This is a genomic window from Oceanobacillus bengalensis (genome assembly GCF_003628445.1).
Classification (GTDB): domain Bacteria; phylum Bacillota; class Bacilli; order Bacillales; family Amphibacillaceae; genus Oceanobacillus; species Oceanobacillus bengalensis.
Window position 1 is genome coordinate 115,344 of the sequence record NZ_RBZO01000002.1, and the last position, 89,337, is coordinate 204,680.

Annotated in this window: 80 protein-coding genes, 1 tRNA gene, 1 other RNA gene and 6 pseudogenes; 70 read left to right on the forward strand and 18 right to left on the reverse strand. The window is 34.9% G+C overall.

The window, feature by feature from the left end:
• Positions 1–244 precede the first annotated feature (244 nt).
• The 6 genes from D8M05_RS02250 to D8M05_RS02275 all read left to right on the forward strand — a co-directional run bounded on the left by D8M05_RS02250 (position 245) and on the right by D8M05_RS02275 (position 6,415).
• Complete coding sequence (locus D8M05_RS02250) at positions 245–1,243, forward strand: tetratricopeptide repeat protein (RefSeq protein WP_121128236.1); 999 nt, start codon at positions 245–247, stop codon at positions 1,241–1,243.
• 203 nt (positions 1,244–1,446) lie between these two features.
• Positions 1,447–2,400, forward strand: coding sequence for a thioredoxin-disulfide reductase (trxB, locus tag D8M05_RS02255; RefSeq protein WP_121128238.1), 954 nt, complete (start codon positions 1,447–1,449; stop codon positions 2,398–2,400).
• 656 nt (positions 2,401–3,056) lie between these two features.
• Positions 3,057–3,941 carry an RNase adapter RapZ gene (rapZ, locus tag D8M05_RS02260; RefSeq protein ID WP_121128240.1) on the forward strand — a complete coding sequence of 295 codons (885 nt, stop codon included), beginning with the start codon at positions 3,057–3,059 and terminating at the stop codon, positions 3,939–3,941.
• Positions 3,942–3,943: 2 nt separating this feature from the next.
• On the forward strand, positions 3,944–4,903 hold the full coding sequence (locus tag D8M05_RS02265) for a gluconeogenesis factor YvcK family protein (RefSeq protein ID WP_121128242.1): 960 nt from the start codon (positions 3,944–3,946) through the stop codon (positions 4,901–4,903).
• A 33-nt stretch (positions 4,904–4,936) separates the two neighbouring features.
• Positions 4,937–5,881, forward strand: coding sequence for a DNA-binding protein WhiA (gene whiA, locus D8M05_RS02270; RefSeq protein ID WP_121128244.1), 945 nt, complete (start codon positions 4,937–4,939; stop codon positions 5,879–5,881).
• Positions 5,882–6,160: 279 nt separating this feature from the next.
• Positions 6,161–6,415 (forward strand): HPr family phosphocarrier protein, encoded by a 255-nt coding sequence (locus D8M05_RS02275; protein WP_121128246.1) that lies wholly within the window; start codon positions 6,161–6,163, stop codon positions 6,413–6,415.
• 197 nt (positions 6,416–6,612) lie between these two features.
• Here D8M05_RS02275 and clpP read toward each other — a convergent pair whose 3' ends face one another.
• The 4 genes from clpP to D8M05_RS02295 all read right to left on the reverse strand — a co-directional run bounded on the left by clpP (position 6,613) and on the right by D8M05_RS02295 (position 9,368).
• Positions 6,613–7,200: an ATP-dependent Clp endopeptidase proteolytic subunit ClpP gene (gene clpP / locus D8M05_RS02280; protein ID WP_121128248.1), complete on the reverse strand. Its 588-nt coding sequence runs from the start codon at positions 7,198–7,200 to the stop codon at positions 6,613–6,615.
• A gap of 277 nt (positions 7,201–7,477) precedes the next feature.
• Positions 7,478–7,553, reverse strand: a tRNA-Arg gene (locus D8M05_RS02285).
• A 125-nt stretch (positions 7,554–7,678) separates the two neighbouring features.
• Positions 7,679–8,242, reverse strand: coding sequence for a shikimate kinase (locus D8M05_RS02290; RefSeq protein ID WP_379542971.1), 564 nt, complete (start codon positions 8,240–8,242; stop codon positions 7,679–7,681).
• 259 nt (positions 8,243–8,501) lie between these two features.
• The gene (locus D8M05_RS02295; RefSeq protein WP_121128252.1) at positions 8,502–9,368 is read right to left on the reverse strand and encodes a YitT family protein; all 867 of its coding nucleotides are present in this window, start codon (positions 9,366–9,368) and stop codon (positions 8,502–8,504) included.
• 168 nt (positions 9,369–9,536) lie between these two features.
• Between D8M05_RS02295 and rpoN the strand changes: the two genes are divergently transcribed.
• From rpoN to D8M05_RS02355, 12 genes are all read left to right on the forward strand, one after another.
• Positions 9,537–10,817 carry an RNA polymerase factor sigma-54 gene (gene rpoN, locus D8M05_RS02300; RefSeq protein ID WP_121128254.1) on the forward strand — a complete coding sequence of 427 codons (1,281 nt, stop codon included), beginning with the start codon at positions 9,537–9,539 and terminating at the stop codon, positions 10,815–10,817.
• Complete coding sequence (locus tag D8M05_RS02305) at positions 10,818–11,075, forward strand: glutaredoxin family protein (RefSeq protein WP_121128256.1); 258 nt, start codon at positions 10,818–10,820, stop codon at positions 11,073–11,075.
• A 351-nt stretch (positions 11,076–11,426) separates the two neighbouring features.
• Positions 11,427–12,446, forward strand: coding sequence for a sugar-binding transcriptional regulator (locus D8M05_RS02310; protein WP_281271891.1), 1,020 nt, complete (start codon positions 11,427–11,429; stop codon positions 12,444–12,446).
• Between the two features lie 47 nt (positions 12,447–12,493).
• Positions 12,494–13,501 (forward strand): type I glyceraldehyde-3-phosphate dehydrogenase, encoded by a 1,008-nt coding sequence (gene gap, locus D8M05_RS02315; protein WP_121128258.1) that lies wholly within the window; start codon positions 12,494–12,496, stop codon positions 13,499–13,501.
• A 209-nt stretch (positions 13,502–13,710) separates the two neighbouring features.
• The gene (locus tag D8M05_RS02320) at positions 13,711–14,892 is read left to right on the forward strand and encodes a phosphoglycerate kinase (RefSeq protein ID WP_121128381.1); all 1,182 of its coding nucleotides are present in this window, start codon (positions 13,711–13,713) and stop codon (positions 14,890–14,892) included.
• 16 nt (positions 14,893–14,908) lie between these two features.
• Positions 14,909–15,667, forward strand: coding sequence for a triose-phosphate isomerase (tpiA, locus tag D8M05_RS02325; protein WP_121128260.1), 759 nt, complete (start codon positions 14,909–14,911; stop codon positions 15,665–15,667).
• Positions 15,664–17,205: a 2,3-bisphosphoglycerate-independent phosphoglycerate mutase gene (gpmI, locus tag D8M05_RS02330; RefSeq protein ID WP_121128262.1), complete on the forward strand. Its 1,542-nt coding sequence runs from the start codon at positions 15,664–15,666 to the stop codon at positions 17,203–17,205. Before tpiA ends, gpmI begins: the two co-directional genes overlap by 4 nt.
• 75 nt (positions 17,206–17,280) lie before the next feature.
• The gene (eno, locus tag D8M05_RS02335) at positions 17,281–18,567 is read left to right on the forward strand and encodes a phosphopyruvate hydratase (RefSeq protein WP_121128264.1); all 1,287 of its coding nucleotides are present in this window, start codon (positions 17,281–17,283) and stop codon (positions 18,565–18,567) included.
• A 764-nt stretch (positions 18,568–19,331) separates the two neighbouring features.
• Positions 19,332–20,303, forward strand: a complete 972-nt coding sequence (locus D8M05_RS02340) for a nucleoside hydrolase (protein WP_121128266.1) — start codon at positions 19,332–19,334, stop codon at positions 20,301–20,303.
• An 83-nt stretch (positions 20,304–20,386) separates the two neighbouring features.
• Positions 20,387–21,358 (forward strand): nucleoside hydrolase, encoded by a 972-nt coding sequence (locus D8M05_RS02345; protein ID WP_121128268.1) that lies wholly within the window; start codon positions 20,387–20,389, stop codon positions 21,356–21,358.
• Positions 21,359–21,421: 63 nt separating this feature from the next.
• Complete coding sequence (locus tag D8M05_RS02350) at positions 21,422–21,928, forward strand: DUF1648 domain-containing protein (protein WP_121128383.1); 507 nt, start codon at positions 21,422–21,424, stop codon at positions 21,926–21,928.
• Positions 21,904–22,515 (forward strand): nitroreductase family protein, encoded by a 612-nt coding sequence (locus D8M05_RS02355; RefSeq protein WP_121128270.1) that lies wholly within the window; start codon positions 21,904–21,906, stop codon positions 22,513–22,515. Before D8M05_RS02350 ends, D8M05_RS02355 begins: the two co-directional genes overlap by 25 nt.
• A 122-nt stretch (positions 22,516–22,637) precedes the next feature.
• On the opposite strand, the gene ptsP is transcribed toward D8M05_RS02355, so the two are convergent.
• Positions 22,638–24,350: a phosphoenolpyruvate--protein phosphotransferase gene (ptsP, locus tag D8M05_RS02360; protein ID WP_121128272.1), complete on the reverse strand. Its 1,713-nt coding sequence runs from the start codon at positions 24,348–24,350 to the stop codon at positions 22,638–22,640.
• A 267-nt stretch (positions 24,351–24,617) separates the two neighbouring features.
• Between ptsP and secG the strand changes: the two genes are divergently transcribed.
• The 6 genes from secG (at position 24,618) to ssrA (ending at position 30,570) form a co-directional block, all read left to right on the forward strand.
• Positions 24,618–24,848 carry a preprotein translocase subunit SecG gene (gene secG, locus D8M05_RS02365; RefSeq protein WP_121128274.1) on the forward strand — a complete coding sequence of 77 codons (231 nt, stop codon included), beginning with the start codon at positions 24,618–24,620 and terminating at the stop codon, positions 24,846–24,848.
• A 127-nt stretch (positions 24,849–24,975) separates the two neighbouring features.
• The gene (locus tag D8M05_RS02370) at positions 24,976–25,722 is read left to right on the forward strand and encodes an alpha/beta hydrolase (protein WP_121128277.1); all 747 of its coding nucleotides are present in this window, start codon (positions 24,976–24,978) and stop codon (positions 25,720–25,722) included.
• A gap of 50 nt (positions 25,723–25,772) precedes the next feature.
• Entirely contained in the window at positions 25,773–28,046 is a 2,274-nt protein-coding gene (rnr, locus tag D8M05_RS02375; RefSeq protein ID WP_121128385.1) for a ribonuclease R, read from the forward strand.
• A 599-nt stretch (positions 28,047–28,645) separates the two neighbouring features.
• The gene (gene zupT / locus D8M05_RS02380; RefSeq protein WP_121128278.1) at positions 28,646–29,452 is read left to right on the forward strand and encodes a zinc transporter ZupT; all 807 of its coding nucleotides are present in this window, start codon (positions 28,646–28,648) and stop codon (positions 29,450–29,452) included.
• Positions 29,453–29,637: 185 nt separating this feature from the next.
• Complete coding sequence (smpB, locus tag D8M05_RS02385) at positions 29,638–30,105, forward strand: SsrA-binding protein SmpB (RefSeq protein WP_121128281.1); 468 nt, start codon at positions 29,638–29,640, stop codon at positions 30,103–30,105.
• A 123-nt stretch (positions 30,106–30,228) separates the two neighbouring features.
• Positions 30,229–30,570, forward strand: a transfer-messenger RNA (tmRNA) gene (gene ssrA, locus D8M05_RS02390).
• Between the two features lie 1,212 nt (positions 30,571–31,782).
• Here ssrA and D8M05_RS02395 read toward each other — a convergent pair.
• The 4 genes from D8M05_RS02395 to D8M05_RS02405 all read right to left on the reverse strand — a co-directional run bounded on the left by D8M05_RS02395 (position 31,783) and on the right by D8M05_RS02405 (position 34,831).
• Positions 31,783–32,751 (reverse strand): arsenic resistance protein, encoded by a 969-nt coding sequence (locus D8M05_RS02395; protein ID WP_121128283.1) that lies wholly within the window; start codon positions 32,749–32,751, stop codon positions 31,783–31,785.
• A gap of 572 nt (positions 32,752–33,323) precedes the next feature.
• Positions 33,324–33,470: a hypothetical protein gene (locus D8M05_RS20065; RefSeq protein ID WP_153834510.1), complete on the reverse strand. Its 147-nt coding sequence runs from the start codon at positions 33,468–33,470 to the stop codon at positions 33,324–33,326.
• Positions 33,471–33,534: 64 nt separating this feature from the next.
• The gene (locus tag D8M05_RS02400) at positions 33,535–34,419 is read right to left on the reverse strand and encodes a permease (protein WP_121128285.1); all 885 of its coding nucleotides are present in this window, start codon (positions 34,417–34,419) and stop codon (positions 33,535–33,537) included.
• Positions 34,420–34,510: 91 nt separating this feature from the next.
• Positions 34,511–34,831: an ArsR/SmtB family transcription factor gene (locus D8M05_RS02405; RefSeq protein ID WP_121128287.1), complete on the reverse strand. Its 321-nt coding sequence runs from the start codon at positions 34,829–34,831 to the stop codon at positions 34,511–34,513.
• Between the two features lie 423 nt (positions 34,832–35,254).
• Here D8M05_RS02405 and D8M05_RS02410 point away from each other — a divergent pair, with 423 nt between their 5' ends.
• The 9 genes from D8M05_RS02410 to merA all read left to right on the forward strand — a co-directional run bounded on the left by D8M05_RS02410 (position 35,255) and on the right by merA (position 43,789).
• Positions 35,255–35,599, forward strand: coding sequence for an ArsR/SmtB family transcription factor (locus tag D8M05_RS02410; protein WP_121128289.1), 345 nt, complete (start codon positions 35,255–35,257; stop codon positions 35,597–35,599).
• 16 nt (positions 35,600–35,615) lie between these two features.
• The gene (locus D8M05_RS02415; protein WP_121128291.1) at positions 35,616–36,914 is read left to right on the forward strand and encodes an arsenic transporter; all 1,299 of its coding nucleotides are present in this window, start codon (positions 35,616–35,618) and stop codon (positions 36,912–36,914) included.
• Between the two features lie 15 nt (positions 36,915–36,929).
• Positions 36,930–37,349: an arsenate reductase (thioredoxin) gene (gene arsC / locus D8M05_RS02420; protein WP_121128293.1), complete on the forward strand. Its 420-nt coding sequence runs from the start codon at positions 36,930–36,932 to the stop codon at positions 37,347–37,349.
• Between the two features lie 93 nt (positions 37,350–37,442).
• Entirely contained in the window at positions 37,443–37,799 is a 357-nt protein-coding gene (gene arsD / locus D8M05_RS02425; protein WP_121128295.1) for an arsenite efflux transporter metallochaperone ArsD, read from the forward strand.
• A gap of 14 nt (positions 37,800–37,813) precedes the next feature.
• Entirely contained in the window at positions 37,814–39,586 is a 1,773-nt protein-coding gene (arsA, locus tag D8M05_RS02430; RefSeq protein ID WP_121128296.1) for an arsenical pump-driving ATPase, read from the forward strand.
• 21 nt (positions 39,587–39,607) lie between these two features.
• Positions 39,608–39,889 (forward strand): HesB/IscA family protein, encoded by a 282-nt coding sequence (locus tag D8M05_RS02435; protein WP_121128298.1) that lies wholly within the window; start codon positions 39,608–39,610, stop codon positions 39,887–39,889.
• A gap of 39 nt (positions 39,890–39,928) precedes the next feature.
• The gene (locus D8M05_RS02440) at positions 39,929–41,572 is read left to right on the forward strand and encodes an FAD-dependent oxidoreductase (RefSeq protein ID WP_121128300.1); all 1,644 of its coding nucleotides are present in this window, start codon (positions 39,929–39,931) and stop codon (positions 41,570–41,572) included.
• Between the two features lie 132 nt (positions 41,573–41,704).
• Positions 41,705–42,103: a mercury resistance transcriptional regulator MerR gene (merR, locus tag D8M05_RS02445; protein WP_121128301.1), complete on the forward strand. Its 399-nt coding sequence runs from the start codon at positions 41,705–41,707 to the stop codon at positions 42,101–42,103.
• Positions 42,104–42,148: 45 nt separating this feature from the next.
• A complete protein-coding gene (gene merA / locus D8M05_RS02450; protein ID WP_121128303.1) occupies positions 42,149–43,789 on the forward strand; it encodes a mercury(II) reductase in 1,641 nt (546 codons plus the stop codon).
• Positions 43,790–44,219: 430 nt separating this feature from the next.
• Here the strand turns inward: merA and D8M05_RS02455 are convergent.
• Positions 44,220–44,709, reverse strand: a pseudogene (locus D8M05_RS02455) (YdhK family protein).
• A 410-nt stretch (positions 44,710–45,119) separates the two neighbouring features.
• Here D8M05_RS02455 and D8M05_RS02460 point away from each other — a divergent pair.
• The 5 genes and pseudogenes from D8M05_RS02460 to D8M05_RS02480 all read left to right on the forward strand — a co-directional run bounded on the left by D8M05_RS02460 (position 45,120) and on the right by D8M05_RS02480 (position 51,187).
• The gene (locus D8M05_RS02460; protein ID WP_379542970.1) at positions 45,120–45,734 is read left to right on the forward strand and encodes a CadD family cadmium resistance transporter; all 615 of its coding nucleotides are present in this window, start codon (positions 45,120–45,122) and stop codon (positions 45,732–45,734) included.
• A 179-nt stretch (positions 45,735–45,913) separates the two neighbouring features.
• A complete protein-coding gene (locus D8M05_RS02465) occupies positions 45,914–46,279 on the forward strand; it encodes an ArsR/SmtB family transcription factor (protein ID WP_121128307.1) in 366 nt (121 codons plus the stop codon).
• Positions 46,272–48,668 carry a heavy metal translocating P-type ATPase gene (locus tag D8M05_RS02470; protein ID WP_121128309.1) on the forward strand — a complete coding sequence of 799 codons (2,397 nt, stop codon included), beginning with the start codon at positions 46,272–46,274 and terminating at the stop codon, positions 48,666–48,668. Before D8M05_RS02465 ends, D8M05_RS02470 begins: the two co-directional genes overlap by 8 nt.
• Before the next feature lie 274 nt (positions 48,669–48,942).
• Positions 48,943–49,786: pseudogene (locus D8M05_RS02475) on the forward strand (cation diffusion facilitator family transporter).
• 210 nt (positions 49,787–49,996) lie between these two features.
• Positions 49,997–51,187 (forward strand): D-alanyl-D-alanine carboxypeptidase family protein, encoded by a 1,191-nt coding sequence (locus tag D8M05_RS02480; RefSeq protein WP_121128311.1) that lies wholly within the window; start codon positions 49,997–49,999, stop codon positions 51,185–51,187.
• Between the two features lie 58 nt (positions 51,188–51,245).
• Here the strand turns inward: D8M05_RS02480 and D8M05_RS02485 are convergent, their stop codons facing one another.
• The 4 genes from D8M05_RS02485 to D8M05_RS20485 form a co-directional block, all read right to left on the reverse strand.
• The gene (locus tag D8M05_RS02485) at positions 51,246–51,452 is read right to left on the reverse strand and encodes a capping complex subunit for YIEGIA (RefSeq protein WP_121128313.1); all 207 of its coding nucleotides are present in this window, start codon (positions 51,450–51,452) and stop codon (positions 51,246–51,248) included.
• A gap of 3 nt (positions 51,453–51,455) precedes the next feature.
• The gene (locus tag D8M05_RS02490) at positions 51,456–52,361 is read right to left on the reverse strand and encodes a YIEGIA family protein (protein WP_121128315.1); all 906 of its coding nucleotides are present in this window, start codon (positions 52,359–52,361) and stop codon (positions 51,456–51,458) included.
• Between the two features lie 85 nt (positions 52,362–52,446).
• Complete coding sequence (locus tag D8M05_RS20070) at positions 52,447–52,602, reverse strand: hypothetical protein (RefSeq protein WP_183072682.1); 156 nt, start codon at positions 52,600–52,602, stop codon at positions 52,447–52,449.
• A 290-nt stretch (positions 52,603–52,892) separates the two neighbouring features.
• A complete protein-coding gene (locus tag D8M05_RS20485; protein WP_245985143.1) occupies positions 52,893–53,432 on the reverse strand; it encodes a ZIP family metal transporter in 540 nt (179 codons plus the stop codon).
• Positions 53,433–53,634: 202 nt separating this feature from the next.
• Here D8M05_RS20485 and D8M05_RS02505 point away from each other — a divergent pair.
• The 12 genes and pseudogenes from D8M05_RS02505 to D8M05_RS02560 all read left to right on the forward strand — a co-directional run bounded on the left by D8M05_RS02505 (position 53,635) and on the right by D8M05_RS02560 (position 67,432).
• A pseudogene (locus tag D8M05_RS02505) lies at positions 53,635–53,955 on the forward strand (ArsR/SmtB family transcription factor).
• A gap of 99 nt (positions 53,956–54,054) precedes the next feature.
• Complete coding sequence (locus D8M05_RS02510) at positions 54,055–55,002, forward strand: cation diffusion facilitator family transporter (RefSeq protein WP_121128319.1); 948 nt, start codon at positions 54,055–54,057, stop codon at positions 55,000–55,002.
• 371 nt (positions 55,003–55,373) lie between these two features.
• Positions 55,374–57,275 carry an LTA synthase family protein gene (locus D8M05_RS02515; RefSeq protein ID WP_121128322.1) on the forward strand — a complete coding sequence of 634 codons (1,902 nt, stop codon included), beginning with the start codon at positions 55,374–55,376 and terminating at the stop codon, positions 57,273–57,275.
• 589 nt (positions 57,276–57,864) lie between these two features.
• Positions 57,865–58,749 (forward strand): cytochrome aa3 quinol oxidase subunit II, encoded by an 885-nt coding sequence (gene qoxA, locus D8M05_RS02520; protein WP_121128324.1) that lies wholly within the window; start codon positions 57,865–57,867, stop codon positions 58,747–58,749.
• A gap of 100 nt (positions 58,750–58,849) precedes the next feature.
• Positions 58,850–60,799, forward strand: coding sequence for a cytochrome aa3 quinol oxidase subunit I (gene qoxB / locus D8M05_RS02525; protein ID WP_121128326.1), 1,950 nt, complete (start codon positions 58,850–58,852; stop codon positions 60,797–60,799).
• Positions 60,796–61,392 (forward strand): cytochrome (ubi)quinol oxidase subunit III, encoded by a 597-nt coding sequence (locus D8M05_RS02530; protein WP_121128328.1) that lies wholly within the window; start codon positions 60,796–60,798, stop codon positions 61,390–61,392. Before qoxB ends, D8M05_RS02530 begins: the two co-directional genes overlap by 4 nt.
• A gap of 1 nt (position 61,393) precedes the next feature.
• Positions 61,394–61,678 (forward strand): cytochrome aa3 quinol oxidase subunit IV, encoded by a 285-nt coding sequence (qoxD, locus tag D8M05_RS02535; protein ID WP_121128330.1) that lies wholly within the window; start codon positions 61,394–61,396, stop codon positions 61,676–61,678.
• A gap of 122 nt (positions 61,679–61,800) precedes the next feature.
• Complete coding sequence (locus tag D8M05_RS02540; protein WP_121128332.1) at positions 61,801–62,547, forward strand: hypothetical protein; 747 nt, start codon at positions 61,801–61,803, stop codon at positions 62,545–62,547.
• A 21-nt stretch (positions 62,548–62,568) separates the two neighbouring features.
• Positions 62,569–63,630, forward strand: a complete 1,062-nt coding sequence (locus D8M05_RS02545) for a hypothetical protein (RefSeq protein ID WP_121128334.1) — start codon at positions 62,569–62,571, stop codon at positions 63,628–63,630.
• A 6-nt stretch (positions 63,631–63,636) separates the two neighbouring features.
• Entirely contained in the window at positions 63,637–64,515 is an 879-nt protein-coding gene (locus D8M05_RS02550) for a hypothetical protein (RefSeq protein ID WP_121128337.1), read from the forward strand.
• A gap of 155 nt (positions 64,516–64,670) precedes the next feature.
• The gene (gene cas6, locus D8M05_RS02555) at positions 64,671–65,438 is read left to right on the forward strand and encodes a CRISPR system precrRNA processing endoribonuclease RAMP protein Cas6 (RefSeq protein WP_121128339.1); all 768 of its coding nucleotides are present in this window, start codon (positions 64,671–64,673) and stop codon (positions 65,436–65,438) included.
• A 35-nt stretch (positions 65,439–65,473) separates the two neighbouring features.
• Positions 65,474–67,432 (forward strand): ATP-dependent DNA helicase, encoded by a 1,959-nt coding sequence (locus tag D8M05_RS02560; RefSeq protein WP_183072683.1) that lies wholly within the window; start codon positions 65,474–65,476, stop codon positions 67,430–67,432.
• A 159-nt stretch (positions 67,433–67,591) separates the two neighbouring features.
• Here the strand turns inward: D8M05_RS02560 and D8M05_RS02565 are convergent.
• A pseudogene (locus D8M05_RS02565) lies at positions 67,592–67,944 on the reverse strand (HAD-IC family P-type ATPase); the annotation flags it as partial.
• Between D8M05_RS02565 and D8M05_RS20870 the strand changes: the two are divergent.
• The 13 genes and pseudogenes from D8M05_RS20870 to D8M05_RS02630 all read left to right on the forward strand — a co-directional run.
• Positions 67,936–68,139, forward strand: a pseudogene (locus tag D8M05_RS20870) (heavy metal translocating P-type ATPase); the annotation flags it as partial. The pseudogenes D8M05_RS02565 and D8M05_RS20870 sit on opposite strands and share 9 nt — an antisense overlap.
• Before the next feature lie 1,051 nt (positions 68,140–69,190).
• Positions 69,191–70,093: a cytochrome c oxidase assembly factor CtaG gene (ctaG, locus tag D8M05_RS02575; protein WP_121128343.1), complete on the forward strand. Its 903-nt coding sequence runs from the start codon at positions 69,191–69,193 to the stop codon at positions 70,091–70,093.
• 36 nt (positions 70,094–70,129) lie between these two features.
• Positions 70,130–70,267, forward strand: a complete 138-nt coding sequence (locus D8M05_RS20075; protein ID WP_183072684.1) for a hypothetical protein — start codon at positions 70,130–70,132, stop codon at positions 70,265–70,267.
• 88 nt (positions 70,268–70,355) lie between these two features.
• Entirely contained in the window at positions 70,356–71,060 is a 705-nt protein-coding gene (locus tag D8M05_RS02580; RefSeq protein ID WP_121128345.1) for a response regulator transcription factor, read from the forward strand.
• 1 nt (position 71,061) lies between these two features.
• Positions 71,062–72,438, forward strand: coding sequence for a HAMP domain-containing sensor histidine kinase (locus D8M05_RS02585; RefSeq protein ID WP_121128347.1), 1,377 nt, complete (start codon positions 71,062–71,064; stop codon positions 72,436–72,438).
• Positions 72,439–72,904: 466 nt separating this feature from the next.
• Entirely contained in the window at positions 72,905–73,558 is a 654-nt protein-coding gene (locus tag D8M05_RS02595) for a DsbA family protein (RefSeq protein WP_121128387.1), read from the forward strand.
• Positions 73,559–73,565: 7 nt separating this feature from the next.
• A complete protein-coding gene (locus D8M05_RS02600) occupies positions 73,566–73,994 on the forward strand; it encodes a disulfide oxidoreductase (protein ID WP_379542969.1) in 429 nt (142 codons plus the stop codon).
• A 459-nt stretch (positions 73,995–74,453) separates the two neighbouring features.
• Entirely contained in the window at positions 74,454–75,029 is a 576-nt protein-coding gene (gene resA, locus D8M05_RS02605; RefSeq protein WP_121128351.1) for a thiol-disulfide oxidoreductase ResA, read from the forward strand.
• Between the two features lie 30 nt (positions 75,030–75,059).
• Entirely contained in the window at positions 75,060–75,764 is a 705-nt protein-coding gene (locus tag D8M05_RS02610; protein ID WP_121128353.1) for a cytochrome c biogenesis CcdA family protein, read from the forward strand.
• A gap of 190 nt (positions 75,765–75,954) precedes the next feature.
• Complete coding sequence (gene resB, locus D8M05_RS02615; protein ID WP_121128355.1) at positions 75,955–77,616, forward strand: cytochrome c biogenesis protein ResB; 1,662 nt, start codon at positions 75,955–75,957, stop codon at positions 77,614–77,616.
• Between the two features lie 37 nt (positions 77,617–77,653).
• Positions 77,654–78,841: a c-type cytochrome biogenesis protein CcsB gene (gene ccsB, locus D8M05_RS02620; RefSeq protein WP_121128357.1), complete on the forward strand. Its 1,188-nt coding sequence runs from the start codon at positions 77,654–77,656 to the stop codon at positions 78,839–78,841.
• 410 nt (positions 78,842–79,251) lie between these two features.
• Positions 79,252–79,824, forward strand: a complete 573-nt coding sequence (locus tag D8M05_RS02625) for an SCO family protein (RefSeq protein ID WP_245985146.1) — start codon at positions 79,252–79,254, stop codon at positions 79,822–79,824.
• A 36-nt stretch (positions 79,825–79,860) separates the two neighbouring features.
• Positions 79,861–80,286, forward strand: a complete 426-nt coding sequence (locus tag D8M05_RS02630; protein ID WP_121128359.1) for a FixH family protein — start codon at positions 79,861–79,863, stop codon at positions 80,284–80,286.
• A 215-nt stretch (positions 80,287–80,501) separates the two neighbouring features.
• Here the strand turns inward: D8M05_RS02630 and D8M05_RS20490 are convergent, their stop codons facing one another.
• Entirely contained in the window at positions 80,502–81,227 is a 726-nt protein-coding gene (locus D8M05_RS20490; protein WP_245985148.1) for a ZIP family metal transporter, read from the reverse strand.
• 199 nt (positions 81,228–81,426) lie between these two features.
• Here D8M05_RS20490 and D8M05_RS02640 point away from each other — a divergent pair, with 199 nt between their 5' ends.
• From D8M05_RS02640 to D8M05_RS20495, 4 genes are all read left to right on the forward strand, one after another.
• Positions 81,427–81,753 (forward strand): ArsR/SmtB family transcription factor, encoded by a 327-nt coding sequence (locus D8M05_RS02640; protein WP_121128361.1) that lies wholly within the window; start codon positions 81,427–81,429, stop codon positions 81,751–81,753.
• A gap of 111 nt (positions 81,754–81,864) precedes the next feature.
• Positions 81,865–82,809, forward strand: a complete 945-nt coding sequence (locus tag D8M05_RS02645; RefSeq protein ID WP_121128363.1) for a cation diffusion facilitator family transporter — start codon at positions 81,865–81,867, stop codon at positions 82,807–82,809.
• 196 nt (positions 82,810–83,005) lie between these two features.
• A complete protein-coding gene (locus D8M05_RS02650) occupies positions 83,006–83,632 on the forward strand; it encodes a copper resistance CopC family protein (protein ID WP_121128365.1) in 627 nt (208 codons plus the stop codon).
• Between the two features lie 14 nt (positions 83,633–83,646).
• Complete coding sequence (locus D8M05_RS20495; RefSeq protein WP_245985160.1) at positions 83,647–84,792, forward strand: copper resistance D family protein; 1,146 nt, start codon at positions 83,647–83,649, stop codon at positions 84,790–84,792.
• A 77-nt stretch (positions 84,793–84,869) separates the two neighbouring features.
• Here D8M05_RS20495 and D8M05_RS20500 read toward each other — a convergent pair.
• Positions 84,870–85,280, reverse strand: a pseudogene (locus D8M05_RS20500) (disulfide oxidoreductase); the annotation flags it as partial.
• A gap of 26 nt (positions 85,281–85,306) precedes the next feature.
• On the reverse strand, positions 85,307–85,495 hold the full coding sequence (locus D8M05_RS02660) for a DsbA family protein (RefSeq protein WP_183072685.1): 189 nt from the start codon (positions 85,493–85,495) through the stop codon (positions 85,307–85,309).
• Positions 85,496–85,664: 169 nt separating this feature from the next.
• Between D8M05_RS02660 and D8M05_RS02665 the strand changes: the two genes are divergently transcribed.
• From D8M05_RS02665 to D8M05_RS02675, 3 genes are all read left to right on the forward strand, one after another.
• Entirely contained in the window at positions 85,665–85,958 is a 294-nt protein-coding gene (locus D8M05_RS02665) for an ArsR/SmtB family transcription factor (RefSeq protein ID WP_379542974.1), read from the forward strand.
• 14 nt (positions 85,959–85,972) lie between these two features.
• Complete coding sequence (locus D8M05_RS02670; protein WP_121128371.1) at positions 85,973–88,624, forward strand: heavy metal translocating P-type ATPase; 2,652 nt, start codon at positions 85,973–85,975, stop codon at positions 88,622–88,624.
• An 88-nt stretch (positions 88,625–88,712) separates the two neighbouring features.
• Positions 88,713–89,234 (forward strand): flavin-containing monooxygenase, encoded by a 522-nt coding sequence (locus tag D8M05_RS02675; protein WP_121128373.1) that lies wholly within the window; start codon positions 88,713–88,715, stop codon positions 89,232–89,234.
• The last annotated feature ends 103 nt before the right edge of the window (positions 89,235–89,337 follow it).

Below are 89,337 nucleotides of genomic sequence, written 5' to 3' on the forward strand. Positions count from 1 at the left end.
TTAACTTGTTTTTTAGTGTTTTACATGTTTGACAGAACAGTTTCAAAAGTTTAATGGCTATATGATTAATTTTTCAACTATGGTATACTTTGTACGGTATAAACATGTAGAACTTTGTCATAGTAATGAAAAAAAGACGACACTCGTTAAATGAGGATACAAATATATGATATTGAATCATTATTCCATGATTACATGAACAGACCCGATACCATTGTTGATCGTTTAAATTAGGGGGATATGCATGCCACAGGTCGAGAAAAAAATAAATAAAAAAGTAAGTAAAATTATTCCTTTCATTCCAGATGGGGACTTTTACTTTACAAAAGGTGTAGAAGCTTTCCAAAACAGGAAATTCGATATTGCAATTAAGTGGATGAAAAAGGCAGTAGATATGAAACCAAAGGAGCCACTCTATCTATGTCAATTATCCGTTATTTATACAGAAGTTGGTGCATACCATTCTGCGAATCAATTATTAACAGATGTATTGCACACAACCAATTATATTGATTGTTATTACCTTATTGCAAATAATTATGCGCATTTAGGGTTATTAAATGATGCCAAAAAATATGCAAATTCATACCTTGAGAAAGAACCTGATGGTGACTTTAGTGAGGATGCAAAGAATCTATTGCATGTAATTGAATTTGATGACGATGAAGATGATGAATTTGAATTGGATGATGAGGATGAACTTCTTATTTACCAGGAAACTGCTTTTTATCATATGGAAAAGCAGGAATGGGAAGAAGCAATTCCTGTCCTTGAAGAAATGATGATGATATTTCCAGAATATGCAATGGCAAAACATGACTATTCGCAAGCACTATTTTTCTCAGGGAACCAGGAAAAAGCAGTAAACTTCCAGCTTGATATGTTAAAGGAAGATCCAAATTCGTTGTACTGTCATACGAATTTAGCTTTGTTTTATTATGAACAAAATAATAAAGAAGCATACACAAAACATATTCAGGTATTACGAAATGTATACCCGATTCATGAACAGCAAAAGCTACGAATAGCTGTCACATTTGCTAGGACGGCGCAATATGAAGAAGCTTATCATCGCTTCTTGTCGCTTACAAAGGGTAAATTAAAAAATCATTCTTCTTATTTTCGCTGGTATAGCATTTCCGCATACCATATAGGAGAACCGTCGAAAGCACTTGCTCTATGGGAGGAAGGGTGTAAACGACATCCATATTTGGCGAAAGAATCTGGTCCGTGGAATGCTTAAATTAAATGGCTCTTGTTGTTATTATGAGCAATTTTGAGTAAGCACATGACTGATTCCGTTACTGTAAGCGAAGGCGATCGCCGGGATGGTGTGGAAATGTATGATCTTAAATCATTAGTGAGCAGAATAGTAGACGAAAGAAGCCTCCATTATATAAGCTAGAGGTGACTTCATTAATAGAATAGAACGTAAAGGGTGATAACATGTCCGAGGAACTGATCTATGATGTAATTATTGCTGGAGCTGGTCCAGCAGGAATGACGGCAGCTGTTTACGCATCTCGTGCTCAATTATCAACGTTAATGATAGAGCGTGGAATCCCTGGTGGGCAAATGGCAAACACAGAAGATGTAGAAAATTATCCAGGTTTTGACTCGATATTAGGACCAGATTTATCCAATAAAATGTTCGAGCACTCCAAAAACTTCGGTGCTGAATATGCTTATGGTGATATAAAAAGTGTAGAAGATCATGGGGATTATAAATTAATCAAAGCTGGAAATAAAGAATATAAGGCCAGAGCGTTAATTATTACAACTGGTGCTGAGTATAAGAAACTTGGTGTAGAAGGGGAAGATGAGCTAGGCGGCCGTGGTGTATCTTATTGTGCGGTTTGTGATGGTGCATTTTTCAAAAAGAAAGAACTTGTTGTTGTTGGTGGGGGAGACTCTGCAGTTGAAGAGGGCGTATATTTAACACGATTCGCAGATAAAGTGACTATTATTCATCGCCGAGATGAATTACGAGCACAAAAGATTCTTCAACAACGCGCTTTTGATAATGAAAAGATTGATTTTATTTGGGATACGGTTGTTAAGAAAATTAATGGTCCAGAAGGAAAGGTAAGCAGTGTTACGTTAGAAAATGTAAAAACAAAAGAGGAATATGATTTCGAAGCAGATGGTGCCTTTATTTATATTGGTATGGTGCCATTAAGTGAACCCTTTAAGTCGCTTGGAATAACTAATGACGAAGGATATATACCAACAAATGAAGATATGGAAACAAATGTAAAAGGTATTTTTGCAGCAGGAGATATCCGTGAGAAACAGTTAAGACAGATTGTTACTGCTACAGGTGACGGTAGTATTGCAGCAGAATCAGCGATTAAATATGTGGAAGAACTGGTTGAAGGGTTACAGACCAGTAATTCGTAATAAAAAGGGAGATTCTATTAGACCTTTTGACCTCCCTTTTTAATTTTTTAACTCAGTTTTAACGCTGTTGTAATACCTTCGAAATATTCGAGAGGTATACTATAAATAACTAATTGACCCCCTTTTAATAAATAGATTAGTTTTTTGCACAGATGATTTTTCATCTGTGCCTTTTTTGTTTTATAAAAAGCTGTGATCCAAAAAAACGTTCGCAGATTTAATTGATAGTAGAAATAAACTTCTGCGTAAGAGCTTTGTTGATTCCGCTACGGGCAGTACGCTTTCCGCGGGCACGGCTTCAGCCCTCCTCGCGAGCAAAGACCGCTCACTGCGGGGTCTTCAAAGCGAAGTGTCTTTCCGGAACGACGTGATTCGCACAATACTCTGAATTAAAGAAATCAATAGTCTATACATTTTCTGTCACAAACTAGATTAATTGCAAGTAGAAAAAAGCAGCAAATTATGCAAATGGCGCATTGTCAAAAGAAGGTAATAAAGAAATGAGTCTTGCCTAATGGAAGTTTACCTTGCTTCATAGTATAATAAAAGAAGAAGTGTAGAAAAAGACGACGGTATACAGATAACAAAGCGTAAGATGCGTAAATCGTGAATAATCAGCCTCTAAATTAGCTGTATTTATAAAGGGGAGATATATTATGAGTAGTAATACAGGAACGAAATTAGTAATTATAACAGGAATGTCTGGTGCAGGGAAAACAGTCGCAGTCCAAAGCTTTGAGGATTTGGGCTATTATTGTGTCGACAATTTGCCTCCTACTTTACTACCGAAATTCCTTGAATTGATGAAAGATCAGGCAAACACTATTCAAAAAGTTGCACTTGTAATGGACTTACGTGGTCGAGAATTCTTTGATTCTTTATTCGAAGCGCTTGACACTTTAGGCAAAGAGGATTGGCTTGATGAACACATTCTTTTCCTTGATGCAAAAGATGAGAAACTTGTTAGTAGATATAAAGAAACTAGAAGAGCGCACCCGTTAGCAGTTGGTGGGCTTCCACTTAATGGAATAAGACAAGAGCGTGAAATTTTAGATGAATTAAGAGGAAGAGCACAGCGTATAATTGATACAACAAACATTAAGCCGAGGGAACTACGTGAAAAGATTGTAAAAATCTATTCAGAAGATAAACAAGAAATTTTTTCCGTTCATATGGTTTCTTTTGGATTTAAATATGGCATACCAATTGATGCAGACACAGTTTTTGATGTCAGGTTTTTACCGAACCCTCATTATGTCCCAAACTTACAGCCCCTAACTGGTTTAAATCAAGATGTATCCTCCTATGTTTTTAAATGGTCTGATACACAAGCATTTATTGCAAAAGTGTTAGATCTACTAGAATTCATGCTTCCACAGTATAAAAAAGAAGGAAAGTCTCAGCTTGTCGTTGGAATTGGGTGTACGGGTGGACAGCATCGATCTGTAGCTTTGGCAGAGCATATTGCAAAAGAACTGTCAGGTAAAAATTATATTACACATGTTAGTCATCGAGATATTGATAAAAGGAAGGAACATTAATTATGACAGATGAAAAGCTGCCACGGGTTGTCGTTATCGGAGGTGGGACAGGGATGCCAGTCCTCCTTAGAGGACTTAAAAATCTACCCATTAGTTTAACAGCACTTGTTACCGTGGCTGATGATGGTGGTAGTACTGGGCGAATTAGAAATGAAATGGCAATCCCTGCCCCTGGAGACATAAGAAACGTGATTGCAGCTCTGTCTGACGCTGAACCAATGTTGCTTAATCTATTCCAGCATCGATTCTCTGTTGGTAATGGCCTTTCTGGACATTCAATGGGGAATCTCCTATTAGCTGCTATGACCTCTATTACTGGTGATTTTTATGATGGGATAAAGGAAATCTCTCGTGTACTTAATGTGAAAGGAAATATCTATCCTATCTCTAATCAAAATATGTCTTTAAATGCGGTGTTTGAGGATGGTTCCATTGTCCGTGGAGAATCAAATATTCCATTAGTAAATAAACGAATTGACCGTGTCTTCTTAAACCCAGAATCGATACAACCATTACCAAATGCTGTACGTGCAATTGAACAGGCAGATTTAGTTGTTATATCACCTGGAAGTTTATTTACAAGTATTATGCCAAATTTAATTATTCCACAAATCGATATTGCCTTAAGGAAAACACAAGGAAAGGTTGTCTATGTGTGTAATGTAATGACACAAGCAGGCGAAACAACAGGCTTTTCTGCATCTGACCATGTGCAGGCAATTAACAACCATATTGGTGAGGGATGTCTTGATGCGATCATTGTACATAATGAACCAATCGAGAAGTCTGTAAGAGCGGTGTATGCAGAAGAAAATGCTGAACCAGTTATATACGATATTGAAAAATTAGTAAACATGGGCATAGAGATAATCGAAGGAGATATTATAAATCACTTCCACACGACGGTTCGCCATGACAAAGATAAAATTGCAAAGTTATTGTACTCCATTTTGAAAAAGTAGTGCATTTATTAATGTTTAGGGAGGGGGATACACATGTCCTTTGCATCAGAAATAAAGAAGGAATTAACAACATTTGAAGCGGATGACTGTTGCTTGCAGGCAGAACTTGCAGCACTTATTAGGATGAATGGGGTTATTTCCCTGTCGAGACAACAGTATACCCTTGATGTACAGACAGAGAATGCAGCAATTGCTCGGAGGATTTATACACTAATTAAAACAATGTATGATCATCCAGTAGAATTGCTTGTACGAAAAAAAATGAAATTGAAGAAAAATAATGTATATATTGTTCGCTTAAAAGAGAAGGTCCGGGATTTTTTAGATGGGCTTAAAATAATGAAAGATTCATATACTATCATTCCGAATATTTCAGAAAAATACCTTCATAAATCTTGTTGTAGAAGGGCCTACTTACGTGGGGCCTTTTTAGCAGGTGGCTCCGTGAACAACCCAGAGACATCCTCGTATCATTTAGAAATCTTTAATGACCATGAAGAACATAATGAAGCTTTATGCAAGCTGCTAAATAGCTATGGTCTTAAGAGCCGTACATTAGAGAGGAAAAATGGATATATTGTCTATATTAAAGAAGCAGAAAAAATTACAGAGCTGTTAAATATAATTGGTGCTCATAATGCATTGTTTAAGTTTGAAGACGTTCGTATTGTCCGTGATATGCGAAACTCGGTTAATCGACTTGTGAATTGTGAAACTGCAAACTTAAATAAAACGATAGGTGCGGCTTTCCGTCAAATTGAAAATATTAAATTAATCGAGAAAACGGTAGGTCTGGATCAACTTCCAGAAAAACTACAAGAAATAGCCAAACTACGCGTGCAACATCAGGACGTATCCTTAAAAGAGTTGGGTGAACTAGTGATGAGTGGAAAGATTTCAAAATCTGGTGTCAATCATCGCTTAAAGAAGATTGATGAATTTGCCGAGAAAATTAAGCAAGGCGACGTAATTTCTTAGTGAAAATAATGTGTCTACCGGTAATATGGAAAAGGCTAGTAGGGGAGAAAATAATCCTTACTAGCCAATTAAAATTAAAAAAAGAAAAATTTCCTTTTAGAGAAATTCATGCTATAATACAGATAATTTAAAAGATTTTCTGAAAATATATTTAAGCAATTTTCCATTTGGCGATCTTATTCTATTTGGAAATTGAATTTAGATAACGTGAATAATTATTTTAACAGTATAAAGTTTGCTATTATATGATAGCGTTTACTATTTGGGGGGATGAGGAGATTGGTTGAGAGGTTAGTAAGGGTGGAATTAGATGCTGGTTTACAAGCGCGACCAGCAGCACAATTTGTTCAAGAAGCAAATCGTTATTCGTCGCATCTTTTTCTTGAAAAAGATGGAAAAAAGATAAATGCAAAGAGCATAATGGGACTAATGAGCTTAGCAATTGCCAAAGGTGAAGAAATAACGTTAATTGCTGAAGGTCCAGACGAAGACATCGCATTGAATGATTTATGTTCATTTGTTTCAAATCAATAAAAAAGCGCAAGCACCAGCTTAACGACATACGAACTGCACGCACGTACTGTATTGACGGTTTGATTTTAACTGAACATTCATACGTAGGAAATAAAGGAAGCATGCCCCTTAATAAGGTATGCCGACGGTGGACACTGAAGTTGGATTAAAAAAATCCCTTTCATTACAATAATAATGAAAGGGATTTTTACTGTATTTTATTCCGGTTTGCGTTCTAAAATTTTATCAATGAGACCATATTCAACAGAAGCCTGAGCAGTCATGAAGTTATCACGCTCTGTGTCACGTTCAATTACTTCTAATGGTTGGCCAGTTTTCTCTGCCATGATTTCATTCATGCGTTTTTTAATTTCAATGATACGTTTTGCATGAATCTCAATGTCTGTTGCTTGACCTTGTGCTCCACCTAATGGTTGGTGAATCATGATTTCACTGTTTGGAAGTGCATAACGTTTTCCTTTTTGTCCAGCAGTTAGTAAGAATGCACCCATTGATGCAGCCATACCAATACAGATAGTAGATACATCTGATTTAATAAAGTTCATTGTGTCATAAATTGCCATCCCAGCAGTAATAGATCCGCCTGGGGAATTGATGTACAGTGAGATATCTTTATCTGGGTCTTCGGCTTCTAGGAAAAGCAACTGTGCAACAATTGAATTTGCTACATTATCATCAATTGCACTACCTAATAAGATGATACGGTCTTTTAATAAACGTGAGTAAATATCATATGCACGTTCCCCGCGATTAGTTTGTTCAATAACTGTAGGTACTAAATTCATTAAAAATCCTCCTTATTCGTAACAATATCCATTTATTGGTGCTATTTTTATCATAACTTAATGGTCAATTAAGGTCAAACAAAAACGTTCGACAAAGTACAAATAGATATATTTTCCATCATACCCATTATTTTGCTTTTTAAAACAGCGGGATGGATCAATTTTCTCGAAAATGAGAGCCGAGTTAATCTGGAAAAACCAAGCCCCCTTTAAAACGGTTTAGATAAAAAAACAGAGTCCATGATTACATGGAACCCTGTAGAGTTTAAGTATATTACGCGCCCAGAGGGATTTGAACCCCCGGCAAACCTGGTACCGGAAACCAGTGCTCTATCCAGCTGAGCTATGGGCGCATATAGCATGAATTTGACACGTATTCTATTATACCTCTTATTTTTATCTCGTTCAAGTATTAATTTCGAAGAGAAAGAAGTAGAATAGAATGTGGTTTCATGTTCTACTTCACTTCTTCTTTGTTCTAATGATTTGGCTCATAAATATCCCATGCTGTCTTCAAAGAGTCAACAATGAAGCTTGCTACTTCATCCACATCGAGATTATCTGTTAATACTTTGGAATGGTGGTCCTCATATATTGGTTGCCTTTCGTCAAATAAATCCTTCATTTCTTCGCTATTTTTCCCTTGGAGAACTGGTCGACTATCGATAATCATACTTACCCGATCCTTCCATGATTCCCAAGATAAATCAAGAAAAAAAACAATACAGTTTGATAGACAGAGATTTCTTATTTCTTCTTGTAAAAATGCTCCACCACCTAAGGAAATTACTTTTAACCGTTGATTTGTACAAAGGTTTATTATTGTCTCTTTTTCTTTTTTGCGGAATTGCTTTTCACCAATTTCTTGAAAGATCTTTGTTGTTGGCATTTGAAATTCTTTTTCAATTTCCTCGTCTATATCTAGAAAGTCACGATATAACTTTTTGGCAACGGCTTTACCGATTGTTGTTTTCCCTACTCCCATAAAGCCGATTAGAACGATATTCATTTCTCTTAAAGCAAGATCATTCATTCCCATCATATGCCTCTTTCTACTAATATTATAGAATTTAGTATAATAGATATTTCCTTTTTTGTAAAAAATGGATTTAGTAGGTAAATAAACAACTTTCTAACTCCATTTTTTTGAATGGATTATAGGTGAAAAGAAGAAGGCAGCAGGAATGCGGCCTTCTTCTTTTACTGCGTCCAGCTTCAGCGCCCCCAGAGACTAGCAACAAACTTCCCTACATTCGTGGGATGCAGTTCATATGGGCGCTTGCACGTTTGTTCTTTAATGACTAATGACCAGAAGTTTTAAATCTTCCACCATGTACTTCTTGCGCATCCATGATCGTTGTAAATGCGGTTGGATCAATATCATGTACAATTGCTTTTAGTTTCGCGACTTCCAACCTTGTGATAACGACATAGAGTACTTCTGTATCTGTTTCTTTATGGTTATTTTTCCCGTAGAAGATCGTAACACCACGATGGAGCGCATTACCAATTTCATCAGCAATATCATCAGAATCTTTGGATACAATAATTGCAGCTTTTGTTTCATTTAGTATTCCCTGTCCAACTGCATCAATCGTTTTAGAGGCAATATAGTAAGTAAGAATAGAAAGCATTGCTTGTTCCCATCCGAGTACGAATCCTGCCCATGCAAAGATAAAGACATTAATAAACATAACAAACTCACCGACAGAAAATGGGAGTTTCTTTGTTACTAGTATTCCTAGGATTTCTGTACCATCTAATGCACCAGCATTTCGGATGACAATTCCTACACCAGCACCTAGTATAAGTCCACCAAATACGGTTGCAAGAAGTGGTTCATCCGTAATTAGGGTAAAGCGATGCAAGAATCCTTCCATGACGGATAAAACAATAATACTGAATAAAGAGGAGAATAAGAAATCCTTTCCAATTCTCTTCAATCCAGCAATGAGAAATGGAATATTAATAATGAGAACCAATATCCCGAAGTTTATTCCTGTAAGGTTGTTAACTAATAAAGATACACCAATGACGCCACCATCAATAATATTATTCGGAACTAGGAATAATTCCAGTGCAACTGCAGCGATCGAAGCACCGATAAATAGCATAATATAACGCCTAATTAGATGTCCTGTTGTTTCTTTATGTACGCTAGTAGCCATTTTTAAATACCTTCCCTCTATTTTTTTCCTTAACCTTTATGAAAACCACAAAATAAATCTTATATATCTTTTTACAAAACTGTCAAATATAAACGTCTAAGCAGTGACATTCCTCACGAATAATGGCAATATGTATATATAGGATTCTTTTCGGCGGAGGGTTTAATCATGAAACCAAGACTTATTCAACAACAAACATTACAGTGGAAAATGAATCAATCTCTCATACAATCTATCAATATCTTGCAGTTTTCTAGTCTTGAGTTAAAGGATTATGTTGACCAGTTATCGAAGGAAAATCCGCTAATTGAAGAAGTGAATTATGATGATGCATTTGAACGATATCGAACAAGTGCGAATCAAGTGGCAATTGGAGAAATTAATGCTGCGGAAAAAAGCATGTATGAGCGGTTGAAAGACCAACTTGTTGGCTTGTCTATTCCAAAAAAGCTGAAGCCAGTCGTTGAATATGGAATTGATTCACTTGATAGTGATGGTTATCTTGATTTAGATTTAACGTTGTGGGCTGAGCATTGTTCGGTATCCGTCGAGCTTGTTGAGCAGGCAATCGAATATATTCAAGCCCTCGAACCAGCTGGAATTGGCGCGCGTTCCCTATCAGAATGTATTACAATACAATTAAAACAGATGCAAGTGGAAGCCCCTTTTGTCAGGAATTTATTGGACGAGCATTTAGAATGGGTTGCTACAGAAGATATAGAAGCAATTACTTTACAATATGATACGTCAGAAGAGCGTGTATTGGATCTTATCAATATGATAAAATTATGTCATCCGAAGCCAGGGCAACTCTTGGATTCAGAAGCTCCTGAATATATTATTCCTGAGGCATCTATTTATAGAGAAGATGGCGTTTGGAAAATAAAGTTTTTCAAATGGGCTACACCAGTTATTAAGGTTACTTCTACCTATCGAGATATAAAGGACTTAGGTCGTGATGCGACGAATTATTTAAAGGAAAAATATAAACAGATTGAAAACATAAACAAAGCAATTTTGTACCGAACGAATACACTTGAAAGTATTATTCAAATAATTGTAGAAAAGCAGTATTATTTTTTTGAAGAGGGAATGGTTATGCTGAAGCCTTTAACATTAAGGGAGGTAGCGGAAGATTTAGATATTCACTTATCAACGGTGAGTAGAGCGATCAACCAAAAATATGTGCAAACGAAACAAGGTGTTCTGCCGTTGAAGTTCTTCTTTCAATCGGGTATCAGGCAAGAGAATGGAAGGCACACTGCTGCTTCAGCAATCAAGCACTTTATTGTTTCAATCATTCAACAAGAAGATAAAAAGAAACCGCTTTCTGATCAAATGATAAAAAATAAATTAGATGAAGAGTATGGAATTAAAATTGCTAGAAGAACCGTTATGAAGTACCGGGAGCAATTGAAAATCTCTTCATCTGTCAAAAGGAGAAAGTAAATGTTACATATAGTTTTTTATACGAAAGAAAATTGTTCTATTTGTGTGGATGCAGAAGCATTGTTATCCATCTTCCGCCACGAATATCCTTATGAACTAGAGGTTCGAGATATTTATACGAAGGACGAATGGTTAGAAGAATATCAATTGTCGATACCAGTAGTCGAAATAAATGGGAAACAGCTAAATTGTGAAGAAATAAATTATGATTCACTCAAGCAATTTTTAATAGAAGAGAGCAGGAAGGAGATTGGGTAAAACTGATCTTCTTTTTTGTTATTGATATTAATTTAGGATTATTTGAATTCAATCAATTAATCTTTCGCTCACACTTATGATTGATTTATGTAGTCATTCACGGAACGACGTATTTAGGGAAATTCCGAATTAAATAAGGCCTCAGTTATACATATTGCGTACCTAATATGTATAAGAACCGAATTTGCGTGGGAAGTTATTAGGGCTCGTCCAATTTCTTCTTCCATCTTAAAAAATTCTTTACATTAAAATAGTTGTTTATTTCTTTTACTATGTTATAATTTAAATTGTCCGGGACGTAAATTAACCTAACGGGATGAATTTTGACCAGGCGGATAAGGAGCATTTACATTGATAACGTTCGCTAATTTGCAGAAAAAGTTAGTACCAGACCTTTTAGAAGTCATGAAGCAAAGGTATTCGATATTACAAAGTGTCGGGAACCTTGAACCGATTGGAAGAAGAGCTTTGTCTGAAAAGACCAACTTGACTGAACGAACCATTAGAAGTGAGATCGACCTATTACATAATCAAGGGCTTGTCGATGTTACTTCAAAAGGTATGTATCTATCAAAAGAGGGAAAAGTAGTTGTTGACCAGTTGGCTGGCTTTATGCGGGAAATGATGGGAGTAACTGTTTTAGAAAAGCAAATTAGGGAAAAGTTAAACATAGCTAACGTTTTTATTGTTCCAGGAAACAGTGATGAATTTGAATGGGTAAAGCAAGAAATGGGTAAATTATGTGTGAAATACTTAAAAAATATCATCAAGAACCCATCAACAATCGCTGTGACAGGTGGAACAACGATGGCAGCTGTTGCAGATGTGATGGCACCCTTAAGTAATGATGCAGATGTATTGTTTGTACCGGCACGTGGTGGTATCGGAGAAAAGGTAGAGAACCAAGCAAGTGGTATTGTTGCTGAAATGGCAAAGAAAGCTAAGGGTGACTACCGTCTTCTACATGTCCCTGATCCGTTGAGCGAGTCGGCATATCAAACATTGACGAATGAGCCTTCTATTAAGGAAGTACTTGAGCAAATAAAAGCTTCTAATATCGTTATTCATGGTATTGGCGATGCTGCGACAATGGCAACACGAAGAAAGACTTCAAGTGAAATCTTTGAGAAGTTGAGAGCGAACCATGCCGCTAGTGAGGCCTTTGGCTATTATTTTGACCAAGAAGGAAACGTCGTTCATAAGGTACGAACAGTAGGTATTCAACTGGAAGACCTCACATCGATTGAACATGTTATTGCTGTTGCAGGCGGGAAGTCAAAAGCAAATGCAATTTTATCTTACTTTAAACAAGGTAAGGGTGATTTGCTTATTACCGATGAAGCAGCTGCAGAACAGATTTTAAGAGGATAACCTCTTTAAATATATATAACTATAACAACTCTTAGGAGGAATTTAGAATGACAGTTAAAGTTGGAATTAATGGTTTTGGTAGAATTGGACGTAATGTATTTCGTCAAGCATTAAAAAATGACGAAGTAGAAATCGTAGCAGTAAATGATTTAACAGACGCTAAGATGTTAGCACATCTTTTAAAATATGATTCTGTTCATGGGAAATTAGAAGAAGAAGTAACAGTAAATGGTTCAAACATTGCAGTAGGCGGAAAAGAATTCCAAGTACTTTCAGAACGTGACCCAGCACAATTAGGTTGGGGAGACCTTGGCGTAGATATCGTAATTGAATCTACTGGTCGCTTTACAAATGCAGAAGATGCGAAAAAACATATTGAAGCTGGAGCGAAAAAAGTAATTATTTCTGCACCTGCATCAAACGAAGATTTAACAATTGTTATGGGTGTTAACCATGATAAATATGATCCAAATAACCATCATATTGTATCAAACGCATCTTGTACAACAAACTGTTTAGCACCATTTGCTAAAGTACTTAACGATACATTTGGTATTAAACGTGGACTAATGACTACAATCCACTCTTATACTAATGACCAACAAATTCTTGACTTGCCACACAAAGATTACCGTCGTGCTCGTGCAGCTGCTGAGAACATTATTCCTACAACTACTGGTGCTGCAAAAGCGGTTTCTCTTGTGTTACCAGAATTAAAAGGTAAATTAAACGGTATGGCTGTACGTGTACCAACTCCAGATGGTTCACTTACTGACTTAGTTGCTGAACTTGATAAGACTGCAACTGTTGAAGATATCAATAACGCATTTAGAGAAGCTGCCCAAGGACCTCTTAAAGGTGTACTAGAGTACAGTGAAGAACCATTAGTTTCTAGTGATATCATTGGAAACCCACATTCTTCTATCGTTGATGGTTTATCTACAATGGTAATGGAAGATAACATGGTTAAAGTTGTTTCTTGGTACGATAACGAAATGGGTTACTCATCTCGTTGTGTAGACTTAGCAGCATTCATGGCTAAACAAGGATTATAAGAATAGGTAAGGGGAGAGGAGTATGCTCCTCTCCCTTTTTACAGGTAAGAAAGCATAAAACTTTCTTACCTGCCTAAGTTTTCTAACATTATTTTATTGTAAAAGAAAAGTTTTATCGGTGTGTTTGTTATATAATGGATAATGGACCATTTGTTGGAAAACCTAATGGAACAACAGGATTACATAAGAAATTTTGGGAGGCTGTCAAAATGAATAAAAAAACACTTAAAGACCTTGATGTAAAAGGAAAAAAAGTTTTTTGCCGTGTCGACTTTAATGTTCCAATGAAAGACGGAGAAGTAACAGATGACACAAGAATTAAAGCAGCATTACCTACAATTAAGTATTTGGCAGAACAAGGTGCAAAAGTTATCCTTTCAAGTCACCTTGGCCGTCCAAAAGGTCAGGTAGTAGAAGAATTACGCCTCGACCCAGTTGCAAAACGTTTGAGCAATTTAATTGGAAAAGATGTTGTCAAAACAGATGCTGTTTATGGTGATGAAGTAAATGGAGCGATAGCTAAGCTTAATGATGGCGATCTCCTATTAATAGAAAATGTACGCTTTGAAGCTGGAGAAGAGAAGAACGATCCAGCATTAGCTGGGGAATTTGCGAAAATGGCAGATGTGTACGTCAATGATGCCTTTGGTGCCGCACATCGTGCACATGCAACAACTGCTGGTATCGCTGAAAAATTACCTTCTGCTGCTGGTTTCTTAATGGAAAAGGAAATCGAAGTATTAGGGAAAGCGCTAGAAAACCCAGAACGTCCTTTCACCGCTATCATTGGTGGAGCGAAAGTAAAAGATAAGATTAATGTCATCGATAACCTTTTAGAAAAAGTGGATAACTTAATTATCGGTGGTGGACTAGCATATACGTTCGTGAAAGCGCAAGGGCATGAAATCGGAAAATCATTATTAGAAGAAGATAAACTTGATTTAGCAAAAGAATTCATGAAAAAAGCAGAAGAAAAAGGTGTAAACTTTGTTCTACCTGTTGACGTAATTGTAGCTGATGACTTTTCAGAAACAGCAAACAAAAAAGAAGTACCTATTGAAGAAATTCCTGCAGATTGGGAAGCATTGGATATTGGACCGAAAACACGTGAAAAATACAGCAAAATTGTTTCTGAATCAAAACTGATTCTGTGGAACGGACCAATGGGTGTCTTCGAACTGGAAGCTTTTTCTGGTGGAACGAAGGCTGTTGCGGAAAGCTTAGCAACAACAGATGGCTATAGCATAATTGGTGGTGGTGATTCTGCAGCTGCAGTTGAGAAATTTAATTTAGCTGAGAAGATGGATCACGTTTCTACTGGTGGAGGAGCATCATTGGAATTTATGGAAGGAAAAGTTCTTCCTGGAGTAGCAGCTTTAGACGATAAATAAATCCTGAGGTGAGATAATGCGTAAAAAAGTGATTGCAGGTAACTGGAAAATGAACAAGGTACTATCAGAAGCAAATAGCTTTGTTGATGAAGTGAATGGTAAAGTACCAAATAGTGATAATGTAGAAGCAATTGTTTGTGCACCTTTTCTATTTTTACCTTCCCTTGTAGAAAAAACAGCAAGTTCAAATGTAAAAGTAGCAGCACAAAACATGCACTTTGAAGATAATGGAGCATTTACTGGTGAAGTTAGTCCAGTAATGTTAAAAGATTTAGGTGTAACGCATGTTGTTCTTGGCCACTCTGAACGCCGTGAACTTTTTGCAGAAACAGATGAAACAGTAAATAAAAAAGCACATGCAGCTTTTAATCATGACTTAACACCAATCGTTTGTGTTGGTGAAACATTAGAACAACGTGAAGCAAATGAGACGATGAGTCTTGTTGAAACACAGGTGAAAAAGGGACTTGAAGGTTTGTCAGCTGAGCAAGTTGCAAAAACAATCATTGCTTATGAACCAATTTGGGCTATTGGTACAGGTAAAACAGCTACAAGTGAACAAGCAAATGAAGTATGTACACATATTCGTAACGTTGTAAAAGAGATTACATCTGAAGATATTGCAGAAAAAGTTATTATTCAATATGGTGGTAGCGTAAAACCAGCGAATATCGATGAACTATTAGCTCAATCTGATATTGATGGTGCATTAGTTGGTGGCGCAAGTCTAGAAGCAGAATCCTTTCTACAGCTTGTGGAGGCTGGTAGCAAATGAGTGACAATAATTTAGCTGCTTTAATCATTCTCGATGGATTAGGGATTCGAGATGAGAATTTTGGTAATGCAGTAAAACAAGCTAAAATGCCGAATTTCAATCGTTATTGGGAAAAGTTTTCTCATAACCAATTGACTGCAAGTGGTGTGGCAGTTGGCCTTCCTGAAGGACAAATGGGTAATTCTGAGGTAGGACACTTGAACATTGGTGCTGGTCGTGTTGTATACCAAAGCTTAACACGTGTGAATTTGTCTATTAAAGAAGGAGATTTTTACCAAAATCAAGCATTTGTAAAATCAATTGAAAATGCAAAAGCTAACAATCGTGCATTACACCTTTTCGGGCTATTATCTGATGGTGGGGTTCATAGTCACATTGAGCATTTATTTGCATTATTGAAGCTTGCGAGTGATAATGGACTCGAAAAAGTGTATGTACATGCATTTCTAGATGGTCGTGATGTTGGACCACAAACAGCTGAAAGTTACATTATACGTACGGAAGAAAAAATGAAAGAATTAGGTGTTGGACAATTCGCAACGATTTCAGGTCGCTACTACTCTATGGACCGTGATAAACGTTGGGATCGTGTGAAAAAAGCATACGATGCCATGGTTTATGGTGAAGGACCTTCATATGGAACAGCAATGGATGTTGTAAAGGATTCATATGAAAATGGTATTTATGATGAATTCGTTATTCCGTCTGTTATTACCGATGAAAATGGAGAAGCAGTCGGAAAAGTACAAGATAATGATTCCATTATTTTCTACAATTTCCGTCCAGACCGCGCAATTCAAATATCTCGTACATTCGCGAATGAAGATTTCCGAGACTTTGACCGTGGTGAAGGTGTACCACAAAATCTAGATTTCGTTATGTTAACGGAATTTAGTGAATCTGTTGATGGATTTGTTGCATATGAACCAACAAACCTTGATAATACAATTGGTGAAGTATTAGCTCAAAACAATTTGAAACAACTACGCATTGCTGAAACAGAAAAATATCCACATGTGACATTTTTCATGAGTGGTGGGCGTGAACAGGAATTTCCAGGTGAAAAACGAATTTTAATTGATTCACCTAAAGTTGCAACATATGATTTGAAACCAGAGATGAGTGCTTATGAAGTGACGGACGCGTTGCTTGAGGAACTTGACTCTGAAGACAGACCAAATGCAATTATTCTTAATTTCGCTAATCCAGATATGGTTGGGCATTCCGGAATGCTAGAACCGACTGTAAAAGCGATAGAAGCAGTGGATGAATGTTTAGGTAAAGTAGTAGATAAAATTCTTGAACTTGGTGGGAATGCGATCATTACTGCTGACCATGGTAACTCTGATGAAGTAGTTACGATGGAAGGAAGTCCAATGACCGCACACACAACAAACCCAGTTCCGGTTATCGTTACGAAACAAGACGGAGAATTACGAGACGGTGGTATCTTGGCCGACTTAGCACCAACATTACTTGATTTACTAAACGTTGATAAACCAAAAGAAATGACAGGAACATCATTACTTAAAAAATAAATAAATCAAATTATAAAAAGTAAATTAAATTACAATAAATAAATCAAATTATAATTAAAAGGAGAGATTATTAACATGCCATACATTACAGACGTATACGCACGCGAAGTACTAGATTCACGCGGTAACCCAACAGTTGAGGTAGAAGTTTATACAGAATCAGGTGCATTTGGTAGAGCATTAGTACCAAGTGGTGCTTCAACAGGTGAATATGAAGCAGTAGAACTACGTGACGGAGATAAAGACCGTTACTTAGGTAAAGGTGTATTACAAGCAGTTAAAAACGTGAACGAAGTGATTGCTCCAGAACTATTGGGCATGGACGTTACACGTCAAAACATCATTGATTCACTTATGATCGAGCTTGATGGTACAGAAAACAAAGGAAAATTAGGAGCAAACGCAATTCTTGGTGTATCCATGGCAGTAGCACATGCTGCAGCAAACTTGCTTGATGTTCCATTGTATAACTACTTAGGCGGATTTAATGCAAAAACTCTTCCAACACCAATGATGAACATTGTTAACGGTGGGGAGCATGCAGATAACAACGTTGATATTCAAGAATTCATGGTAATGCCAGTTGGTGCGGAATCATTTAAAGAAGCACTACGTATGGGTGCAGAGATTTTCCATTCATTGAAAAAAGTGCTTAGTGCAAAAGGTTACAACACTGCAGTAGGTGATGAAGGTGGATTCGCTCCAAACCTTGGTTCAAACGAAGAAGCCCTTCAAACAATTGTAGAAGCAATTGAAGCTGCTGGTTACAAACCAGGTGAAGAAGTGAAACTTGCAATGGACGTTGCTTCATCTGAAATTTACGAAGATGGAAAATACAACCTTAAAGGAGAAGGCGTTGTACGTACTTCTGCAGAAATGGTTGATTGGTACGAAGAAATGGTTAACAAATATCCAATCATCTCTATTGAAGATGGCTTAGATGAAAATGACTGGGAAGGTCACAAACTATTGACTGATCGCCTAGGAGATAAAGTACAACTTGTTGGGGATGACCTATTCGTTACAAACACGAAGAAACTTGCGCAAGGTATTGAGCAAGGTGTAGGTAACTCTATTCTAATTAAAGTGAATCAAATTGGTACACTTACAGAAACATTTGAAGCAATTGAAATGGCAAAACGCGCTGGATACACTGCTGTTATTTCTCACCGTTCTGGTGAAACAGAAGACGCAACAATTGCTGATATTGCAGTTGCAACAAACGCTGGTCAAATCAAGACTGGTGCACCATCACGTACAGACCGTGTAGCTAAATACAATCAATTATTACGTATTGAAGACGAACTAGCTGGCATGGGCGTATATGGTGGATTAGATTCGTTTTATAATTTGAAGAAATAATGAAGCATGAGAAAAAGGCTGCGGGGAATTCGCAGCCTTTTTTCATTCGTGCCATTTGTGTTGTGTATAAACGATAACCCGTGAAGGAATCATCAAATTAACAGTAAACGTCGATGACAAGGTAACTCATCGCCCGAAGCACGATCAAATTGACAGTAAACGTCGATGACAAGGTAACTCATCGCCCGAAGCACGATCAAATTGACAGTAAACGTTGATGACAAGGTCATTCATCGCCCGAAGCACGGTCAAATTGACAGTAAACGTCGATGACAAGGTAACTCATCGCCCGAAGCACGGTCAAATTGACAGTAAACGTCGATGACAAGGTAACTCATCGCCCGAAGCACGATCAAATTGACAGTAAACGTCGATGACAAGGTAACTCATCGCCCGAAGCACGATCAAATTGACAGTAAACGTCGATGACAAGGTCATTCATCGCCCGAAGCACGATTAAATTGACAGTAAACGTCGATGACAAGGTAACTCATCGCCCGAAGCACGATTAAATTGACAGTAAACGTCGATGACAAGGCCATTCATCGCCCGAAGCACGATCAAATTGACAGTAAACGTCGATGACAAGGTAACTCATCGCCCGAAGCACGATCAAATTGACAGTAAACGTCGATGAGAAGGTCATTCATCGCCCAAAGAAAGCAAAATTCATAGCACTAAAAAACTTTCCAACTCCAAACGAATAGGACAACCTCCAAGCGGAATATCCTATTGATAGGTCACCATAAAATGGAGGGGTTCATGTGCCACAAAAAGTGTTGTTATTTGGAGATATTGGAATTGATGATACAATTGCCCTTATTTATGCTTATCTAGCTCAGGATATTGAAGTTGTTGGAGTGGTTGCAGATTACGGGAACATCTCGAGGGAAAATGCCATCCGAAATATAAATTACGTTCGGCAAATATTTGATACTTCGGAAACAGAGGGAATTAAAATTATTGCAGGTGCAGAAATTCCTATGACTGCAGAAATTCCTACATATGTAACAGAAATACATGGAGAATATGGACTTGGCCCAATCATTCCTGAAGCTGACGGTGAGGGTGTTATAAATGAAAATTTTGTTGATGTAGTTGAGATTATCCAGAATAATATTGAAGATTTACTTATTGTTAATATTGGCAGGTTAACTTCTTTAGCAACATTGTTCCTTCTATATCAAGATTTAATGAAGGGGGTCAAAGGATACTACATTATGGGTGGTGCATTTTGGGTTCCGGGAAATATCACTGCAGTTTCGGAGGCTAATATCCACGGGGATCCAGTTGCAGCTCAAATTGTACTTACCTATGCGAATAATGTAACAGTTATCCCTCTAAATGTCACGCAGCAAGCCATTGCCACACCAGAAATGGTTAATTACATTGACCAAGTTGGGCAAATACCGTTAATAAAAACCCTCCTAGATTACTATTATAATTTCTACAAAGAAAGAGACCCCAGTGTTCAAGGGAGCCCGCTACATGATGTTTTAACGCTTATGGCTACCGTCAATGAAGACATGTTTACTTTTAGATATTTACCTGTCCATATCGTACAGGCAACAACAGGTACAGAGCGTGGACAAAGTATTGCGGATATAAGAGATTTTGGTGATTTCTCATTGGAAACAGAAAAAGATACGCGTACACATCGTATAGCATTTGAATTGGATTATCCAACGTTTTTTATAAACTTTATGACAGTGATGACTGGAGAACGATTCGGTTAATTTCACATTACGAACACAGGACAACTCTCCTAATTAATATACTAAATCAGTAATTAATCTTTACACACAGGAGAGGAAGCATTTTGGCACAAAAAGTTTTACTCTTTGCTGATGTAGGTATAGATGATGTGATAGCGATTATCTATTCTTATTTAAATAATGATATTGATCTTGTTGGCATTGTTGCAGACTACGGAAATATACCAAGAGAAAATGCGATTGATAATATCCTTTACCTAAGAAGCTTGTTCCAATCAGAAGAGGCTGAGACTACAAGAATATACGCAGGTGCTGAGATACCGATGACTGCAGAACTTCCTGAGTTTGTTCCAGAAATACATGGAGAATTTGGGCTTGGGCCGATTACGCCACCAACAGCAGGTGAAAACGGTACTTTTGAAAATTTTTTTGAAATTATAGACGTAATTGAAGAGTACCAAGATGAGTTGGTCATTGTTAATATCGGTAGACTTACCTCACTTGCGACAATGTTTATCCTGTATGGGGAAACGATGAGAGAAGTGAAGGAATACTATATAATGGGTGGAGCATTCTGGGTACCTGGTAATGTCACAGCAGTGTCGGAGGCAAATTTCCACGGGGATCCAGTTGCAGCTCAAATCGTGTTGACCTATGCAGACAATGTAACAATCATACCGATGAATGTAACCGAACGAGCAATAGTTACGCCAGAAATGGTAAATTATATTGACAGTACAACAGGACTCCCACTGATAAAAACGTTGCTAGATTACTATTATGATTTTTACAAGGAACGAGACCCAAATGTGCAAGGAAGTCCAATGCATGATGTGTTAACGATAATGGCTATAAATCGTGAGGATATGTTCACCTTTTATAATTTACCTGTTCAAATTATTCAAGCTGTAACAGGTACGGAGCGTGGCCAAAGCATTGCTGATATACGTGCATTTGGAAATTTAGAAGAAGAGTCGGAAACAGAAATAAAGCGCCATCGAATTGCTTTCCAACTTGATTACCCGAAGTTTTTTAAACAATTTATGACGATTATGTCAGGGCAACTATTCGAATAAAAGGTAATATATTGAAACCGAAACGCTTTGTCATTCGTATAGGATTTGAAAGGGGTGTAGAATATGAACACTTTTTCAAATCCTATTTTATATTTAAAAAGATCAAAATTTGAAATCGTTTTTGACATTATTTCCGTTGTTATGTTAGTTGTTAGTATCTTCTACATAATATTCACCTGGTCATCCATTCCAAGTGAGGTTCCAGGCCATTATAATTTTGCTGGTGAGGTAACGAGATGGGATTCAAAAGGAATGCTCTTCTTACTTCCTATCATTGGTCTTATCACCTGGATACCCCTAACATTTTTAGAGAGGTATCCACATGTGCACAATTATATTGGTCTTACAGAAGAAAATGCAGAGCGTTTATATCGGAATTCAATAAGAATGATAAACGTTTTGAAAAATGAAATGCTTCTATTCTTTGTAATATTGAATTTCGAAAGCGTATATGTTTCAAAAAATACGTTAGAACAGTCTATTTTTGGTGGTTGGGATGTGGCTATCTTTTTTATTGTGGTTTTTGGATCCTTGGGTTACTATATATGGAAATCATTTCAGTTAAGATAGGGGGAAGTCCTATTTCTACTTTAGACATAATTAAAGAACGCAGGTCCATTCATACATTTAAAGATCAAGAGGTTGATATAGAGCTTTTAAAAGAAATTTTTACATACGCGTCCTATGCACCAACACATTACATGAAAGAACCCTGGAAAATAAAGTTGTATCAAGGTAAAGGTAGGGAAGCATTCATTGATTCTATCATGCAAAGTTATCAGCGAATCGGACTGATAAAAAATGATGATTCACCAAAGACGCATAAAATGATCGATTCAATGAAAAAGTTTCTACTTACGATTCCACATCATGCACTGATTTATTTTGAGATAGAAAAAGACCCCGTTCGCTATGAAGAGGAATATGCTGCTGTCTGTGCATTTATTCAAAATGCGCAACTTGCAGCTTGGGAACATGGAGTTGGTATGCTGTGGACGATTACGCCATATATGCATGATAAAGCATTCTTACAGGACATTGGTTTGGACAGTGAAACACAGAAAATAGCAGCAGTACTGCAGATTGGTTATCCTGAGAAGGTACCTCGTAATCGAGGAAGGACGCCGATAGAAAATAAGCTTGAGATTATAGATTAATATTGATTCGGCCTGTCTTGAAAATGACAGGTCGAATCAACAGATACAACAATCCCACGCTCCCCGCACGATGTTGCACAAAAAAAGCACCCAGACCAAATCAGCCTGGGTGCCAAACTAAATTATTCTGTTTTTTCCTTAATAAATGCAACGACTTCTTCCGCAGTTCCCATGGAAAGGATTGTCTCTTTAAACGAAGCTAATTCTTTCTTCGATAAATTACGTATTTGCGTGCGTGCTGGTAAAATAGAAGTTGCACTCATGCTAAATTCATCTAGTCCAAGGCCGAGTAAGATAGGAATGGCAATTGGATCTCCAGCCATTTCACCACACATCCCAGCCCATTTTCCTTCCTTATGTGCCGCTTCAATGACGTTATTTACTAAGTTTAAAATTGCTGGATGATATGGTTGATATAAATAAGAGACCTGTTCATTCATTCTGTCAGCTGCCATTGTATATTGAATTAAATCATTGGTTCCGATACTGAAGAAATCTACCTCTTTTGCAAACTGTTTCGCAGTTACAGCTGTAGAAGGGATTTCTACCATAATACCGACCTCAATATCATCGGAAACGTTAATGTCTTCTGCTTTAAGTGCATCTTTTTCATCCATTAAGATTGCTTTTGATTGACGGAACTCCTCAAGTGTTGCGATCATTGGGAACATGATTTTTAAGTTTCCATATACACTTGCTCGTAACAATGCACGAAGCTGTGGACGGAATACATCCTCATTTTCCAAGCAGAAACGGATTGCGCGGAAACCTAAGAATGGATTTAATTCTTTCGGCATGTTCAGGTAACTTAATTCTTTATCCCCACCAACATCTAAGGTACGAACCACAACAGGCTTTCCGTCCATGCTTTCTAAGACAGATTTGTATGCTTCAAATTGTTCTTCTTCCGATGGTAATTCACTTTTTCCCATGTATAGGAATTCAGTGCGGTATAATCCAACACCTTCACCACCATTGCTTAAAACACCCTCTACGTCTTCAGGGGTTCCAATATTAGCAACTAATTCAACTTGCTCGCCATCTTTTGAAAAAGTTGGTTCATCTTTTAACTTTGCCCATTCTTCTTGCTGTTTGGCAAACTTCTCTTGTTTTTCTTTGTAAGTAGCTTGTTCTTCTTCAGTAGGGTTAACGATAACATTGCCATCGATGCCATCAATGATGACCATTTCACCTTGCTTTACGGACGTTGTAATTTCCTTTGTACCTACAATTGCTGGAATTTCAAGAGACCTTGCCATAATTGCTGAATGAGATGTACGACCACCAATATCTGTCGCAAACCCTTTAACAAATTGTCGGTTTAATTGTGCAGTATCAGATGGAGTCAAGTCACCTGCAATGACAATGACCTCTTCATCGATTAACGCGGGATTTGGGAACGATACACCTAATAAATGGGCCATTACACGTTTTGTAACATCTTTTATATCAGCAGCGCGTTCACGCATATATTCATTGTCCATGCTCTGGAACATATCAACATACATTGTTGAAACTTCCTCTAATGCCGTTTCAGCGATAACGTGATCATTCGTTATTTTTTCTTTCATTGGATTGATTAGTTCTGGGTCGTTAAGAATTAGCAGATGAGCTGAGAAAATTTCGGCATGCTCTTCACCTAAATTTTCTTTTGTATGTGCTTTAATTTTTTCTAATTCACTTTGTGATATTTTTAAAGCTTGATCTAAACGACCGATTTGTTCCTCAGGATTATCGGCTTTTACTTTTTCAAACGTCAACTCTGGTGTTACTAATTGATATGCTTTTGCTATTGCAATGCCTGATGAGGCTGCTATTCCATTTATTGTGGTCATGATTCATTCACCTTTCATGGTATGCTTGTATATACATGTCTAACTACCTCTAAATTAACACAAATAATGACTTAAGAACAATTAATACGTCTTTCCTTTTTTAAGTAAAATAGGCTGTCTAAGACTGTTACCCTCTTTTTAGCGTTCCCAAGATAAGTCTATTCATTAGTAATGATTCATAACGCAAAAAAGTGTTGCTATCTATTAAATGGATATGCTAAAGTATAAAGTAGATAATTGACCGTAATCAGGAGGTGTCTTTGGGACATGTTGACGCTCGTAAATACCTTATTAATTATAGACTGTATTGTGATGATTGCTTTTGTCGTATTACAATCTGGTAAGAGTGCTGGATTATCTGGAGCAGTTTCAGGTGGTGCTGAGCAATTATTTGGAAAACAAAAAGCACGCGGGTTGGATTTATTCTTACATCGTGGAACAATCATTACAGGCATTTTGTTTTTTGGATTAGCATTTATCAGTGGTTATTTACTATAATAGTGAGAGTGAACCCTTATTACCGTATAGGTGATGAGGGTTTTTTAAATATAGACTAATATTTTCCAAAATGTAGTACAATATTACATAATAAAGGGTATAGTAGACTTAGTTAGGAGTTTTAATGATGAAAATTGTTCAACCAAAACCTTTTACATTTAAAGCGGGACCACGTGCGGTTCTGTTATTACACGGATTTACAGGACATTCTGCAGATGTTCGAATGCTCGGCCGTTTCCTGGAAAAAAAAGGATACACCTGTCATGCACCGATATACCGAGGGCATGGTTTACCACCTGAGGAATTAATCAAATCTAATCCAGACGAGTGGTGGGAAGATGTAAGCCAAGCACTTCGACATCTTAAAGACTTGGGACATGAGGAAATTGTCGTTTGCGGTTTATCACTTGGTGGTGTACTAAGTTTAAAACTTGCTTATTCTACAGAAGTAAAAGCGGTTATTCCGATGTGCGCACCAATGTTCTTTGATAATGAAACCCAACTATCTAAAGGATTTGAATTATTTTCTAAAGAATATAAACAGCTAGAGGGGAAAGAAGATGCTGTTATTGAGAAAGAAGTAAATCAATTGATGGATGATTCTGAGGAGCTTTTTAAAGGATTAGGCAAAACGATTACAGATGTGAAAGAACATATTGATATGATTTATACACCAACATTTGTCGTACAGGCTAGAAAGGATCAGATGATCAATACTGAAAGTGCAACCTATATCTATGAAAACGTAGAATCGGACGAAAAAGATATAAAATGGTATGAGAACGCTGGTCATGTGATTACACTAGATGAAGCGAAAGAACAACTCCATGAGGATATTTATCAATTTTTAGAAAAACTCGATTGGAAAGCTTGATTAAATCCTTATGGAAAGTAAACAATAAGAAAGAGAAAGAGGGTGAGCAGATGAAGGATAGAATTCTATCATTTTTTAAGGAATCAGGTACAAAACCTTTAGCTGTCGATGAAATAGAAGCTTCTTTAGGATTGCAAGAAGCTCTTGAGTTTAAGGAACTAGTGATAGCCTTAAATGAATTGGAAGGTGCAGGAGAGTTAGTAAGAACGAGGAAAAACCGTTTTGGTCTGCCAGAAAAAATGAATCTCGTTCGTGGTAGAATCCAGATGCATCAGAAGGGATTTGCTTTTCTTATTCCAGATGAAGAAGGGTTGAGTGATGTATACATCCATGCCTCTGATTTGGCGTCTGCAATGAACAGTGATAAAGTATTGGTCCGAATTGAAAAAGGCGGAGACGATGGAAATCGTGCGGAAGGACAAGTTATTCGAATTCTAGAACGAGCGGTTATACAAGTTGTCGGTACGTATGAAGATAATCGTTCCTTTGGATTTGTAATCGCGGATGACAAGCGGATACCAAATGATATTTTCATACCAAAGGGAAGCACGCATGGTGCTGTTGAAGGACATAAAGTTATTGCTCGTATCACAAAGTATCCCGAGGGAAGAATGAGTGCAGAAGGAGAGATTATTCATATTCTTGGACATAAAAATGACCCAGGAATTGATATTCTTTCGATTATTTACAAGCATGGCATAACGATTGATTTTCCTGATGAAGTATTGGACCAAGCAAGCAGTGTTCCTGAGACTATTTCAGAAGATGAGCTTGAGGGGCGCCGTGATTTAAGGGATGAAATGATTGTAACAATTGACGGTGCCGATGCAAAAGACTTAGACGATGCCGTTACCGTAAAGAAATTAGATAACGGGAATTATAAACTTGGTGTGTATATTGCGGATGTAAGTTATTACGTAGAAGAGGGTACAGCCATTGATAAAGAAGCATACGAACGGGGTACAAGTGTTTACCTAGTTGACCGAGTAATCCCGATGATTCCACATCGACTGTCGAATGGGATTTGTTCGCTAAATCCACAAGTTGATCGTTTAACACTCGGCTGTGAGATGGAGATTACATCTGCAGGACAAGTTGTTAGTCATGAGATTTTCCAAAGTGTGATTAAAACAACGGAACGCATGACATACCATGATGTAAATAAAATTCTTGTTGACAAGGATCAGGCATTACGAGAAAGATATGAACCACTGGTCCCAATGTTTGAAGAAATGGAAAAGCTTGCAGCAATACTAAGAGGAAAACGTATGGGACGTGGTGCCATTGACTTTGACTTTAAGGAAGCACAAGTCTTAGTAGATGATAATGGAAAAGCAATCGATGTTGTATTACGGGAACGTTCTGTTGCGGAGCGGTTAATTGAAGAATTCATGCTTTGTGCCAATGAAACAGTGGCAGAACATTTCCATTGGATGGATGTACCATTTATTCATCGTATTCACGAAGATCCAGATGAAGGAAAACTTCAGAGCTTTTTCGAATTTCTCGCAGGGCTTGGAGTTACGGTAAAAGGAACAGCAAATGAGATTCACCCGCAGGCATTGCAAAAGGTGCTAGAAGAAATCCAAGGCAGACCAGAAGAAATGATTGTATCAAAACTTATGCTTCGTTCCATGAAGCAGGCAAAATATGATCCGCAAAGTATTGGGCACTTTGGATTGGCAACGGAGTTTTACACCCATTTTACGTCACCAATTAGAAGGTATCCAGACTTAATCGTTCATCGGCTCATCCGAACGTATTTAGTGAATAATCAATTGGACAGCAAAACAACAAGTCACTGGAAGCAAAACTTACCTGAAATTGCCCGCCATACTTCAGAGATGGAACGTCGTGCGGTTGATGCTGAGCGTGATACAGATGACCTGAAGAAAGCGGAATATATGAAGGATAAGATTGGTGAAGAATTTACTGGTATGATTAGTTCTGTTACCAACTTTGGAATGTTTGTTGAATTAGAGAATACAGTGGAAGGCCTTATTCACATAAGCTTCTTGACGGATGATTATTATCATTACGATGATCGTAGTCATGCACTAATCGGTGAGCGTACAGCGAACGTTTATCGTGTTGGTGATGAAGCTAAAGTAAAAGTAGTTAGTGTGAATACAGATGAGTACACGGTTGATTTTGAATTAGTTGGAGTAGAACAGAAAAGACGTAGACCGATAGCAGTAAAAGCTAGTAAGGGACAGAAAGATTCTGGCAAAGATAGAAAAGGCGGGAAGAAAGGTAATAGTCGTCCACCATCAAATAATGGGAAACAAAAGCAACATAAGAAAAAGAAGAAGAAAAAGAAATGAGTCTCATGAATATGTGAGGCTCATTTCTTTGTTAAAGATATTTTCTAAAGTCTTAGAAATACGCTATGAAAAAAAGATGCAACTAGATGTACGTGAAGAAATTATAAATATGACATTACTTGACCTTGAAGAATTTTATCAGTGTCCCTTTGCCCATGACAGCGTTAGTCACGGGTGTTTCATCAGAAATACATACTTCTTTTGCCTATGACAGCCTTGTCAGAGGCTTTTAAACAGTACTTATGCTTACTTAGACCTTGTTTTGATTATTGAAATTAATGATTTTTCCTAACGGAGTTGTAATGCTGCCAAAGTCTCCTTTATCTCTAGGAAAACAGTATTTGGCAATCACATTATATGAACTTCCGCATATACTTTCTTTATGAAAAGTTGCACTAGGGAAAACTAATTGTTGACATCTAATTAATTGTCTCCTATACTACTTATTAAGGAATATGATAAAATATAACGAATATATGTAGAACTTCTTTCATTAGGGTTTTCTTTAATACTAGAAACAAATATTCATTACTTATTCATAACAGATGCGATTTACCTCATTATGCGGATCATGCCGCATCAGAAAGGAGTAACAGAAATTGAATGATGTTTTACTAGCATTTTTATTTACTTTGTTTGCTGGCTTGGCAACCGGTGTAGGTAGTTTATTAGCGTTCTTTGCTAAAACTACAAACACTAAGTTTTTATCCTTTTCTTTAGGGCTATCAGCTGGAGTAATGATTTATGTATCAATGGTAGAAATATTCTTTAAAGCAAAAGACTCATTAACCGTTGCTTTAGGTCCAGATGAAGGATATTGGTTGACTGTTGTTTCTTTCTTTGCAGGAATGTTGTTAATTGGTTTAATTGATAAATTTATACCGAAATCCTCTAATCCACATGAAGTAAAAAAAGTGGAGGATATGGAAAAACCCCGCGGCCATATAAAAGACCCAGATCTTATGAAAATGGGTGTATTTACGGCCATAGCACTCGCCATTCATAATTTTCCAGAGGGGATTGCAACATTTATTTCAACGTTACAGGATCCTTCAATCGGTTTTGCGATTGCCATTGCAGTAGCAATTCACAATATCCCTGAAGGTATTGCGGTCTCTGTACCTATTTATTACGCAACAGGTAATAAGAAAAAGGCATTTAAACTATCATTCTTATCTGGGTTAGCTGAACCAATTGGGGCGGTTGTGGCATTTTTGATTTTAATGCCATTCTTAACTGATACAATGTTTGGGATTATCTTTGCAATGGTTGCGGGAATCATGGTGTTTATATCCATTGATGAATTGATACCAGCTGCAAAAAAATACGATGAAACACATCTTTCCATCTATGGTGTGATGACTGGTATGGCAATCATGGCCCTCAGTTTATTGCTTCTAAATTAGTTTATATGCGAACGGTGCCTGGCACTGTTCGTTTTTAATTGATGGCTAGCTCTAGCACCCAGCGGCTAGTAGAGTGCCTCACCTCTATACGATAAGTCAACATCGATTCGCTTGTGCTTTTCTTCTTGGAATGCTTATCAATGTTTGATAAAATAAAGGAACGTAAGCAAGTAGGAGGAAGTCTTATGCCAAAAGGTCAAGGAAAGACAATCGCACAAAATAAAAAAGCATCCCATGATTATTTTATTGAAGAAACGTATGAGGCAGGCATTGTTTTACAAGGTACGGAAATTAAATCACTTAGAAATGGCCGTGTAAACATTAAAGATGCCCATGCGAGAATTGATCGTCGTGGTGAAGTACAGTTAATCAATCTACACATTTCAGAATATGAACAGGGTAATCGATTTAATCATGATCCAACACGAAGCAGGAAGCTTCTACTGCATCGAAAGCAAATTGATAAACTTATTGGACTTACCCAGCAGCAAGGCTATGCGTTAATCCCGTTGAAAATATACATTAAGAATGGATATGCAAAGGTATTGATTGGGCTTGGAAAAGGGAAGAAGAAATATGATAAACGGGAAGATTTGAAGAAGAAACAAATGAAACGTGATATTGATCGTGCGTTGAAAGATCACATGAGATAGGACTATTCGACTAGTAATTGTTACCAGCCCTTGCATTTTATCTGACGTTTGATATAATAAGGGTACAAGTTAGTAAGATTAATGCTCAATTATCCTGAGCGTTTCTCCTTTATATGGGGACGTTACGGATTCGACAGGGGTAGTTCGAGCTTGGGTTGCGCGTCGAGGTTACGGCTCGTAAAACGTTACTCGCCTAAATATAACTGGCAAAGAAAACAATTACTCTTTAGCAGCAGCGTAAGCTCTGCTTTAGGATCCTTCCTACCATCGCCCGTGTGGTAGATTGAAGGGTCTCAAACTTAAGCGGGCTAAGGCTAATGTCCACCGTCTGAGGGCGTTAGTCGAAATGAATCAGACTAGCTTTCTGGAAGCCTGTTGGTAGGCTGAAGGAAAAGCGAAATACGAATATACCAACTACACGTGTAGAAGCCTAAGTGGCGTTATCTCTGGACGTGGGTTCGATTAGTAATTAGTCGCCTTTTGTGGTAACACAAAAGTGAAAATTCGGCTTTATCGGTGAAACCTAAGTCACGTCTTTTATAGTGATAGGGCAATACCGAGTGGTATGTGGAGTAATCCAACAGCCATGTATCGACTTATAGGCTGCCAACCCCAATTTGGTAGTACTAGGATGCGAAATCTCTTCTGAATAAGGAAAATTTATATTTCGCATAAGACGCCGAGGGACCTGGTTAAACAGGTTTAAGATATAGTCAGTGCCATGACGAAAGCATGGAAGAGCATGTCCCACCGTCTCCACCAATACATATGTTGGTGGTTTTTTTGTGTTTTTGTGACGTAAAGCATAAAATTTCCGTTTGGAAGCTTTATGCTTTATTTTTTTTTAGGAAATTTTATGCTTGATTCTTCAACTTTCATAGCTAATATATTACGAATTCATCATTTATATCGACAATTAAATTTCAAAGTGAAATTGTAAATCACTTTGCACTTATTATTGTGGTTCAATTCATTATGGACACAAAAAATATTTATTGGTAATTTTCAATGTTGTGGTATAAATGAAAGGTTTGAAGAATCAATGTAGGATTTTATATTACGTTTCTTCTAAATGAGAAAAATAGATAGTTTTCATTTAAAAGGATATCATCAAACATTTTTAGTAAAGAAAAGTGTATTTGATAAATTTAAAAATTGATCCGCTTTAAGGGGAGGGATTGCATAAAAAAATGAGGAAGTATCCACTCCCTCATTTTTTATGTCTGAAATACAAGTTGCACTAACATATTTAATTATTTCCAAAAATATATAATTTATTCAAAGAAGGCGATTTAAAAATTCAATTTAGCTGTTTTCAATCATCATCGTATTGATACTTGTGCATCGGCATAATTAATCCATCTGGCGCTGTTCGTAAACATTATTGTTGGAAACTCTCTAATTAATAAATGGTGAGAAGTGAGCTATTTATTTAGTCTTCATAGAAGGAATCGGTATCGTATCTGTTACGATTTCCGATTCCTTTTGTGTCCTCACCTAAATGCCTTTTCCTTTAGTGTAAAGTCGGTATCCACTGTTATTGTTGAAATAAAGTTTGATAATTTAAAATGAGGTTCGATAATTTATAAAAGGGTTTGATACAATTACATTGATCTATGGATTGAGACAATCCAACAAACGGACCTGATTGTTATATAAAATAAAGGTTATCCTAGATTATGTAGGATAACTTTTATTTTTACCCTTTTTTCTTGTGAAAAGTAATGCTTGCGAAACTATGGCAAGTACAGGTAATTCAATTAACGGCCCAATAACTAAAGCCAAAGCAATAAGAGGTTGATCAGGGAATGCTGTCACAGCTATAGCCAAAGACACTGGTGAATTCCTAGCAATAATCGTCATATTTAAGCTAACCGTATCTTCATAAGAAAACTTTAAAAATCTTCCAACAAAGCGTCCTACTACATAGTTAATAACAAAAAATGATAAAACTGGAATAATTAAAATGTAAATAACTTCTAGTTTTACAAGTAAGTAAGAACCTTGGGAAGCAAACATTGCCATAATAGCTAATGATAAAAAGAAAATTTGGGCATTGCCGAAAAAGGGAATAATCTTATTGTTTAAAACAGATTTTTTTCTTAATAAGAGTCGTGTAAGATGAGCAAGTATAAATGGAATAACTAATACAATTACTATACTTTCTATAAGTGTTGACATGGGTATCGATTCAATAGTTCCAGCAAATATTAACAAATATACTGGTAAAAGTACGACTTGCAAAATTAAATTAATCGGCAAAACAGATGTTGAAAGAGACACATTTCCTTTTGCTATACCAGTAAACGCTAGATACCAATCTGTACAAGGTGTTACCATAAGCATGATAAAACCAATCCATAAAGCAGGATAATCAGATAAGAAAACAGAACCTAAACCCCAAGCTAATATTGGTGTCCAGATAAAATTAATGATCGTACTGGACCCTAGAAATTTAATATTTGAAAAAGCCTTCTTTAATTGTTGTAATGGAATTGTTAAAAACAATCCGTATAGCATTAACAATAGAAATGGTGTAATAAGATTTTCGGCATATTGTTCAATGATGTTTACCTGTCCTAATAAGAGACCTAAACTAACAGCAAATAATATAATAAAGGTTTGTAGTTTATCTAATACCCCCATAAAAAATTCAATCCTTCTTAAAACTATGTAATCCAATTACTAGTAAGTATAGTATAATTACATTTCTATTGCATTCTTTTCATTCCGCAATCGCCCAATTGTGGAAGATTAGCACTGGAAAATGATCAATCTTTTTTTCAAAACAGGTTCTTTAAATTAACATAAAAAAGCAAGTTTCTGGGTTGTTTTTAATCAAACTTTATTTTAAAGCCACAGTTATATAGCTTAGCCCCTGCCAAAAATTTGGTTTCCATGTTAAAAAGTTCTTATCTCTGCTAAATAGTTGTACATTGAGATAAGAGCATAGGGAAAACAGAGGGCATTATTCAATTTGAATTCAATAGCTTTTTAATCATAGATCAAATGTTTATTTTAACTAAATTTCAATATTAAATTTAGGCTGGTTCCAGTTTGGTATTATAATAAGTTGAATTTATGATTTAAAGTATTTTTACTCAATATACTTGCATGATTGACAATCATTGGTATCATCCTTTTCTATGAGTAATTAAAGTAAAAAGGGCCTCTAAACGAAGCCCTTTTGCAATAGTTGCGAGTTTTGACCTTCCTTATTAAGCCTCTTTCCGTTGCTTATTAGTGTTCTCCTTTGAAGATCCGCAACAGCTGTTGTTTTCAGTTTGTTTGACTTCTTCGATTTCAATGCTGCAGCAATTGGGTTTAGAGAACAACTTTTTAAGACCAGACTTTTTTTCTGCCATGAATATCACCTCCTTAAAAGGGTGATTTGATGATGCAAGCGCAACAACTATTTTCTTTTTAAACCTAAATAATTAAATTAACAATAAGACCTGTACCTATAGCCACTATTAAAATAGCTGAAATAAATGCAACTAAAAATTTCTTCTTAAATAGTTTAGACAACATAACTACTTCTGGGATACTTGCACCTGCACCACCAATAACTAAAGCAATTACAGTACCCATTGACATACCTTTTGAAACAAGTGCTTCTGCAATAGGTAACATTGTTTCAGGACGAATATACATTGGAATACCAATGACCGAAGCAATCATTATAGAGAAAATTCCGTCACCACTTGCATATTTTGTAATAAACTCTGCTGGAACAAATCCATAAATAAATGCACCAATAAAGACCCCTATAAATAAGTAAGGAAGCATTGGATAAAGAAATGCCCATGCATCATTTAAAGCTTGCTTAACTCTAGACCCTTGTTTATTACTGAAAAAGCCATCACCTTTAACAGTTACACCTTTATACGTCCCTGCTAAATTAAGTTTTGAAAATATAAGCCCCGTTAAAATACTAAAAATACTTAGCACGATAAAATATACTAGCGCAATTTCCCAACCTAACAATGCCCAAAGCATGAAAATCATAACCGGATTCATTAATGGTGAAGCAATTAAAAAACTCATTGAAGGTCCAAATGGTACTTTGGAATTTAATAATCCTGCTAGTATGGGTATTGTTGAACAGGAGCAAAATGGTGTAATTGCACCAAACAATGTACCTAATAAATAATTAACAGCTTTGTTTGGGCGACTTAAAATTTTTTTAATTTTTTCCTCTGATATTACTTGTTGAATTAAACTCACAATAAAGCTCACTACAATAAATAAAGCAAGTAATTCAAAAAATAGCATGAAAAAGGTTTTTATAAATTCTAAAATTGAATCTGTCATAAATATAACTCCTTTACATTTTATGTATCAACTTTTTTTGATATATAAATCAAAAAAAGTTGATTTATATAATAAATAACTAAGATACCCGTTAGAAAATTTTACAACAAGTATCTTCAGATAAGACAAACTGTATTTGTTCTTCATTAATTTTATAATAATTCCATGTACCATGTTTTTCTGGAATCAGAATATTAACATTTACTAATTTTTTTAAGTGATAAGATAGTTTTGATTGCTTTAACTCTAATTTTTCTTCTAAATCACAGACACACAAAGATTTATTTGGACTTTTACTAATTTCATTTATAATTTTTAATCTTATTTTATCAGCTAATGCATTAAACATATTTTCATAAAAATCAAGTGCCTCATCTTCACCTAATTCATTTACCTTTTTAATTAATTCCATTATTTCACCTCCAACTAATACATCAATTTTTTTTGATTTATTAACAGTATATTATCCATAAAATTAAATTGCAACCTTTTTAATCAAATTTATTTGATGAATTCCCCCTTAACTCCCTTTTAACACGATGTTCCGCATGAGAGTTGTTCGAAAAGAACTATAAAATTGACTTTGTTTTCAACACTAGGATTTTAGAAAAGCCTGCTGGATTACAAGAACGGTGGAAAAAAGTTAGAAAAACGCATCAAATCAAGTATTTAAATTATTAATATATGCGTATAAGAATTTTAATCTAAAGAATAGTAGTAGGAGTAAAATAAAATGATTTCTTAAAATTTCATGTTTCTGTGTATTAATCCATTGAATATATAAGCAAATAGTTATATACTAATTCCATAATAAATAATAAAAAGGGGGATTTAAATGCTGCAAATATCTTTTGAAATAGACAAAGCTGCGAACATTTTAAAACTGCTTGGTGACAAGACACGTCTAACGATGATGAAATTAATGGATAATCACGCTTGTTGTGTATGTGAATTTGTAGAAATATTTCAGTTCAGTCAACCAGCTGTTAGTCAACACTTGCGTAAGCTTAAAGATTTAGGACTGGTAGTGGAAGAAAGGAAAGGACAATGGATTTTCTACTCAGTAAATAAAAATAATGAGTATTATTCATTTATTCAACCAATTCTTGATCAACTTCCGAGTCAGGACTATAAAATAAAAGAACTAGAAGAAAAAGGTACACGAATTAATTGTTGTTAATATTGGAGGTATTATTTTGTCAACAACGCTTATACTCGCAATACTCATATTTGTAGCAACCCTCGTCCTAGTCATTTGGCAACCAAAAGGTTTAAATATTGGTTGGTCTGCAATGGGAGGAGCAGTTTTAGCTCTAATTGTAGGAGTCGTAGGGTTTAGTGATGTAATCGAAGTAACACAAATCGTTTGGAACGCCACATTGGCATTCGTAGCAATCATTCTTATTTCTTTAATTTTGGATGAAATTGGATTATTCGAATGGGCTGCCTTACATATGGCCCGTTTTGCAAAGGGTAATGGAATAAAAATGTTTGTCTATATCAGTATATTAGGTGCGATTGTTGCTGCCTTGTTTGCGAATGATGGTGCAGCGTTAATTCTTACACCAATCGTACTTGCTATGGTACGTAATTTAAATTTCAAAGAAAAAATGATTTTTCCGTTTATCATGGCGAGTGGTTTTATCGCTGATACAACATCATTACCATTCATTGTCAGTAACTTAGTAAATATTGTGTCTGCAGACTTCTTTGGTATCGGATTTGTTGAATATGCTTCACGAATGATTATTCCAAATTTATTTTCATTAGTTGCAACGATTTCAGTGTTACTGATTTACTTTAGAAAAAGTATTCCAAGGTCGTATGATGTTTCTAAATTAACCGAACCTAGAAATGCTATTAAAGATCATAAAATGTTTCGTCTATCATGGTATGTCCTTGGCTTATTAGTAATTGGATACTTTACTAGTGAATTTATCAATATACCTGTTTCTATTATTGCAGGAACCATTGCTATCTTCTTTATTATTATGGGTAGACAAAGTTCCGCAGTAAATACAAAAAACGCTATTAAGGGAGCGCCGTGGGATATTGTGTTCTTTTCCATCGGAATGTATGTCGTGGTATATGGATTAGGAAATGCGGGACTCACCACTGCTCTAGCAAGTGTCATTCAAATGGTTGCCGAAGAAGGCTTATTTATTGCTACCGTTGGAATGGGGTTCATTGCTGCTTTTCTATCATCCATTATGAATAATATGCCAACGGTAATGATTGATGCTTTAGCAATCGCAGAAACAAATACATCGGGTGTGTTAAGGGAAGCACTTATTTATGCGAATGTTGTCGGATCAGACTTGGGTCCAAAAATAACACCAATTGGTTCTTTAGCAACATTAGTATGGCTTCATGTTCTTTCACAAAAAGGAATTAAGATTTCTTGGGGAACGTATTTCAAGACTGGTATTATTCTAACGCTACCAATCTTATTTATCACGTTACTAGGTCTATATTTAACATTAACTATATTTTAATAAAGGAGTATTTATATGGGTAAAAAAACAATTTATTTCTTATGCACAGGTAACTCTTGCAGAAGTCAAATGGCAGAAGGCTGGGCAAAAAAGTATCTTGGAGATGAATGGGAAGTTCGAAGTGCAGGCATTGAAGCACATGGATTAAATCCCAATGCCGTAAAAGCCATGAAGGAAGTTGGTATTGATATAACAGATCAAAAATCGAAAACTATTGACCCAGAATTTTTAAATAACGCAACAATGGCTGTCACCTTATGTGGTGATGCAAAGGATAGTTGTCCAATGACGCCTGCTCATGTAAAAAGAGAACATTGGGGATTTGATGATCCAGCTAAATCAGAAGGTACGGAAGAGGAAGTATGGCAAGTATTTCAGCGTGTTCGGGACGAAATTGGTGAACGAATTAAACGATTTGCAGAAACCGAAGAATGACTGGTAGATAAGCCGTGAGAATATACTCAAAGCTTATCTATCTGATACCATATAAGTATATAGTTATATATTAATGGACTGGAGGTATTACCTATGAAAAAAGTAGAAATCTTTGACCCAGCTATGTGCTGTTCAACAGGAGTTTGTGGACCTAGTGTCGATCCAAACCTAACAAGAGTAGCTTCTGCAGTTTATTCAATGGAACAAAAAGGCGTGGACATCAAGCGATTTAATTTAGCAAATGACCCTGCAGCTTTTGCAGATAATAAAACGGTAAATCAGGTTCTTCAAGAAAAAGGAGCAGATGCACTTCCAGTAATACTTTTAGATGGGGAAGTAGTTAAAGTCGGTGAATATCCAACCAATGAGGAATTTGCGGAATGGTTGGAAGTAAGTGCGGAGGAATTGACTCAGAAACCTTGTGTACGTGTTTCAGTAAAACTCGATTAAAGGAGCATCTTAAAATGTATACACGTTATAATCCGAAACAGCATGTCGAAACACCTTATCTATTTTTTACTGGCAAAGGTGGGGTTGGAAAAACGTCCGTAGCATGTGCAACAGCAGTAGCACTTGCTGATCAAGGAAAAAAGGTTTTGTTAGTCAGTACGGATCCTGCTTCTAATTTGCAGGATGTATTTGAAATCGAGTTATCTCGTGAGCCTGTTGGAATTCCAAGTGTAAAAAACTTATTTGCGAGTAATATTGATCCAGAAGAAGCAGCCAGAGTATATCGTGAGAAAACGGTTGGACCATATCGGGATAAACTTCCAGAATCGGTAGTCAATCAGATGGAGGAACAGCTTTCTGGAGCATGTACAGTAGAAATTGCCACATTTGATGAATTCTCTCATTTATTAGCTGATGATAGAATTTTTACTCAATATGATCATGTATTGTTTGACACTGCTCCAACAGGTCATACGCTTCGTTTATTATCCCTACCTACAGCATGGTCAGGTTATTTGGAGGAAGCAACACATGGTGCTTCCTGCTTGGGTCCATTGTCAGGACTTGATGATAAGAAGGATATGTACCAAAAAGCAGTTGAATCCCTTTCTGATGGTGAAAAAACAACACTAATCTTAGTTGCAAGACCAGAGGAATCCACACTGATTGAAGCTAACCGTGCATCATCAGAGCTTGGAGAGATTGGCATCAAAAAACAAATGCTTATCATAAATGGACTATTGCAGTCTTATGACCAAAATGATGAGGTATCTACTGCGTTTTACGAAGGGCAGCAAGAAGCATTAACGAAAACACCAGAGGAACTGAAAAAAATTCAAACCTATTCATTGCCTTTTGTATCGTATTCCCTAATTGGTATGGATCGTCTTCGACAAATTGTTAGCGATGAACCTTTAGTTGAATTCAAGGAGACTAGTGAGGATACGGAACTTGCACCACTTTCTGAACTAAAGGATGTAATTGATGATTTTTCATCTAAAAATACTCGTGTTATTTTTACAATGGGTAAAGGTGGAGTTGGAAAAACATCAGTCGCTGCAGCAATCGCAGTTGGATTGACGGAAAAAGGGCATAAAGTTCATTTAACAACAACTGACCCAGCAGCACATCTGGAATATATGTTCCAAAACGGTACTGTTAATGAGAATTTATCCATCAGCAGTATTAACCCAGAAGTAGAAGTAGAAGCTTACAAAAAAGAAGTAATTACTAATGCTGGTGAATTGAATGATGACGAACTTGCCTTCTTACAGGAAGACCTTGAGTCTCCATGTACGGAAGAGATTGCGGTGTTCCGTGCTTTTGCCGATGTAGTAGAAAGGTCTGAACAAGAAATTGTTGTTATCGATACTGCACCAACCGGGCATACGTTGCTTTTACTTGATTCATCGGAGGCTTATCACAAGGAAATGAGCCGTTCTACAGGTGAAATTCCAGAAAGTGTGAAAAAGTTATTGCCAAGACTGCGTAACCCAGAAGAGACAGGGGTAGTCGTTGTTACATTGACAGAAGCAACTCCTGTTTTTGAGGCAACACGCTTGCAGGATGACTTAAAGCGAGCAGAGTTAACTCCAAAATGGTGGGTCATCAATCGAAGTTTATATGCAACAGGAACAACAGATAAAGTATTAAAAGCACGTGCAGCATCGGAAAAGCAATGGATTAAGAAAGTACAAGAAGAATTAGCTGATAATAGTGCGTTAATCCCTTGGATGAAGGAAGTAAAAATAGGCTATGACCAATTGAAGAAATTTGTTCAACTTTAAAAAATAAGGGGAGGAATTATAATGAATATCACAGAAAAGGCTAAAAATAAATTACAGGTTATTTTTCAAGAAAAGGGTGCAGAAGGTATTCGCTTCTATTCAATGGGGGCGGGATGTTGTGGTCCGCAATTAGGTATTTCTCTAGATGCGCCTGAAGAAAACGATATTGTGGAAGAAATTGATGGAATTAAAGTAGCCATTGATAAGGTTGTTAAAGATACTGTAGAAGGATTAACATTAGATGACGATGAAACACCAAACGGATCGCAATTTGTGTTACTAGGAATGGATCAGTGCTGCTAAGAATAAACATCAAGATAAGATCTGGAGGATTATAAACATATGAAGATAATTATTATTGGTTCAGTTGCAGCTGGTACATCTGTTGCTGCAAAGGCACGCAGAAACGATGAAAATGCAGAAATCACGTTATATAATGCAGACTATGATATCTCTTATTCCATTTGTGGAATTCCCTACTTTTTAGGGGGAGAAGTCGATGAGTTAGAGACATTAACACCGAGAAGTGCTGCATGGTTTAAAAAACGTTACAATGTGGACATTCATACACGTCATGAAGTTATAGGGATAGATACAGATAAGAAATCAGTCACGGTTAAAAATTTAGATACCAGTGAGACGAAACAGGACAATTATGATACATTGGTCTTTGCGACTGGTGCTACTCCAACCACCCCACCAATTAAAGGGGGAGACATGAAACACGTCTTTCATGTCCGCAATATCCAAAACACAGCAACAATAAATTCGTTTATGGTTTCTAATAATCCGAAAAAGGTGACTATCATCGGTGCTGGTTTCATCGGACTTGAAATGGCAGAACAGTTGACTCATAAAGGATTAGAAGTAACGATTGTACAGCGTAGCAATCAGATTATGCCGCATTTGGATAAAGATATGGCATCCCGTGTAGAAGAACATATCCGAGATAACGGAGTAAACTTGTTATTAAACGAAGAAGCAACTGTGATTACAGAGAATGCTGTGCAAACAAAAAGTGGAAATGTCATTGATTCTGACATAGTTATTTTAGCAACTGGTGTGAGACCTAATACCAAACTGGCAAAAGAAATTGGTGTCGAATTGGGTGCATCTGGAGCAATAAAAGTAAATCCGAAAATGCAAACCAATCTGTCTGATATTTATGCTGTTGGGGACGTAGCAGAAAGCTTTTCAATTATAACAGGAAAACCTATTTATCGTCCGTTAGGCTCTACAGCCAATAAAATGGGACGTATAGCTGGAGATGTAATTACTGGAGGTGATTTGGAACACCGCGGTATTTTAGGTACAGGAATTTTAAGGGTGTTTGACTTAGCGGTAGGCTATACCGGTTTAAGTGAAAAAGGGGCTAAGACAGAAGGGTTTGATATTGAAGTATTACACAATATTAAGCCTTCGAGAGCAGAGTACCTTGGTGGAAAAGAATTAATAATCAAGGCGATTGCAGATAGAAAAACAAGCCAAATTTTAGGTGTGCAAATCGTAGGAGAAGATGGAGTCGATAAGCGAATCGATGTATTCGTAACGGCTATCTCCTTTAAAGCAAAAGCTGAAGACTTATTCCATTTGGATTTAGCATACGCACCACCATTCAGTACAACTAAAGATCCCGTTATGTACACTGGGATGGCTTTACAAAATGCGATAGATAAGAAAAATAAACTGATTACCCCACAAGAATTAACGGATAGAATCGATAGCGGAGAAAGGTTCCAGATTATTGATGCAAGAGCAACGAAACAGTATGAGGTATCGAAAGTGGATGGAGCAGTAAATATTCCATTGGCAAAGTTGCGTGATGAAGCGAAGAATTTGGATCCTAATATCCCTACCGTAACGTATTGTAATAAAGGTGTTACAGGAAATGCTGCCCAGAATGTGTTAAAAAATATGGGTTTTAAAGAGGTATTTAATCTTTCTGGCGGGAATAAGAATTATCAGAGTTTTAAACGAAAGTTATAAAGAAAAACTATTAGGAGTAAAGATGTTTAGTGTCTTTTAATGATAGCAAGTTAGTTGTAACAGAAAAATTTAATCATATACTTGACCGTGTACTAAGGTACACGGTTTATTATGTTTCTAGGGGTGAATTATTTGAGTTACCGAATCAGTGTATTTGCAGAAAAATGTGGTGTAAATAAAGAGACAATTAGATATTACGAACAAAAAGGATTATTGCAAGAGCCTTTCCGAACGAATGCTAGGTATAGGATTTATTCAGATGACAATGTTAAGCGTGTAAAATTTATCAAAAGACTCCAAGACCTTGGGTTTACATTAAATGAAATTTATAAATTACTTGGCGTTGTTGATAATGATGAGGTTCGCTGCCGAAATATGTTCGAATTTGTATCGCAAAAGGAGAAAGCGGTTCGAAAACAGATTGAAGATTTAAAGCGAATCGAATCTATGCTACTGGATTTAAAAAGAAGATGCCCAGATCAAAAAGAATTACATCATTGTCCTATTATCGAATCACTAATTGTTGATTAGGGATAAGTATTACTGAATTATTTATAGAACTTAGGAGGAATAATTATGAAAAAATATCGGCTTAATATCGAGGGGATGAGCTGTTCAGGATGTGAGCAGCATATTAATATTGCATTAACTAGTATTGGTGCTAAAAACATTGAAACTAGTTTTCGATGTGGTGTATCTGTTTTTGAATTACCAAATGACGTTAATGTAGATAAAGTAAAAATGGTAATTACGCAAGCAAAATACCAACCTAAAGATATAGAAGAAATTTCATTACAAAAAAATGTAGAGTTAGATCATCAGGCTGGTTATGATTTACTAATTATTGGCTCAGGTGGGGCTGCTTTTTCCGCTGCCATTAAAGCTATCGAATATGGTGCAAAGGTTGGTATGATTGAACGTGGAATAGTTGGTGGAACTTGTGTAAATATTGGTTGTGTTCCATCAAAAACGCTTCTTAAAGCAGGAGAAATCAATCGCTTGGCTAAAACAAATCCATTTGCAGGACTACAAACATCTTCCGATAAAGTAGAATTAAATTCATTAATGGAACAAAAGGATGAATTAGTTAGTGGTCTTCGCAAACAAAAGTATATTGATTTAATCGAAGAATATGGAATTGATTTGATTGTGGGTCAAGCGAAGTTTGTTGATGAAAATACAGTTGAAGTAAATGGGAAAAATTTTTCATCAAAACGATTCCTAATCGCAACAGGTGCGTCTCCTTTTGTACCGCCTATTTCTGGTCTTAAAGAAGTGGATTATTTGACAAGTACATCGTTACTTGAGCTAAAAGAGGTTCCTAAACGTTTAACGGTTGTCGGTTCTGGATTCATTGGTTTGGAGCTTGGGCAAATGTTTCATAATTTGGGTTCTGAAGTAACACTTATACAAAGAGGCGAACGAATATTAAAAGGCTATGAACCAGAGATTTCAGAAGTTGCGGAAAAAGCACTAAGTGAACAAGGGATATATTTTGTAAAAGGTGCGGTTTTAGAACGAGTTGAACAAAAAGGAGAAATAAAAAAAGTTTATGTCACTGTAGATGGAAAACAAAATGTTATAGAAAGTGAACAACTTTTTATTGCTGCAGGAAGACAACCCAATACCAAAGAATTAAACTTAAAAGCTGCCGGTGTCAATGTTGGGTCTTGTAATGAGATAAAAATAAATGAATATGCCCAAACAAATAATAAAAATATCTATGCTGCTGGAGATGTCACATTGGGTCCTCAATTCGTTTATGTAGCTGCTTATGAAGGGAAAACTGTTGCTGATAATGCTATTGGCAGTTTGAATCGTAAACTAAATTTAGAGGTAGTACCTAGCGTTGTATTTACATATCCTTCAATCGCTACGGTTGGTTTAACGGAGGAACAGGCAAAAGAAAAAGGATATGAAGTAAAAATATCCGTATTACCTTTAGATTCTGTCCCTAGAGCAATCGTAAATAGAGAAACTACTGGTGTAATTAAATTAGTAGCAGAAGAAAAATCATTAAAGGTATTAGGAATTCATATCGTGGCAGAAAATGCAGGAGATGTAATCTATGCTGGAACATTAGCCGTAAAATTTGGATTAACTATTGAAGATTTAACAGAGAGCCTAGCTCCGTATTTAACAATGTCAGAAGGATTAAAATTGGCTGCTCTTTCAATTGATAAAGATGTTTCCAAATTATCTTGTTGTGCAGGATAAAAATAATATAATATACCTAAAACGAGTATTTATCTAAGTTGTAAAAATAACTTTTGACCCCTATAGTATTTGTTAGATATTAACAAAAATCAGTTTTAAATTAGTAATGAAAATTAAAGTGATAGTCTCTCACTATTCTAAGGTATTAGCTCATGAAGTAAACACCTTTCCTCTTACTTTAGGCGTCTTTTTAAACAAAGACGCTTTTCCTTTTTATAAAATTTCCCATGCGCAACTCTTTAGGTTATTACATACTAACAATTGCCAATTCTAATAAGATTTCTATAGACCCACACGAAATTGCCTTGATACAATGTTCAGGCAGTTAATGGAGGGGAATTACTATGGATGAACAAAAATATAAGAATCTAAAAATGGGTGAGTAAAAAAGGACTTATCCATTAATGGACAAGTCCTTAAATCGCAAAAATTATTCTACTGGTGATAATTCACCTTCTGTTACCCATTTATGGTTTTTCACTTCTTCCCCTAAGTAAGTAGATATAAAATCAACCATATGTACGGTTGTTTCTTCTGCTGAATCAATTACTGCTGAGGCTCCGTCCATCCCTTCCATATGATCTGTATTTAAGGTCACTTCGGATTCCCGGTTCAAATGAATTTTCTCCCGCTCCTTCAATTTCTTCGTGTATAACCCATTTATGATCTTCTATCGCTTCCCCATCAGTTGTTTGGGTATAGGAAACAGTATAAACTGTTGTATCATATGCTCCAACAATTGTTGCCTCTGCACCATTCATCCCAGTCATATGATCAGATTCAATTATAGCTTGGCTACCAACTTCACACGTTTTATTTTCAGCTTCTTCTAAACCTTCTGGAACTTCACCAGAACTAGAATGGCTCATACCAGAATAATCCATTCCATCCATATCTTCGTCAGGTTCTTCCATATCCATTTCATCATCATTATTGGATTCCATTTTCATATTTTTTTCCGTATTAAATTCATTTTCTGTGTTTTCTTCCTCATTTGTACCTGCACAAGCAGATAAGATAAACACAGTGAAAAATAGTAATCATAAATTTTTTGCTCTTCATTAAAAATCCTCTTAATTATATTGTTTATCGCTTTTATTTTAACAGTAAAATTTGTAAATTGGATTAAACTTATTTAGCAATCAAATGCTTTTCTGTAAAGGGTAAAGCACCTATATTAAGCCTCTTATTCAAACAATCATTTGACTAATTGGTTACATAGTCTTAAAATAAAAGCGTTCAAAAGTGTGTTTGAATATGGGGAGTTCACAAAATTGGTTTAAGAAGTGAGAGAATACAACTTATATTTTAGAATGGAGGGATTACTATAATGACAACGATTATATCTGCAGTTATCTCTTACATAGCGACAAGTATTGATTACATTGTAATTTTAGTTGTTTTATTTGCGCAAATGAAAAAGAAAAATGGCTCGGTTAGAGATATAGTATTAGGTCAGTATTTAGGATTTACCATCCTTATAGGAGTTAGCCTTTTGGCAGCTTTTGGTCTTGCTTTAATTCCGCAGCAATGGATAGGATTACTTGGTTTAGTTCCAATACTTATCGGTCTGAAGGTTTTGTTTGAAAAGGAAGACGATGATGACGAAGAAAATGAAGAAATTTTAGAATCTACCAATCGATTCAGCAGTCTTATACTTAGCGTAGCAGTCATTATGTTAGCTGCCGGTGGAGATAATTTAGGTGTCTACATTCCTTATTTTACTACTTTAAACACATTTGAATTAGTCGTTACGATTGTAATTTATTATGTTGCTGCGGCAGTGTTGTTATATCTATGCCGCCGTATATCAGCTGTAAAAGGTGTATCCGAAACAGTAGAAAAATACGAGAAAATTATTGTTCCAATTGTTTTTGTGATTTTAGGAATTATGATTATGTCTGAAAATGGAACTTTTAGTATTATATTAAATTGGTTTAATTAATTAAGAAAATGGCTATAAACACTTTTAATTAGTTATTAACTAAAGGCGAATTACGTTAAATTGTCGAAAATATTTTTTGAAATTTAATCAAATAATTGTTTGACTATTTGTTTATAGAAGAATATATTATAAATATAATCATCATTCAAATATTTATTTGAATATATAAGGGGGATAATATGACAAAAGATATTTGTGAAGTGACGTGTATCAATCAAGAGAAGGTAACCAGAGCTAAAAATAACCTTACTGAACAAAATCCTATGGACGTAGCTAAAGTTTTTAAGGCTCTGTCAGACGATACTAGGGTTAAGATTGCCTATGCTTTGTCTTTAGAAGACGAGTTATGTGTCTGCGATGTGGCGAACATTGTAGGATCTACTACTGCTACAGCATCTCATCATTTAAGATTGTTAAAAAATTTAGGATTAGCCAAATACCGCAAAGAAGGAAAATTAGTATTTTATTCATTAGATGATGAGCATGTAAAGAAGCTTATAAATTTAGCCTTCGAACACCAGAAGGAGGTTGTCGAAGTTGAGTGAGTCAGTAAAGTCATTAGAGGATAAAAATGTATATCGCGTAGATGGATTTTCATGTGCGAACTGTGCAGGTAAATTTGAAAAAAATGTTAAGCAACTTCCGGGAGTTCAAGATGCGAAAGTGAATTTTGGCGCATCTAAAATTTCTGTTCAAGGTAATGCAACAATTGAGGAGTTAGAAAAGGCTGGCGCTTTTGAGAATTTAAAAGTAGCTCCGGAAAAGCCAAAACGTGAACCAAAAATAGTTGAAAATGTATATCGTGTAGAGGGGTTTTCATGTGCAAATTGTGCAGGTAAATTTGAAAAAAATGTTATACAACTTCCGGGAGTTCAAGATGCAAAAGTAAATTTTGGAGCATCTAAAATTTCTGTTCAAGGTAATGCAACAATCGAGGAATTGGAAAAAGCCGGTGCATTTGAGAATCTAAAAGTGTCACCAGAAAAACCAGTAAGGCAAGCTACACAAGAAACTAAAGAGGTTAGAGAGGTTGAAAAAGAAGAAAAAGTTCCTTTTCATAAAAAGCATAGCACTTTATTATTTGCTTCTCTATTGATTGTCTTTGGCTACCTTTCCCTGTTTGTGAACGGGGAAGAGAATCTTATAACTTCATTATTATTTGTATCATCCATTGTGATCGGAGGATTCTCACTCTTTAAAGTTGGTTTTCAGAACTTGTTACATTTTGATTTTGACATGAAAACCCTCATGACAGTGGCTGTTATAGGAGCTGCTATCATTGGAGAATGGGCTGAAGCATCTATTGTCGTAATTCTTTTTGCGATTAGTGAAGCCCTTGAACGATTCTCTATGGATAGGGCAAGGCAATCCATTCGTTCTTTAATGGACATTGCACCTAATGAGGCACTCGTTAGACGGAATGGGCAAGAATTGATGATACACGTTGATGACATTGCTGTTGGTGACATAATGATTGTTAAACCCGGTCAAAAGATAGCTATGGATGGTTTGGTTGTAAGCGGAAATTCCGCTGTTAATCAGGCGGCTATCACTGGTGAATCAGTCCCAGTTGAAAAAACAATTGATGATGAAGTTTTTGCAGGTACGATAAATGAAGAAGGTTTACTTGAAGTAAAAATCACCAAACTTGTAGAGGATACAACGATTTCTAAGATTATTCATCTTGTTGAGGAAGCGCAAGGCGAGCGCGCTCCTGCGCAAGCTTTTATCGATAAATTTGCGAAATACTATACACCAATAATAATGGTTATTGCAGCATTAGTTGCAATTGTACCACCTTTATTTTTGGGTGCAGACTGGGGAACATGGGTTTATCAAGGCTTGGCTGTTCTAGTCGTAGGTTGTCCTTGTGCATTGGTTATTTCCACTCCAATTTCAATAGTATCAGCAATTGGAAATGCTGCAAAAAAAGGAGTCCTTATTAAAGGTGGAGTGTATTTAGAAGAAATGGGTGCTTTAAAAGCAATCGCATTTGATAAAACAGGGACATTAACGAAAGGCGTCCCAATTGTAACTGATTATAAAATGTTGAACGAAAATGTAAGTAAAGAAGAAACTTTATCGTACATTACTGCATTAGAGTATCGTTCACAACATCCCCTTGCATCTGCAATTATGAAAAAAGCCGGGGAGGAAAATATTTTTTATTCAGATATAGTGGTAGAAGATTTCACTTCTATTACAGGTAAAGGGATTATGGGTAACATAAAAGGAACAACCTATTATATTGGAAGCCCTAAACTATTTAAGGATTTATCTACCACTAATTATGACAAGAATATAGAACAAAAGGTAACAAAGCTTCAAAACCAAGGAAAAACAGCGATGGTTTTTGGTACGGAAAAAGAAGTACTTGCTGTTATTGCTGTAGCTGATCAAGTACGTGAAACAAGTAAAGATATTATTGATAAGCTACATCAACTTGGAATTAAAAAGACGGTTATGCTAACGGGTGATAACAAAGGTACTGCAAATGCAATTGGTAGTCAGGTAGGAGTATCAGAAATTCAGGCAGAACTAATGCCACAGGATAAATTAGATTATATTAAACAATTGAGATCCGAATACGGCAATGTTGCGATGGTTGGTGATGGTGTCAATGACGCCCCGGCATTAGCAGCATCTACAGTCGGTATTGCAATGGGAGGAGCCGGTACAGATACGGCAATAGAAACTGCAGACGTTGCGCTAATGGGTGATGATCTAAGTAAACTTCCATTTGCAGTTAAACTAAGCCGTAAATCATTAAATATAATTAAGGCCAATATCACTTTTGCAATTGGAATTAAATTAATTGCGTTATTATTAGTTATACCGGGTTGGTTAACGCTATGGATTGCGATTCTCTCTGATATGGGGGCAACTCTTTTAGTAGCACTAAATAGTTTAAGACTTATGAGAGTTAAGGAATAAAACGGAGACTAGCTGGAACATAAGTCTCAAAAATAATTGATTTTTGTATAAATCGTGATAAAAATAAATAATCCGCATGAAATCAAGGTTTAATTAGATTTCATGCGGGTTATTTATTTTAACTGGGTTTTTTCCAAATCTCTTTTAGAGATATTTCCTCTGCTCAACTTTTTTGGAGATTACTTATTAACGTTACCAATCCTAATAAGATTTCTATAGACCCACTCGAAATTGATTTGGTACAATGTTCAAGCGGTTAATGGAGGGAGTCACAATGGAAGAACAAAAATATAGAAATTTAAAAATGGGTGAGCGTGGTGCAATAATAAGTATTATTGCGTACATATGTTTATCTGCAGTAATTCAGAGGTATTAAAAGCAGATGGTTTGAACAATACAACGGATATAATAGCATCTATCGCAGTGTTAATAGGCTTAAAATTATCACAGAAGCCAGCAGACGAAGATCACCCTTTTGGCCATTGGAAAGCAGAGATGGTGGCTTCAACGGTTGCATCGTTTATAATGATGGTTGTAGGAATTCAAGTATTGGTTGGAGCTATAACCTTAATATCTCTAGGTGGTCATGAATCCCCCGATATCATATCCGCGTGAACAGGTGTATTTTCAGCAGTAGTTATGTACTTTGTTTATCGATATAACAAGAAACTAGCACAAAAGATAAAAAGTCACTCAGTAATGGCAGCAGCAAAAGATAATTATCAGATTCATGGGTGAGTATAGGTACAGCAATTGGGATTTTTGGCTCCCAGTTTAATTTGCCTTGGCTTGATCCATTAACAGCAATAGTTGTTGGGATTCTAATTTGTAAAACAGCATGGGATATTTTTAAAGGGGCTTCCCACCAGTTAACAGATGGTTTTGATCATGACATACTGAATTCATATAAGAAATCCATTCTACAAGTGAAAGGAGTAAAAGGTGTAAAAGATCTCAGGCCAAGAAGCTATGGAAATAACGTGGTCGTCGATACTGTAATTCTAGTTAACCCGACATTAGATATAAAGGACGCTCATGATATCTCTTCTAAGGTAGAAAAGAAGCTTATGAAGGAAAATGATATATATGATGTTCATGTGCATGTTGAACCAAGTTAATTTCCTAAATGTTTTCAGAGTCTATTAACTTATTGGACCTACCTGTATTTTTTCGAAAATATAGGTAGGTTCTTTTTCATGTTAATTTACTACTAACAACTAATATTATTAAAAAAATATTACATTTATACAAAATCAATAATTCCTAAGCAAAAATAATGTAAAATGTAACAAGGATAAGTATCAATTATTGTAAGTAGGTGTAAATTAGTGAAGAAATTTGTAATACTTCTTGTTTTTTTCGTTTCAATAAATACCCTATTCATAACTGTTACCCATGCTGAGTCTAATAATGCTCCACCTGAATTAATTAGTGAAGCTGTCATAATGATAGATTCCCAAACAGGTACAGTTCTATTTGAAAAAAACATTGATAGGAAAATGTATCCTGCAAGTTTAACAAAGATTGCAACGGCAATTTATGCGATTGAAACTGGTAATCTTGATGATGTAGTCAAAGTAAGTGAAAATGCTAGAAATATAGAAGGTACTAGAGTCTATTTAGAGGAAGGAGAACAGGTAACTCTAAGAAAATTACTACAAGGATTATTAATAAACTCTGGCAATGATGCGGGAGTAGCAATTGCAGAACACCTGAGTGGTAGTATTGAAGACTTTTCATCGGATATAAATAAATATTTAAAAGATGTGGTTGGTGTGCAGAATACACATTTTGAAAACCCACATGGTCTTTATGATCCTGAACACTTTACTACTGCAGAAGATTTGGCCAAAATAACCCAATATGCTATAAAAAATGAGACATTCCGAGGGATATTTGGCACAAAAGAGTTGAAATGGAACGGTAAGTCATGGGACACCACACTTTATAAACATCACAAATTAATGAGAGAAATACCCTATGAAGGGATTACAGGTGGAAAGACTGGTTTTGTTAACCAATCCGGTTTTACACTTGCAACTACAGCCAAAAGAGATAATCTCAGTCTAATCGTAATTACATTGAACAGTTATAATCAATCAGCTGCATACACAGATACTATAAGTCTACTAGATTATGGATTTAACAACTTTGAAACATCTAGGATTAGAGAAGGGACTATATTTACGGTTAGTAATCAGAAATATAGGACAACTAGCGATATAATTTATACCCATGCCTTAAATGAACAATTAAGAAAGAAAGTTAATGATGGGGGAATGTTAGAAATAATAACCCAAGACGGAAGTGTATTATCATCATATCCTTTAAATAAAATTGAAAAGGCTAGAACACCTGGTAAAGAGCAAAAAACTAATGAGATAAGTACTGCAAGTAGAGATACAAATTCAATTTTTGTTATTGGAGGGCATTTCCTTGAGTTCGTATTTGCCATGATACTCTGTTTAGTTATTGTAGGTGGTTCCACTTATCATATTAGGGAAATAGTAAGGAAATAAGAATTTCGGATGGGACAAGACAGTGATGGCTATGTCCCATTCCCAAAATAACTTGATTCTAAACTCGTAATACCATATAGTCTCCATTTGTTAACTGTGTAACATCTGCTTTCATGGCCTTCGCAATATCTACTGTCATTTCCTTAGAGGTTTTCTTTGAATCAGCAAAAAGGGTGAGACAATTACTCGATAACACTCGCTCTTTTTCTGTAGTTATATATGCGAGAATTTGATAATCCGGCTTCATGGTCGATTCTCTTCCCATTTCTTATTCTCCCTTCAGGTTTGTTTTCATGACGCTATGAGACTTCTTAGTACTTTCAAGTAATGGGCATTTCTTAACAACTTCAATCAAGGCATCAATATCTTGCTTAATTGGTACAAGAGTAATAACAACCCTGCCTTGTTCATAATCTTTTCTTGTAAAATGGTAACGCTTATTACCTAAAGCCCTTGTAGCTTCAAATAGGGCAGCCTGCCGTTGACCAAAATTGTCTAAATTGATTCGGAAATGATTTTCATTAGGATAAATTACAACAGCCATGCCCTCTTCTTTGAACAATTTTTCTGCGTTATCTGTGCCAAGAAGGTTACTGACATAAATTCCATCCACAAAGAGGCTAGAATCCTTAATTTCTATTTTACCCTCTTTGACCTGTGCAATGTCACCAATGCTTTTTCCTTTTGTAAAATTCTTTAGAAAAAATACAACGGCTATTCCTACTACTATACCAGCAATAATATTTACCCATAAATTTAATGGAATTATTGTAATCGTTAATGAAACAAAAAATGCTGTGATAAATGCAATGTAGTTTCGGGATTCGAATGTCTTAGCAATCCCGTCAATGTAAGCTTTCCCGCGATATGTGTATTCTGTATTTTCCAAATCACTTAGACTTTCTTTCTCCATTTTCCTCACATCTCTAAATTGTTGAAGTGCCACTGTTAGAAAGGTGACAGCAACAAAATTCTTGCCCATAATAGCTGGTATAGCAACTGCTCCTAATGCAGCAGCAACAAAACCAGTAATAATGTGAATTAAGTATCCATTTGGATAACTTGGATACTGTCTATAGTCTTCTTTTAAAATCCATATTCTTGCCAATGTCCCGATAATTACAGCGGTTATAATAACACTTATATCCTCGAAGGATAAAAACTGCCCCTCCATTCTAACACTCCCAACTTGTAGAATTTAACATTATTATTTCCATATCTGTCTAATATATGAGAAAAGACCTGATAAGGTCTTTTACTTAATACTCGATTTCATCAAAATCCTGTGGTTGAGGGGTTGGTTGATTATGTTTAAATTCACTATTTTTCGAAGTCTCGTTATAAATCTCTTGGAATGACTTTACCTCGCCAAATTGTTTTCTTGTCTTTGTTTTATTCTGTTTATTGTTTCTCATTGGACATATCCTTTCATTTATAATTGTTTTCTTAGGATTTGTGAAAATAATTAAATTATTCATTGAGGCTAACGTTAAGAGATAAATGATGTTTCTTTGTTAGCGTAAAAAGTCCAAGTAGAAATAAATAATACCAAATCCAAACAAACCAATTATTGAGGAATACAATAAAGTGGAATTCCTGACTGCCTCCCCGAAAATCTCTTTTATTGCAACCATAAAAATGATAGCAATGGATAAGTTTATCATAAAAGCAAGTAAGGAAGGCATTCCTAAATTAAATAATAGCCCTAGCAACGCAACGTTCCTAAAGCAATTGGTAATGTTATGATGGCTGTGATAAACACACAAGTAAGTATGCCAAACCCAGCTAGAAACAATGGGGTAAAGACAATTATCCCTTCTGGTATGTTATGTAACACAAGTGTTGGTAGCATAAGCCCCCCTATCTCTGTACCCAGTGTTGGTCCAAGTGCAATACCAACTGGGAAATTGTAAAATGCAGTGATAAAGGCTAAAAGCACTCCAAAACGAACAAAAATGTCTATTTGATGACTATTAGTGATGATCGTAATTTTATTCATTAATTGGTGAATGTATTGAAATAGTAACAAGCCTAATGCTATTCCGATTGCGAGAATTATCCAACCGTCTAATTGTATACTTTCAGGAATCATTTCAAGAAATAATAAACCTATTATTAGTCCAGCACATAATGAATAAATAAAGCCAAATCCACGTTGGAATCCTTTCATTAACCATGCAAGTCCACCACCAACACTAATACCAAGAGCGGAGGCGAATGCACTAATTATCCAAGCTGTATCCACATAATCGCTCCTTAAAAAAGGTTGTCTCTTATTTTATATTGTTGTTGATTAATGATTATACTGTTTTATTTTGACAATTGTTTTTAATATGTATAATATATGAATATATACTAATATATGCATATATAATAATATAAGTCTTGCTATATCTAATTGATATTCAATATACAAATTTTTAACGTGTATAAAAGGGGGAGCTATAATGGAAGATAATAAAGCGGAAATAGATAATCAAGAATTGGATGAAGAAACATTATTTATCGTATCCCAAACATTTAAGGCATAAGGTGATCCAACAAGAATAAGGATTCTTAATCTATTGTTTCATACAGAATTCTCTGTGAATGGAATTGCAGAAACCTTACATCTTAAACAGTCGACTGTTTCACATCGGTTGCGCTTTTTGAAAAATTTATGCTTGGTCAAATATCGTAGGGAAGGTACAACATTATATTACTCTCATGATGATGAACACGTAATCAATATGTTAAGACAAACTATAGAACACGCCTATCATAATTAGTATTTTATAACTAATAATAAGTGATAAGAAATAATAATTTGCGTTATTTATAACGTTTTTGAGCATGTATATGCAAATGAAAAGTAGGAGGTTTTACACTTGGGACATGATCATGGGCATGACCATACACATGGAGCAAATAAGAAAGCGTTATTGATAAGTTTTATTATAATAACGGGTTATATGATAATTGAAGCTGCAGGGGGATTTATTACCAATAGCCTTGCTTTATTATCTGATGCAGGGCATATGTTAAGTGACTCCATTTCATTAGGGGTCGGATTATTAGCTTTTACTTTAGGGGAAAAAGTAGCTAACTATAGTAAAACATATGGGTACAAACGATTTGAAATATTAGCTGCTGTTTTTAACGGAGTTACACTTCTTTTAATTTCAATTTATATTTTCTATGAAGCATTTCAACGCTTTACAGAACCACCTGAAGTTGCTTCCACTGGGATGTTGATTATCGCTTCAATTGGTTTGTTAGTGAATATCTTGGTTGCTTGGATTTTAATGCGCGGTGGTGATACAGAAGAAAATTTAAATCTACGTGCTGCTTTTCTTCATGTACTAGGAGATTTACTTGGTTCTGTCGGAGCAGTTACTGCTGCACTACTCATTATGTTTTTTGGCTGGGGTTGGGCTGATCCCCTTGCAAGTGTTATAGTTGCTATTTTAGTGTTGATAAGTGGATGGAGGGTTACCAAAGATGCTGTTCATGTACTAATGGAAGGTACTCCCAAAAATGTTAACTTGGATGACATTATAAATATAATGGAAAATGTTTCTGGTATATTAAGTATACATGATCTACATGTGTGGAGTATCACTAGTGGAAAAAATGCCCTTTCATGTCATGCAGTGGTTGATGGTGGCTTATCCATTCAAGATAGTCAAAATTTGTTGCGAAAGATAGAGCATGAATTGGAGCATAAAGGTATAGGTCATGTAACCATTCAGATGGAAAATAAGGAGCATCCTCATGATGATTCCCTACTGTGCCAAATAGATCATGAATCTTCACACCATCAACATGATCACTAGAATCCCTCTTTTAAACAACCTCCCTTTGACAGTGGAGGTTGTTGTATTTCAAAACAATTATTATATATACGAAGGGGAGAAAGCTTACGGAAACTTATTTATTATTTGGTAGTTTGCTAGTTATGGTGTTAACCGTGTTTTCTGCCATCATTTAAGAAGAAATCAGTTTTTGTTTTTCCATTTCCCTCTTTATGTTTATATAAAGGATTTAATCAATGATAGTATTTTAAAGTGAAAATTAGCAATTTGCCTTTCACACTTTTTAATATATAGGGTTTATGTTATTTTAAGTACATACAAATTATAAATGAGAGGATTTTCTGTTAAATTCATTAATAGAAACTTTTTTTGCTGTTTAGGGGGAACAATAAATGAATGTTAAAAGAAGAAAAATACCATTATTTATTATTGCGACTTTATTGTTTGCGATTAAGACATATATTATTTATCGATTTATGTTTAACCTTGAATTAGAGAACACAATGCAAGAATTTATCTTGCTTATAAACCCGTTTGTCTCCGCTTTTTTAATCTTTGCAATGAGTGTTTGGTTTAAAAGTCAGTCTCGCCAAATGAATTTTTTGAGACACACGGCTCTATTAGGAACGTTAATCTTATATTCCAATCTAGTATTCTATCGAGCAAATACTGATTTTATTACGATTTCACAAATGTTACAGGTTAGTAATATGGGAGATTTAGGATCTAGTATACTGACTTTAATTAAATTATATGATGTCCTATTATTTGTCGATGTCGCTACCATCTGGTATTTAAGTAAGAAAAAACAGGACAAGATGGCTGTAAATTATCATAAAAGTGGCAAGGCTTTTGCTTTAGCTATGTCGTTACTACTCTTGGCAGGAAACTTTTTCATAGCTGAGATGGAAAGACCACAGCTTTTTACACGTACGTTTGATCGGGAGTATCTAGTTAAAAATATAGGTGTTTTTAACTATCATATCTATGATGCCATTATGCAATCCAAAGTTAAAACGCAGCGAGTGTTTGCGGATGAAAGTAAACTTTCAGATATAAGTGAATATATTAATGAGATTCAAAGTAAGGATCAATCTGATTTTTACGGTGTTGCGGAAGGGAAGAATTTAATTTTTATTTCGGTGGAATCTCTGCAAAACTTTGTAATTAATAATGAAGTAAATGGGGAAGAAATTACACCGTTTTTAAATAGTTTAGTAGAAAATGAGGATACGTTCTATTTTGAAAATTTCTATTCACAAGTTGCACAAGGTAGAACGTCAGATTCTGAATTTCTCGTGGAAAACTCATTATATCCATTGTCAAGTGGGGCCGTATTTTTTACGCATGGTCAGAATGAATATAATGCATTACCAGAACAGTTAAAGGAAAAAGGCTATTATAATACTGTATTCCATGCGAATAATAGGAGTTTTTGGAACAGAGATCAAATGTATAAGAGTTTGGGGTATGATTATTACTACGGAGAAGAAGCCTATGAGGTTACGGAAAATAATTCAATTGGCTGGGGATTAAAAGATAAAGCTTTTTTTGAGCAATCTATGAAGTATTTACAATCGTTTGAACAACCTTTTTATTCAAAATTCATTACGTTAACGAATCATTTTCCGTTTAATTTAGATGAAAAAGATCGAACGATTGAACCTTATAATTCAAATTCAAACACACTTAATAATTATTTTCCAACTGTAAGATATACAGATGAAGCGCTAGAACAATTTTTTAATCAATTGAAAGATACCGGAATATATGAAGACTCCATTATAGTGATAATGGGTGACCATTTCGGAATAAGTGAAAACCATAATAAATCGATGAGTCAGTATTTAGGAAAAGAAAAAATTACACCTTATGACCAACTTCAACTTCTACGGGTTCCACTTTTTATACACATTCCGGGTTCTGGTAACGGGAAAGTCATGTCTGACGTTTCTGGTCAAATTGATGTTAAACCAACATTACTGCATTTATTAGGAATTGAAACAGAGAACGATATCAATTTTGGAAATGATTTATTTTCGGATGATCGAAAAGGGTTTGTAGCATTTCGTAACGGTGACTTTGTTACTGAAAGCTATGTATCTGCAAGTAGTACCTGCTATAATCGTCAGACAGGTGAGCCTGTAGATGAAAATAATAACTTGGATGTAGAAAATAAAGTAAAAAATCCTTGCGCTCCCATTAAGAAAAAAGTTATGAATGAGCTTGAATATTCTGATGAAATTATTTATGGTGACTTATTTAGATTTGTGGATTTTAGTAAGTCAAACTAGTATAGATTCTGATTCGTAAAATGTACTAATGGAAAGAGGTGCAATATCTTTTTATAGAATTGCGCCTTTTTTTCATGATTTAATTTAATTAAAGTTTCGATTGTAATTTTTTATTGGGTTATATTATTAATAGAGACCATTTTAATACTATCTGGTGGTTCCAAATTTTTACTCTACAATAATATTCCGTATTCAGTACCAAGCTAAAACTAAACCAATATACTATTTGGTAAGGATAAACTTCAATTTGATAAAACAAATTTAATAGAAATAAAGTGCAATGAAAAGAGAGGTACAATACCATGTTGGCCTTTCTTTTCTTATTTTTCATTTTTTTTGCACCAGCTTTACTTAATGTTGGTTGAACCAATCGATTGGTGTGTGTGCAATGAGTAAAACCTATAGTTTTCTGAAATGTTAAATGTTTTAAATTAAAGTCATTAAATATACAAAAGTTCTTGAATGTTTTGTGACGTATTTTTCGTGATATTGTATTTTTATTCTCTTGGTATTAATATAATGTTGACATTTTATATAGTTGGTTGTGACTGTAAGTAGATGTAATCCTAAAGAAGAAAGGGGTAAATATATGAAACTCAAATTAGTTTTACTATCGTTAGTTTTTACTATTACAACAGTGCTAACCGGGTGTGAGTCAATATTGGTTCTTGATCCCAAAGGTCCACAGGCTGAAACGACCGCAAATGTAATCTGGATTTCAATTATTACGATGTCGTTTGTCGTGATTACCGTTATGGTACTTTTAATAATTGTTCTATTAAGGTATCGAGCATCAAAACAGCCAGATGATTATGAACCACCTCATATAGAAGGGAATCCGATTGTCGAAGGGATTATAGTTGGTGTTCCTATTTTAATCGTTGCATTTCTATCGGTTGTTTCCGTTCAATCTTTATATAAAGTAGAAGCAACCCCAGAGGGTTATGAAGACCAAGAACCACTGACGATTTACGCTTCGTCATCAAATTGGAAATGGCATTTTAGTTATCCAGAACAAGATATTGAAACGGTTAACTATGTCTTTATTCCTACAGACCGCGCAGTTGAGTTCAAACTATATTCATATGGTCCAATTACAAGTTTTTGGATTCCGCAGCTGGCTGGACAAAAATATGCCATGGCTGACATGGTTACAACAATAAATCTAGCAGCTGAGGCCCCCGGTGATTATATGGGACGTAATGCTAACTTCAGTGGAGAGGGATTTGCTCAAATGAAATTTAATGTTACAGCTTTGTCACCGGATGAGTTTGATACATGGGTGGAAGAGATTAAATCAACAGCTAAACCACTTACTGAAGAAAAGTTTAATGAATTATTAGAACCTGGACATCTTGGTCAGCTAACATTCACAGGAACACACTTAGGATTCTCACCACCTCCAGAAATGAAAATGGAAGACATGAACATGGAGGATATGGAAGATATGGAGAATATGGAAGACATGCACTAAGAAATCCTTCCCCCAGTGGTTACATAATAGGTAACCAGTCAAACACTTTAAATATTTAATGATTTTTCGTTTTTAATATCTCACGAGAGGAGTTACAGACATGGAATTTTTTGAGAGATTCGCCATTCCCCATCCTAGTCCAATGATTTATGCATCAATGGTCGCAATTGGTTTAACCGTTATTGCGATCATCGCTGGGCTTACCTACTTTAAAAAATGGGGATATTTATGGCGTGAATGGTTAACAACCGTTGATCATAAAAAAATCGGGATTATGTATATCATATCCGCATTACTAATGCTTTTCCGCGGAGGCGCTGACGCTGTTATGATGCGTTTGCAGACATCTGTACCAGATAATACATTTTTGGATGCACAACATTATAATGAGGTATTTACAACGCATGGAGTTGTTATGATTATCTTTATGGCAATGGCATTCATTATTGGTCTAATGAACTTTATTGTTCCTTTACAAATTGGGGCCAGAGATGTAGCCTTTCCTAGACTAAACGCAATTAGTTTTTGGTTATATTTTGCAGGAGCCATGCTATTCAATATTTCCTTTGTTATTGGTGGATCGCCCGATGCGGGCTGGACAAATTATTATCCACTAGCAAACAATGAATTTAGTCCATCAGTTGGTGTGAATTATTATAATTGGGCATTGCAGATTTCGGGTATTGGTACGCTCATAACAGGTATAAACTTTATCGCAACAATTTTAAAAATGAGAGCGCCTGGAATGAAACTAATGAAAATGCCAATGTTTACCTGGACAGCTTTGATAACCAACCTTATTATTGTATTTGCATTTCCAGTACTGACAGTGGCGATTCTAATGGGAACACTTGACCGTCAGTTTGCCACAAACTTCTTTACAACTACTGCTGGTGGTAGTGATATGATGTGGGCCAATCTGTTCTGGTTCTGGGGACATCCTGAAGTGTATATTTTAATACTTCCGGCCTTTGGTATTTACAGTGAAATAATTGCAACCTTCTCTCAGCGGAATCTATATGGCTACAAATCTATGGTCGGATCGATAGTTATTATCTCGACCCTTTCATTTTTAGTTTGGGTACACCACTTCTTTACAATGGGGCAAGGTGCATTAACGAATAGTATTTTCTCGATTACAACAATGGCAATTGCTGTACCGACAGGAATTAAAATCTTTAACTGGCTATTGACCATGTGGAAAGGTAAAATTAGGTTTACTGTTCCAATGTTATATTCAGTAGGTTTTATACCACTCTTTACAATTGGTGGCGTAACAGGGGTTATGCTTGCGATGGCAAGTGCCGACTACCAATATCATAATACGATGTTCTTGGTAGCTCATTTCCACAACACGATTATACCCGGTGTTGTATTTGCTATGATTGCCGGCCTTACTTATTGGTGGCCAAAAATGTTTGGTTTTATGCTCAATGAAAAAATCGGTAAATGGGGATTTTGGTTTATGACAATTGGTTTTTGTTTTGCCTTTTTCCCAATGTACATTACTGGCCTAGATGGTCAAGCACGTCGTATGTACACATATTCTGAAGCGTCAGGATTTGGACCATTAAATATGCTCTCGTTCTTTGGAGCAGGTTTGATGGCAATCAGTTTTATCATCATCGTTTACAATATCTATTACAGCTTCCGTTACTCTCCAAGAAATGTTGGTGACGATCCATGGAATGCGCGTTCTCTTGAGTGGGCTACACATAATCCAGTGCCTGAATACAACTTTGCGATTGCACCGCAAGTAAAATCTTCAGAAGCTTTCTGGGATTACAAGAAGAATGGACATCAATTATTCAAAGGTGATATAAAAGATATTCATATGCCTAATAACAGTGGACAACCAATTATAATGGCTGGGTTGTTTTTCATATTTGGTTTCTCCTTCGTATTTTATATATGGGCTGGTGTTATTATTTCCGGAATCGGAATTTTAGCATGCTTAGTATATCGTTCGTTTGAAAAAGATGATGGCCATCACATACATGTACAAGAAATTAAAGAAACAGAAGAAAAATTTGGAGGTGCTAAAAAGTGAAATTAAATAATACGCAACCTCTTGAATATAGTACAGAACAAAATAAAATTAATATTGTAGGTTTCTGGATTTTCCTTGGGGCAGAAATTATGCTTTTTGCAACACTCTTTACTGCTTACTTTGTATATGAGAATCGTACTGGTACTGGACCAACTGGAGAAGAAATATTTATACTCGGCCCAATATTAATAAATACATTTTTGCTTTTGACAAGTAGTTTTACCATTGGATTAGCCATTCATGCGATGCGCATTAATCGAAAAAAAGCTACATTAGCATTTTTAGGTATCACTTTAGTACTTGGCGCAGCTTTCCTAGGTATAGAAATTTATGAATTTATGACTTACTATCATGAAGGGGCCACACTTCAAACTAGTGGTTTTACTTCAAGCCTGTTATTAACACTTGGAACCCATGGGGCTCACGTTACATTTGGTTTATTTTGGGGATTAGCTATTATACAACAAATTATAAAACGTGGAATTACACCACAAACAGCTAATAAAACCTTTATATTCTCTCTATATTGGCATTTTCTAGACGTAATGTGGATCTTTATCTATAGTTTTATCTACTTGAAAGGAATGATGTAATATGAAAGAACTATTTCCAATTAAACAAATAAATGGCTTCGTATTCTCATTACTTCTTACAGTAGTAGCACTTAGCGTTTATTTTATGGATATGTCTTATGAATGGGGAATGACTATTCTTCTTATAACTGCATTTGTTCAAGCAGGAGTTCAGTTTGTTATTTTTATGCATGCAGGAGAAACTAAAGACAGAGATGTGATTTTTTCAACCTTGTTTTATGGTGTATTTTTAGCTTTAGCCGCTGTATTTGGTTCATTATTAACATTAGTATGGGATATGATGTAATATCCCATACTAAAAAATAGAAAACAAAATAACCATCAAATTAAATGCTAATTTGATGGTTATTTAATTAAAAAATAAATTGTTTTTAAGTATTTGTAAATAAAGGAGAAAGGGGTAAGTTATTGAAAGATATACACTTACTGAATCCAACTCATTTATTATATCATGCCGTAGGGAAGCCACGGGTAAAAGGAATTAAGAAACTAGGTTCTAATAAACGTTGTTCACTTTGCGGTTTACCAACTACTGATGCTGTTGGATGGGAAGTAGGTAAAAAGTTTTCTAATCTTGATTTGTTTGCTGAAAAAGAAAATATTGATTTTTTATGTCCTGCTTGCCATTACGCTTTATCTCATATTAAAGAATTACATAAAGCCTATATTCTAAGATACACTGAAGGATTAAAGATTCTTCAATTTGATGATCAACCTAGCAAAAAGATAGGTATAGGACAAAAGCGCATTGTCTCACGTTATTATCTAAGGGATTTTTTGTCAAACCCTCCAGTTGATGACCCATGGATAATGATGCTACAAACGAAAATGAATCCTCAACATTCAATTATGAAGGCAAAAGTTAATTTTGGATATGCCGATACGTTATGGGTGTGTAATGGAGGAATAAATTATGCAATTCCGAAAAAGGGATTAGTAGAATTATTTAACGCACTAGAAAAAGTAAAAAAATCGGACTCGCTGTATCCGTATTTATTTAATGATAAGCGGCCTTGGAAGGAACATAAAGAGATAAAATTATGGGAAGAAGTTGAACCTATAATTGTAAAGCACAGGTGTAAACATTACTTATCTTTTATTTATGACCGCATCATACCTCCTAAAAATTACATGCTCAAGGACACCGATAATTAATCATTGGTAGGTGAGATTATAATGATAGAAAGAACAGCTGTATTAACTGTAGCAACTCCACTACATCATGGTAGTGAAAAATCTAGAATTAAACCTGATACACTACCGTCTGGTGTGAAGAATAATTACATTCCTCACAGACGTCTCCCAGTACTGTTAAAAAATGGAGAAGTACAATCAATAGGACTAGTACCTGCAGTATCAGGTAATTCCATTCGACATATATGGAGAGAATCCCTAGTTGATATCACTTTACATACTTTGGGACTTAAGCGAAAAGACTTGCCTAAGAATGTGCTTGAAACCCTTGTAAGTGGTGGAGGAATGGATGCGGCAGATGCTAAAAAAAATGATGATGAAGAAGAAAAGCAAGAAAAAGCAAAATTAAAGAGAAAGGCCATTCAACCATCCGTACCTATTTTAGTTAGGGATAGAGAAACTTTAAGGGCTACTATTCCGATCCTTTCTTTATTTGGTTGCAGTTACGGAAATAGAATGCTTTCAGGTATAGTTAATGTTGGGTGGGCTATTCCTGCATTAAAACAAACGGAACATATTACAAATATAGAATCAAATATCCCATTTTCAGAGGAGATAACAAGTTTTCAAATGATGACTCGTCAAGATCCACTTAAAGAGGAAAACACTGAGGAACAAAAAAGCAGACAATCAATTTACTATATGGAAGTGGTATCACCAGGCATTCCGTTTGCTCATTCATACGACATTAATTTATCAACACCAGTGGAACGCTCTGCCATGCAACTTGCAATTAACATGTTTAAAAATAATCCTTATTTGGGTGGGAAATCTTCTACTGGTCATGGTAAGGTACATACCGATAAATGGTATGCCCATTTAGCAGAACCACCTTCCTTATATATTGAATTTTTAAAGGAAAATCGTGATGTACTAGTGGAGTATATCAATCTTTGGAATAAACCTGAACAAATTGTAAAAGTTGCGGATAAAAAAGAAGTTATCGAATTTCCAAAAGACATATCAGTAGAATTAGATCGTCTTGTACAGGAAAGAGAAATAGCTGTTCAAAAAGAAATAGAGAAGAAAATGGCAGAGTGGTGAATTAACATGTCATCGTTAGAAAAAAGAAAATTAGCATATAAAAGTATAAATAAAACATCATTAAGAATTACTATCCATTTATCAACACCAATTATATATCCGTTAAACGGTATACACTTGGATGCACTTTTAACTGAAGTAGTTGCGAGAGAGTTATTCAGCTATGACTTGGATCGTTGGCAATACCAAGATAAACATATAGAACTGCCATTACCTTTAGAGAAAACTAAAGGAGAGTACCCCGTATGGAAAGCTAGTATTGGTTTTACCTCTCCTATAGTACGGGAATATCAAGATTTTTGGATAAAACGTACAAACGCTGAGTTTGCTGGTTATAAGTCGAGTGAAATTATTTGGCCCGCTGGAGTAATAAGTGATGTAGTGTCTAAGTCACTTGCGAAGGAAGTAAATATTGAAAAGGCTACTGGCCCAGCTAATAATCCAGCAAGTGGAGGCTTTAAGTCATACTATAAAAAAAGAGATCTTCTATTGACCGACTACATGATTTTTCATGCATATGGAAATAAAGAAGAAGTAGGACGACTACTTAAAACTTTAAATGGGATTGGAAAAAAAGTAGCGATAGGTTTTGGAAAAGTTAAAAGAATTGAAGTTAATGAGGTGGAAGATGATTATTCTTTATTTACACCAAATGGTAAACCTTCTAGAAATCTCCCGGTAAAAGACTTTCCTAATTTAAAATCACAGATCATCGCTTCAAGAACTATGTCCCCATACTGGTCTAAACGTGATTTGGTGGTATGTTATGCTCCATCCTCTCCAATACCTGTGTGGGAATGGGAAGAGGATGTTAAAATAGAATCATTTGAGGAGAGTTGGTTTGAAGAAGATCTGGAAGATAATTATAGTTGGTTTGACGATTAATTTACTTATACAAAAACTTATTAAACAGTTTTTATATAAAGGGTTGTTACCGAACTTTATGGAGTAAAAAGTTGGTTATCTATGCTTCTTTATCTAACTGAAAAGAATAAACCCCGAAAGTTATGGAGTGAAACACACGAAAGGAATTACTTAATATGAAGTATATTAATGCATCAATTATTCAAATAGAGTTACAATCAGATAAATATGTAAAAAAACCATACCCAAAATATCTACATGGACTTTGCTATTATTTAGCTGGAAAAGATTATCCACATGAAAAATACCGCCCACCTATGTTTCATCCTTCAATTATGAAATGGAAAGGAAACAAGGAATGGGGAACGCATGCAATTATTCTAATATCTAGTATAAATAAAGATCTAACATCCAATATACTTCAATCTTTAGAGAAAGTGAACGTTCTCAGATTGGGGTTTAACGAAATGCAACTCAAAACTTTTACAATACAGAAACAAGAAACAATACCATTGGATGCAAAGGTTACTATACCAGTACCAGATGAATTTAAAATTAGTTTTAATACACCTACCAGATTTAGAACTAGGGAAACAGATCATTATATTACGAAAGCTTATCCTGAATTGAACCTATTAATTAGATCTATGGCTCGTAATGTCCATATTCTGTATGGCGTTAAAATTGGTTTAAAGGAACAAGAAGAATTAACTAATAGTATTATGCTTATTGATGTAATTGGTTATCCAATACAGGCAAAAATAGATAGAAAATCAGAGTTTGAAGATTGTTTTATTGGGGAGATACATATATCCTGCAGAAAACTAAATCAAGAACAAAAGAAACTTTTTGGTATTTTGTTAAGAACAGCTAAATATTCGGGAGTAGGTCATAAAAAAGGATATGGATTTGGACAAATACAAATCAAAAGACCTACTATTTAATTAATTTTTTAATTTTATTTAGAATGGGGGTTTTATTGATTAAATCATCAGCAGAAAAGGAAACATTACAGCAAGAAATATTTAAATCAAGTAAATTACCAAGAGATAATACGAATGAAATTATGCAACAAAATGTTTATCGAACGATACTATATGGCGTACCTTTCCGATTAGCCGATGAATATGCCCATGCAACAAAAAAAATTCAGTATAATGATTCTAGACGTATAGTAGGAGCAATGTGTAATGTTTATATGAACAAACTTTCACATGGAAATACAACCTTATATGGCATAAACGATAAGGTTAAAAAAATAAATGGAAGAAATGTAATTACCAGTAGGGGGAGTTTTCGTGAATTAGTATCTAAAACACTTTCTCAATCCAATGACTTGTTTCAGGAACAAAGTAAACTTTGGGAATGGTATGAGGATAAAGATGGGAAGGTTCATCCTCGTTTAGATACAAATTATTTTTATACTGCTTTAGAACAAATGAATGATATTAAATTATTTAATCGAAAACTATTTGATTTTAACGAATACAATGGTAGGTATTCATTGTACCATTTACCTACATATTGGTCAGAATATCAATTAGCCAAACGAATTCTAGAAATACTACATGGGAATAGCATACTTAAAACTTCTAAAGATATTGCAAAATTAAAGGCAATAAATTATGGTGCAGATACAGAACAAGCACTAGCAATTAGTGAGGTTTTTGACAATAAAGTATCCATTATCACTGGAGGAGCGGGTACTGGCAAAAGTAAAACAATTGAAATTCTGGCTAATGTATTACTAGACGAAAATGCGAATTTATCTATTCGTATCTGTTCCCCAACAGGTATTGCTGCTCAAAACCTGCAAAATCGATTAATAAATTCACCATCAGAAAAGGTACGTATCTATTTTTCAGACTCAATTAATAAAAGTCGAACTATTCATAGTTTGTTGGAAATAAAACCATCTAAATCAATTGGAATAATTCGTTCTAAGTTTTCCTATAGAAAAGACCCATTAATAGCCGATATTCTCATTATAGACGAAGCGAGTATGGTTGATATCTATTTAACACGTAGTTTGTTATGGGCATTAGAAAATCATGTTCATGTTGTTATTGTGGGAGATAGCAATCAATTGAATAGTATTGGCCCTGGAAGAGTTTTATATGACCTTACAAATGGTCTGAAAAGATTACAAAAAAAAGAATTTGTTTCTCCTCTACCTAAATGGTCCAATCTAATTACGATTCATAGGACTAAGGAGGATTCTCGTATTCCAATTTTAGCAAATACTTTATTAATTCAGAACAGGGATGATCGTTGGAATTGCTTTAAGCAAGAACTGGAAAGATGTATTGAAAAGGGAGACGTTCGGTATATAAAAGCACAAGAAACGAAGGAAATTCTTAATTTAACAGTGAATGAGTATTTAAATAATCATGGTTCTATGGAGAATGTAGCATTAATTACAACAAGACATAATCAAGAAATTGGGAGAAATATATTAAATCAGAAAATACAGAGTAAACTTATGAAACGTTCAGGTTTTGAAGAAGGAGTTATTGTAATTCAAAATAGGAATGATTATCTACATGGTGTTTTTAATGGTGAAAAGGGGATAATTACAAAGGTCATAGAAAATAAAATAATTGCCGAATTTATCGGGGAGAGAACGGTTTCCTTAAGTAAAAATCAAGCTGAAAAAGATTGGTTGATTGGTTACGCAATTACTGTTCATAAATCTCAAGGGACAGAAGCTGAAACAGTTTTATTACCCATTTGGAGTGAACCAAAATCTAAAATATGGAATAGATCACTATTATATACAGCTATTACTCGTAGTAAAAATAAGCTAATATTTATCGGTAATGATGATGCACTTGAGCAAGGAGTAAAAAGTAAGGAAGGAAATCGCTTAACAAGATTACCACTTTTTTACCGAGAAATTGCTAATAGATATAAGGTATCCAAAAAGGTGGATAATTAATGCTTAATATCATTCTCTTGTCCAAATTTTAATACCTTGTAACTATTTTGTTTTATTAATTGTATACAGATATTTTCGGACCAAAGTTAATATTTATTTCTAAGAATAAAAGTATCTATTATTATATTTGACAGTTTTATTACAGTTAAGGAATTAGGGGTAATCGGATCTCAATTGATTAATGTAATCTAATTTATCCTGTGGCATCAGTTCTGCCTGAATTTCTGATACCCCAACCTGACTACCAATTGCATTTGCAGTACCTTTGTTATCACCTGTTAACATACTCGTCTTTTTAATTCCAAGTTGATGTAGCTTTTGAATGATAGCTTTACTTGTTTTACGTCAGCTACAGCAATAAGAGCAAGTACTTCTTTCTCCGTTCCAAAAACCATCACTGTTTTCCCTTGGTTTTGAAACTTTGTTACCTTTTGTTCTAACTTCTTATCATAATTAGTGGTAGATAAATCCTTAAAGAGTCTAGGACTTCCAATATAATAGACGGCAATGTTGCTATAGTTAATGATGGTGTCAATGATGCCCCTGCATTAGCAGCTTCTACAGTCGGTATTGTAATGGGAGGGGCCGGTACAGGTACGGCAATAGAAACTGCAGACGTTGCATTAATGGGAGATGATTTAAGTAAACTTCCATTTGCAGTTAAACTAAGCCGTAAATCACTAAATATAATTAAGGCTAATATCACTCGGAATAAACGAAAAGTGGCGGGAACATAAGTTTGTAATATAATTGATTTTAGTATAATTCGCATGAAGGGTTTTTTAATTAGAGTTCATGCGGTTCATTCATTTTAAACGAGTTTTGTCCAAATCTCTTGTCTCTAAAACTAGAGATATTTCCTATGCCCAACTTTTTTTGATATTACTATTTATGAACGTTACGAAATTGACTTAAATAATGTTTAAACGGTTAACTGAGGGGAATTAAATGGAGAGCAATAAATAGGAATCAAAAAATGAGGGAGCGTGGAGCAATAGTAAATATACGGGTATAATAGCATCTATTGCAGTGTCCATAACTAACTAATTATAGTACTACGGCTACCTATTTCATGGAATCAGTGTCTGTGTTTTCTTGCTAATAACTTGCACTTGTACAAGATAAGATATACAATGTGAAAAATGGTAATAGTTTCTGTAAATTTTGATAATTAAAGAATTTATAAAATATCTACTGGACTTATATTGTTATAGCAAGCTTTGTTGATGAAAATTAACGTTATATCTGAATTTAAGTCTCAAGAGTTAGAGCCACCCTCTGACTCTTGGGGTTTTTTAGTGAAAATAAAAATTCCAAAATAATTTATCCATTTGTATTTTCCAAAACCTTCACACTTTCCTCAAAAACATTTCTTATAATAACGAAGTAACGTAGATAAAAATTTATGAAATAACACTATTACTAGCCTATATCAAGTATGCAAATAATTTATAATAACTGGCTGAATTATAAAAAATCTATACAATATTATTTTTTAATTTGGTAGTGATTATTATAAAATTAATTCTTTCGGTTGGGGGATTTACGAGTTTTTGGGCTAGCTAATATAGTAGGGAGCTTCGAAGGTTACTTGCAGCACATATCTACCACAGTAATAAAGGTTAAACTTGTCTACTGTAAGGTTTTTTCAACATTAAAAACGAGTTTTAAAACTTAATCAATAATCATAATCATTCAACAAGTATATGGTAACATTAGTATATTAATAACATAATAGAAATAAAGGAGTGAATAGCAATGTGGTTAAACTTACAAATATTTGGTTTCAAAGCTTTATGGAGTCCGTATTTTCTGATATACATATTAATAATTGGCTTACTATACTACTTAATAACAGGACCACTCAGACATAAATTTGGTGGAACAGATTTACCTAGTAGAAAGCAAAAGATCTATTTTTACTCTGCCCTGCTATTATTATACATTGTTAAAGGGTCACCAGTAGATTTAATGACACATATTACGTTAACTGCTCATATGATTCAAATGGCAATCTATTTATTTGTATTTCCTATTTTTATAATAAAAGGGATACCTAAATGGATTTGGAAAAAAATTGCTTATGCACCAGTATTAGGACCTGTTATTCATTTTTTAACAAAGCCTATTATTTCGTTACTATTGTTTAACGCACTTTTTTCTCTATATCATATACCAGTAATTTTTAATTTCTCAAAATCCATGCCAATTGCACATACATCCATATCAATCATATTGTTAATGGTTTCTTTTATTGTTATTTTACCTATTGTTTCACCTATAAAGGAATTTGATAAACTTAAACCACTACTTAAAATAGCCTATATTTTGGCAAGTAGTCTATTAATAACTCCAGCATGTGCATTAATTATTTTTGCAGATGTGCCATTATATGCCGCTTATACTGAAAATGGCGCATGGCTACAAGCTTTGAGTTTATGTGTGCCAAACGACGTATTACAGGGACTTTCTAATACTCTATCAGGACCAGAGATGTTTACATCTATGGGAATTCTTATAGACCAGCAGCTAGGCGGAATTATCATGAAGATCATGCAAGAAATTACATATGGAGCCATTTATTGTTCCATTATTTTTAAGTGGTTTAAGGTGGATGATATCAATAAAATAGATCCTTTACCTGAAAAAACTAGTTATTAAGTTCCCATTTCTATCTAAAAAAGTGGAGGCAATCGTATGAAAGGAAAAATAGTTGTACTTATTCTAATTATTTTTACTATTGTTGTTTTAGCTATTGGTTGGTTTTTGACTCAGGATATTATGGAAAAGTTTGACTTAGAACCTTCTACTAGTATATTTAATGGACTACATTAATAATTTCGAAACATATTAAAATGATTCGTAAAGGTTGATAATGCTAATACTATATGAGGTTTCCGGATAAAGTAAATGAGGTTTGCATATGAAGGATAAAATTTTACTAGTAGATGATGAATGGAATATGAGAAATCTGATAAAAATTCATTTATCTAGATTAGATGTTGATATTGACGAAGCTAAGAGTGGTCAAGAAGCCCTTAAAATGATAGATAAGGAAAACTATATTTTGATTATTTTAGACATCATGTTACCTGATATTGATGGTTGGGAAGTGTGTAAAACAGTTAGAAAAACAAAAAGCATACCCATTCTTATGTTAACTGCTCGAAGTGATATTAAAGATCGAGTTTATGGATTGAATATTGGGGCTGATGATTACTTAACTAAACCATTTGCTCCCGAAGAACTGGTTGCTAGAATAACAGCCATGATACGTCGACAGAAGATGGTTAATGTAGAAATAGATGCTTCGGCGCTGAATTATTCCGATTTCTCAATTCAAATTGATAGTAGAACTGTAATGGTAAAAGATACACCAATAGAATTAACGCCAAAGGAATTTGATATTCTTTATTTGTTCGCTAGTCAACCGAAAAGGGTGTTTACTCGTGAAAATATATTAGATAAAATTTGGTCTATTAATGAATTTCGAGATTCTAGAGCTATTGATACACACGTCAAAAATATTCGTGAAAAACTTCGAAAGTCTGGACTTTCCTATAACCCGATCAAAACAATCTGGGGAGTAGGTTATAGATTTTTCAGTAAAGAAGAGGATAAATCCTAACATGAATAGAATTGTTCTGAAGCTTGGCATAATTATGATGGGACTAATCTTAGCGGTGTTATTACCATTGGGTTTTGTGGCTGATAAGATATTTTCGAATTTCTATTATAATCAAATAACAGAGGAGATTAGTGAACTTTCTCACAAATATGCAAGTTCGATAACGTCACTCGATGACGATGCGATGATAAATATGTTTAAAAGTCTGGCCTATTTTACCAATAAGGATATATATATAACGAATGCAATTGGGGAAGTCATTGCACACACTGGTATTCAAATTCCTTTAACTAACAATGAACTTAGACACCTATCAAAAGGTAAGTCTGTCCAAAAAAACTTTGAGGATAGAGAAACAAGTAATACCTACCTTAGCTATGGTCATCCAATTGTATTCTCTGATACTTTTGAGGGTTCTTTTTTTGTTTTGACCTCTGTTGATGATGCCCATGAACCAGCTCATAAGATCAGGGACTTATTAATTTTATCGGCAGTAGGAGCTTTTTTTGTAGGTCTTGGAATTACCTTTTTTCTGGCCAGAAAAATGTCAAAGCCTTTGATAGAAATGGAACGAGCAACAAGAGAGATAGCGAGAGGGAACTTAGATATACGTGTAAATACGATACCAAATGATGAATTAGGTTCTTTGGGTAAAGCGATTAATGATCTTGCGGTGGAAACAAATGAATATAGAACGAACCGAAGCGAGCTTTTCGCAAATATCTCCCACGAATTACGGACTCCAATAACATACCTAAAGGGATATGCAAACGCATTAAAAAACAATCTTTATAAAACAGAAGAAGAAAAACAGCAATACTTAACCATTATTGAAACTGAATCAGATCATATTTTAAGACTGATTAATGATTTATTTGATTTATCAAAAATGGAAGAAGGCCAAGCAAATCTTCAGAGGGAAACAGTTAATCTTCTAGAAATTGTGGAAACATCGATATTGAAAATAAAAATAGAACTTGAGAAGAAGGGTTTAAAGCTAGTTACTGAAATAAATCGGAAGTCTGATTTACTCATATATGCTGATGGTATCCGAGTAGAGCAGATTTTTATTAATTTATTAGTAAATGCCATTCAATATACGGAAAAAGGCTCTATTTGTATGAAAGTATGGGGGACTAAAAATAACGTACATATAGTCATTGAGGATACTGGTATTGGAATTCCCGAAGAAGACCTTCCTCTTGTTTTTGAGCGTTTCCATCGTGTTGAAAAATCTCGCTCAAGGGATTATGGAGGAACAGGACTGGGGTTAGCAATTGTTAAGAACTTAGTTGAGATCCAAGATGGGAATATAACGGTAAGTAGCAAGAGAAATAAAGGAACGAAATTTGAATTAAGCTTCCCAAGAGTGGAGTAGAGACGAATATGAAAAAAATAGAATGGTTTTTAGCTGTAATCCTGATAGTGATTGGATTAGTCTGTCTGACTATCTGTGCAACAATGTGGGGAAGTGGTTCGATTAGATATTATGTGACAACATTTATGCACATCTGTTTCTGGATAGGATTCCCTGGATTAGTAATAGGCGCTTTATATGTAATAATTTTAATTGGGAGAAAAAAATAAATAAGAAGTTTTTCTTTCCTCTATGATACAGAAAGGTGGATAATATGAAAGGGAGAAATGTTGTATTTATTTTATTATTAACCCTTATTACTAGTTTTATCTTTGTTTGGTTGAGTTTTAGGATGTTTGTTAACTGGATACCTCAATAAAGAGGTTATTCATCGAAGCAATATAAAATTAGAATTAATATTTAATTAGGAACGAATATAAATCAATACGATGGGAAGAGATGCTTTGTGAAAAATAAAAATTCAACAATGAAAATAGTAGTGATTATAACTTCATTAGTCTTTTTATTAGGAGTTGCATTAGTTGTATTAACCAATGATAACTCAGAAAAAGAAACGTATACAGAACAACCAGATATTGAAGGACAACCAGTTTTAGGAGAAGATGATGAAGATGATGCCTTGGTAACCGTAGTGGAATTCGGAGACTTTAAATGCCCAGCCTGTAAAGCTTGGGGGGAAACGATTTTCCCACAATTGACAAATGATTATATCGACACAGAAGAAGTGAGGTTTTCTTATATTAATACTCCGTTCCACGGTACAGAATCCACATTAGCCTCTTTGGCAGCTGAAACTGTTCTTGATCAAAACCCTGATGCTTATTGGGATTTTCATAACGCCCTGTTTGCTGAACAGCCGAGTTCAAATCACGATAACCAATGGGTAACCGTTGATAAGATTCTTGAGGTAGCAAATGAAATACAAACCATTGATATAGAGGAATTGGAACTTGCATTAGAAGAACAGTCTAAAATTGAAGAAGTAAATAAAGATGTTGAACTAGTAGAAGATTTTAATGTTCAAATGACGCCTAGCATAATGGTAAATGACATTATGGTTGAAGATCCATTTGATTATGAGGCAATTAAGAATCTTATTGAACAAGAATTGGAAGGATAATTAATTTATGAGTGAAATTAACAGTAAACAGCTATTTCTTTATTTTTCGTGGATAGTTTCGGTAGTTGCAACCCTTGGAAGTCTGTATTTTAGTGAAATACGGGGATTTATCCCCTGTGAACTATGTTGGTATCAGCGGATTCTAATGTATCCATTGGCTCTAATGTTAGGAATTGCTTCCTTCAACAGTGATTCTACGGTCAAGAAGTATGTCCTTCCAATGGCGGTAATAGGTTGGTTTATTTCACTTTTTCACTATATGCAACAGAAAATACCCGGTTTTGCGGCAATAAAACCATGCACGAGTGGTGTCCCCTGTAACATGCAGTATATTAATTGGTTCGGATTCATAACCATTCCATTTTTGGCTTTAACAGCCTTTACTCTTATTATAATTTTCATGTTATTAATCAAGAAAACGAATATTAGTAAATAAATGTATCTATATGTTGGGGAATTTTAACAATTGGGTTCAATATAATCTGTTCAACATAGAAGTATGACTTTTTATTTAAAAAATCCTTCTTTAAATTTAGTTTTCCTTAAATGTACAAACAAATGATACTTTTCTAATATTTTTTACCGAAAAATACCATAATAATTGTCACAATAGTTGAAAGCAAGCCATATAACGATAAGTTGGTTTGCTTTTTTTGTCGAAAAAATAGAAAAGGAAACAGTGGTAAAAAACAGTGGTTTATTGACGGAAATTTTAATAGCAATTAATATCTGGACAATGATATTTGGATAAGTTGTGACCATTTTGTGACATATTAAAAACTTCATAATTTCCGCACATACTCATGGTATGTTAAGGTTTAACGTCTGCAGAAAGGTTTGAATTACTAATCTGTATTATTAAAGTATTTAATAAATTTTTATAAGGGGTGTAATTATGAGTCTAGATGAAATTAAAAATAGAAAAAGTAGAAAAAAAAGAAACCGCTTAATTTTTAGAACAATGACTCTAGCTGTATTAGTTGGTGCTATAGTCTTTGCTTTAGTCTCAAATTTACAAGCAGATAAAACTGTATATCAAGTAGGAGATGAAGCTCCTGATTTCGCATTAAATCAAATTAATAAAAATAATGAATTAGAATCTGTCAAACTTAGTGATTTTAAAGGGCAGGGAGTAATGCTTAATTTTTGGGGAACTTGGTGTAAGCCGTGTGAAGAAGAAATGCCTTATATGCAAGCACTTTATCCTGAATATAAAGAGAAGGGTATTGAAATAATTGCAGTAAGTTTGGATAATACAGAATTAGTTGTAGATGGTTTTATAGATAAGTACGATTTAACCTTTCCTATTCCACATGATAAAACAGGTGAAGTTAGGGATTTATATAAAATAGGACCTATCCCAAGTACAATTTTTATTAATCCCGATGGGGACATTGAAAGAACAGTGATTGGCGCCCTTACATTAGAGAGTTTGGAAGGATATTTACAAGAAATCTTGCCAAAACAATAAGTAGTGAATTTTAAATAAGGAGGTTATGTTTTGGATGAAATAAACATTTTTCTAGCTTTTGGAGCTGGTTTTCTATCTTTTATTTCACCTTGTGTATTACCACTATATCCAGCTTTTTTATCTTACATAACTGGAATGAGCGTAAATGAGATAAAAGAAGATAGTAAAAAGATGAACAAAAAAGCTCTTTTACATACCATCCTATTTTTACTTGGTTTCTCAAGTATTTTTATTATGCTTGGTTTTACCACATCCTTTGTATCCGAGTTTTTGTTAACTTATCAGAGTTTGATTAGGCAGATGGGTGCGATTTTGATTATTTTCTTTGGGCTAGTAATTGTAGGGGTTTTTAATTTTAAATTTTTAATGAAAGACAAAAAAATAAGTTTTAAAAATCGCCCAGGGGGATATTTTGGATCATTTGTTATAGGAATGGCATTTTCTTTAGGTTGGACTCCCTGTACTGGACCGATTTTAGCTATTGTATTATCGTTAGCTGCAACAAACCCTGATATTGGTATGGTGATGATGATAAGTTATGTATTAGGTTTCTCTATTCCGTTTCTATTATTAGCATTCTTTATTGGCAAATTAAAGTGGATTAAGAAACATAGTCTCAAACTAGTGAAAATTGGTGGATATATTATGATTTTCATGGGGATTGCTCTATTTTTTGATTGGATGACTAAATTAACCTCGTTCTTGGCTGGATGGTTTGGTTTTTATGGTTTCTAAAATTCACTTGAACTTTTATAAAGGAGAGGTGGAGTACCGATAGAGTAATTTTTATGTAAGGAAAAAACTGTTGTTGATAGATTTATATATTACTTTTCTAATTGGTAATAAACTTAAATTAAAAGAATTTACGAGATTAGTATTATGAGGGTTTGAGGAAAGGTTTTATTACTACTGTGAGGGATTAATGATGAGTAAAGTAAAATGTGAATGTGGTCATGTGAACCCGTTTGGTACAGTTCTATGTGAGTCCTGTGGAAAACCTGTTGCAGGAAATCAACATATAGACGGTAACGAGGGGAAAAAATTATTAAATATGCGGTATGAAGGGACGGCTCGTCGTTCACAAACGTATACCAAGTCATTTGTTGATCGAATATGGAGTTTTTTCTCTTCTGTAAAGGTCGGGGTTTGGTTAATCATATTAGCTTTAATAGCTTCTATGCTTGGAACCATATTCCCACAGCAAATGTACATACCTCCAGATGCACCAAATCGTAATCCTGCAGTTTTTTATGAGGAACAATATGGAATTTTAGGCCTCATTTTTTACCAGTTGGGATTCCACAATCTTTATTCTTCGTGGTGGTATATGATTTTGATTGCATTAATCGGAGTATCACTTGTTATTTGCAGTTTAGACCGATTCGTCCCTTTGTTCAAAGCATTGCGAAATCAAAAACCGAAAAAACATAAATCATTTTTGAGCAGACAACGTTTATATAGTGAAACTGAAAAGGTAACAGATAGTGAGGTAGAAAGTGTTAAGAATAAATTAAGACAACGATGTTATAAAATTGCGGAAGAAAATGGACATATACTAGCGGAAAAAGGAAGATTTTCCAGATGGGGTCCATACGTCAATCATATAGGGTTAATTATTATTCTATTAGCTGCTATCCTTCGATTTACCCCTATTTTTTATATGGATGAATATGTCTGGGTACGAGAAGGTGAAACAACAGTTTTACCTGGTACGGACGGAGAGTATTATATTAAAAATAAGGACTTCATACTCGAAACATATGATGAAAATGATGAAAGTGATGAAAGGTTTAAAGAAGCTTTAGAACAAGTAGGGACGGTAGTGAGTAACTATCAATCCGATGTTATTATTTATAAGGCAGCGAGACCTATTCCTGGTGCTGAACCAAAATTAGAGCCGATTGCTGAAGAATCTATTCAAATGAATCAGCCGTTGGAATTTGAAGGCTATAAATTATTTCAGTCTGGGTATCAACTAAATGAATTTTCAAGTATGACATTTAAAATTTATAAAACAAATGATTCAAAAGAGGAAGAATTAGGTGCTTTCACGGTGGATTTAATGGAACCAGAGTCCGAATTTATTCTAGATAATGGGTTTAGAATAGTTTTAGATAAATATTACCCTGATTACTATCTAGATGATAATGGTGTACCAGCATCAGAAACGAATTTCCCAAGAAACCCTGCCTTTGTATTATTGGTATATCCACCCGAAAGTGATACAGCTGAAGTTAGTTTTCTGGGAATAGGAAAAAATATTGACCCAACAGAAGAAAATGAATATAAATTGGGGATTATTGATTTTGAAATGCATGATGTAAGTGGCTTGGCTTTTAGATATGATCGGTCTCTTCCGTTCTTTGGTCTTGGTGCTGCTATATTCATGGTAGGTGTTATTCAAGGGATGTACTGGCAGCATCGAAGAATTTGGATAAATCGCACAAAAGATGGGGGATTACTGATGGCAGCACATACTAATAAAAACTGGTTTGGCATAAAAAAAGACATAGAAACGGTTTTAGAAAATACAGATATCAAGATGGTAGTTGATCAGCAGGAATTAGATGAAAAGGAAAAACATTAAGGGATGCATTCTTTTAAAATAAGGAGGGTAAATCTTTATGGATCTACAAAATATAAGTAGTATGGCTCTATATATAGCGTTTATACTCTATTTAATTGCAACCTTCTTCTTCGGGGCAACAATCAGGGATAAAAGAAAAAAACATAAAAAAGGAATTGCAGGTAAGATTGGTATTACTATAACGGTAATCGGTTTTTTAGCACAGCTAGTTTATTTCATAACAAGATGGATTGCTAGCGGACATGCCCCGGTTAGTAATATGTTTGAGTTTTTAACATTCTTAGGAATGTCACTCGTACTTGGTTTTATCATTATTTATGCGTACTACAAGCTAAGTTTTCTAGGCCTTTTTGCATTACCTATTGCAATGATTATCATAGCTTATGGAAGTATGTTTTCAAAGGAATTAGCCCCTTTAGTGCCTTCACTTCAAAGCCACTGGTTGTATATTCATGTTACCACTGTTGGTTTGGGTCAGGGAATTCTAGGTATTAGCTTTGTTGTAGGATTAATGTATCTTATCAAGGAAGTGGACCAATCGGTAAAAAGCAAGAGCCGAGTATGGCTTGAATCTATACTTTATCTTTTATTTGTATTTATTGGGTTTGTTGTAATTACAACTACCTTTAATATATCAAACTATAATGTTACATTTGAGCATTCAACGGATAGCCAGATTTATACGACGGAGTATCACCTACCTGCCATTGCCGCCCCAAATGAGGGGATGCTCCTTACAGAAGGTGTGATGGAACCATGGTTTGAAACACCCGCATGGTTTCAAGGAAGTGATTCAGGGCGAAAATTTAACACTGTGATATGGTCAGTGATTACAGGGTCCATTATATATCTTATTACTAGACTTATAATAAGAAAGCGTGTTGGAGCAGCTATACAGCCACTACTTAAAAATATAAAGTCTGACTTACTTGATGAAATAGAATATCGCTCAGTAGCAATTGGATTTCCAGTGTTTACTCTAGGTGGTTTAATTTTCGCTTCTATTTGGGCCGAAGCTGCTTGGGGGAGATTTTGGGGTTGGGACCCGAAGGAAGTGTGGGCATTAGTAACTTGGTTCTTCTATGCAGCCTACCTTCATTTACGTCTATCACGAGGATGGCATGGTAAGAAGTCTGCTTGGTTAGCGGTAATCGGATTCGGAATTATTATGTTTAATTTAATTGTAGTAAACCTAGTTATAGCTGGATTGCATTCCTATGCATAAAGAGGTTATACCTGTTGCTTTGGAACTATATATTGTGTTATGGCTAAATACAGAAGTATTATAACTTTAAGTTCTGATGTTTTATATAAAATTTCCTTATTAACGGACAAACTATGAAAATTATAAAGGCTAAGACATTCTAAGGCCCTATAAATATACAAAAATGTAGGTTTACCTTTTGTATAAGTATATTTGTATTCCTAGTAAGTACAATTAATTTAACTAAAAAGAAGAATTATAGTTAATCTATATTATAATCATTTATTTTTATATAATTGAAAATTGATAATTGTTTTATATATAACATTTATTAGTGAATTAACTACTAAATTTTTAAGGAAAAACGAAATGGATTTTACTGATTAACTAGAAAAAATGAGGTTATAAATGCATAGAAAGGTGGACATATATTGAAGCGTTTACGAATTCTAATGGTTGTTCTTACCATTTTTCTAGTTGCTTGTGGTCAAGAACTTGAAACAAATATGTCAAAACAGGTGATGGGTTTCGAGTTTACAACGCAAGATCAAGAAACACTGTCCTTAGAAGAATTGAAAGGGGAATGGTGGATTGCAGATTTTATTTTTACAAACTGTACAACAGTCTGCTTGCCAATGACATCTAATATGTCTAAACTTCAAGACAAAATGAAAGAAGAAAATTTGGATGCCCAACTTATATCATTTAGCGTTGATCCTGAGTACGACACACCGGAAGTCTTAAAGGAATATGCAGAAAGCTATCAGGCTGATTTAGAAAATTGGGCTTTTTTAACAGGCTATGATTTTCAAACTATTAAGGAATTATCGGTAAACTCGTTTATGTCCGCTTTGGAAAAACCACCAGAAGGTTCTAATCAAGTAATGCATGGTACTAGATTCTATTTAGTAAATCCAGAAGGGGAGGTCGTTAAAAATTACAAAGGTGTCGAAATTGAGTCGATAGAACAAATTATTAATGATCTTAAAATAGTACTTAAATAATCAAAATCAATGATTCAAAATCGGAGGATTATAGAAATGAGAATAAAAATAGGTATATCAATGTTCGTTTTATTAATAGGGCTATTAGCTGCATGTGGAAATGGAACCGAAAATGGGAACGAACAGGAAACAGATGAACTAAAAATGCTTGAAGTTGAATTCCAAGTTCCAGATAAGGCTAATATTAGTGAAACAATAGAATTGAAGGCTATAGTTACATATGGTGACGAAAGAGTAACAGACGCAGATGAAGTCGAATTTGAATATTGGGAAAAAGGAAACGAAGAAGATAGTACAAAGATCAAATCCAATAATAATGGGGATGGCACGTATTCTGCTGACGTAACTTTTGATACAGAGGGGATCTATGAAATGTATGCTCACACGACAGCAAGGGATTTACATACAATGCCTAAAAAGTCTATAACAATTGGTGAGGGTACAAGTGATGATCAAGAATAAGTACTCCATGAGAGCGTGAAATCATGTGGATAATTAATAGATAGTAACAAAAATAACCTATCTCTCTAGTCATAAATGGAAGAGATGGGTTATTTTATTACATTATGACTGTAGTGGCCACTTTTGTTACACAATATTATCTTCTATTGTTTGCGGGTTCAGGTTAAGGAAAAGTGTTAAGGTTAGGTACATTTCCTATTGGATACATTCTTCCACTATAATGAAAGGTTTATGTACAAATAAATAATTCCAAATCCAAACAAACCAACGATTGAAGAATACAGCAAAGTAGAATTCTTAACCGCTTCACCGAAGATTTCTTTTACTGCAACCATAAAAATGATAGCAATGGATAGATTTATCATAAAGGCAAGTAAGGGGGACATTCCAAAATTAAATAATTGCCCTAGTAATGTCCCTAAAGCAAGTGGTAATGTAATAATGGCTGTGATAAACACACAAGTAAGTATTCCAAATCCGGCTAGAAACAATGGGGTAAAAACAATTATTCCTTCTGGTATGTTATGCAGGACTAGTGTTGTTAGCATTAAAGCACCTAATTCTGTACCCATTGTTGGCCCAAGTGCAATACCAACCGGAAAATTATGAAATGCAATGCTAAAGGCTAAAAGCACTCCGGAACGAACAAAAATGTCTTTTTGATGACTATTAGTGATGATCGTAATTTTATTCATTAATTGGTGAATGTATTGAAATAGTAACAAGCCTAATGTAACCCCAACGGCAAGAATTATCCAACCACCTAATTCAATACTCTCAGGAATCATTTCAAGAAACAATAACCCTACTATTAGTCCAGCACACAATGAATAAATAAAGCTAAATCCCCTATGGAAGCCTTTCATTAACCATGCAAGTCCACCACCAACACTAATACCAAGAGCTGAGGCGAACGCACTAATTATCCAAGTTGTATCCATATAATCGCTCCTTAAAAAAGGTTGTCTCTTATTTTATATTGTTACCGATTAATGATTATACTGTTTATTACGGATTGACAATTATTTATTATATATATAAAATATGAACATATACTAATATATACATATAGTAGTTCAATTATTATAAAGTTTATTTATTAATTGTTATACATACTAATTAAAAAGGGGGAGAACTTTTATGGAAGACAAGAAGGAACAGGTGGAGATAGACAAAAAGGACTTGGATGAAGAAACATTATTTGTAGTATCACAAACTTTTAAAGCATTGGGTGATCCAACAAGAATACGGATTCTTAACTTATTGTTTCACAAAGAATTTTCTGTAAATAGAATTGCAGAAACCTTACATCTTAGGCAATCCACTGTTTCACATCAATTACGTTTTTTGAAAAATTTACGCTTAGTAAAATATCGTAGGGAAGGGACAACCTTATACTACTCGCATGATGATGAACACGTAATGAATATGCTTAAACAAACCATAGAACACGCCTGTCATAATTAGTATTTCATAACCTATAATAAGGATTATGAAATACTAATATGCGCAATTAAGCTTGTTATATGAGCATATATAAATATATGCTCTCTCTATCAAAAGTAGGAGGTTATACAATTGGGACACAATCATGGACATGACCATACACATGGGGCAAACAAAAAGGCACTATTGATAAGTTTTATCATTATTACAGCATATATGATTGTTGAAGCCGTAGGTGGATTTATAACCAACAGTCTTGCATTATTATCTGATGCAGGACATATGTTAAGTGACTCTATATCCCTTGGAGTAGGGTTGCTTGCATTTACATTAGGGGAAAAGGTTGCAAACTATAGTAAAACCTATGGGTATAAACGTTTTGAAATCTTAGCCGCAGTTTTTAACGGGGTGACTCTCGTTTTAATTGCAATATATATCTTTTATGAAGCATTTCAACGGTTTCAAAATCCACCTGAAGTTGCATCGACTGGAATGTTAATTATTGCTTCAATCGGTTTATTAGTAAATATTTTTGTTGCATGGATATTAATGCGTGGTGATACAGAAGAAAACTTAAACCTACGTGCTGCTTTTCTTCATGTGATAGGTGACTTACTAGGTTCTGTTGGGGCGGTCGCTGCAGCATTGTTAATAATGTTCTTTGGTTGGGGTTGGGCTGATCCACTAGCAAGTGTTATAGTGGCAGTACTTGTATTGATAAGTGGATGGCGAGTAACAAAGGATGCCGTACACGTATTAATGGAGGGGACTCCCAAGAATGTTGATTTGAATAATATCGCTAAAACAATGGAAAATGTCAATGGTGTAATAAATATTCATGATTTACACGTTTGGAGTATTACTAGTGGGCAAAATGCTCTTTCATGCCACGCAGTGGTAGACGGGAATTTATCTGTTTATGAAAGCCAAAACATTTTGAGAAAACTAGAACATGAACTTGAGCATCAAGGTATTGGTCACGTAACCATTCAGATGGAAAATAATGACCATCCTCATGAAGACTCATTATTGTGTCAAAATTCTCAGGAATCTTCTGCACATAACCATGATCATTAGAATTAATTGGACTTGATAAATTAAGTAGCCTGCATTTTAATTTAATGGAGGCTTACTTTTTGTCAATAACTTTCATTATTTTTTAAGGTTATATTATGACGATTTGCTTACAATTTGGACAGGGTAGTTATCTTTTATACTGTTAATGCTATGATTCGGTATAGGTAATATAATGAATTAGGGAAAGGAAGATTCTATGATTAAAATAGGGGGATATCATTTATTATTTGTTGCTTTAGTAGTGTTTAGTCTGCTCCCATTTAGTATGGTAAATGCACATTCTGTACTAGAAGAATCCACGCCAGCAGAGGGAGAAGAACTAGACGAAAATCTAAAAAGTATAGAACTATCTTTCAACACCAAAATTGAAAATGGGAGTACACTCTTTCTTATAAATGATACTGGGGAAGAAATACAACCACCGTCTATTGATATTACGGATAACGTACTCAAAGCAACATTTCAGAATTCACTTGAGGCCAGTACATACCAGGTTAATTGGAAAGTAATTGGTGCAGATGGCCATCTTATTGAAAATCAATATTCTTTTACTGTAAAGGGATCTGAAACTAATCAGTCAGAAGAAAATGTAACCCAAATCAAAGACGAACAAACTGATAGTAGTTCAAATAATGCGAATCTTAATAGTGATGAAGAAAGTGGAAATGAAATAAATCAAGACTCAGAGAAGCAGACAACACCAGAACAACAAACAAGCAATGATAGTGAGCAAACTTCCGCTTTATCTGTAATTATTATATTCCTAATTATCGTTGGTATCTTGTTAGTAGTATGGATGTTGTTTGGTAAACGGAAGAAATAAGAGGGAGGTGCTTTATGCTATTAATTTCATTAACTGAGTTTTTATTATATATTTGTTTTTCCATGCTAATCGGATATTTTATCCTAATCTTAGTTTCAGAAAATAAAAGACCGACTATTCACATCCCAAAGAAAGTTCTTTATTTAGCTACAGTTATCATACCAATAGCTGCTTTTCTACCAATTTTTCAAACCGCCAAAATATTGGCTGGTGATTATGACTTCTGGTTAGTTTTAAAAAATGTTGTGCTTACATTTGAAATAGGAAAAGCATGGTTGTTTATGTCTTTTGTATCTATTATTTTAATTTGTGTATTACTAGCTAGGAATTTTAATTCAAAAATACATCTAATCACATGGGCTATGGTTCTTACCTTACTAATGCTTTTTGGGTATACAAGGTCAAGTCATGCCGCATCGATTACAGAATGGCAAGGATTTCTCTTCCATTCACTACATTTTCTTTCGGTAACTGTTTGGATTGGTATATTATTTGTAGTAAGTTGGTTCTCCAAAAATAAAAATAATTGGTTAGCATTCCTAAAGTGGTTTACTCCTGTTGCAATCATCTGCCTTGCAATTACTATTGTGGCTGGATATTTTACAATGGAAATTGATATTAATTCATATGATGATCCAAATGCAACTGTTTTACAAGAATACCAAAATGGCCTTATCGTGAATTACGGACAAGCGCTATTAATAAAACATATATTTATTATTTCATTAGTTCTTTTTGCATTCATTAATGGAATTCTGTTTAGGAGAAAAAGTAGTCAAGAATCATTTAATCCTCTAAAATGGACAAGGGCGGAAAGTGCTTATGCATTAATTGTGTTTGGATTGACAGCATTTATGGGACAGTCATGGCCACCACATCAAATCTATATGTTGTTAGTAACGGAAGGGGCTTCACCTCTTTTTGAAACTTTATATGATGGGGAAATTGTAAATGTAATTCAAAATGCTAGTAGTTCAGACATCTTTAATGTATCGGTTTTCTTTGGGATGGAGAGTTACTTGTTATTTGGATTAGGTTTAATATTTATGGTATTAACCATTTTTGCTGCAATTAAAAGGAATTCAGTTTTTATTTCTACATTCTCTGCATTATTATTGGCCCTATCTATATATGTTGGAATAATGCTAGGTGTTGAGTAAGCTGGAAATATGAGAATGCGGAAAATGTAAAAAGGTTGCAATTCACATATATATGGAATTGCAACCTTTTTGTTATTGTTTTTTGGACTCTTAATAAATAGCATAAATACGATAATTAGGGTGAAATCAACTAATGCCAAAAATGGTATTGTAACAAATCCAAACCAATTAATATATTCAGCACTACAGAGAACCCCATTAGCTCACGGTTTTATTGCTGCAAACCCCGGAACTTTCTGCTCTAAATAGTGAATAAGAGAAATAGATCAGCCAATGACTGCTATTGGTAACACATACTTTTTAACAGACCTATCATTTTGAAATGTTGCTATTCCAAGAATCAAAGATAATGGGTACATAAGAATTCGCTGATACCAACAAAGTTCGCATGGAACAAAAACTCTTATTTCAATAAAATAAAGACTTCCAAGTGTTGCAACAACTGAAACTAGCCCAGCTATATAAAGAGCTAGTTGTGAAATATCTATTTTTTCATATCCTAATTTTCCTCTAGTTATTTATCCATAGCATCTTTAATAGCCTCATAGTCAAATGGGTCTTCAATCATTATTTCGTTAACCATGATCGTTGGTGTGAGTTGGACATCGAATTCTGTTACCAATTCTGTATCTTTATTTACCTCGGCCATTTCTGAATTACTCCCAATTGATGATTTAAATTTTTCAGTATCAATGCCTGACATTCCACTAGCCCCTTTAAGGGTAAGCATAATCCTGTATTGTTCAAATGCTTTTCACAAATAACAGTTTGACACACATATTAGTAATTGCTAATATGATAATAACAAATCATATTAGTGATGTCTAATATAAGGAGGAAGTTACGTGATAAAAGTTGATATCGATACTAAAATGAAGTTCTTACACGGCTTTTCAAATAAAACGAGAATTCAAATTCTCGAAAGTATAAAAGAGGATGAAAAAACTGTTACTCAGATTGTTGACGATTTAAATGGCAATCAATCGAACATTTCGCAGCATTTAACTTGCTTAAAAGGTTGTGGACTTATTGTAGGAAGACAAGATGGCAAATATGTATATTACCGCGTGCGTAATCAATTAGTACGTGATTTATTATCCATGTTTGATGTGGTGCTTGAGGATGTTCAAAATGATATTGCTTGTTGTGAAAATCATATCGATTAATGGAGGTGAAATAAATGGCAGATAAGTGTTGCAGTTCAAAAGAAGAACCGATAACTATTGAGGATAATAAAGACTGTTGCAATAGTAATACTGAAAAGGCAGATACAAAAGAAGTGGAGGATAGTTGTTGCAGCGGCCAAAATTCATTTCAAGAAATAGCAATTACTGCAACTAATTCATCTTGTTGTAGTAGTGAAAAAAATGAAATGACCAACGATTGTTGTGGCTCAGAACTATCCAAAGATTTAGAGGTGAATTCTTGTTGCAGTAGCAAAGAACAGGATAATACATTTGAAACAGCAAGTTGTTGCAGCAAGAATGATGAAACACCTAACATTAATTCAACTCCTATGAAGGGTGATAAGATCGAATATCGGGTACATGGAATGGATTGTCCTTCTTGTGCATTAACTATTGAAAAAGGGCTTAATAGACTTAGTTACATTCAAGAGGCTAAAGTAAATTACAATACTGCAAAATTGAAAATTATTGGAAATAACGCATTGTCTCTCGATAGTATAGAAAGCGAAGTCCATAAGCTCGGATTTACTGCTGAACCATTAGTACAAAACAAAAATTTAAGAACTTATGATGTTGTAGGAATGGACTGCAGTAGTTGTGCCAAAAGTATTGAGAATCATTTAAATAAGATTCCAACAGTTAATACGGTTGCTGTTAATTTTTCAACCGGAAAGATGAAAATAGGGCATGAAAATAGTGTGGATGATATTGTATCGGAAGTATCGAAACTAGGGTATAAAGCTTCACTAATTACAAATCGTGATAAATCTACAGATACTCCCAAAAACAAAAAAGGTTATGGCTTCATTACCTTTTCTGGTATTTTAATAGCGCTTGGATTTATTGGTTCTTATACTGGTGTATCTCCACTCATGACCACCATTCTATATGCTATTGCAATGGTTATCAGTGGTTATAAACCAGTGAAAAGTGCCTACTATGCAATAAAAAGTCGTTCTCTTGATATGAATGTTTTAATGTCTGCAGCAGCGATTGGAGCTGCATTAATCGGAGAATGGTTTGAAGGAGCGACGGTTGTATGGTTATTTGCATTAGGTAATGTTCTGCAAAATAGCTCCATTGAAAAAACTAGAAAATCTATCCGTAATCTAATGGATTTAGCACCGTCAGAGGCATGGGTAAGAGTTGGGGCAGAATTAATTAAGAAACCTGTAGAAGAAGTTTCCGTTGGCCAAATTATTGTTATTAAACCCGGTGATCGAATTCCGTTAGATGGTGAAATCATCCAAGGTGAGACGACTGTGAATCAGGCTCCAATCACTGGAGAGTCAATCCCAGTTGATAAGTTAATTGGAGATACGGTGTATGCAGGGACCATTAATGAGAGTGGTTCGATTGAAATGAAAGTTACCAAATTAGTTGAAGATACAAGTCTATCAAAAATCATCCATTTGGTGGAAGAAGCACAGGAGCAAAAGGCTCCAACTGAAGCATTTATTGATAAGTTTGCGAGTATTTATACACCGATTGTCTTTGCGCTAGCAATAGTAGTCATTGTGATACCACCCTTGTTCGGATTTGGTACTTGGGGAGAGTGGGTGTATAAAGGGCTTGCGTTATTAGTAGTTGCTTGTCCATGTGCGCTTGTTATATCTACTCCTGTTGCTATTGTTTCTGCTATCGGAAACGCTGCAAAGAATGGTGTCTTAATAAAGGGTGGCACGTTCCTAGAAAAAGCAGGTGCTATTAATGCCATTGCGTTTGATAAAACAGGAACATTAACAGAAGGAAAGCCAAAAGTTACCGGAATTGAAGCAATAAGCACTTCTGAAGATGAATTAGTATCACTTGCATTTACATTAGAGGATTATTCCACACATCCAATTGCAAAAACGATTGTTGAATACGCCAAAGATAAGGGAGTTCAGGCTAAAAACGGAGAGTTATTTAAAAACATTGTCGGTAAGGGTGTTCAAGCAACAATCAACGGAGACATTCATTATGCTGGGAACCTAAAACTATTTGAAGATCTAGAAGTATCTTTAGATGATGTTAGGTCTAAAGTAGAAAAAATACAAAGTCAGGGGAAAACAGTAGTTATTATAGGTACAGAGCAAGAAATTATGGGTATTATCTCTGTTGCGGATTCCGTTCGATCAACTACTGTAAAAGCATTATATGGATTGAAACAAGTTGGTATAAACCAACTCGTCATGTTAACTGGTGATAATGAGGGTACTGCTAAAATGATTTCGAATGAAACAAATGTCAATAGATACTTTGCAGAATTATTACCAGAAGATAAAGTGGGTGCGATTAGGCAACTACAAAAAGAGGGTCACAAAGTTGCTATGGTTGGTGACGGTATAAATGATGCACCGGCACTTGCTACATCCGATTTGGGAATTGCTATGGGTGGAGCAGGAACCGATACAGCAATGGAGACTGCTGATATCGTTTTAATGGCTGATAATCTAGAAAAATTACCACATACTGTTAAGTTGAGTCGAAAAGCATTAGCGATTATTAAACAAAATATTTGGTTTTCATTAATAGTAAAATTTGTGGCATTAGTTCTTATATTTCCGGGATGGCTTACACTTTGGATGGCTGTGCTAAGTGATACTGGAGCTGCTGTTATTGTTATTTTAAATGCACTACGGCTTTTAAAGGTTAAAGGGTAAATTTAGGTAAGCTATTCAATCGCATGGATTGGATAAGCTTACCATTTTAAATTAATATACACATAGTATACCAATGGGGTGTGTGGAAATGTACAATACGATTGTTATCGGTGCTGGACAAGCTGGTCTTGCAGTAGGTTATTACTTAAAGCAGTTTAATCATTTATTCCTCATATTAGATAAAAGTCAAGAAGCAGGAGAAGTATGGGATAGGAGATATGATTCCTTAGTTTTATTTACCCCAAGAGCATTCAGTTCGTTACCGGGGCTAGAACTCATAGGGGATCCCCAAGACTTTCCTACAAAGGATGAAATCTCACAATATCTGAAGGTCTATGCGGAATCCTTTAACTTACCAATTAAATTTAATTCTAACGTGACGAGTGTTCAAAAAATGAATAAGACTTTTTCCATTTATACGGAGCATATGGAATATAAAGCTGAAAATATCATAATAGCCACTGGTCCTTTTCAAAAGCCTAGAATTCCTGCCTTTGCAAAAAAACTATCAAAGGATATAGTTCAGTTACATTCATCTGAATATAAAAACCCCTCTCAATTAAAAGAAGGTAATGTTTTAGTTGTGGGTGGTGTGTATATGGTAACTTAAAAGTGAGCCACCATAGCAATTGAAAACTGAGCCACTTTTGATAGAAAATAACCCTAATGACATGTTAGGGGGAAACATCAGGAGTGATTATATTGAGTGAGAA

Excerpts from the sequence above, each read along its gene's own strand:
- D8M05_RS02250 (WP_121128236.1), top strand. The coding sequence starts at position 245 with ATGCCACAGGTCGAGAAAAAAATAAATAAAAAAGTAAGTAAAATTATT.
- trxB (WP_121128238.1), top strand. The coding sequence starts at position 1,447 with ATGTCCGAGGAACTGATCTATGATGTAATTATTGCTGGAGCTGGTCCA.
- rapZ (WP_121128240.1), top strand. The coding sequence starts at position 3,057 with ATGAGTAGTAATACAGGAACGAAATTAGTAATTATAACAGGAATGTCT.
- D8M05_RS02265 (WP_121128242.1), top strand. The coding sequence starts at position 3,944 with ATGACAGATGAAAAGCTGCCACGGGTTGTCGTTATCGGAGGTGGGACA.
- whiA (WP_121128244.1), top strand. The coding sequence starts at position 4,937 with ATGTCCTTTGCATCAGAAATAAAGAAGGAATTAACAACATTTGAAGCG.
- clpP (WP_121128248.1), bottom strand. The coding sequence starts at position 7,200 with ATGAATTTAGTACCTACAGTTATTGAACAAACTAATCGCGGGGAACGT.
- D8M05_RS02290 (WP_379542971.1), bottom strand. The coding sequence starts at position 8,242 with ATGATGGGAATGAATGATCTTGCTTTAAGAGAAATGAATATCGTTCTA.
- D8M05_RS02295 (WP_121128252.1), bottom strand. The coding sequence starts at position 9,368 with ATGGCTACTAGCGTACATAAAGAAACAACAGGACATCTAATTAGGCGT.
- rpoN (WP_121128254.1), top strand. The coding sequence starts at position 9,537 with ATGAAACCAAGACTTATTCAACAACAAACATTACAGTGGAAAATGAAT.
- D8M05_RS02305 (WP_121128256.1), top strand. The coding sequence starts at position 10,818 with ATGTTACATATAGTTTTTTATACGAAAGAAAATTGTTCTATTTGTGTG.
- gap (WP_121128258.1), top strand. The coding sequence starts at position 12,494 with ATGACAGTTAAAGTTGGAATTAATGGTTTTGGTAGAATTGGACGTAAT.
- D8M05_RS02320 (WP_121128381.1), top strand. The coding sequence starts at position 13,711 with ATGAATAAAAAAACACTTAAAGACCTTGATGTAAAAGGAAAAAAAGTT.
- tpiA (WP_121128260.1), top strand. The coding sequence starts at position 14,909 with ATGCGTAAAAAAGTGATTGCAGGTAACTGGAAAATGAACAAGGTACTA.
- gpmI (WP_121128262.1), top strand. The coding sequence starts at position 15,664 with ATGAGTGACAATAATTTAGCTGCTTTAATCATTCTCGATGGATTAGGG.
- eno (WP_121128264.1), top strand. The coding sequence starts at position 17,281 with ATGCCATACATTACAGACGTATACGCACGCGAAGTACTAGATTCACGC.
- D8M05_RS02350 (WP_121128383.1), top strand. The coding sequence starts at position 21,422 with ATGAACACTTTTTCAAATCCTATTTTATATTTAAAAAGATCAAAATTT.
- D8M05_RS02355 (WP_121128270.1), top strand. The coding sequence starts at position 21,904 with ATGGAAATCATTTCAGTTAAGATAGGGGGAAGTCCTATTTCTACTTTA.
- ptsP (WP_121128272.1), bottom strand. The coding sequence starts at position 24,350 with ATGACCACAATAAATGGAATAGCAGCCTCATCAGGCATTGCAATAGCA.
- secG (WP_121128274.1), top strand. The coding sequence starts at position 24,618 with ATGTTGACGCTCGTAAATACCTTATTAATTATAGACTGTATTGTGATG.
- D8M05_RS02370 (WP_121128277.1), top strand. The coding sequence starts at position 24,976 with ATGAAAATTGTTCAACCAAAACCTTTTACATTTAAAGCGGGACCACGT.
- rnr (WP_121128385.1), top strand. The coding sequence starts at position 25,773 with ATGAAGGATAGAATTCTATCATTTTTTAAGGAATCAGGTACAAAACCT.
- smpB (WP_121128281.1), top strand. The coding sequence starts at position 29,638 with ATGCCAAAAGGTCAAGGAAAGACAATCGCACAAAATAAAAAAGCATCC.
- D8M05_RS02395 (WP_121128283.1), bottom strand. The coding sequence starts at position 32,751 with ATGGGGGTATTAGATAAACTACAAACCTTTATTATATTATTTGCTGTT.
- D8M05_RS20065 (WP_153834510.1), bottom strand. The coding sequence starts at position 33,470 with ATGGCAGAAAAAAAGTCTGGTCTTAAAAAGTTGTTCTCTAAACCCAAT.
- D8M05_RS02400 (WP_121128285.1), bottom strand. The coding sequence starts at position 34,419 with ATGACAGATTCAATTTTAGAATTTATAAAAACCTTTTTCATGCTATTT.
- D8M05_RS02405 (WP_121128287.1), bottom strand. The coding sequence starts at position 34,831 with ATGGAATTAATTAAAAAGGTAAATGAATTAGGTGAAGATGAGGCACTT.
- D8M05_RS02410 (WP_121128289.1), top strand. The coding sequence starts at position 35,255 with ATGCTGCAAATATCTTTTGAAATAGACAAAGCTGCGAACATTTTAAAA.
- arsC (WP_121128293.1), top strand. The coding sequence starts at position 36,930 with ATGGGTAAAAAAACAATTTATTTCTTATGCACAGGTAACTCTTGCAGA.
- arsD (WP_121128295.1), top strand. The coding sequence starts at position 37,443 with ATGAAAAAAGTAGAAATCTTTGACCCAGCTATGTGCTGTTCAACAGGA.
- arsA (WP_121128296.1), top strand. The coding sequence starts at position 37,814 with ATGTATACACGTTATAATCCGAAACAGCATGTCGAAACACCTTATCTA.
- D8M05_RS02435 (WP_121128298.1), top strand. The coding sequence starts at position 39,608 with ATGAATATCACAGAAAAGGCTAAAAATAAATTACAGGTTATTTTTCAA.
- D8M05_RS02440 (WP_121128300.1), top strand. The coding sequence starts at position 39,929 with ATGAAGATAATTATTATTGGTTCAGTTGCAGCTGGTACATCTGTTGCT.
- merA (WP_121128303.1), top strand. The coding sequence starts at position 42,149 with ATGAAAAAATATCGGCTTAATATCGAGGGGATGAGCTGTTCAGGATGT.
- D8M05_RS02460 (WP_379542970.1), top strand. The coding sequence starts at position 45,120 with ATGACAACGATTATATCTGCAGTTATCTCTTACATAGCGACAAGTATT.
- D8M05_RS02465 (WP_121128307.1), top strand. The coding sequence starts at position 45,914 with ATGACAAAAGATATTTGTGAAGTGACGTGTATCAATCAAGAGAAGGTA.
- D8M05_RS02485 (WP_121128313.1), bottom strand. The coding sequence starts at position 51,452 with ATGGGAAGAGAATCGACCATGAAGCCGGATTATCAAATTCTCGCATAT.
- D8M05_RS02490 (WP_121128315.1), bottom strand. The coding sequence starts at position 52,361 with ATGGAGGGGCAGTTTTTATCCTTCGAGGATATAAGTGTTATTATAACC.
- D8M05_RS20070 (WP_183072682.1), bottom strand. The coding sequence starts at position 52,602 with ATGAGAAACAATAAACAGAATAAAACAAAGACAAGAAAACAATTTGGC.
- D8M05_RS02515 (WP_121128322.1), top strand. The coding sequence starts at position 55,374 with ATGAATGTTAAAAGAAGAAAAATACCATTATTTATTATTGCGACTTTA.
- qoxA (WP_121128324.1), top strand. The coding sequence starts at position 57,865 with ATGAAACTCAAATTAGTTTTACTATCGTTAGTTTTTACTATTACAACA.
- qoxB (WP_121128326.1), top strand. The coding sequence starts at position 58,850 with ATGGAATTTTTTGAGAGATTCGCCATTCCCCATCCTAGTCCAATGATT.
- qoxD (WP_121128330.1), top strand. The coding sequence starts at position 61,394 with ATGAAAGAACTATTTCCAATTAAACAAATAAATGGCTTCGTATTCTCA.
- D8M05_RS02545 (WP_121128334.1), top strand. The coding sequence starts at position 62,569 with ATGATAGAAAGAACAGCTGTATTAACTGTAGCAACTCCACTACATCAT.
- D8M05_RS02550 (WP_121128337.1), top strand. The coding sequence starts at position 63,637 with ATGTCATCGTTAGAAAAAAGAAAATTAGCATATAAAAGTATAAATAAA.
- cas6 (WP_121128339.1), top strand. The coding sequence starts at position 64,671 with ATGAAGTATATTAATGCATCAATTATTCAAATAGAGTTACAATCAGAT.
- ctaG (WP_121128343.1), top strand. The coding sequence starts at position 69,191 with ATGTGGTTAAACTTACAAATATTTGGTTTCAAAGCTTTATGGAGTCCG.
- D8M05_RS20075 (WP_183072684.1), top strand. The coding sequence starts at position 70,130 with ATGAAAGGAAAAATAGTTGTACTTATTCTAATTATTTTTACTATTGTT.
- D8M05_RS02580 (WP_121128345.1), top strand. The coding sequence starts at position 70,356 with ATGAAGGATAAAATTTTACTAGTAGATGATGAATGGAATATGAGAAAT.
- D8M05_RS02585 (WP_121128347.1), top strand. The coding sequence starts at position 71,062 with ATGAATAGAATTGTTCTGAAGCTTGGCATAATTATGATGGGACTAATC.
- D8M05_RS02595 (WP_121128387.1), top strand. The coding sequence starts at position 72,905 with ATGAAAATAGTAGTGATTATAACTTCATTAGTCTTTTTATTAGGAGTT.
- D8M05_RS02600 (WP_379542969.1), top strand. The coding sequence starts at position 73,566 with ATGAGTGAAATTAACAGTAAACAGCTATTTCTTTATTTTTCGTGGATA.
- resA (WP_121128351.1), top strand. The coding sequence starts at position 74,454 with ATGAGTCTAGATGAAATTAAAAATAGAAAAAGTAGAAAAAAAAGAAAC.
- resB (WP_121128355.1), top strand. The coding sequence starts at position 75,955 with ATGAGTAAAGTAAAATGTGAATGTGGTCATGTGAACCCGTTTGGTACA.
- ccsB (WP_121128357.1), top strand. The coding sequence starts at position 77,654 with ATGGATCTACAAAATATAAGTAGTATGGCTCTATATATAGCGTTTATA.
- D8M05_RS02630 (WP_121128359.1), top strand. The coding sequence starts at position 79,861 with ATGAGAATAAAAATAGGTATATCAATGTTCGTTTTATTAATAGGGCTA.
- D8M05_RS20490 (WP_245985148.1), bottom strand. The coding sequence starts at position 81,227 with ATGGATACAACTTGGATAATTAGTGCGTTCGCCTCAGCTCTTGGTATT.
- D8M05_RS02640 (WP_121128361.1), top strand. The coding sequence starts at position 81,427 with ATGGAAGACAAGAAGGAACAGGTGGAGATAGACAAAAAGGACTTGGAT.
- D8M05_RS02650 (WP_121128365.1), top strand. The coding sequence starts at position 83,006 with ATGATTAAAATAGGGGGATATCATTTATTATTTGTTGCTTTAGTAGTG.
- D8M05_RS20495 (WP_245985160.1), top strand. The coding sequence starts at position 83,647 with ATGCTATTAATTTCATTAACTGAGTTTTTATTATATATTTGTTTTTCC.
- D8M05_RS02660 (WP_183072685.1), bottom strand. The coding sequence starts at position 85,495 with ATGTCAGGCATTGATACTGAAAAATTTAAATCATCAATTGGGAGTAAT.
- D8M05_RS02665 (WP_379542974.1), top strand. The coding sequence starts at position 85,665 with ATGAAGTTCTTACACGGCTTTTCAAATAAAACGAGAATTCAAATTCTC.
- D8M05_RS02670 (WP_121128371.1), top strand. The coding sequence starts at position 85,973 with ATGGCAGATAAGTGTTGCAGTTCAAAAGAAGAACCGATAACTATTGAG.
- D8M05_RS02675 (WP_121128373.1), top strand. The coding sequence starts at position 88,713 with ATGTACAATACGATTGTTATCGGTGCTGGACAAGCTGGTCTTGCAGTA.